Origin of the sequence: Glutamicibacter uratoxydans (assembly GCF_006539925.1) — a bacterium.
In the GTDB taxonomy this organism is placed as follows: Bacteria; Actinomycetota; Actinomycetes; order Actinomycetales; family Micrococcaceae; genus Glutamicibacter; species Glutamicibacter uratoxydans.
This window is the reverse complement of record NZ_BJNY01000017.1, coordinates 1-82,651: the sequence shown is the minus strand read 5'-3', so window position 1 is coordinate 82,651 and position 82,651 is coordinate 1. Positions and strand designations below refer to the sequence as shown.

At 61.0% G+C, this 82,651-nt stretch carries 73 protein-coding genes and 1 pseudogene; 33 read left to right on the top strand and 41 right to left on the bottom strand.

Annotated features, from left to right (window positions below; translation table 11 throughout):
* Window positions 1-45: 45 nt before the first annotated feature.
* Both AUR04nite_RS14130 and AUR04nite_RS14125 read right to left on the bottom strand, forming a co-directional pair.
* On the bottom strand, window positions 46-1,179 hold the full coding sequence (locus AUR04nite_RS14130; RefSeq protein ID WP_141366225.1) for a hypothetical protein: 1,134 nt from the start codon (window positions 1,177-1,179) through the stop codon (window positions 46-48).
* A 70-nt stretch (window positions 1,180-1,249) separates the two neighbouring features.
* Complete coding sequence (locus AUR04nite_RS14125) at window positions 1,250-1,837, bottom strand: NADPH-dependent FMN reductase (RefSeq protein ID WP_141366223.1); 588 nt, start codon at window positions 1,835-1,837, stop codon at window positions 1,250-1,252.
* A 137-nt stretch (window positions 1,838-1,974) separates the two neighbouring features.
* Here AUR04nite_RS14125 and AUR04nite_RS14120 point away from each other — a divergent pair, with 137 nt between their 5' ends.
* Both AUR04nite_RS14120 and purU read left to right on the top strand, forming a co-directional pair.
* Window positions 1,975-2,601 (top strand): hypothetical protein, encoded by a 627-nt coding sequence (locus AUR04nite_RS14120; protein ID WP_141366221.1) that lies wholly within the window; start codon window positions 1,975-1,977, stop codon window positions 2,599-2,601.
* Window positions 2,602-2,722: 121 nt separating this feature from the next.
* Window positions 2,723-3,583: a formyltetrahydrofolate deformylase gene (gene purU, locus AUR04nite_RS14115; protein ID WP_141366219.1), complete on the top strand. Its 861-nt coding sequence runs from the start codon at window positions 2,723-2,725 to the stop codon at window positions 3,581-3,583.
* A gap of 76 nt (window positions 3,584-3,659) precedes the next feature.
* Here purU and phoA read toward each other — a convergent pair whose 3' ends face one another.
* The 3 genes from phoA to AUR04nite_RS14100 form a co-directional block, all read right to left on the bottom strand.
* Complete coding sequence (gene phoA / locus AUR04nite_RS14110) at window positions 3,660-5,114, bottom strand: alkaline phosphatase (RefSeq protein ID WP_246055540.1); 1,455 nt, start codon at window positions 5,112-5,114, stop codon at window positions 3,660-3,662.
* Between the two features lie 229 nt (window positions 5,115-5,343).
* Window positions 5,344-5,565: a hypothetical protein gene (locus AUR04nite_RS14105; protein ID WP_141366216.1), complete on the bottom strand. Its 222-nt coding sequence runs from the start codon at window positions 5,563-5,565 to the stop codon at window positions 5,344-5,346.
* 4 nt (window positions 5,566-5,569) lie between these two features.
* The gene (locus AUR04nite_RS14100; protein WP_246055539.1) at window positions 5,570-6,751 is read right to left on the bottom strand and encodes a S8 family serine peptidase; all 1,182 of its coding nucleotides are present in this window, start codon (window positions 6,749-6,751) and stop codon (window positions 5,570-5,572) included.
* Window positions 6,752-6,956: 205 nt separating this feature from the next.
* Here AUR04nite_RS14100 and AUR04nite_RS14095 point away from each other — a divergent pair, with 205 nt between their 5' ends.
* The 4 genes from AUR04nite_RS14095 to AUR04nite_RS14080 are packed head-to-tail and all read left to right on the top strand — an operon-like array spanning window position 6,957 to window position 10,915.
* A complete protein-coding gene (locus tag AUR04nite_RS14095; RefSeq protein ID WP_141366213.1) occupies window positions 6,957-8,165 on the top strand; it encodes an NAD(P)/FAD-dependent oxidoreductase in 1,209 nt (402 codons plus the stop codon).
* Between the two features lie 14 nt (window positions 8,166-8,179).
* Entirely contained in the window at window positions 8,180-9,067 is an 888-nt protein-coding gene (locus AUR04nite_RS14090) for a P1 family peptidase (RefSeq protein ID WP_218024689.1), read from the top strand.
* 34 nt (window positions 9,068-9,101) lie between these two features.
* The gene (locus tag AUR04nite_RS14085) at window positions 9,102-9,545 is read left to right on the top strand and encodes a universal stress protein (RefSeq protein WP_141366208.1); all 444 of its coding nucleotides are present in this window, start codon (window positions 9,102-9,104) and stop codon (window positions 9,543-9,545) included.
* A 2-nt stretch (window positions 9,546-9,547) separates the two neighbouring features.
* Window positions 9,548-10,915 carry a mycothione reductase gene (locus AUR04nite_RS14080; RefSeq protein ID WP_141366205.1) on the top strand — a complete coding sequence of 456 codons (1,368 nt, stop codon included), beginning with the start codon at window positions 9,548-9,550 and terminating at the stop codon, window positions 10,913-10,915.
* On the opposite strand, the gene AUR04nite_RS14075 is transcribed toward AUR04nite_RS14080, so the two are convergent.
* The 4 genes from AUR04nite_RS14075 to AUR04nite_RS14060 all read right to left on the bottom strand — a co-directional run bounded on the left by AUR04nite_RS14075 (window position 10,912) and on the right by AUR04nite_RS14060 (window position 13,821).
* The gene (locus AUR04nite_RS14075; protein ID WP_141366202.1) at window positions 10,912-12,039 is read right to left on the bottom strand and encodes a site-specific DNA-methyltransferase; all 1,128 of its coding nucleotides are present in this window, start codon (window positions 12,037-12,039) and stop codon (window positions 10,912-10,914) included. The two genes, AUR04nite_RS14080 and AUR04nite_RS14075, sit on opposite strands and share 4 nt — an antisense overlap.
* A 37-nt stretch (window positions 12,040-12,076) precedes the next feature.
* Entirely contained in the window at window positions 12,077-12,316 is a 240-nt protein-coding gene (locus tag AUR04nite_RS14070; protein ID WP_141366199.1) for a hypothetical protein, read from the bottom strand.
* A 124-nt stretch (window positions 12,317-12,440) separates the two neighbouring features.
* Window positions 12,441-12,797, bottom strand: coding sequence for a CHY zinc finger protein (locus tag AUR04nite_RS14065; RefSeq protein WP_246055538.1), 357 nt, complete (start codon window positions 12,795-12,797; stop codon window positions 12,441-12,443).
* Window positions 12,790-13,821 carry an alcohol dehydrogenase catalytic domain-containing protein gene (locus AUR04nite_RS14060; protein WP_141366196.1) on the bottom strand — a complete coding sequence of 344 codons (1,032 nt, stop codon included), beginning with the start codon at window positions 13,819-13,821 and terminating at the stop codon, window positions 12,790-12,792. Before AUR04nite_RS14060 ends, AUR04nite_RS14065 begins: the two co-directional genes overlap by 8 nt.
* 50 nt (window positions 13,822-13,871) lie before the next feature.
* On the opposite strand from AUR04nite_RS14060, the gene AUR04nite_RS14055 reads away from it, so the two are divergent.
* The 6 genes from AUR04nite_RS14055 (at window position 13,872) to AUR04nite_RS14030 (ending at window position 19,347) form a co-directional block, all read left to right on the top strand.
* The gene (locus AUR04nite_RS14055) at window positions 13,872-14,561 is read left to right on the top strand and encodes a tyrosine-protein phosphatase (protein WP_141366193.1); all 690 of its coding nucleotides are present in this window, start codon (window positions 13,872-13,874) and stop codon (window positions 14,559-14,561) included.
* Entirely contained in the window at window positions 14,558-15,628 is a 1,071-nt protein-coding gene (locus tag AUR04nite_RS18450; protein WP_141366190.1) for an ROK family transcriptional regulator, read from the top strand. The genes AUR04nite_RS14055 and AUR04nite_RS18450 overlap by 4 nt, the downstream gene beginning before the upstream one ends.
* Window positions 15,629-15,719: 91 nt before the next feature.
* Window positions 15,720-16,493 carry a polyphosphate--glucose phosphotransferase gene (ppgK, locus tag AUR04nite_RS14045; RefSeq protein WP_141366187.1) on the top strand — a complete coding sequence of 258 codons (774 nt, stop codon included), beginning with the start codon at window positions 15,720-15,722 and terminating at the stop codon, window positions 16,491-16,493.
* Between the two features lie 36 nt (window positions 16,494-16,529).
* Window positions 16,530-16,751, top strand: a complete 222-nt coding sequence (locus AUR04nite_RS14040; RefSeq protein WP_141366184.1) for a hypothetical protein — start codon at window positions 16,530-16,532, stop codon at window positions 16,749-16,751.
* A gap of 7 nt (window positions 16,752-16,758) precedes the next feature.
* Window positions 16,759-17,574, top strand: coding sequence for an HAD family hydrolase (locus tag AUR04nite_RS14035; protein ID WP_141366181.1), 816 nt, complete (start codon window positions 16,759-16,761; stop codon window positions 17,572-17,574).
* A gap of 162 nt (window positions 17,575-17,736) precedes the next feature.
* Complete coding sequence (locus AUR04nite_RS14030) at window positions 17,737-19,347, top strand: ABC-F family ATP-binding cassette domain-containing protein (protein ID WP_141366178.1); 1,611 nt, start codon at window positions 17,737-17,739, stop codon at window positions 19,345-19,347.
* 84 nt (window positions 19,348-19,431) lie between these two features.
* On the opposite strand, the gene AUR04nite_RS14025 is transcribed toward AUR04nite_RS14030, so the two are convergent.
* The 3 genes from AUR04nite_RS14025 to AUR04nite_RS14015 all read right to left on the bottom strand — a co-directional run bounded on the left by AUR04nite_RS14025 (window position 19,432) and on the right by AUR04nite_RS14015 (window position 22,145).
* Window positions 19,432-20,595 carry an amidohydrolase gene (locus AUR04nite_RS14025; RefSeq protein ID WP_141366235.1) on the bottom strand — a complete coding sequence of 388 codons (1,164 nt, stop codon included), beginning with the start codon at window positions 20,593-20,595 and terminating at the stop codon, window positions 19,432-19,434.
* 67 nt (window positions 20,596-20,662) lie between these two features.
* Entirely contained in the window at window positions 20,663-21,382 is a 720-nt protein-coding gene (locus AUR04nite_RS14020) for a hypothetical protein (protein ID WP_141366175.1), read from the bottom strand.
* 22 nt (window positions 21,383-21,404) lie between these two features.
* The gene (locus tag AUR04nite_RS14015; RefSeq protein WP_141366173.1) at window positions 21,405-22,145 is read right to left on the bottom strand and encodes a DUF5058 family protein; all 741 of its coding nucleotides are present in this window, start codon (window positions 22,143-22,145) and stop codon (window positions 21,405-21,407) included.
* Between the two features lie 215 nt (window positions 22,146-22,360).
* Between AUR04nite_RS14015 and AUR04nite_RS14010 the strand changes: the two genes are divergently transcribed.
* The 4 genes from AUR04nite_RS14010 to AUR04nite_RS13995 are packed head-to-tail and all read left to right on the top strand — an operon-like array spanning window position 22,361 to window position 27,528.
* The gene (locus tag AUR04nite_RS14010) at window positions 22,361-23,815 is read left to right on the top strand and encodes an amidase (RefSeq protein ID WP_141366170.1); all 1,455 of its coding nucleotides are present in this window, start codon (window positions 22,361-22,363) and stop codon (window positions 23,813-23,815) included.
* 16 nt (window positions 23,816-23,831) lie between these two features.
* A complete protein-coding gene (locus AUR04nite_RS14005; protein ID WP_141366167.1) occupies window positions 23,832-25,022 on the top strand; it encodes a CaiB/BaiF CoA transferase family protein in 1,191 nt (396 codons plus the stop codon).
* Window positions 25,019-26,554: a carboxyl transferase domain-containing protein gene (locus tag AUR04nite_RS14000; protein ID WP_141366164.1), complete on the top strand. Its 1,536-nt coding sequence runs from the start codon at window positions 25,019-25,021 to the stop codon at window positions 26,552-26,554. Before AUR04nite_RS14005 ends, AUR04nite_RS14000 begins: the two co-directional genes overlap by 4 nt.
* A 29-nt stretch (window positions 26,555-26,583) precedes the next feature.
* Complete coding sequence (locus AUR04nite_RS13995) at window positions 26,584-27,528, top strand: Lrp/AsnC family transcriptional regulator (RefSeq protein WP_246055537.1); 945 nt, start codon at window positions 26,584-26,586, stop codon at window positions 27,526-27,528.
* A 16-nt stretch (window positions 27,529-27,544) separates the two neighbouring features.
* On the opposite strand, the gene AUR04nite_RS13990 is transcribed toward AUR04nite_RS13995, so the two are convergent.
* Window positions 27,545-28,765, bottom strand: a complete 1,221-nt coding sequence (locus AUR04nite_RS13990; RefSeq protein WP_174787891.1) for an amidohydrolase — start codon at window positions 28,763-28,765, stop codon at window positions 27,545-27,547.
* 797 nt (window positions 28,766-29,562) lie between these two features.
* Between AUR04nite_RS13990 and AUR04nite_RS13985 the strand changes: the two genes are divergently transcribed.
* Complete coding sequence (locus tag AUR04nite_RS13985; protein WP_246055536.1) at window positions 29,563-32,172, top strand: aminotransferase class I/II-fold pyridoxal phosphate-dependent enzyme; 2,610 nt, start codon at window positions 29,563-29,565, stop codon at window positions 32,170-32,172.
* Window positions 32,173-32,255: 83 nt separating this feature from the next.
* Here the strand turns inward: AUR04nite_RS13985 and AUR04nite_RS13980 are convergent, their stop codons facing one another.
* The 3 genes from AUR04nite_RS13980 to AUR04nite_RS13970 form a co-directional block, all read right to left on the bottom strand.
* Window positions 32,256-33,500 carry a serine hydrolase domain-containing protein gene (locus AUR04nite_RS13980; RefSeq protein WP_246055535.1) on the bottom strand — a complete coding sequence of 415 codons (1,245 nt, stop codon included), beginning with the start codon at window positions 33,498-33,500 and terminating at the stop codon, window positions 32,256-32,258.
* The gene (locus tag AUR04nite_RS13975) at window positions 33,466-34,989 is read right to left on the bottom strand and encodes a biotin carboxylase (RefSeq protein WP_246055534.1); all 1,524 of its coding nucleotides are present in this window, start codon (window positions 34,987-34,989) and stop codon (window positions 33,466-33,468) included. Before AUR04nite_RS13975 ends, AUR04nite_RS13980 begins: the two co-directional genes overlap by 35 nt.
* 370 nt (window positions 34,990-35,359) lie before the next feature.
* The gene (locus AUR04nite_RS13970) at window positions 35,360-36,760 is read right to left on the bottom strand and encodes an NAD-dependent epimerase/dehydratase family protein (protein WP_141366159.1); all 1,401 of its coding nucleotides are present in this window, start codon (window positions 36,758-36,760) and stop codon (window positions 35,360-35,362) included.
* A gap of 451 nt (window positions 36,761-37,211) precedes the next feature.
* Between AUR04nite_RS13970 and AUR04nite_RS13965 the strand changes: the two genes are divergently transcribed.
* On the top strand, window positions 37,212-37,628 hold the full coding sequence (locus AUR04nite_RS13965; protein WP_141366157.1) for an HAD family hydrolase: 417 nt from the start codon (window positions 37,212-37,214) through the stop codon (window positions 37,626-37,628).
* Between the two features lie 74 nt (window positions 37,629-37,702).
* Here the strand turns inward: AUR04nite_RS13965 and putP are convergent, their stop codons facing one another.
* Window positions 37,703-39,208 (bottom strand): sodium/proline symporter PutP, encoded by a 1,506-nt coding sequence (gene putP, locus AUR04nite_RS13960; protein WP_141366155.1) that lies wholly within the window; start codon window positions 39,206-39,208, stop codon window positions 37,703-37,705.
* A 139-nt stretch (window positions 39,209-39,347) separates the two neighbouring features.
* Window positions 39,348-40,283 (bottom strand): LysR family transcriptional regulator, encoded by a 936-nt coding sequence (locus AUR04nite_RS13955; protein ID WP_141366153.1) that lies wholly within the window; start codon window positions 40,281-40,283, stop codon window positions 39,348-39,350.
* A 268-nt stretch (window positions 40,284-40,551) separates the two neighbouring features.
* Between AUR04nite_RS13955 and AUR04nite_RS13950 the strand changes: the two genes are divergently transcribed.
* Complete coding sequence (locus AUR04nite_RS13950) at window positions 40,552-44,043, top strand: bifunctional proline dehydrogenase/L-glutamate gamma-semialdehyde dehydrogenase (RefSeq protein WP_246055542.1); 3,492 nt, start codon at window positions 40,552-40,554, stop codon at window positions 44,041-44,043.
* 194 nt (window positions 44,044-44,237) lie between these two features.
* On the top strand, window positions 44,238-45,227 hold the full coding sequence (locus AUR04nite_RS13945) for a hypothetical protein (RefSeq protein ID WP_141366149.1): 990 nt from the start codon (window positions 44,238-44,240) through the stop codon (window positions 45,225-45,227).
* A 125-nt stretch (window positions 45,228-45,352) separates the two neighbouring features.
* Here the strand turns inward: AUR04nite_RS13945 and AUR04nite_RS13940 are convergent, their stop codons facing one another.
* The 6 genes from AUR04nite_RS13940 to AUR04nite_RS13915 all read right to left on the bottom strand — a co-directional run bounded on the left by AUR04nite_RS13940 (window position 45,353) and on the right by AUR04nite_RS13915 (window position 50,780).
* Entirely contained in the window at window positions 45,353-45,883 is a 531-nt protein-coding gene (locus tag AUR04nite_RS13940; RefSeq protein WP_141366147.1) for a hypothetical protein, read from the bottom strand.
* Between the two features lie 49 nt (window positions 45,884-45,932).
* Complete coding sequence (locus AUR04nite_RS13935) at window positions 45,933-46,538, bottom strand: hypothetical protein (RefSeq protein ID WP_141366144.1); 606 nt, start codon at window positions 46,536-46,538, stop codon at window positions 45,933-45,935.
* 58 nt (window positions 46,539-46,596) lie between these two features.
* Window positions 46,597-47,769: an ABC transporter permease gene (locus AUR04nite_RS13930; protein ID WP_141366142.1), complete on the bottom strand. Its 1,173-nt coding sequence runs from the start codon at window positions 47,767-47,769 to the stop codon at window positions 46,597-46,599.
* Window positions 47,769-48,647 (bottom strand): ABC transporter ATP-binding protein, encoded by an 879-nt coding sequence (locus AUR04nite_RS13925; protein WP_141366139.1) that lies wholly within the window; start codon window positions 48,645-48,647, stop codon window positions 47,769-47,771. The genes AUR04nite_RS13930 and AUR04nite_RS13925 overlap by 1 nt, the downstream gene beginning before the upstream one ends.
* Window positions 48,648-48,753: 106 nt before the next feature.
* Window positions 48,754-49,413, bottom strand: coding sequence for a response regulator (locus tag AUR04nite_RS13920; protein ID WP_141366137.1), 660 nt, complete (start codon window positions 49,411-49,413; stop codon window positions 48,754-48,756).
* Entirely contained in the window at window positions 49,410-50,780 is a 1,371-nt protein-coding gene (locus tag AUR04nite_RS13915) for a sensor histidine kinase (RefSeq protein WP_141366134.1), read from the bottom strand. Before AUR04nite_RS13915 ends, AUR04nite_RS13920 begins: the two co-directional genes overlap by 4 nt.
* Before the next feature lie 156 nt (window positions 50,781-50,936).
* On the opposite strand from AUR04nite_RS13915, the gene AUR04nite_RS13910 reads away from it, so the two are divergent.
* On the top strand, window positions 50,937-51,482 hold the full coding sequence (locus AUR04nite_RS13910; protein ID WP_141366131.1) for an acyl-CoA thioesterase: 546 nt from the start codon (window positions 50,937-50,939) through the stop codon (window positions 51,480-51,482).
* Window positions 51,483-51,565: 83 nt separating this feature from the next.
* Here the strand turns inward: AUR04nite_RS13910 and AUR04nite_RS13905 are convergent, their stop codons facing one another.
* Entirely contained in the window at window positions 51,566-52,186 is a 621-nt protein-coding gene (locus AUR04nite_RS13905; protein ID WP_141366128.1) for a phosphoribosylanthranilate isomerase, read from the bottom strand.
* Entirely contained in the window at window positions 52,183-53,196 is a 1,014-nt protein-coding gene (locus AUR04nite_RS13900) for an acyl-CoA thioesterase (RefSeq protein ID WP_141366126.1), read from the bottom strand. Before AUR04nite_RS13900 ends, AUR04nite_RS13905 begins: the two co-directional genes overlap by 4 nt.
* Window positions 53,197-53,280: 84 nt before the next feature.
* On the opposite strand from AUR04nite_RS13900, the gene AUR04nite_RS13895 reads away from it, so the two are divergent.
* From AUR04nite_RS13895 to AUR04nite_RS13885, 3 genes are all read left to right on the top strand, one after another.
* Window positions 53,281-55,017 carry an ABC transporter ATP-binding protein/permease gene (locus tag AUR04nite_RS13895; RefSeq protein ID WP_141366124.1) on the top strand — a complete coding sequence of 579 codons (1,737 nt, stop codon included), beginning with the start codon at window positions 53,281-53,283 and terminating at the stop codon, window positions 55,015-55,017.
* Window positions 55,014-56,798, top strand: coding sequence for an amino acid ABC transporter ATP-binding/permease protein (locus tag AUR04nite_RS13890; RefSeq protein WP_141366122.1), 1,785 nt, complete (start codon window positions 55,014-55,016; stop codon window positions 56,796-56,798). Before AUR04nite_RS13895 ends, AUR04nite_RS13890 begins: the two co-directional genes overlap by 4 nt.
* Window positions 56,799-56,865: 67 nt before the next feature.
* Window positions 56,866-58,635 (top strand): FMN-binding glutamate synthase family protein, encoded by a 1,770-nt coding sequence (locus AUR04nite_RS13885; RefSeq protein ID WP_141366120.1) that lies wholly within the window; start codon window positions 56,866-56,868, stop codon window positions 58,633-58,635.
* A 7-nt stretch (window positions 58,636-58,642) separates the two neighbouring features.
* Here AUR04nite_RS13885 and AUR04nite_RS13880 read toward each other — a convergent pair whose 3' ends face one another.
* The 7 genes from AUR04nite_RS13880 to AUR04nite_RS13850 all read right to left on the bottom strand — a co-directional run bounded on the left by AUR04nite_RS13880 (window position 58,643) and on the right by AUR04nite_RS13850 (window position 64,440).
* Window positions 58,643-59,692, bottom strand: coding sequence for an enoyl-CoA hydratase/isomerase family protein (locus tag AUR04nite_RS13880; RefSeq protein ID WP_141366118.1), 1,050 nt, complete (start codon window positions 59,690-59,692; stop codon window positions 58,643-58,645).
* Window positions 59,693-59,825: 133 nt separating this feature from the next.
* The gene (locus AUR04nite_RS13875; protein WP_170184214.1) at window positions 59,826-60,758 is read right to left on the bottom strand and encodes a polysaccharide deacetylase family protein; all 933 of its coding nucleotides are present in this window, start codon (window positions 60,756-60,758) and stop codon (window positions 59,826-59,828) included.
* A gap of 100 nt (window positions 60,759-60,858) precedes the next feature.
* Window positions 60,859-61,080, bottom strand: a complete 222-nt coding sequence (locus AUR04nite_RS18355) for a helix-turn-helix domain-containing protein (RefSeq protein ID WP_141366114.1) — start codon at window positions 61,078-61,080, stop codon at window positions 60,859-60,861.
* 350 nt (window positions 61,081-61,430) lie between these two features.
* Window positions 61,431-62,363, bottom strand: a complete 933-nt coding sequence (galU, locus tag AUR04nite_RS13865) for a UTP--glucose-1-phosphate uridylyltransferase GalU (protein WP_141366112.1) — start codon at window positions 62,361-62,363, stop codon at window positions 61,431-61,433.
* 258 nt (window positions 62,364-62,621) lie between these two features.
* Window positions 62,622-63,527, bottom strand: a complete 906-nt coding sequence (locus AUR04nite_RS13860; protein WP_141366109.1) for a LysR family transcriptional regulator — start codon at window positions 63,525-63,527, stop codon at window positions 62,622-62,624.
* Window positions 63,528-63,577: 50 nt separating this feature from the next.
* Entirely contained in the window at window positions 63,578-63,832 is a 255-nt protein-coding gene (locus tag AUR04nite_RS13855) for a hypothetical protein (protein WP_141366106.1), read from the bottom strand.
* A 131-nt stretch (window positions 63,833-63,963) separates the two neighbouring features.
* Window positions 63,964-64,440 (bottom strand): Lrp/AsnC family transcriptional regulator, encoded by a 477-nt coding sequence (locus AUR04nite_RS13850; RefSeq protein WP_141366103.1) that lies wholly within the window; start codon window positions 64,438-64,440, stop codon window positions 63,964-63,966.
* 220 nt (window positions 64,441-64,660) lie between these two features.
* On the opposite strand from AUR04nite_RS13850, the gene AUR04nite_RS13845 reads away from it, so the two are divergent.
* Window positions 64,661-65,926 carry an MFS transporter gene (locus tag AUR04nite_RS13845; RefSeq protein WP_246055533.1) on the top strand — a complete coding sequence of 422 codons (1,266 nt, stop codon included), beginning with the start codon at window positions 64,661-64,663 and terminating at the stop codon, window positions 65,924-65,926.
* A 121-nt stretch (window positions 65,927-66,047) separates the two neighbouring features.
* Here AUR04nite_RS13845 and AUR04nite_RS13840 read toward each other — a convergent pair whose 3' ends face one another.
* The 3 genes from AUR04nite_RS13840 to AUR04nite_RS13830 all read right to left on the bottom strand — a co-directional run bounded on the left by AUR04nite_RS13840 (window position 66,048) and on the right by AUR04nite_RS13830 (window position 69,191).
* Window positions 66,048-67,034 (bottom strand): LLM class flavin-dependent oxidoreductase, encoded by a 987-nt coding sequence (locus AUR04nite_RS13840; RefSeq protein ID WP_141366098.1) that lies wholly within the window; start codon window positions 67,032-67,034, stop codon window positions 66,048-66,050.
* A 141-nt stretch (window positions 67,035-67,175) separates the two neighbouring features.
* Window positions 67,176-67,379, bottom strand: coding sequence for a cold-shock protein (locus AUR04nite_RS13835; protein ID WP_028268826.1), 204 nt, complete (start codon window positions 67,377-67,379; stop codon window positions 67,176-67,178).
* A gap of 294 nt (window positions 67,380-67,673) precedes the next feature.
* A complete protein-coding gene (locus tag AUR04nite_RS13830) occupies window positions 67,674-69,191 on the bottom strand; it encodes an MFS transporter (RefSeq protein ID WP_141366095.1) in 1,518 nt (505 codons plus the stop codon).
* A 142-nt stretch (window positions 69,192-69,333) separates the two neighbouring features.
* Between AUR04nite_RS13830 and AUR04nite_RS13825 the strand changes: the two genes are divergently transcribed.
* Both AUR04nite_RS13825 and AUR04nite_RS13820 read left to right on the top strand, forming a co-directional pair.
* Entirely contained in the window at window positions 69,334-69,888 is a 555-nt protein-coding gene (locus tag AUR04nite_RS13825) for a TetR/AcrR family transcriptional regulator (RefSeq protein ID WP_141366092.1), read from the top strand.
* 57 nt (window positions 69,889-69,945) lie between these two features.
* Window positions 69,946-71,163, top strand: a complete 1,218-nt coding sequence (locus AUR04nite_RS13820; RefSeq protein ID WP_246055532.1) for an MFS transporter — start codon at window positions 69,946-69,948, stop codon at window positions 71,161-71,163.
* Between the two features lie 7 nt (window positions 71,164-71,170).
* Here the strand turns inward: AUR04nite_RS13820 and AUR04nite_RS13815 are convergent, their stop codons facing one another.
* Window positions 71,171-71,833: a trimeric intracellular cation channel family protein gene (locus AUR04nite_RS13815; RefSeq protein ID WP_141366087.1), complete on the bottom strand. Its 663-nt coding sequence runs from the start codon at window positions 71,831-71,833 to the stop codon at window positions 71,171-71,173.
* Between the two features lie 66 nt (window positions 71,834-71,899).
* The gene (locus AUR04nite_RS13810) at window positions 71,900-72,439 is read right to left on the bottom strand and encodes a DUF1697 domain-containing protein (RefSeq protein WP_141366085.1); all 540 of its coding nucleotides are present in this window, start codon (window positions 72,437-72,439) and stop codon (window positions 71,900-71,902) included.
* A 74-nt stretch (window positions 72,440-72,513) separates the two neighbouring features.
* Between AUR04nite_RS13810 and AUR04nite_RS13805 the strand changes: the two genes are divergently transcribed.
* Window positions 72,514-74,469, top strand: a complete 1,956-nt coding sequence (locus AUR04nite_RS13805) for a S9 family peptidase (protein WP_141366082.1) — start codon at window positions 72,514-72,516, stop codon at window positions 74,467-74,469.
* A gap of 55 nt (window positions 74,470-74,524) precedes the next feature.
* Here AUR04nite_RS13805 and AUR04nite_RS13800 read toward each other — a convergent pair whose 3' ends face one another.
* Together AUR04nite_RS13800 and AUR04nite_RS13795 are read right to left on the bottom strand one after the other, a co-directional pair.
* Window positions 74,525-74,956, bottom strand: a complete 432-nt coding sequence (locus AUR04nite_RS13800) for an RNA-binding S4 domain-containing protein (RefSeq protein WP_141366079.1) — start codon at window positions 74,954-74,956, stop codon at window positions 74,525-74,527.
* A 22-nt stretch (window positions 74,957-74,978) separates the two neighbouring features.
* Window positions 74,979-75,293, bottom strand: coding sequence for a hypothetical protein (locus AUR04nite_RS13795; RefSeq protein ID WP_246055531.1), 315 nt, complete (start codon window positions 75,291-75,293; stop codon window positions 74,979-74,981).
* A gap of 134 nt (window positions 75,294-75,427) precedes the next feature.
* On the opposite strand from AUR04nite_RS13795, the gene AUR04nite_RS13790 reads away from it, so the two are divergent.
* From AUR04nite_RS13790 to AUR04nite_RS17950, 5 genes are all read left to right on the top strand, one after another.
* Window positions 75,428-77,839: a Tex family protein gene (locus AUR04nite_RS13790; RefSeq protein WP_281285131.1), complete on the top strand. Its 2,412-nt coding sequence runs from the start codon at window positions 75,428-75,430 to the stop codon at window positions 77,837-77,839.
* Window positions 77,840-77,984: 145 nt separating this feature from the next.
* Window positions 77,985-78,482: a ferritin gene (locus AUR04nite_RS13785; protein ID WP_141366071.1), complete on the top strand. Its 498-nt coding sequence runs from the start codon at window positions 77,985-77,987 to the stop codon at window positions 78,480-78,482.
* A 98-nt stretch (window positions 78,483-78,580) separates the two neighbouring features.
* Complete coding sequence (locus AUR04nite_RS13780; RefSeq protein WP_141366068.1) at window positions 78,581-79,294, top strand: SH3 domain-containing protein; 714 nt, start codon at window positions 78,581-78,583, stop codon at window positions 79,292-79,294.
* A gap of 489 nt (window positions 79,295-79,783) precedes the next feature.
* Window positions 79,784-81,256, top strand: a complete 1,473-nt coding sequence (locus AUR04nite_RS13775; protein WP_141366066.1) for a sugar transferase — start codon at window positions 79,784-79,786, stop codon at window positions 81,254-81,256.
* A gap of 89 nt (window positions 81,257-81,345) precedes the next feature.
* Window positions 81,346-81,504, top strand: coding sequence for a hypothetical protein (locus AUR04nite_RS17950; RefSeq protein WP_170184213.1), 159 nt, complete (start codon window positions 81,346-81,348; stop codon window positions 81,502-81,504).
* A gap of 223 nt (window positions 81,505-81,727) precedes the next feature.
* Here AUR04nite_RS17950 and AUR04nite_RS13770 read toward each other — a convergent pair.
* A pseudogene (locus AUR04nite_RS13770) lies at window positions 81,728-82,168 on the bottom strand (IS630 family transposase); the annotation flags it as partial.
* Window positions 82,169-82,651: the final 483 nt, after the last annotated feature.

Here is an 82,651-nt window from a genome sequence, read left to right as displayed (position 1 = left end):
CCGCCTGCCATGAATGTGGCAGGCGGCGTTCGCGCGTCAACAGGTCTAGATCGAGCGGCAGAACTCCGAGTGGATCGCCAGTTTCAGGCTTGGCTCCTGCTCGCCCGGCAGCAGGGCCAGGAACAATCCGCCCTCGTCCTCCCAGCTGAAGTCTTTGCGCTTCAAGGCCTTGGCCAACGACTTCTCGGCAGCCGGCAGCTGTTCGGCGATGAGCTCAGCCAGCAGCCAGGCAGGGGTGGTGTCGTCCTCGAAGAATGACTGCAGCAGTTCGACCTGCTCGGTGCTGGCAGCCTCCCCGGCGCCCAGTGCCTCGCGCAGCGCGCCGATCTGGCTGTAGAAGCTCAGCCCGTTCAGCGGGTGGCTGTGCAGCATGACGTCCTGCTCGCCGGCAAGCTCCGAGTCCATCACCGAGGAGCGCAGCATCTGTGCGCTGGCTTCGCGCTGCTCTGCTGGAAGGTCCTCCGGCGCCGGGGCCAGCTGTGCAGCGACATAGGCGTCCACCAGTTCGCTGATCGGGGCGAACAGCACGTGCCCGCCGTTGGCGGCGGCAAAGTGGTCGTGGATCTTCTGCGAACGCTCCAGCGCGATCTGGCGGTAGGCCGGATTGCGGTGGGAGAATTCCGGATGCTCCATCGACTGCAGGCGCACCTGCTCCACCAGGCTCGGACGGGCGGCTGCCGGCAGGACCGAGACCGAGCCGCTCGGTGTCCACACACCGGTGCCGGGCACCGAGGTGATGCGCGATGAGATGAAGTTGCCGGCGGCCAGTTCGGCGTCGGCCAAGCCGCCGGGGATGGTGGGCATCAGCGTGTATTCAAGGTCCGAGAAGCAGCATTTGATGCGCAGGCTGTCTGCGTCGTTGTCCTGTTCGAGAATCTCGAAGAAGGAGAGGAATCCATCGTTCATCGCCGCCAGCAGCACCTGGTCCTCATCGCTGATCAGCTTGTCTTTGACGTAGCGCTGAACCAGGGTGGAGCCGTCGTCGAACTGGAAGTTGAAGACGAACCCGTCCACTACCGCCTGGATATCCAAGTGCCCCTGATCCAGGGCTTCCTGGTGCATTTTCACCCACTGGCGCAGCGGCTTTTCAAATTTCGGGCCGGTGGCATACTCCACCATGCCGGTTTTGAGGTCGCCGTAGTCGTCGAGAATCGAGGCGAGGTCTTTCTGGTTCGTCATGATCTAGATCATAATTCAGCGCCGCAGCGCAGCCCTAAACAGGGGCGCTGCGGCGCTGGAAGGCTGGGTGCTACTGGTCAGGGTCGCCGATGTGTCCGGCGGCGGTGGCGTCTAGGACGCGTTCCACGAAGGCAGTGTATTCGCCCATGTAGTGGCGCAGGAAGTCTGCGGTGCCCTGGTTGGTGACGGTGCCGTCGGCCTCGAAGTCCTCGGGCTTGAACTGCAGGTAGACCTCGGGGGAGTTCAGCTGCGGGGCGTCCAAGAAGCTGAGCACGCTGCGCATGCTCGACTGCATCACCGCGGTGCCGATGGCTCCGATGGAGGCGCCGACCAGTCCGGTGGGCTTGCGGGCGAAGGAGTTGGTGCCCCAGGGGCGCGAACCCCAGTCGATGGCGTTCTTCAGCGCGCCGGGGATGGAGCGGTTGTACTCCGGGGAGATGAACAGCAGCCCATCCGATGCCTCGATGGCCTGCTTCAGGGCCAAGCCCTCGGCAGGATAGTCAGCGTCGTAGTCGGAGTTGTACAGCGGCAGGTCCTTGATGGGAATCTCGGTGAAGCTCAAGGTGTCCGGGGCCAGCTTGATCAGGGCCTTGGACAGCGTGCGGTTGATGGAGTTCGTGGCTAGCGAACCAACAAAATAGCCGATGTTGTATGCCATGGGGCAAGTTCAGCACCGTTTCGGCCCGCCGTAAAGAACTTCTGGATAAATCATCCATAAGCGGGCGTTCCTCGGATAAAGTCCGGAGGGAGAAACTTACCTGCGCGCAGCGCGAGAATTCACGAAGGCGGGACATCATGAACCAGCGGCACAGAAATTTCCTTCCCGTCACCGGAGGCCTCATCCTGGCCGCCGCGGCACTCCTGCTGGCCGGATGCGGCGGAGCTGAAAGCGAAGCGAAGCCGGAAGCGGCGGCGCAAGTTAGGGACCTGTCGAACGGGGGAAGCTGCACCGACGGAGAGGACATCATCATCGCGGCGAACGAGGCGACGCCGGTGATCGAAGGTGCCTGCGGCAGCGTGAAGATCACCGGCAGCGGGGTGCGGGGAAATATCGCCCAGGCAGATTCGGTGGAGATCACCGGATCCCAGGTGACGCTGCTCGGCACGCAGTGGGGCAATGCGCAGATCACCGGCGAGGATGTCACCTTGAATGTGGATGAGCTGGAGAAGTTGGACTCGCAGGCCAAGGGAACGCACCTGACCGGCAAGAACGCCGGCGAAGTGGTCCTCGGCGCCGACGGCGCCGGAGTCAATGCCGACGTGGTGAAGGTGCTGAAGATTGACGGCAGCAATGCCACGGTGCTGCTGGACGAGATTTCCGAAGTCTTTGAGGTCCACGGCAATGGCAACACCATCAACTGGTCATCGGGCCTCGAAGCGCCGAGCGTGGATACCGGGACGGGAAACACCTACACCTTCTAGTTGCCGGAAAGCAGCCGCCGAGTGAGACGCAGCTAACGCGCCAAGCCGTGGCGCGGGTGGATGGCGGCGAGGATACTGAGAATTATCACCGACATCATTGAACCCTCAGAAAGGGATGATCATGAGCGAACAGGTTCGGCACGTCTTGACCCTGCAATGCCCAGAAGGCATGGGCATCGTGCACGCTGTGACCGGATTTTTGGTCGAGCACCAGCGCACCATCGTCGAGCTGAAGCAGTATGACGACATGGCCGCCGGCAGGCTGTTTCTGCGCGTGGAATTCGCCGGAGATGCCGAGCCGGATCTGATGTCCTCGCTGCGCGAAGCGTTCACTGATGTCGCGGAGAAATACCAGATGGACTGGCAGCTGCGCGAACGCGGCGAGAAGACCAAGGTGCTGATCATGGTCTCCAAGTTCGACCACTGCCTCAACGACCTGCTCTTCCGCATGCACACCGGGGACCTGCCCATCGAGGTTGTTGGCGTGGTCTCCAACCACCCGGACCACCGTTCGCTGGTCGAATGGTACGGCATCGACTTCCACCATATCCCTGTCACTAAGGAGACCAAGCCGGAGGCCGAGGCCCAGCTGCTTGAGGTCATCGACGCCACCGGCGCTGAGCTGGTGGTGCTTGCCCGCTACATGCAGGTGCTCTCCGACCACCTGGCCACCGAGCTGACCGGCAAGACCATCAACATCCACCACTCCTTCCTGCCTTCTTTCAAGGGAGCCAAGCCCTACCACCAGGCATGGGAGCGCGGCGTGAAAACCGTGGGTGCCACCGCACACTATGTGAACTCCGAACTGGACGAGGGCCCGATCATCGCCCAGCAGGTCGTGGAGGTGGACCACACCTACGGCCCGAAGGAATTGACCGCCGCCGGCCGCGATTCCGAATGCAAGGCCCTGTCCGATGCCGTGCGCTGGCACTGCGAGGGCCGCGTCTTCCTCTATGGAAACCGCACCGTCGTGCTGCGGTAGCAGCCGCTGGACGCATAAAGCGCTGCGGTGCAGGTTCTTGCGAACCTGCGCCGCAGCGCTTTTGCGTGTGTGCTTGCTACTTCTTCAGCGAGAGCGCGTCGGAGATGGTGAAGAACAGGTCGGTCTGGTCGCTGAGGCCCACCACGTTGGCGGCGCCCGGGCCGTAGGCCGAGATGCGCAGCTGGGTGCCGGTGTGGCCCTGGTAGTCCTGGGTTTCGCCGGTGCCGTAGAGGATCGCCATCTCGCCGCCGTCAGCGGTGACGATCTTGGAGGTGAAGGCCGGGGATTCGGTGTCAGGAGCGACAATCTGGCTGGTGTGCGCGTGGTCGGCGGTGACTACCACCAGGGTCTCGCCGTCTTCCTTGGCGAACTTCAGCGCTTCCTGCACCGCCTCATCCAGGTCGACGGTCTCGCCGATCTGGCCGCAGGGGTTGGCCGCGTGGTCCTGCTTGTCGATGGAGGCGCCCTCGACCTGCAGGAAGAAGCCCTGCTCGTCGTTCTTGAGCAGGTCGATGGCCTTGGAGGTCATAGTCTTCAGGTCCGGGGCCTTGGCGAAGTCGCGCTCGGGGTTCTCAGTGCACTTCTGGGCAGGCTTCTTGATGCCGCCCTTGGTGGCCAGATCGCCCTTCCAGCGCACCTCCATGTTGCCCGGGGCGAACAGGCCCAGCAGCGGAGCCTCCTGGTTGGCGGCCTGGGCGGCCTGCAGCGAGGCGGTGTCTTCAAGGATGCTGAAGCCACGGGCTTCTGCCTGCTCGCGCAGGGTCTTGCCCTTGTAGTCGCCGGCCTTGGCCTTTTCCGCGAAGGTTTCTGCACCGCCGCCGAAGACCAGGTCCGGGCGGGTGGCGAGCATCTGCTCGGTGATCGAGCCGGCGCCGCCGTTCTCCAGGGCGTTCTCTGCGCACTTTTCGCTGGTGGTTTCCGGACCGTAGCACTTGCGCTCGGCAACGTGCGAGTACTGCACGGCAGGGGTGGCGTCCTGGATTTCCGAGGTGGTGACGATGCCGGTGGCCAGGTCCTTGCCCTTGGCCAGCTCCAGCAGGCTTTCCTGCTTTTCGCCCTTGACGTCCACCGAGATGGCGCCGTTGTAGGTCTTGGTGCCGGTGGCCCAGGCGCTGCCGGAGGCGGCCGAGTCGGTGACGTAGTCTGGGGTGCCGTCCTTGAGCAGCGAGTAGTGGGTGTACTGGCCGGTCATCGGCAGGGCGTCGATGCCTTCGAAGTATCCGCCGGCGCCCTTGGCCACGTTGCGGGCGGCGGTGATTTCCGAATCTCCCATGCCGTCGCCGATCAGCAGGATCACGTTCTTGGCGCCGGAGTCCTTGATCGCCTCGCGCACCGACTGCGTGGTGTCTTCGCTCAGGCGGCGGGCGCCGCCGTGCTGCGAAAGGTCTCCGTCCGCTGCGCGCTGTAGCAGCGGTGCGGATTCGGCGGTTGAATGTGCGGCATTGGAGGTGGCGCCGCAGCCGGTCATGGCGGCGATGCCGAGGCCCAGCACCATGGTGATCGGCGCGATCTTCGTGATTCCCTTGAACATGTTTATTCCCTTTGAATGGAGATGATAGATGTGTACAGCGACTAGGCGGTACGCTCAATAAACATGTTGCGTGGAGCAACTAACCGAATCGTGAGCGCAAGGTTAACCAGGCGTAAACACTGTGGAAATATCCATGTCAGATGCCATTTCAAGGTGTTCCTGGTCACTAAAAGGGCGCTGGCGTGCACCAATGGATGGTGCACGCCAGCGCCCGGGGCTGGTGAAGCGGCTAGAGGATCCCGAAGCGCTGTTCCTTGTCGACCGACTCGACCCCGTCAACGTGCTTGAGCTCCTCCACCTTCTCTTCAGGAGCTTGGCCGATGACCTGACCCAAGGTGGAGAGCACCTGCTGCACGTGCAGCCCGGTGTGCTCCAGCGAGGTGACCACCGTGGAGATCTGCTCGATGTGGGTGTGGGAAACAGTCACGATCCACGTCTGCTGCGAGTCCATGGGATCACGCCTGGTCCGTCTCGTTCAGCGGCGCCCGGGTCAGCCCCGCGCCCACATCCACCGAGAACTGGGTCAGCCTGCGGGCTTCCTGCACCAGCTGCGCCCACAATTCCCGCCCGCGGTAGCCGGTGGCCTGGGCCAGCAGGGCGGCGACCCCGGCAACATGCGGGGTGGCCATCGAGGTGCCGGAAATCGTGTTGTAGCGCTCGGCGCCCGGCCAGGAGGAATAGATGTTCACGCCCGGGCCCGCAATATCAACCTGGCCGCCGCGGCCCTCGATGGTGCGGGCAGAGAAGTCTGCCACCCGCAGCGAGGAGTCGATGGCGCCCACGGCCATGATGTAGGGGCTGTTGGCAGGGGCTCCCACAAACCCAGGGTCATCGGCGGAGCGCTTGGCGTTGTTGCCAGCGGCCGCCACAATCAGCGCGCCCTTCTCCAGGGCACGGCGCCCGGCGGTCACATAGGGAGGGTGCACGGTGCGCACATCGGCGCCCAGCGACATGGAAATGACGTGGCATTCATTCTCCAGCGCCCAGTCGATGCCGGCCAGGATGGAGGAGTCGGAGCCGGAGCCGGAAGTGCCCAGCACCTTGCCGGCAAAGATCTCAGCTTCCGAGGCGACGCCGTAGCCGCGACCGCCTGGCACCTTGCGGGGGCCGCAGGATGTGCCGATGCAGTGGGTGCCATGGCCGTGGCCGTCGCTGGCATCCTCGCCCTCGACGAATGACTTGGCGGTCACCGAGCGTCCGGCGAAGTCCGGGTGCTGGGCGTCGAAGCCGGTATCCAGCACCGCCACCTTGACGCCCTTGCCGGTGAACTCGTTGTGCGCCGCCACCACTGCCTGCAGGCCCCAGGTGAACTCGTCCGTGTCGACATAGCTGTCCGGGTCGGGCTGCTGGGCCAGTACGTAGTAGCGCAGCTCCGGCACCACGCTGGCCGGCAGGTTCCTGTCCAGGCAGCGGGCCTGGAAATCTGCGAGCTGGTCCTTGGCGCTGCTCACCACAGCGATGCCCAGGTTCGGGAAATACTGCGTGGTTTCATAGCCCTGGCTGCTCAGCAGTCCGGGCACCGTGTCGCCGAGCGAAGCAATGCCCACGCCGCGCGGATCTGCGGCCGAGACCTGGTCGAACACCAGCACATAGCGCCCGGGGATCTGGGCCGCTGGTTGATGGTTTTCTGTCAACACGATGCACTCCTTCGTCGCCGCGGGCCGCGGAAAACTTGGGGGAACGTGGAAGCGGCCCGGTAGCAATCACTCTACGCACAGGCCCCGACACAATGTAAGGATTCGCGGCAAGTTGGCCGGCAGCCTGAAACCCTGTGTCATACCGTTGCCCGGATCAGCGCCGCGTGTGAGGATCGAGGTAGGCACAGCTACGAAAGGGCAACTGATGAACCCCGAATCGATCGTCGTGATCGGCGCCGGCTTGGCCGCCGCCACCTGCATTACCGAACTGCGCAGCCGAGGCTATACAGGTTCCCTGCACCTGGTCGGCGACGAACAGGCGCTGCCCTATGAGCGCCCGCCGCTGTCCAAGGGCTACCTGCAGGGCAATGACAAGGTGGAGGACTTTACCGTCAACCCCGCCGCCTGGTATGCGGAGAACAACGTGGATGTCCGCCTGGACACCCGCGCCATCAGCATCGATGCCAAGCACCAGCAGGTGGCGCTCGCCGACGGGACCACGCTGGGCTATGACGCACTGGTGCTTGCCACCGGCGCCCGCTCGAACATCGGGGGAGCAGAGCCCTTCCCCGGCCACGACCTGCCAGGGGTGCACACCCTGCGCAGCCTGGCCGACGCCGACGCGCTGAAGGCTGCCATCACCCACGACACCCAGCTGGCGGTGATCGGCTCTGGCTGGATCGGAATGGAGGTCGCCGCCAGCGCCCGCTCGCTGGGCGCCCGGGTCACCGTGTATTCGCCCGACGAGGTGCCGCTGGCCAAGGTGTTCGGCGAGCGCTTCGGCCACCACCTGCTGGAACTGCATAAGAGCCACGGCGTGGATGTGCGCACCGGCACCCGGGTGCAGGGCATCGAGCCCGGCGAGCGCGGGCTGCAGGTGATTTCCGATGCCGGCAGCTTCCGGGCGGATCTGGTGCTGCTGGCCATCGGCGCAGTGCCGAATGTGGAGCTGGCGGAAACCGCTGGGCTTGAGGTGGACCGGGGCGTGGTGGTCGACGCCTCGCTGCGCAGCTCGAACTCCAAGATCCTCGCCATCGGAGACGTGGCCCAGGCCTTCAATACGAGGCTGCGCCGCCAGCTGCGCGTGGAGCACTGGGACAACGCCATCCGCCAGGGCAAGCTGGCCGCGGCCACGCTGACCGGGGCGGAAGAAGCCTATGACTGGCTGCCCTACTTCTTCACCGACCAGTACGACCTGGGCATGGAGTACGTGGGCGACGCCGCTCCCGGCGACCAGACGGTGCTGCGCGGGGACGAGCACGAATTCATCATCTTCTGGCTGCGCGAGGGGCGGATCACCGCGGCGGCGAATGTGAACATCTGGGATGTGAACGACACGCTGCGCGCCCTGGTGGGACGGGAGATCCCGGCGGCCCGGCTGGAAGACCCAAGCATCGAGCTGGGCGAGCTGTAGCCATGGGGCCTGCGGTGGCATTGGGCATCGGCGGGGTGTCGGTGGGCCAGGCGCAGGTGGCGGGCAGCGGCTGCACCGTGGTGCTGCTGCCGCCGGGCACCACCGCCAGCGCCGAGGTGCGCGGCGGAGCGCCGGCCAGCCGCGAACTTGATGTGCTCAACCCCCTGATGACGGTGCAGCAGATCGACGCGGCGGTGCTCACCGGAGGGTCCGCCTTCGGGCTGGCCTGCGCCGACGGGGTCATGCGCTTCCTACAGGAGCAGGGCCGCGGGGTGCCCACCCCGGGCGGGCGGGTGCCGATCGTGCCCACCCTGGCCTTGTTCGACCTGGCCGAAGGCTCGGCGCGCCCCACAGCGGAAGAGGGCTATGCGGCGGCGCAGGCCGCCTGGGAAAACGGCGCGGTGCGGGCCCCGGTGGCCACCGGGGCGGTGGGCGCCGGCACCGGGGCCAAGGCCGGGCGCTGGCGTGGGCCTGCGGCCTATCCCGGAGGGCTGGTCTACGCCGAGCGCAGCCTGGGCGAGCTGGTGGTCGGGGCGCTGTGCGCAGTCAACGCCTTCGGCGATGTGCTGGCCCTCGGCGCCACCCCCAGCATTGATCCAGCCCAGGTGTTCGCGGCCTTGGACGCCTCCTCCAGGGAATCGGGCAGCGAGCCGCCGCGCACCCACACCACCATCGGGGTGCTGATCACCAACGCCCGGTTGGATAAGACCGGCTGCCACATCCTGGCCCAGGGTGGGCACGACGGGCTGGCCCGGGCCATCCATCCGCCGCACACCAGGCTGGACGGGGATGCGTTCATCGCCGCCGCCACCGGGGTAGTCCAGGCGGATGTTGACACGGTGCGGATGCTGGGAATGCTGGCTGTGAGCGACGCAATTGTGTCTGCGGCGCCGGGGCAGTAGCTTAGGAGGTACCAACCATTGAAGGGGAGCGCTCATGGGCACCATAGTTGTCGGAATTGAACCGGGCCAGCCCCGGTCGGTACTAGTCACCGCGGCATCCTTTGCCAAAGACCTGAACGCCACGGTGCAGGTGGTGTTCGCCGATTCGGGCCGCTTTGTCACCGAGCGCCTGCCCGAATCCAATGTGCTGGGCACCAGCGAAGAAGTCTTCCCCGAGGAGCTAGCGGCCCTGGTGGCCTCGACGCTGGAAGGCGTTGAGTACGAACTGCACAATGTGCCGGGAGATCCCGCCAAGGTGCTTGCGGCGGTGGCCAAGGAGGTCGACGCTGCGATGATCGTGATCGGCACCCGACGCCCGGGGATCCGCAGCAAGCTCGCCGAGTTCATCGACGGATCCATCGCAGTGGCGCTGGCCCACAAGCAGAGCTGCCCGCTGCTGGTGGTTCCGCAGCAGATCATCAACCTTCCGGGGGAGTAAATATGGTGGATTTGGCGATCGTCGGTTCCGGTTCGGGAAACTCCCTGCTCACCCCCTACTGGGAGGGCAAGCAGGTGGCGATCGCCGAATCAGGCGTCTTCGGCGGCACCTGCCTGAACGTGGGCTGCATCCCCACCAAGATGTTCGTGCGCCCGGCCCAGCTGGCCCGTACCAGACAAGAAGCCGCCAGGCTGAACGTGGAGCTGCCCGCCGGAAGGGCGGACTTCGCGGCGATCCGGGAGCGGATCTTCTCCCGCATCGACCCGATCTCCGCCGGCGGCAGGGACTACCGCGAGCAGGCTCAGAATGTCAGGCTGCTGGGACACGTGCAGCTGCTCGACGGGCACACGCTGCGCACCGAGGAAGGCGAAGAAATCCATGCGCAGCAGATCGTGCTCGCCGCCGGTTCCCGCCCGGTGCTGCCGCAAATCGAAGGCATCGATCTGCCCGGGGTCCACACCTCGGACACCATCATGCGCATCGACCAGCCGCGGCGCCTCGCGGTGATCGGCGCGGGCTTCATCGCCTGCGAATTCGCCTCCATCTTCTCCGGCCTGGGCACCGAGGTCATCCAGCTGGTGCGAGGAACTAGGCTGCTGAAATACCTGGACGAGGAAATCTGTGAGGCCTTCAACCAGCAGGTCAGCTGGCCTGTGCAGTTTGATGCTCAGCCGCAGCGCATCACCGAGGCGGGCGGGGAGCTGAGCGTGCACACCAGCGCCGGGACCTTCGCCGTCGACGCGGTGCTCGTTGCCACCGGACGCCAGCCCAACTCGGAATTCACCGCCCCAGCAGGCCTGGACCTGCATGAGGACGGCCGGGTCAAGGTCGACGAATACCAAAGGGTGCTGCGCGGCGGAGAACCGGTGGCCGGGCTCTACGCGCTGGGGGATATCTGCAGCGAACAGCAGCTGAAGCACGCAGCCAACTACCAAGCGCGCGTGGTCGCCCACAATCTTGAGCACCCTCAGGATCTGCGCACGGCCAGCCAGCGGGCGGTGCCCGCAGCGGTCTTTACCCACCCCGAAATCGCCCATGTGGGACTGACCGAAGCTGAAGCCAGGGAGCAGATCGGCGAGCACCTGACCGTCAAGACCCAGAAGTACGGCGACACCGCCTATGGCTGGGCCATGGAAGACGCCGAAGGGCTCTTCAAGGTCCTGGCGGACAAGCGCGATGGCAGAATCCTGGGCGCCCATGTGATCGGTTACGAGGCGGCGAACCTGATCCAGCCGCTGGTCACCGCCATGAACCTGGGGATCGACGCGCACAAGATGGCCCGCGGCCAATACTGGATCCACCCAGCGCTGATGGAAGTGGCAGAAAATGCGCTGCTCGGATTGGACGTCCCGGACTCGGGCGAGCTCTAGGAAGTCCAGAACTCGATTCCGCGCGACAAGGCCAGCCGGTGGAATTCTTCCTCCAGAAGGGCATCGCCGTGGAAGGCCTCGGCGATGACGATGACACTTTCAGGGTTCTGGGCGAGCAGCGCTTCCAGCAGTTCCAGCGTTGGCTGTGCCCTGGCATCCAGGTAGGCCAGAACCCGGGGCTGGCCATCCTCTGACACCACTGCGCGCACCTCGATGCCATTGACCGATCGTGATGCCGTGCGCTCGGTCAGGGAGAAGCCGCGGCCGGCCAAAACCCTGATGAACAGGTCTTCCTGCGTGGCCTCCGCACTGGCCGCATCGGGCAGCTGGTAGGCACGGAATCCTGTGTCGAGCAGCTCGCCAACGGCGGTCAGCTGGCCGTTGTCATATTCCGACAGGGCAGCACCGGTGCGCCGTAGCTGATCACGCGACAGCTCTGCCACGGTTTCAACTGTGCCGCCGGTGGTGGCGGAGGCTGATGGCAGCGGCTGTGCGGGGCGGACCAGCATGAACCGGCGCGAACCCGCATCAAGGGCATTCATCCGCAGGAGAGCTTCAGCGGTGTTGATGCCGCCAGCAGAAAGATCGAGCAGTGTGTCGTCTTTGCCGAGTTGGGTCGCTTCCAGCAATGTCGGCAGCAGGTACGAGCGCGCGGAACTTGCCATATCGAAGCCCAGGGTGCTCAGTGCCGGTGCTGTGCGGTTCTTGATAGTTCGGGCGTAGGACAGAAGGAATCTAGCCTCCGGGAGCGCTGGTGTGGCCCCGGCATTCCGAGGAAACTGGCCGGCACCGTCAAGGAAGTTTTTCTTGCCGAAGATCTCATCGCACAGATTCTTAAGGCCATCCATGCTCTGCTTGCTGGTCCAGATAAAAATCGCACCGTGATCCGCAAGCAGGTTCCACGACAGCTCCAAGCTGCGCCGCAGCTGATCAATGTCCTGAGCCAGCGGATCCAAGAAGACCATCTTCATGCTGCCTTGATAATGCAGCTGAAGAATCTGCAGTACCTGAAGTTGGGACCCTTCAAGGAAGACGTTGCCGGTGGTCCCCCACTCTTTGGAGTGTTCCAGATCGGCGCGCAGCAGCGACAAACCTGTGCGGGTTTCTGAGATATTCAGAATCATGATTCTTTACAGTCGACCTCAAGCAGAAATTTTCAGGCTACCGGCGGCGGACGGTTTCAACGATGCTCAGTGCGACGAGGGAAAGAACGCCGGTTCCCAGAAGCACAAGGCCCACAGGCTCAAGACCAACCATCTGCGAGGTTAAGGACGCGGTGGATCCGTCGGTTGGAACCCATACGACTGCTTCACGCTGGACGACGCAGTAAATGCCAACTCCGGTAGAAACAACTGCGATGAGCCAGCCGAAAACCTGGAACCAGAGGGCTGGAACTTTCACGATGTGCTCCTAGACTATCGACGAATAAAGGACTGCGAAGCGAAAAAAGATCAGTGCTTCACTAGTTTCTCGTTGATCACATCTAGTTAGCAAATGCAGAGCGTGGATGCACTTGCCTCAATTCCTAGACCTCGAAGTACAACTCCTTGTGTGCCTTGCAACCAGGGTTGAACAGCGCCTGGCACTTCGGGCAATTATGCGCCTGCAGGTAGTCCGAAGCGCGCAGCTGGTGCCCGCACACCCCGCAGAGCACCGCCGGTTCAGCATCAGGGGCCGCCGGCCAGACCTGCGGGGCGCGGCCGGTCAGCTCCTGGTGGCATTGGAAGCAAGGATAGTAGCGCTCGCAGCAGGAGCACTTGATAGCAATGACGTCGATGAGCTGGCGGTAGTGCCTGCACCTGGTCTGCGAGTCCACCTCCACGCCATAGACGCCGACCCCGAAGACCTTGATGTACTGCACGTTCGCGGCTGAATCAGCCACGCAGCATGACTTTCAGCGAGGTGCGCGCCTCCATGGCGGCATAGGCGTCTGCCACCTGGGCCAGCGGAAGCACCGAGTCGAAGACCTTGCCCGGGTTCACCCTGCCCTCCAGCACGCCGGGAAGCAGCCGGGCAATGTACTTGCGCACCGGGGCCACGCCGCCGGTCAGCGTGACGTTCGGGCTGAAGAACTGGCGGCCCACCGGTCCGGTCTGGTACTGCGGGACGCCCACGCGGGAGATCACGCCGCCCGGGCGGACAATGCCGAGAGCCTGTTCGAAGGCAGGCATCAGGCCCACGGCTTCCAGCACCTTGGGCGCGCCGTGGCCGGTCAGCTCCCTGACCTTGGCAATGCCTTCCTCGCCGCGCTCGGAGACCACATCGGTGGCGCCGAAATCCCGGCCCAGCTCGGTGCGCGCCTCGTGACGTCCCATGAGGATGATGCGCTCGGCGCCCAGCTGCTTGGCGGAGAGCACCGCGAGCAGGCCCACGGCGCCGTCGCCGATCACCGCCACGGTGTCCCCGTCCTCCACCTGGGCCTTGGCCGCCGCGTGGAAGCCGGTGGCGTAGACATCGGAGAGGGTCAGCAGGCCCGGTAGCAGGGCGTCGTCCACCTGGGCGTCCACCTTGAACAAGGTGCCGTCGGCCATGGGCACGCGGATGGCCTCCGCCTGGCAGGCCGCGTCATGGGAGTTCGCCGAACCCCACCAGCCCAAGCGAAGGCAGGAGGTGTAGAGGCGCTCGCGGCAGAATTCGCACTTGCCGCAGCTGATGGTGAACGGGGCAATGACAAAGTCGCCGACAGCCACCGAGGAGACTTCGCTGCCCACCGCGGTGACCCGGCCGATGAACTCGTGGCCGATGGGGCGGGGCTTGACCTCGGGGCCGTGATAGGAATGCAGGTCCGAACCGCACACGCAGCTGGCGGCGATCTCCACCAGCGCGTCGGTGGGCTCGACGAGCACCGGATCGGGAACCTCGCGCAGTTCTACTTTCTGGTTTCCGAGCATGTAGTTCGCACGCATAACATCCCTCACGTTGGCATGGTCCAATGTTCCAAGCCTAAGATGTGGGCATGTTCCTTTCAAACCTCCGCGAAGCCGGGGGCATCCCAGCCGCCGGCGGCCAAATCGCCTCCGGCGTGCTCTTCCGTTCGGCAGCCCCGCACCAGATCGACGAGCAGCTGGCAGGCTGGGTGCAGGATGCCCACATCACCAGCATCTTCGACCTGCGCAGCACCCAGGAAACCGGCTACCTGCCGGGCTTCCCGCAGTCTTTCGGCGCCGCCACCCGCATGCACATGCCGCTGCTGGAAGGAGCCATCGGCCAGCTGGCCACCCTGGATGACATCTACCTGCCGCTGGTCTCCCAGCACGCCGACACCTGGGTCGAGCTGGCCCGCGGAATCCTGGCCTCCGAAGCCTCGCTGGTGCACTGCACCGCGGGCAAGGACCGCACCGGGGTGGGCGTGGCCATGGTGCTGCTGGCGGTAGGAGCAGAGCACGACGCGGTCATGGAAGACTATGCAGCCTCCACCGCGGCGCTCTCCGGCGACTGGCTGAGCACCATGACAGCGCAGATGAGCAAGCACGGGGTGCCGATGACCGACGAGATGCGCACCCTCATGGTGGGCACCTCGGTGGCCGGGCTGGACAAGGCGCTGGATGTGGCCAGGGCCCAAGGCTCCATTGCCGACTACCTGCTCAAGCACGGGCTGAGCGGCGCAGAGCTTGAAGCCCTGGGCGAGAAGCTGGTGGTGGGTTGAGCCTGCAGCTGCCCGGCGCCCGGGCGCTGGCCACCGTCACTGACGCCAAGGTCTTCGCCCTGCTCGGCACCGGGCCCGCCACCCGCACCGAGATCTCGGTGCAGCTGGGCATCTCCAAGCCCACCGCCTCCCAGGCGATCCTGCGCCTGCAGCAGTTCGGCCTGGTCTCCGAAGGCAAGTCCAGCGCCCAGGGCAAGCGCGGGCGCATCCCCGAACGCTACGAGCTTCGCCAGGACTACGGCCATGTGCTTGCGGTGGAACTCAGCGCCCAGCAGCTGGTTATCCAGGCCGAAGACCTGGTGGGCCAGGAACTGGCGAGGTTCAGCGCGCAGATCGATTCGCAGACCACGCAGCAGCAGGTCCTGGACACCGCCGGCAGGCTGCTGACGGAGCTTGATGCAGCCGTGCGCTCGCCGAGGCTGGCCGTGGGCATCAGTCAGGCGGCCCCGGTGATGCATGACGAGCAGGGCGGCGTGAGGGTCATCGGCACACCGATCTTCGCCGCCTCGGACGCGGATATCGCCTCGCTGTTCGACGCCGAGATCTCACTACTGGACAACGACGTGAACTGGATGGCGGTGGCCGAATACGGCCAGCGCCAGGGGTCCATGCTGCTGGTCTACCTGGGGGCCGGCATCGGCGCTGCGCTGATGATCGACGGCGCGCTGCACCGCGGACGCTACGGTGTGGCAGGCGAGCTGGAGAACCAGAAGCTGGGCGATGCCACGCTGCTTGAGCACCTGGAGCGCGGGGGACTGGTGGGCCAGCGGATCCTCTTTGAGAAGCTGGCAGACCCGGAATCCCGCCGGGCGCTGGTCGAGCCGCTGGGTGCGGTGCTGGGCAATCTGGTGGGCTTCTTGGACCCGGAGGCAGTGGTGGTTACCGGTCCCGGAGCCAGCGAAGAGCTGGCAGCGGAGCTGGGGCAGGCGGTGGAGCAGGCAGTGCCACTGGTGCACTCGCAGTTCCAGTACTCGCAGCACGGAGGCGACGGGGCTTTGGCGGGCGCCATGGCAGGGGCGCGCAGCAGCGCTCTGGAAACTCTGTGGAAACAGTACCGCGAGGTATAACAAGAAGGACTTCAAACCTTGTCTTGGCGTTGACCGGAGGGCTGTGACCTAGATATCGTAAAGAGTCCTTAATATTTTGATCGGAGTACTGATGTCGTTTGCCGCCATTGGCCTGGATATGGGTGGATCATCCATCAAATACGGCATTGTTGCCCCCGACGGCACCCTGATTGAAGAAACCTTCAGCCAGGCTCCGACCCCTGCCGGCGCCCGACCCGAAGACGTCGCGGCGGCCATGAAACAGATCATCGAGGATCTCAAAAAGCAGACGGGCAGCGATCTTGCAGGCGTTCCGGTAGGCGTCACCGTGCCAGGCATCGTGATTGACGGCGTGGTGCACTCGGCGGCGAATATCGACAAGTCCTGGTTCGGGCTGGATGCCAAGGCGCTGCTCACCGAAACCCTGGGTTGCGAGGTCAGCGTCCTGAACGACGCGGACGCGGCAGGCATGGCAGAAGTCTTCGCCGGAGCAGGCAGCAAGGACGGCTCGCCGATCAAGGGAAGCACCCTGGTGCTCACCCTGGGCACCGGTATCGGTTCGGGCATGTTCCGCGATGGCGTGCTCTTCCCGAACGTCGAATTCGGCCACCTGCTGCTGGACGGCGAAGAAGCGGAGAAGCGCGCGGCGGCACGGGTGATCCGCGAGGAGAACCTGAACTGGGACCAGTATGTGCAGCGCCTGCAGCGCTACCTTTCCCATGTTGAGTTCCTGTGCAGCCCTGATCTGATCGTGATTGGCGGTGCAGTGTCCCTGGACCACGAGAAGTTCCTGCCTAAGCTGAAGCTCCGGGCCAAGATTGTTCCCGCGCAGTACAACAACGCCGCCGGGGTGCTTGGGGCGGCCCATCGGGCCATGAATCACTAAAGTCCCGAACACGGGCAACGAGTCGCAAGGGAGATCATGAGTCTTTTGGCAATCAGCGGTTGGGAATTGGTGATCGCCGCGCTGTGGCTTGCGGCCGTTGTCTGCGAGTCGATTTCCTATTCAAAGAACCGCAGCGGCCTGGGACTCGTGCGGCTGCTGGTCGTGATCATGGTTCCCGTGGTGGGCACTGCCCTGGGGCTGATCACCGGCGTGCGCCTACTGCTCGCGCCACGCCACCGGGGCACCCTCAATTCTTAAGGACTACATGCACCAGATCGACCCGCAGGCAGACATCAAGCTCGTTGCAGTGGACATGGACGGCACCTTCCTCGACGGCAACGGCCAGATCCCCGAAGCATCCTGGGCCCTGATCGCACAGCTGCAGGAGCGCGGCATTGCCTTCGTCCCAGCCTCGGGACGGCAGTTCGAAACCTTGCGCACGCAATTTGACCGGCTGGGAGACATCCCGATCATCGCCGAGAACGGCACCGTGGTGATGGACGGGGACCGCGAACTGTATTCAAATGTCATCGATCCATCGGCCGTGGCAATGATGGTTGATACGGTGCGCAAGCAAGCGGCGCTGGATGCCGGCGTGGTGCTGTGCGGGCGGCGCACTGCCTATGTCGAGCGCAGCGACGAATCCTTCGCCCGGGCCATCGCGCCCTACTACCGGGCAGTGCAGGTAGTGGAAGATCTGCATCAGGTCGACGATGACATCATCAAGATGGCTGTCAACGTCGGCACCGGCAAGGTGCAGGAAATGGCTGGTGCGCTGCGGCTTCCCCTGCAGGTGGTCGTTTCCGGAAGCCACTGGGTCGATGCCATGAACCACGGCGTGCACAAGGGGCTGGCTCTTGAACGGCTCCAGGAGGCGCTGAGCATCAGCCCGAAGCAGACGGTGGTGTTCGGCGACTACCCGAACGACCTGGAAATGCTGGGCCGCGCCCACTATTCCTTCGCCATGGCCAACGCCCACCCGCTGGTTGCCGAAGCAGCGAACTTCACTGCCCCGGCAAATACTGAACACGGGGTGCTGCAGGTACTCAGCGCGTACCTGGGCTCTAGTGCTCGGCGCTAGGATCTGTTAGCGTAGCCGTACTTCGGTAGCCAAAAATAAGGGGAATGAACATCATGCTGATCGTCAGCGATTACTCACTGGTAATCCACGCGCTGACCTAGATCAAGCCTGAAAATCAGGCTCGCAGCGTCAGTGCATCACAACTGACCTTCAGGAGCCTTCATGTTTACTTCCCAGCAATCTTCCGTCGTCTTCAACCACCTCACCCTGCGCTGGCCGGATGGCAGCAGTGCTCTGACCAATATCACTGCGGCGTTCACTCCCGGAACTACAGGACTGATCGGGGCCAATGGCACAGGGAAATCCACCCTGCTGAAATTGATTAGCGGGGAGTTGAACCCCACGAGCGGTACTGTCGAGACTACCGGCCAGGTCGGATATCTGCCCCAAGAACTGTCATGGCACCTTGATGCCACAGTGGCTGAAGTTCTGGGAATCTCAACGCAACTCTCGGCTCTTCAAGCCATCGAAGCCGGAAGCACGAATCAGGCAGACTACGATGCACTGGATGAGCAGTGGGATATTCAATCCAGGGCCGAGGCCGCGCTGGGACAAATAGGGCTGCCAGAAGTCAGCTTAGACCGCGCTGCAGGAACACTGTCCGGGGGAGAGCTCATGCTCGTGGCCCTCGCAGGACTGCAGCTGGCCGACTATCAGATCGTGCTTCTCGATGAACCAACGAACAATCTCGATACCCGGGCGCGGCACTTGCTGTACGACGCACTGCAACAGTGGAAGGGGACGCTGATCATTGCAAGCCATGACCTGGCACTGCTTGATCTCATGGACCAAACCGCCGAACTCCATCACGGAGAATTGCGTGTTTTTGGCGGCAACTACAGCGGCTATCAGGAATATCTGGAACAGGAGCAGGCCGCTGCTGAACAGGTTCTGCGCACTGCTCAGCAGAAACAGAAAATCGAGGAAAAACAGCGGGCCGAAGCACAGACAAAGCTTGCCCGCCGTCGTCGCTATGCGGACAAGGACTTTGAGAACAAACGCAAACCCAAAGTGATCATGCAGCAGCGTAAAACCGAGGCGCAGGTCTCGGCTGGAAAACTGCGCGGCATGCATGATGAGAAGGTTTCCGAGGCCGCCACTGCAGCGCAGCGAGCCAAGGATGCGATCCGTGACGACCGTCTTATTCGCATCGATCTTCCAGATCCGATGGTCCCTGCGAATAAGCGCTTGCTTGAACTCTGCAATGCTGGCGAAAGCATTGCTGAATTACGCGGTCCGCAGCGAATGGCGCTCATCGGTGCCAACGGCGTGGGCAAAAGCCGGATGATCACTGAGCTTCTCGAAGGAACACAGAGGTCTTGGGGATCGGGTCTGCGAGCCTTCACATCACGCATCGGCTATCTTCCACAGCGGTTGTCCTTCGAGGATGAGAACGAAAGTGCCTTGGATTTCGTGCAGGGTGCAGCGCCCGAGAGTGCTCGGCAGCAGGTCCAAGCGCAGCTTGCACGCTTCCTCTTGCGAGGTACTGCCGCCAACCGAAAACTAGGGGACTTATCGGGTGGCGAGAGGTTCAGGGTCAAACTTGCGAGCCTATTGCTTGCGGAGCCCGCGCATCAGCTGTTGATCTTGGATGAGCCAACGAACAACCTCGATATCCAGACGGTGGACGCGCTGGTATCTGCTGTGTCGAACTACCACGGTGGGTTGTTGGTTGTCAGCCACGATGAACGCTTCCTGGAACGCTTGGATATTGAAATCTGGGCTGAACTGGACGACGAAGGCCTGAGCCTGCGACGTTCGGTGATGATGTAGCTGCGCTGCTTGAAGCAATAAAAAGAGGCTCGGAATGAACAGAATCTTCGTTCATTCCAAGCCCCTGTCGATTGTTGAAGATGATCAGCGCAGGTAGTGGCCTAGACCCGCTAGCGCGGCGCGAACGCCGGTGGCCAGCGATAGCTCGTAGTCGGGCAGGAAGTGCGGGGAGTGGTTGACCGGTGCAGGAGCGTCGCCCGGGATGAAGCCGCCGAAGAACCAGTACACGTACGGGACGCCGATGGCATCGCCCAGGGCGCCGAAGTCTTCTGAACCCATGGCAGGAGGGATTTCCACCACCTTGTCCTCGCCTAATTCATTGGCCAGAACCCGGTGCACTATCTCAGTTTGCTCCGGGTCGTTGTGAAGCTTCGGGAAGGAGTTGAAGATTTCGATCTGGGGCTTCGGCGCATTGGACGCCATGGCCTCGGCATTGACGATGCGGTCGATGCCGTCCAACACATGGGTGCGGACATCCTCGGTGAAGGTGCGCACGTTCAGGGTGAATTCGGCCTTGTCGGGGATGATGTTTTCCTTCAGGCCCGCATGGAAAGAACCACAGGTAACCACAGCGGGGGATTGCGGAGCCAGCTCACGGGAGACCAGGGTCTGCAGCCGTGCGATGGTGTGCGCGCCGAGCACAATCGGGTCGATGGAATCCTGCGGCTGGGAGCCGTGGGACTGCTTGCCCTTCAGGATGATCTTGAAGGAATCGGCCATGGCCATGGCGGCTCCCGGGGTCAGTCCGATGGAGCCTGCCGCGAAGGGAAAGACATGCTGGCCCAGGATGATGTCCGGGCGCGGAGCCTTGTCCCACAGGCCGTCGGCAAGCATCGCCTTGGCTCCAGCGGCGGTTTCCTCGCCTGGCTGGAAGAGCCAGACAATGGTGCCCTGCCATGCGTCGGTTTGTTCGGCAAGCCTTGCGGCCGCGGTCAGCGCTGCGGTGACGTGGGTGTCGTGCCCGCAGCCGTGCATGACCGGAACTTCGGTACCGTCGGCCAGTGTGCCTCGGGCGGTGGAGGCGTACCCAGCTCCGGTGTCCTCGGCGATGGGAAGCCCGTCGGTGTCTGCGCGGAAGCCAATGACTGCTCCTTCGCCGTTGCGCTGGATGCCCACCACTCCGGTGCCGCCGCAGATGAAGTTCTCGATGCCCAGTTCATCCAGCTTGCCCTGGATATAGGCGGCAGTCTGGTGTTCCTGCATGGACAGTTCTGGATGCGCATGAAGGTGCTTGTACATCTGGTGCATGATTTGAGCCTGTTCCTCGTCGAGGGTGGTTTTCAGGCGTGCTGATTCGGTGCTCAACTTTGACTCCCTAGGCTTCTTCGGTGGTATGGACTGCTTTGCGGTCGCGGACAATCCAGGAAAGGACGATGGAGAAGAGCACCACCAGTGCGGTGCCGAACAGTGCGAGGGAAGGAACCAGCGGGATGACCACAAAATACATCAGCAGCGAGAGCGTGATGGCCACGATGGTAGGGCGAAGCTGCTTCATTGCGACGATGGCCTGGACCAGCACGGCTCCCATCAGCGAAGGCAGGATGTAGATGCGCGCCACTTCGATCACCTCAATGGGCACGATCGACACCAGCCATGAGCCGAGCAGGCCGACGAAGATCAGCAGGCTTGTCAGGTGCACGGTGGCGGCTCCGCAGATGGCCATGACACTGGCCAGATCTCCGCGGCGGGTGCCCGGCTTGGCGTTGATCGAGGACTGGGCAACAATGGCCGCTGGCAGCAGCTTGTTAGAGATGTTGCCAATCATGAATGCCTGGTACATGGCCGCCGAACCCAGGATGGGGAAGTAGGTCAGCGGTTCGACGATCCAGAAGACGCCGAAGGTGGCGGCCACCGCGGCGAAGGCGACCCCGATCATGGTCGGGGTGATCTCAAGGCCGGAGAAGAACACCAAGTAGATCGGGCCGAGCAGCGAGAAGATCAGGCCGAGTGTCATGGTGATCGATCCATAGCGGGTGGTCTGCTTGTCGAAGCGCGCCATTGACGCATCGGCGCTGGTGAGGGTTTGGGTGCTCATGAGAATTGTCCTTTTCTATGCCCTAGGCGGTGTGCATGAAATAGCCGGCGGTGATGGCGATGAGGATGGCGAAGCCAAGGGCCCATTCCTTGAGCCATTTGGCGCCTAGCACCTTGGCCAGGAAGAGGAAGAACGCCATGGAGGCTGCGGAGATCAGCACCAGCATCATGTGGATGTTCGACTTGGGGATTTCGGCAATGGTCAGCATGCTGAATGCGCCGAGTAGGGCCGCGGTGGGGATCAGCGCCATGGCCGCCGGGTTGCGCTTGGCCAGCGACTTGCTGCCGCGCTTGAGCACCGGGGTGAGCAGCAGGGTGCACAGCATCCACATGCCGCCGGACAGGCTCATGGCCATGAACGCCACGGCGAAGACCTGCTGGGTGTAGCTGTCGCCGCCGAGCATCGAGCCCATGGACTGGGCCGCTAGGTTCGCGCTGGCGGTTTCGGTGGCCGCCGAGCCGATCAGGCCAATGCGCACCAGCACTGCGGGGGTTCCGAACAGCGCCAGCAACGCGATGGCTACCAAGACCACCGAGAGCGACGGACCGATGGAAGCGACGGCGCCTGCGCGGAAGGCCTCCTTGACTTCGCGCAGTGGCATGTCGACGTGCGGGGCTGCCGCCTTCGCGGCCCGGCTGTAGAGGAAGGTCTGGACGAAGATCACTGCGAAGACGCCCAGTGCGCAGAACCATAAGAACGGCGAGTTTGCTACTGCCCAGATATCAGTTGATGCCGGGTCCGCCGCGGCCAGTGGTAGGTACATCGAACTCTCCTTAGCTGTCACATCATCACTGTGATGCGTGTCTCATGGATTCAAGGTTCCATCGGGTCGAGAGGCTAGGCAAGGAATGGGGGAATTGGCCATAAAAGTGGCCAAATCCTCCAAAACGCATGATTTGCGCCCACCCTATTCCGAATGTCGCCAGCGTAAGCCGAAGATTGTGGCAAAGCTCGCAGCCACTTCCCGAAAGGCCAGTCATGAACGAGATCCAGCAGCTGTCAGCAGTACAGCTCACCGGCAAGATCCGCAGCCGAGAAATCTCGGCCCGCGAAGCCCTCGCCAGCCACATCAACGCCATCGAAGAGGTCAACGGCGCGATCAACGCTGTGGTGACCACCGATTTCGAGCGGGCCCAGCAGCTCGCGGCGGCGGCCGACGAGGCCAGCGCTCGGGGCGAGGCCACCGGCCTGCTGCACGGGCTGCCGATGACCCACAAGGACACCTTCAACACCGCAGGCCTGCGTTCCACCCAGGGTTCGCTGGCGCTGGAGCACAATGTCCCGGAGCACGACGATTTGCAGATTGCCCGTCTGACGGCGGCCGGGGCCATTCGGACCGGCAAGACCAATGTGCCCGAATTCGGGGCCGGTTCCCACACCTTCAACGAAGTCTTCGGCACCACCACCAACCCTTATGCCACCGACCGTTCGGCCGGCGGCTCCTCGGGCGGCGTCGCGGCAGCCATCGCCGCACGCATCCAGCCGCTGGGCGACGGCTCGGACATGGGCGGCAGCCTGCGCATCCCCGCAAGCTTCTGCAATGTCATCGGCTTCCGCCCGTCCTATGGCGTGATCCCGCTGGAAGCTCCCTCGAACGCCTACTCCTGGCTTGCGCGTTCGGGCCCGATGGCCCGCAGCGTGGAGGATATCTCGCTGTTCATGCAGGCCAGCGCCGGGGACGCACAGCTGCCGACCCCCAATACGTTGCGCGGCCAGGACTTCGCCCAGCTCGCGCCAAACCTGAAGGGCGTGCGCATCGGCTACAGCTTCGACTTCGGCATCGGGGTCCCGGTGGAACAGGAAGTCATCGAGGTGCTGCGCGGCCAGCTGGCGGTCTTCGAGGCCGCCGGGGCGATCCTCGAAGAGGCGAGCATCGACTTCCGCGAGGCCGACGAGGTCTTCGGCAATGTGCGCGCCTTCGACTTCGCCACCAATCTCGGCGCCCTGGTCGAGGCCAAGGGCGAGCTGATCAAGCCGGAGGTCCGCTGGAATGTGAAGAAGGGTCTGGACCTGGATGGAGCCGCCATGATTTCAACCATGGCGGCCCGCACCCGGCTTCAGCGCGCGGTGCAGGACTTCTATTCGCGCTATGACATCTTCCTTTCCCCGGCCGCCCAGGTGCTGCCCTTCGACGCCTCCTGGCGTTGGCCGGAAGACATTGCAGGCACGCGGGCCGAAACCTATCTGGACTGGATGCGTTCGGCCTGCCTGCTCTCGGCCGCCAGCCTGCCGGTGATCGCCATGCCCGCCGGCTTCACCGCCTCCGGGCTGCCGGTGGGCTGGCAGCTGGCAGCCAACCACTACCAGGACGCCGCGCTGCTGAACTGGGCCGCCGGTTACGAGCAGCTAACCAACTTCGCCGCCACCGCCCCGCAGCTGGCCATTGACCCCGCCTCGGTGGCATCCACCCGCATCCAGACCGTCAGCGCCTAGGAAGGAAACACAACCCATGAGCACTGCAGGACCATTGACCGGCTATACAGTTATCGACCTCTCGCGGGCCCTGGCTGGCCCGCATGCAACCATGATGCTCGCGGACCTCGGGGCCCGGGTCATCAAGGTGGAGAACGTCAACGGGGGAGATGACACCCGAGGCTGGGGGCCGCCCTTCGTCGGCCCGGAGGACGACCGCCAGTCCACCTACTTCCTCTCCTGCAACCGCAACAAGCAGTCCATCGCGCTGGACCTGAAAAGCGAGGACGGGGCGGCCACGCTGGCAGCCATGCTTGAAAAGGCCGACGTGCTGGTGGAGAACTTCCGCCCCGGGGTCCTTGACCGGCTGGGCTTCGACGAAGCACGGCTGCAGCAGCTGAATCCGGCGCTGGTGGTGCTGTCCATCTCTGGCTTCGGCCACGACGGGCCGGAAGCCTGGCGCAGCGGCTACGACCAGATCCTGCAGGGCGAGGCGGGCCTGATGTCCCTGACAGGGTCCGGGCCAGATGACCCCCAGAAGGTGGGCGTGCCCATCGGGGACCTGCTGGCTGGAATGTACGGTGCCTACGGCGTGCTGGCTGCGCTGCTGGAACGCGGGCACACCGGGCGCGGACAGCATGTGCGCACCTCGCTGCTCGCCGCGATCGTCGGCGTTCACGCCTTCCAGGGCACCCGGCAGACCATTGCGTCCGAAGTCCCGCATGCCCAGGGCAACCACCACCCGTCCATCGCCCCCTACGGCCTGTTCCGCAGCGCCGACGGGTTCGTGCAGATCAGCGTCGGCAGCCCCAAGCTGTGGGAGGCGCTGGTTGAAAAGTTCGAGCTGCCCACCGCCGGCTATGAAACCAACGAACAGCGAGTGCAGCGCCGCGATGAGCTCATCGCCGTCATCGAGGAGAAGTTCACCCAGCTGCCCACCACCGCGCTGCTGGAACAGCTGGGCCAGGCGGGGATCCCTGCAGGCATCGTGCGCACCATGGACGAGGTGTACCAGTGGGAGCAGGTGCATTCCCAGCATCTGGCCATGCAGGTGCGGCATCCGCTGCTCGGCGAAATCACCCTGCCCGGAGCACCGCTGCGCTTCTTCGACCGGCAGCAGGAAGTGACCCGCACCGACCATGCTGCCCCGCCGCTGTTGAACCAGGACGAGGCGGAGATCCGCGCATGGCTTGGCCAGCTCAGCCCCATGGAGGCGGGCAGGTCATGAGCCAGCAGACAGAACGCATCAGCGCCCGGGCCATGATCGAGACGGTGCTGGATCCTGGCAGCTTCGTCAGCTGGGATACGCCGGTGGACTACGGCTTTGCCGACCAGGAGTACCGGGGGCAGCTTGAGCGCGCCGCGGCGCGCAGCGCCTGCGACGAAGCGGTGATCACCGGGCAGGGAAGCATCAACGGCCAAGACGTGGCGGTGGTGATCTCCGAATTCGATTTCCTGGCAGGTTCCATCGGCAAGGCGACGGCCGGCCGGATCATCGCCGCCTTCCAGCGCGCCACCGCCGCGCGGCTGCCGGTGCTGGCATCGCCGGCCTCCGGAGGCACCCGCATGCAGGAGGGCACCCCTGCCTTCGTGTCCATGGTGCACATCACCGCAGCGGTGCGCGCCCATACCGAGGCTTCGCTGCCCTATCTGGTCTACCTGCGCCACCCGACCACCGGCGGAGTCATGGCCTCCTGGGGCTCGCTGGGGCATATCACCATCGCCCAGCCCGGAGCGCTGTTGGGCTTTTTGGGGCCTCGGGTCTATGAAACCATCTACCACGAACCCTTCCCGCCTGGCGTGCAGGTGTCGGAGAACTTGCAGCAGCACGGAATCATCGACGCGGTGGTGCCGCTGGAGCAGCTGGCGCAGATCGTCACCCGGGCGCTGAGAATCCTTGCCCCGGGGCAAGTCGATTCAAGTGCGCCTTCCTATCCGCAGGTGGCGGACAGGGTGCTCAGCCAAGAGGAAGTCTGGGCTGCCATTGAAGCAACGCGCAAGCCGCGCAGGCCATCGGTGCGCCACGTGGTCAAATATGCAGCCAGCGATGCACTGCAGCTCTCGGGAACCAGCGAAGGGGAGAACGACCCGCGGATGTACCTGGCGCTGGCCCGCTTCGCCGGACAGCCTGCGGTGATCGTCGGCCAGGACCGGAGCAGGGCAGATGACGCGCGCACCGCCGAGCCGATGGGCCCTGCCTTCCTGCGCGAGGCGCGGCGCGGCGCCCAGCTGGCGCAGCATCTGGGGATCGCCCTGGTGACGGTGATCGACACGGAGGGTGCGGCACTGAGCCAGAAGGCTGAGGAAGGCGGCATGGCCGGGCAGATTGCTCGCTGTATCGATGCGCTGGTGGGGCTGAACGTCCCCAGCGTCTCGTTGCTGCTTGGCCAGGGCACCGGGGGCGGGGCGCTGGCGCTGCTGCCAGCGGACATCACAATTGCCGCCGCCAATTCCTGGCTGTCCCCGCTGCCTCCCGAAGGGGCCAGCGCCATCATGTATCGGGACACCGAGCATGCGCCGATGCTCGCGCACGCGCAGCTTACCGATGCCTTTTCGCTGCGGCGCGAGGGGATTGTCCAGGTGATCGTGCCCGAAGAGTACGATGTGAGCACGGCGCCCCGGAGATTCTCGCAGGAGGTCGGCCAGGTGCTGGGCGGTGCGCTGCAGGAATTGGCCCAGCGTGAACGCGGCGCGCTGCGCGCTGTGCGCAATGAGCGCTACCTGGCGGCAGCGCAGCGGAGTCTGGCGCCGCAGGAGTAGCAGAGGGAAAGCAAAGGAGCTGGCGGGACGTGGAGAAGGAACTGGGCGATGCCCAGCGGCGGATCATTGCGGCGCTGCAGGTGGACGGACGCGCCACCTGGCGCAAGATCGCCGCGGTGCTGGATATGCCCGAACGTTCGGTGGCCCGCCATGGAGCTTGGCTTTTGGAGAACGGGCTGGTGACGGTCGCCGCCATCAGGCACCGCGAGCATTCAATGTTGGTTGCCTGCTCCTGCGCTCCGGGGACCGGGAGGATCGCCAGCGAAGCCCTGTCGGCGCGGGAGGACACCAGCTTCTCCTATCAGGTCACCGGCAGGGAGGACCTGATCGTTGAACTGCACTACACCGGAGATGCCACCGATGTGCTCTCGCTGCAGCTGCCTGCTACGCCGGGGGTCTCCGCGATGGTGGTCTACCCGATACTCAAATACTTCAAAACCATCCGCGGCTGGCGTTTGGGTTCCCTGAACGCCGCCGAAGAACAGGCGCTGCGCAAGGACCCCGACCGCACGTCCTGGAAGGCCGTACCGGATCTGAGCAGCAAAGACGAGCAGATCATCGCCGCGCTGAAGGAGGACGGCCGGGCAAGCATAGAATCGGTGGCGCGCCGAGTGGCGATGAGCGAAACCTCGGTGGCAAGGCGCATCGACTGGCTGCTGCACAGCGGACAGATTTCGATCAGGGCACTAGTCGAGCCCGCAGCGGTGGGGCTTCCGGTGGAAGCCCTGCTGTGGGTCTCCACCACGCCGAGCCAGATTGAACCTTTGGGCCAGCGGCTCGCGGCGCGCCCCGAAGTCCGCTATGCGGCGGCGGTGGCAGGCGATTGCCAGCTGGTGGTCGACGTGACTGTAGCGAATCAGGCGGAGCTGTATAAATTCATCTCCGACAGCGCTTGGGGAGACGCCATGCTGCAGGTCAAGACCTCCCTGGTCGTCCAGGCCCGCAAGCGTGGCGGCAAGCTTCTGGCCATCTGAACCCAGCACGGCGAGCTCAGCGCAGGTAATGCCCCAAGGTGGCAAGCACAGCTCTAACTCCGGTATCCAGTGCAGGCTCGTAGTCGGGCAGGAAGTGCGGGGAATGGTTGCTTGGCGGCGTTGATTCCCGGGGGACGAAGCCTCCGAAGAACCAATACGCGTAGGGCACATCGATGCTGTCGCCCAGCGCACCGAAGTCCTCGGAGCCCATTGCCGGAGGCATCTGGACCACCTTGTCGTCGCCCAGCTCCGATTTGAGCACCTTGCGCACAATCTCCGTGTGTTCCAGATCGTTGTGCAGCTTCGGGAAGGAATTGAACATTTCAATCTGGGGCTGCGGCGCATTGGAGGCCATTGCCTCGGCGTTGATGATGCGGTTGATGCCGCCCAGTACTTGGGTGCGCACCTTTTCCGAGAAGGTGCGCACGTTCAACGTGAACTCGGCCTTGTCCGGGATGATGTTTTCCTTCAGCCCGGCATGGAAGGTGCCGCAGGTGATCACCGCCGACTGCTGCGGGTTCAGTTCGCTGGACACCAGGGTCTGCAGCCGGGTGATGATGTAGGAACCCAGAACAATGGGATCGATGGACTCCTGCGGCTGGGACCCGTGGGCCTGCCGTCCCTTCAATGTCACTTTGAGCGAGTCCGCCATGGTCATCGACGGACCGCCGGTCAGCGCGATGGATCCTGCGGCAAAGGGGAAGACGTGCTGGCCCAAGATAATGTCCGGGCGTGGGGCTTTCTCCCACAATCCGTCCTCAAGCATTGCCTTGGCCCCGGCTGCGGTCTCTTCGCCTGGCTGGAAGATCCAGACGACGGTGCCCTGCCAAGCATCGGTCTGTTCGGCCAGCCGGGCCGCTGCCGTCAGCGCGGCGGTGATATGGGTGTCGTGCCCGCAGCCGTGCATGACCGGCACATCGCTGCCGTCGGCCAGGGTGCCACGCGCGGTGGACGCATAGTCGGCGTCGGTGTCTTCATGGATGGGCAGCCCGTCGGTGTCGGCGCGGAAGCCGACCACCGGACCCTCGCCGTTGCGCTGGATTCCGACCACGCCGGTGCCTGCGCAGATGAAGTTCTCGATGCCCAATGCGTCGAGCTGTTCGGCAATGTAGGAGGCGGTCTGATGCTCCTGCATCGACAGCTCGGGGTGCGCATGAAGATGCTTGTACATCTCGTGCATGACCGCCCGTTGTTCCTCGGTCAATTCGGTCGTCAATTTGCCTGCAGCAGAACTCATTGCGGGCCCTCCGTCTGTTGTTGATCGCCATAGGGCAGCGCCGAGGGTGCCCGAAAGCTGTTGCTGAAAACAGTATTACCAGTGTCTTCTGCGCAATCGCTAGTGGTGGGGCGGAACCACGGGAATTTGCCAGCAGCGCGGAGCTTGATGCGATGCGGCGTTCCTCTGCTGTATCTTCCGGCATTATAAAAGTGGCTGATCGGTGAAAATCTTAGGGATTTCAATTCTTGTTTTATCCGCCGGACAGGGCGAGGCGGCATCATTTATTTTCGTGAAGTAACGCCATTAAAAGAATGGCATTCATTTTATTTCGAGCGCGGTGTTGGACGCCAAAGTCACTGTTGACTTGCGCAGAGGGTGAACTCTGTGCGGCGGCGATAGCGGCTCGTTATATCTGTGAAAATATACGATGATCGCGGTGTCAAGCAGTCGTTGAATGTTAATGATGCGGCGTGTGATTTGCATTCAAGCTTTGAGCCGAGGATGAAATTGGCAAACGAAAAATGAACATTTGTTGCCATCGGGGAAATTAACTGTAACATCGCGATTTTCGTTGATATCGCTTTCAAATATGGCATAGTCTCTCGGTTATTGAGTGACAACGAAGTGACTCGGAATGTTAACAACCAGTTAACACCGCAAGTGTGAGAGGAAGAATGGCAACCGTGAGTGACGGGTTGACCAAGGGCAAGAGCCAAGCAATCGCAACTCCTGAAAGTGCATGGAGGAAGCGCAAAGATGCTTGGGAACACTTGGGGTATGTACTAAGCGAAATCACATCGGAATTCAAAGACGAAATGCGGTGTGAAGAATATAAGACAGAAGCTGGAAGGCTGCTCGCGCAGCTATCGAGCATAGAGCCGTACTGGGCGAATCCGGGCCTGCACTTCTTCAACGAAGTGGACCGGCTGATGACCGAGGGGCACTTTGACGACGCCATGCGTCTGGTGCACCGGGCCAACCAGTCCTTCAGGACCCAGACCCAGTATTTCGAACCCGAAGGCCGGGATAATTCCGACTACGGGAGCCACGAGAGCACCCTCGTCGAGGGGGTGAGCTCTGGGCCCAACGGACTGATCATTCCGCAGGTGGAAATCCTTTTGGTGGACAACGGTCCAACCGAGGAGATCGAGCGCTTCAAAGAGGAAATTCTTGAACAGCGTCAGCGCACCGATCCGTTCCACTACAACTTTGTCGCGGTGCCGAGTATCGAGGACGCGTTGGCGGCCATCGTAATCAACCCGGGCATCCAGTCGGTGGTGCTCAGCGCCCGCTACGACCTGAAGACCAGGCGCCGCCTCAGTGGCGGACTGCAGGCGTTTATCGACGGGCGGATCAAGGGCTACTTCGGGCACTCGCAGCAGATTCAGGGGCTGCTGGACATGGAGCACATCCTTTCGGATATGCGCCCGGAGATCCCTGTCTACCTGATTGCAGGCGTTGCCCTGGAATCCATTGCCCATGAGATCACCGGGCGGTTCCGGCGCATCTTCTCGCGCAACGACCGCATGGACCTGCACCTGTCGATCCTCGCCGAGATCACCGACCGCTACCACACGCCGTTCTTCAACGCCCTGCAGAAGTATGCAAAGCGTCCCGGCGGCGTGTTCCACGCAATGCCGATTTCCCGCGCCGGCTCGGTGCAGAATTCGCCATGGGCCAGGGACTTGGTGGACTTCTACGGCAAGAACCTGCTGCTGGCTGAAACCTCTGCCACCTCAGGCGGACTGGATTCGCTGCTGGATCCCAAGAGCTCCATCAAGAAGGCCCACGAACTGGCGGCCCGGGCCTTCCAGAGCCACCGGACTTACTTCGTCACCAACGGCACCTCCACGGCGAATAAGATCGTGCACCAGTCGATCCTGGCCCCGGGGGACATCGTGTTGGTGGACCGCAACTGCCACAAGTCCCACCACTATTCGCTGGTGCTTGCAGGGGCGAACGTCAGCTACCTGGAGGCCTACCCGCTCAACGAGCACGCAATGTACGGCGCGGTCTCCCTGGAGGAGATTAAGGGACGCCTGCTGCAGCTGCGCCGCGAGGGGCTGCTGCACAAGGTCAAGATGATCACGCTGACCAACTGCACCTTCGACGGCATCATCTACGACCCGCGCCGGGTCATGGAAGAATGCCTGACCATCAAGCCGGATCTGGTGTTCCTCTGGGACGAGGCGTGGTTCGCTTTTGCCGGCTTCCATCCGATCTACCGCCAGCGCACCGGCATGACCGCCGCAGCGAAGATGGAAGAGGAGCTGGGCACCGAGGAGTACGTGCAGCGCTACCAGCAGCTCAAGGCCTCCCTGCCTGCGCCCGGCACGTTGGAGAATCCGGAGAACGACGAGGTGTGGCTGCGCACCAGACTGTTCCCGGATCCGGGCACCACGCGCCTGCGCGTGTACTCCACGCAGTCAACGCACAAGACGCTGACCTCGCTTCGCCAGGGATCGATGATCCACGTCTTCGACCAGGACTACGCGCTGCGCAACGCCAACGCCTTCCGCGAGGCGTACATGACGCACACCTCCACCTCGCCGAACTACCAGATCCTTGCCTCGCTGGACATCGGGCGGCGTCAGGCGGAGCTGGAAGGCTACGCGCTGGTGCAGCGTCAAGTGGACCTCGCCCAGTCGATTGCCCGTGCGATGACCCGCAACAAGCTGCTGAACAAGTACTTCAGGATCCTTGATACCGGGGACTTGATTCCGCAGGAGTTCAGGACCACCACCTCGGGCAACCCGGTGCGCGACGGACTGGCTGTCTGGGACGAATCGTGGCGGCAGGACGAGCTGGTGCTCGATCCGTCGCGACTGACCTTGGACATCAGCCGCACCGGCGTGGATGGGGACACCTTCAAGCACACCTACCTGATGGACGGGCACTCGATCCAGGTCAACAAGACCAGCCGCACCTCGGTGCTGCTGATGACCAATATCGGCACCAACCGTTCGGCGGTGGCGCACCTGATCGAGGTGCTGGTGAAGATCGCCGAGGAGCTGGAACGCAAGCGCCGCATCGAGGGCAGCTGCGTGGTCAGGGCTCCGGGCGCCGGGCGCATTCCGCTGCCGGACTTCAGCTATTTCGCTGAGGAATTCGCCACCGGCGGGGGCAGTGGGGACATGCGCAAGGCCTACTACCTGACCTACCAGGACCCGGCCTCCGAGTTCCTGACCTCCTCGCAGATCCGCGAGCGGATTATCGGCGGCGGCAGGGTGGTCTCCGCGGTGTTCGTGACCCCGTACCCGCCGGGCTTCCCGGTGCTGGTTCCGGGCCAGGTGGTCACCTTGGACATCCTGAACTACATGGATGTGCTCGATACCCGCGAGATCCACGGCTACCACGAGGACAAGGGCTACCAGGTCTTCACCAATACCGCGCTGAAGTCGCTGGCCCCCGGCGCCGCCGGCTAGGGATGTAGGACGCATAAAACGCCAAGGGCTGCGGACTTCCCCGAAGGGAGGTCCGCAGCCCTTGGCGTTTAGCGTTGAAGCGCCTACTGTTCTGCCAGGTGGCGTGCGATGGCTTCGAAGGCCCGCAGCGTCGGGAACAGCTTTGACGCATCCTGCGGCAGCGGCCAGCTGGAGAGCTTGACGCCCACCAGCTTGGTGGCAGGATCCATGTAGATCATCTGGCCGTGGATGCCCAGCGCCACTGCAACATTGGTCTGGCCGTTCGGGAACCAGATCTGGTTGCGGTAGCGCCCACCGGGCATCATGTTGTCGCCCGGCGACTTGGCGAAGGCATCGAAGAGCTCAGCGCTCTGGCGGAAGGTATCGTCCACCCATTCCTGGGAGACAACCTGCTTGCCGGTCAGCGCCCGGCCGCCGTTGACGTAGATGTGCCCGAAGCGCGCCAAATCGCGCGCCGTGGCGTTCAGCCCGCCGTCGAACATGCCGGTGCCGAACTGGTCCACGCCCATGACAAGATCCTGCTGGGCGCCGATCTTTGCCCAGACATACTCCGAGAGCAGGTCCTGCATGGGGGCGCCGCCAGCGGACTCTGCAATCCAGCCCAGCACGTCGGTCTCGCAGGAACGGTACTCGAACACTCCGCCGTGCGGCCCCTTGGCCTTGAGCGTGAGCAGGAAGTCGTACATGCCCTTCGGGCCGTTCGCGTTGCGCGCTGGAGCCCAGCCGATGGCTTCTTCCAGCAGGCGCACCTCGGCGTTGGGGTCCAGGTACTCTTCGGAGAACTGGATGCCCGAGCGCATGTCAAGGATGTCGCGGACCTTGGCCCCGGCGTAGCCGGAGTCGCACAACGCCGGCACGTACTTGGACGCCAGCTCATTGACGTCCAGCTTGCCGGCATCCTGCAGTGCGCCGATGACCGTGCCCACCAGGGTCTTGCTGACCGACATCAACAGATGGTCGGTCGTGGAGGTCATGGTGTTGTTGTACTTTTCCCACAGGATCCTGCCGTTGTGCATGACAAGGAACCCGTCGGTGTTCGTGGCGTGCAGGACGCCGCGCACCGTCTGGGAAGGATCGGTGTAGCTCGCCTTGGCAACTTCCAGCTTGCCCAGCTCGTCTTCGGAAATATGCAGCTTGACGATAGGCCCGTCGCCGCGTGAAACCTTGGCGGTGGGATGGATACGCGCAATGTTCTGGAACGAGCGCTCAATGTTTTCTGGATACTGCCAATTGGCGATGGTCAGCGGACCCTGCGAGCCATTGCCCGCAGAGTCCGCGCCGTCGGCACCAGGGTTACTTGTCGTCTGACTCGGCTGGAGGGACGTCAATACCCCGGTATTGGGATCTGATTGAGGAGATGAGGTGTTTGGCATCAATGGAGAGTCTGGTTTTCTTCTTACCCGTGAACTGTAGCTTGGCCTTGGTGACAAGGATCCCAAGATCGGCTCCCTTCCAGCGATAGTCTTCTACGCCGTAGATTCGTAGGAAGAATGCCTCTTTGTGATTCTGCAACTGATGCCAGTCTAGAGCAGGTCGGACGAACTGCAGTTTGCCCTTCGAGTCTAGAACGTAGTTGCCGGTGCGTGGAGCATGGGTGATGTACTGGACAATGTCATCGGTTTCCTTGATGATCATGTGGCTCCAGATGTCGGCGCCGGACATCTCTTCCCAGCGCTCGTTGATCTCGTCCACGTCGATGCTGAACTCTACGTCCAGGTACTCAAGCAGGTGGAAGAGGAACAGCGGAATGTCGGCGTAGGCGCCGGCAGTCACATTGGTGATGGCGCTGGCGCCCGAGATGCGCGGGTTCAGCTCGCCCAGGTAAACGTCGTCGGTGTCGGTATCTACCAGCACGTCAACCTCGAAGAAGCCCTTGTAGCCGGTCTTGCGCAGGCCATCGCCCACGCGGCGCACCAGCTCGGTGGCGCGGTGGCGCTGGGAGTCGTTCAGGACATCCGGGTGCATCTCATTGCCGCACCAGCCGCCCTTGTAAGGGGTCAATTCCTTGTAGCCGGCCAGCTCGGTGAGGATCGGGCCGACGACGGTGCCGCAGTGGGTGAGCACAGCTTCAACAGCCACGGGGCGGTTGTTGATGCGCTTCATGACCTTGATGTCTTCATCGATGATGTACTTGGAATACTGGTTCCAGGTTTCCTCGGATGTGATGAAGAACGTAGTTTTGCCCGAGTCGCCATAAGGGGTCTGCACCACCAGGTCGCTGCCCAGGTTGGCCTTGTCGGCCAGCTTCTGCAGCTCCTTGTAGGTGTTCGCGCGGCCCAGGATGTTCGGCACCGACGGTGCGCCGGCTTCATTGCCCAGTCGGGTGGTAACGATCTTGGAGTCCAGCTCGTTGCGCAGTTCGGCCGAAGGCAGGATCAGGTCGTAGCCCAGCTCCTCGCAGATGGCTTCGGTTTCCTCGTCGAAGAAGACCATGGCGATCTTCGGACGCGGACCGCCCGGGGTGCGGCGCGAATCGATGTATTCGCGAACCTCTGGGTTCTCAAGCAGCCAGTTGTTGATTTCCTCGGCGCTCTGGAATTCGACGTACGGCTTCTCGCTTGGGGTGAAGACGCGCGGGTGGTGACCGTCCCAGCCGTCGTAGTAGGTGATGTAGCTGAACTTGCGGACCCAGCGGTCAAGACCGAGCAGGTTGACCGGGGTGGCGCCGATGAAATAGATCGGAGTCTGGTTGGTGCGGAAGAAATGGCGGATTTCGCTCATGTTCTTCAATGGGCGAGCAAAAGGCAGGACCACCGGAGTCTGATCCGTGTTGTCTTCCTCAACGTAAGCGGCGTCCATGGCTACATTAGCGCTCATATCTTCCATATCTTCGACTGCCTGAATTTGGCTGCGTAATTTGGATAGTTCGCTTGGCTTTGGAATGCGTGGGCGTGAAGCCGAAACAGAAGCTTCTGAAGTATTGGCCATGATGTAGGTGGATCCTTTGGTGACGGTCAATAGAAAAGTGTGCTCTAAAGCGTTACTTGAACTATTTTATGATCGAATTTGGCGGTAAATCCAACGCCGACGTGCTGGAAACAAAAGGTGAACAATTTGTTACGAGCGTAAACAAATACTTTCGTCGTAGTCAGATAAGTGATCGAAAATAATACTCTTTAGTAGCTAATGAAAAAAATAGTCTTATTTACGACATGCGGTAAAACAGAAATGCATTTGAGTCTATAATTCAGCGACCAACGGTCGCAGAAAAGCTTGTTTCTTCAAATATAAAACCTGCCTTTTTGAGTACGTCGCTGGTGACCTTACGGCCGGTCAGCACCACGCGGGCGTTATTGCCCATAACCGCCGCCCCCAGCTTGGGGATCAGCGAGCCGGTGGGGATGCCGGGCATGCCGGCAAGTCCGCGCAACGCAGCCATCACTTCTTCGTTGCGCAGGGGATTGGGAGCGGTGGCATGCACGATGCCATCCGGAATACGGGGTTCCTGCAGGCCGAGCAGGCAGCGGATAACCTGCAGCCAGTCCTCCATGCCGATCCAGCTGAACCACTGCTTGCCATGGCCCAGCTTTCCGCCGAGTCCCACATTGGCCAGCATGTTCAGCGGCCCGAGCAACGGAGCATCGGGATGCATGACCAGTGAGGTGCGCAGGATGTAGCTGTGCTCGGCGTTGACCTTCGCGTCGGTGAACGCCTGTTCCCAGGCTGAGGCGATGCCTGTCATTTCGGGCAGCGCGCGTTCTCCGGTGGGAATGGGGGAGGACTCGGTCAGCTCGGCCTCGCCGGCATCTCCGAAGATCGCGGTGGTGCTGGACTGGATCCAGGTTTTCAGCTGAGATTGGGTGGCGGCGGCCTCGGCCAAAGTCTTGGTGGTGAGCACCCGGGAATCGGTCAGCTCGGCAATGTTCTGCGGGGTGTTGCGCTTGTCCACGCGCTCACCGGCAAGATTGACCAGATGCACCGGGCGGTCGCTGTGGAAGGCACCGATCCAGGTGCCCTGGTGGATGCCGTCCCAGATGAACTGCTCGGTGGGGAAGTAGTCCTCGCGGGTGCGCGAGAGCACCGCCACCGATGCCCCGCGGCAGACCAGGTCTGCTGCCAGGTTGCGGCCAAGGAAGCCGCGGCCGCCAGCGATGACCACGTGGGCATCGAGCTTGATGTGGGCGGTGTGCGCGATCATCCGGTAGAGCCGGGCGACTGCCACCGTGTAGTCGTGGCACAGCGCGTTGCCGATGGTGAATTTGAAGGCGGTGGTGCCCGGGCCGTGGATCTCAATGGTGAAGTGCAGGACGCAGCCGCCGGCAACTTCGTCCACCCGCCAGCGCATGACCATGCGGCCGCCGGGCTGGGGCTGTGTGAACTCGACCATGCGGGCCGCCTGGTTGCGGCGGGTGATGGAGCCTGCCGGTGCGGTGCTCTGGTGGAGCATCCCGAAGATCTTGCCCGGCGGCAGCAGGTCGACCTTGGTGCCCACGCCGCGCTGGTCGTCGTGGACCTTGAAGGAGAAGACCTTCATCCACTGCCCGGTCTGCGACAAGTTGCCCACGATGGAATAGACCGCATCTGCCCCTGCGGCCAAGAACTGGGACTCGGTGCGCTGCCAATGTGCGAACTTCTTGATGCTGCTCATTGTGAATCCCCCTAGATGAGTTCGAAGCGAGTTTTCGAGAACTTACCCCAAAGCTACTACGCATTGCATCTTTGAGACGTACGCCACAGTCTGTGCGCGCAAGTGTTACGAAAACGTGTTCTGAGGTGGGTAAAAAGGCATACTTGTGCACGCTGTGGGTGCGTTAGTGAATCCTTGGTTAGCCTGAGCTTTTGTTGTATAAGCCGAGGCGGCAAATGTTGAGTCCGGCTCCGCTGCTCATTCTTCGGGATCTTGATTGGGCGCTGACCAGACGCTGCTGAACCTTACCGGCCTAGGCCGCCGCGCCATGCACGCGGCCTTTGCCGAGCTCTTCGGGATAGATACTCCGCAAGGCATAGATTTTTGCGGGCGTACTGATGCCTCGATTTTGCGAGAGCACATGCAGCGTGCGGCACCTGGAAAGGAGCATCTGCTGCAGCGGCTTTAGCGTGTGGCCTGCAAGTATGCGCGGGAGCACGAACATGAATTCGCCGCCTATGGAGGTACGGCGCTACCTGGGGCGCTGGATGCGCTCAAGCTCTTTGCAGCGCAGGAGTGGCTGATCCAGTCGGTGCTCACCGGCAACCTGCGCACCATAGGCGAAGCCGAAGTCTCCCAGATCCGCGCCGGAGCATATGTGGATCTGGACCTCGCGGTCTACGGAGACGAGCATGAGGTGCGCGCAGATTTGGTCGACGGCTCGCTGCGCGCCGCGCGCGGAAAATACCAGCAGGATTTTCCCGCCGGCCAGACAGTTCGGCGCCAGGTCCCTGGGTGTGGCCACCGGCAACTACACTGCGCAGCAGCTTCAGCAGGCGGGGGCCGACGCGGTATTCGGCTCGCTGAACCAGGCACAGACGATGCTTGAATTCCTGTGGACATAGCAAAACTCCCGCCGCCCTTTGGGGCGACGGGAGTTCAGTGACTTCAGCAGGTAGGTGCTTAGGCGGTGACCTTCGCGCCGACCTCCTGCTCCATCTCGGTGAATTCGTTCTGGATGGTGTCGTTGTGCTTGAAGGTGGCACGGGAGACAGCCCAGGCAACCAGCAGGTTCAGGGCGAAGCCCGGAACGATCTCGTACATGGCGCTCGACAGCACGTCGATGTTGCCCCAGACGAAGACCACGACTGCGCCGGTGACCATGCCGGCGAAGGCGCCGACTGCGGTCAGCTTGCGCCAGTACAGGCTCAGCAGCACGATCGGGCCGAAGGCGCCGCCGAAGCCAGCCCAGGCGAAGGCCACCAGGTCGAGGATCGAGGAGTCGGGGTTCAGCGCCAGCAGCAGCGCGATCACTGCGATGGTCAGCACGCCGGTGCGGCTGAGGGTGATCAGCATCTTCGGCGAAGCCTTGCGGCCGGAGATGTTGTACAGGTCCTCGATCAGCGCCGAGGAGCAGACGATCAGCTGTGAAGACATGGTGGACATGATGGCTGCCAGCACCGCTGCCAGCACCAGGCCCGCAACGAATGGGTGGAAGAAGATCTGGCTCAGCAGCAGGAACACGGTTTCGCTGCGGTCCTTGCCCAGCGGATCAGCGGCGAAGTAGGCGATGCCGATCAGCGCGGTGCACACGGCGCCGAAGGTGGTCAGGAACATCCAGCCGATGCCGATGCGGCGGGCGCTCTTGGCCTCAGCCGGGGTGCGCAGCGCCATGAAGCGCACGATGATGTGCGGCTGGCCGAAGTAGCCGAAGCCCCAGGCTGCGGTGGAGAAGATCGCGACGATGGCAAGGCCTGCGCTGTTGGTCTCGAAGGAGGAGAACAGGTTGAAGGCAGCAGGGTTGGCATTGGTGATGCGCTCGCCCAGGGTGGAGATGTCGCCCACCTGAGTGATGGCGACGATCGGCACGGCAACCAGGGCCGCGAACATCAAGATGCCTTGGACCATATCGGTCAGCGAGGCGCCCAGAAAGCCGCCGAACAGGGTGTACAGCAGGGTGATGCCTGCAACGAAGACCAGGCCTGCCATGTACTGCCAGCCGAAGGTGGACTCGAAGAACTTGCCCGCGGCCACCATGCCGGAGGAGACGTAGAAGGTGAAGAACACCAGGATGATCAGCGCGGAGGCGATGCGCAGCAGGTGCGACTTGTCCTTTAGGCGCTTTTCAAAGAAGGAGGGGACGGTGATCGCGTTCTGGGCGATCGCCGTGTAGGAGCGCAGGCGCGGGGCAACGAACTTCCAGTTCAGCCAGGCGCCGATGAGCAGGCCGATGGCGATCCATGCCTCGTGCATGCCGCCGAGGTAGATGGCTCCGGGAAGGCCCATGAGCAGCCAGCCCGACATGTCTGATGCGCCGGCGGACAGTGCGGCGACCCATGGCTTCAGGCCGCGGTCTGCCAGCATGTAGTCGTCAATGTTGTTCGTGCGGCGGTATGCCACATAGCCGATGCCCAGCATGCCGCACATGTATATGACGATCGCAATGATCTGAAAAGTCTGATCGGACATTTTTCCTCATAACCGATTGTGCCCGCCGGCGTGATGAACAGACGGGGCGCGGGGTCTTGTGGTGCGAGTCACCACTATTGCACTAAATCTCGGGTTTGTCGTGCACCGTTCAGCTCGCCGTTACCATTTTGTGACCAAACTAATGCTTGGCGGGAATCTTGCCCGCATCGCTCATTCCCGGCTGCTGGTGCAGCATCGAGCGCACCGCTTGGATGGCGGGGGACTGGGCCGAGGAGTGGCGCATGGCGGTGAAGATGGTGCGCACCGGGGCGCCGGGCAGGTCTACTGCGCGCAGGCCGCTGGCCTCGTCGCGCAGCACCAGATCTGGCAGCAGCGCCACCGCGTTGCCGGTGGCCACCAGCTGGGCGTGGGCCTGCAGGTCGGCGGTCTCATAGCGCAGGTCCGGCTCGAAGCCTGCTAGCCTGGCTGACTGCTCGGCGAAGTGTCGGCTGGCCGCGCCCTCAGGCTCCACCACCCAAGGCAGGTTGGCGGCGTGCTCCAGGGCGGTGACGCGGTCGAATTCAGCATTGCCCACCCCGCCCTTAAGCGGCAGGGCCAGGCGGATTGAATCATGGGTCAGCACACGTCGGTCGAGGTTTTCATAGTGCGGGGCGGCGTGGCCCGGGTACTGTTCGGCCACCACCAAATCGAAGTTGCGGCTGGAGGTTTCATGCAGCGCCTCGGCCGGCTCCTGCTGGCTCATCTCCACCCGCAGGTTCGGGTAGGTGGCGCGCAGCTCGCGCAGCACCGGGGGCATGATGGCGAGCATGGCGGTCTGGAAAACTGCCAGCCGTACGGTGCCGGCCACGGTGGACAGGGTGGCGGCCAGGGCGGCTTCGGCGCGCTCCATGGAGCCGAGCAGCTCCTCGGTGTGCGCCACCAGGACCTGAGCCTGCGGGGTCAGCTGCAGGGTGCGCCCGGTGCGGCGCAACAGCTCCACTCCGGCCTCCGCTTCTAGCTGGCTCAGCTGCTGGGAGACGGAGGAGGGCGAGTAGCTGAGCACGTCGGCAACTTCGGCGATCGTGCCGCGGATGCTCAGTTCGCGAAGGAGCCTTAATCGGCGCAGTTCAAGCATGGTTTGCCGCCCGTTTCATCGGTGGTGTGGACAGAATCAGAATACATTAGGAAAACCGAACAAAATTCTTCGGTTTTGTTCACTTTTGCTTAACACATAAAAGGGTCATACTCAATGTTGCACACAGCTTCGCGTGGCGCGTGATTCTTGTCGAGAGTCGGCCGCCTGCACAGCCCAAAACGACATGAGCGTTCGGTGCCGAACCCAACAAATGTACGAACTGCATCGAAGGGACCACTAAGTGTCTTCCATCAACACCCAGCACATTGTGCCGCCGGCAGTTGACGCCGCCGGCAACGCATTGACTACCCCGGCGGAACTTGCCGACGACGTCATCAAGCTGGTTCGCCGCTGGCTCACCGAGGCAGCGCAATTCCCTACCGACGCCTCCGCAGCCCGACTGGCAGGCGTGCTGAAGGATCCCAACGGCCTTGACTTCACCGTAGGCTTCGTCGACGGCGTGATCCGCCCCGAGGATTTGAACGTTGCAGCAGCGAACCTGAAGGCACTGGCGCCTAAGGTTCCTTCCTTCTTGCCGTGGTACATGCGCAAGGCTGTGGGCCTGGGCGGCTTCATGGCGCCGATCGTGCCTCAGGTCGTCGTACCGATCGCCCGCAAGGTGCTGCGTGAGATGGTCGGCCACCTGATCATCGACGCCTCCGATGCAAAGCTGGGCGGCGCGATCAACAAGATCAAGCGCGAAGGCGTCAACCTGAACGTGAACCTGCTGGGCGAGGCCATCCTGGGCCAGGGCGAAGCAGCCCGCCGCTTGGACGGCACCACCAAGCTCTTGGCCCGCGACGACGTGGACTACGTCTCCATCAAGGTCTCCTCCACCGTGGCCCCGCACAACCACTGGGCCTTCGACGAAGCTGTGGAGCACATTGTTGAGAAGCTCAAGCCGCTCTACGAGCTGGCCAACAAGGGGCCTAAGAAGAAGTTCATCAACCTTGACATGGAAGAGTACAAGGACCTGGAGCTGACCATCGCGGTCTTCACCAAGATCCTGTCCATGCCTGAATTCAAGAACCTGTCAGCAGGCATCGTGCTGCAGGCCTACCTGCCGGACGCCCTGGGCGCCATGATCCAGCTGCAGGAATTCTCCGCGGCCCGCGTTGCCGACGGCGGCGCACCGATCAAGGTCCGCGTCGTCAAGGGCGCAAACCTGCCAATGGAAACCATGGAAGCCGACATCCACGGCTGGCCGCTGGCTACCTGGCACTCCAAGCAGGATTCCGATACCAGCTACAAGATGGTCATCGACTACTCGCTGCGCCCAGAGCACGTGAAGAACGTGCGCATCGGCGTGGCAGGCCACAACCTGTTCGACGTGGCGCTGGCCTGGCTGCTGGCCAAGTCCCGCAACGTCACCGAAGGCATCGAGTTTGAGATGCTGCTGGGCATGGCCACCGGCCAGGCCGAGGCGGTGCGCCGCGAGGTCGGCGAGCTGCTGCTCTACACCCCGGTAGTGCACCCTGAAGAATTCGACGTGGCCATCGCCTACCTGATCCGCCGCCTCGAAGAGGGCGCCAGCCAGGAAAACTTCATGTCTGCAGTCTTCGAGCTGGAGAAGAACGAAGCCCTGTTCCAGCGCGAGAAGAACCGCTTCCTGGCCTCCCTGGAAGCCATGACCAACACCGTTCCGGGCCCGCACCGCGTGCAGAACCGCCAGGTGGAAGATCCGGCGCTGGCCGGCAAGATCGAATCCCTGATCGAGGGCACCGGCAGCTTCTTCAACACCCCGGACACCGATCCGGACCTGAAGAACAACCGCGAATGGGGCCGCGAGATCCTTGCCAAGATGCAGGATTCCACCCTGGGCAAGGACCTGGTCTCCTCCTACACCATCACCGCCTCCGGCGAGCTGGATGAAGCCATCGCCATGGGCGTTGACGCCGCCGCCGACTGGCAGGCACTGGGTTCGGCCAAGCGTGCAGAAATCCTGCACCGCGCCGGCCAGCTCTTCGAAGAGCGCCGCGCCACCCTGCTTGAGGTGCTGGGCTCCGAGTGCGGCAAGACCATCGACCAAGGCGACGTTGAGGTCTCCGAGGCCATCGACTTTGCCCACTACTACGCAGGCCTGGGCCGCGAACTGGACACCGTTGACGGCGCCAAGTTCGTTCCTTCCAAGCTGACCGTGGTCACCCCGCCATGGAACTTCCCAATGGCCATCCCTGCAGGCTCCACCCTCTCCGCCCTGGCGGCAGGCTCAGCAGTGATCATCAAGCCTGCAGGCCAGGCGGCCCGCGTGGGCGCAGTGATGGTCCAGTGCCTGTGGGACGCCGGCGTGCCGAAGGACGTGCTGCAGCTGGTCTTCGTGGGCGAGCGCGAGCTGGGCACCCAGCTGGTCTCCGACCCACGCGTCGACCGCCTGATCCTGACCGGCGGCTACGAGACCGCTGAGCTGTTCCGCTCCTTCCGCAAGGACCTGCCGCTGCTGGCAGAGACCTCCGGCAAGAACGCGATCATCGTGACCCCTCACGCCGACCTTGACCTGGCTGCCAAGGATGTGGTGCAGTCCGCCTTCGGCCACGCAGGCCAGAAGTGCTCGGCCTCCTCGCTGGTCGTGCTGGTCGGCTCGGTGGCTGACTCCCGCCGCTTCAACAACCAGCTGATCGACGCGGTCAAGTCGCTGCGCGTGGGCTACCCATGGAACCCAGAGTCCCAGATGGGCCCATTGATCGGCGAGCCGGGCGAGAAGCTCAAGCGCGGCCTGACCACCCTGGGCGCCGGCGAGCGCTGGGCTCTTGAGCCAAAGCAGCTGGACGATTCGGGCAAGCTGTACTCCCCAGGCGTACGCTACGGCGTGAAGCGCGGCAGCGAGTACCACCTGACCGAGTACTTCGGCCCGATCCTGGGCGTCATGACCGCTGAAACCCTCGAAGAGGCAGTGGAAATGGTCAACGAGATCGACTACGGCCTGACCTCGGGCCTGCACTCCCTGGACAAGGACGAGCTGGGCTACTGGCTGGAGAACATCCAGGCAGGCAACATCTACGTCAACCGCGGCATCACCGGCGCCATTGTGCAGCGCCAGCCATTCGGCGGCTGGAAGAAGTCGGCCATCGGCGCAGGCACCAAGGCCGGCGGCCCGAACTACCTGGTGGGCATGGGCTCCTGGACCGACGCCCCGGTTGCTGAGACCGCTGCGCTGTCCACCTTCGACAACCGTCTGATCAACGCCGCAGACCTGGACGACGCCGATGCCGCATGGCTGAAGGCCGCCCTGGGCAGCGACAAGCTGTGGTGGAACAACGAGTTCAACCTGGCCAAGGACCGTTCGGGCCTGCAGGCTGAGCGCAACGTGTTCCGCTACCGTCCGGTGGATGTCACCGTGCGCTACGAGGAAGCCACCTCCGGCCACGGCATCGCCGAGGCGCTGCGCGTGCTGGCCGCCGGCGTGACCGCCGGTTCCCGCGTGGTCTTCTCCGCAGACGTCGAGCTGCCTCGCGGCGTGCGCAACCTGCTGGCCGAGTACTCGGTCACCGTGGTGAAGGAAGATGCAGCTGCATTCGCCCAGCGTGCAGCCAAGCTGGCCGCCAAGACCGGCCCGCAGTCTTCGGCACGCATCCGCCTGATCGGCGGCTCGCTGTCCGAGGTTGCAGAAGCCACCAACGGCAAGCCAGATGTTGCCATCTACGCTTCGAACGTGACCGGCGCCGGCCGTGTTGAGCTGCTGCCATTCCTGCACGAGCAGGCAGTGTCCATCACCGCTCACCGCTTCGGCACCCCGAACCACCTGAGCGATGAACTGATCTAGTCTTAGGACTTCACGGTTCTCAGAGCAAGACAGGCCGCGCCCGGCAGGGACTTCTTCGAAATAAGTTCCCGCCGGGCGCGGTTTTCTTGGTGCCCGAGACGATAAGACTGTGTAATCACCAGTGCCATAAGATGGCTGCAGCAGATGCTGCCCCAGCATCAACTACCAGCAGCAGAGCCAGCAGAAGGATTCGCGTGTCAGCTTCCGATTTTGAGTACAACGAACTTTCACTGGCATTCACCGGCAGGGTCCCGGATGCTGCCCAAAGGGTCCAGCAGGTGTTCGCACCGCTGGGGCTGGTGGGAATTGTCGAGGGCCCGAACTACCAGAGCAACAGCACCTCGGTGCAGCTGATCCTTGCGGGTCCCGAGGAAGGCGCCGTGTTTGTTGCCGATGCCCAAGGAACTGTTTCCTCCCGTCCCTTTGACCAGGCGGTCGATGCCCAGATGCTGTCCGCCATTAATCCGGCGGTGGCGTTCTTCAATGAAGAGTGCCTTCTCGGGCTGCCTCTGCCACAGGCCGACACCGACTACAGCTACCAGGACTGGGCGGTTTTTGCCGGGGCTTCGCTGCGCCCCGAACATATGGTGATCGCGGCGGCCAAGGACAAGGGAGCCCGCTGGAAATTTTGGGAAGCCGACGGATGCGGCTTCATCCGCTATGAGGGGGAACGGCGCTACCACCGGTTCAGCTTCCCTCAGGACGCAGGAATCATCGTGGGGCTGATCCCGGAATTCGGCGACATCAATGCGGCGGTCTTTTCCCGTGGACAGCGCCAGGACTTCGAATTCAGCGACACGATGGCCCCGCTGGTTTCCTTCCCTGCAGGCAGCCCCGCAGCGCAGCGGCTGCAGACCCTGTGGAACGACTGGTTCGACCTGGTCGATGAAACCTTCGCAGACTTCGGGGAAGCCACAGGCAACCCGCGGGCCGCCGCCGAGCTGCAGCGTGCGCTCCAGACTGACGTGGGCATCCCGCAATTGCGCGAGCTGCTGCGGAACCTGGGTATCAGCCGCACCGTACTGGACTATGCAGTCTCGCCAGATGCTCCGCAGGGTGCACGCGAATTCCAGCCAAAGGGAACCTTGGACAAGGTGCGCATCATCCGTGAAGAAATCGCTCAGCGCACCGGAGTGAAGCTGTCATTTTCGGCAGGGCTGCGCCTGCTGAAATCTGCCGACTGATAATGCTCTTCACGGTCCGCCATCATCGATCGACGAACACATACATCCTTGATGGACGCTGGTAGCGGCTGGGCATTCGTCGGCGACGAATCTGCGCTTTGGTCAGTGAAGACTGACCGTGCCGATTAGCTCTCGGGGTCACCGAATGATGCCGACGGTGACGGATCGTTCTGATTGACAAGTTCCGGAGGGAACACCTCAGTCGGAAGATCAATGGTGAAGCCATTGCCTCGCACCGATGTCGCTCCGACATCGATCCAGTGCGAACGATCATCGCTGCCGTCAGTCAGCTGGGCAGGAATATGGCTACCGGCCTGCTCACCGGTCACAACGCGGACATTGTCGGGTGTAATGCCCTTGTGAACCAGGATCTCCTTGGTTGCGGCGATCATCTTGTCGTCCAAGCGATCACCGGCGTAAGTATTGATGACTCGGCAAACCCCAGCCTTGTCGTTCGCATAGACGGCACTGACCAGATCTTTGCCTGCCTGCTCCAAAGTGCTCACCGGGCGGCGGCCGTCGCAGGTGTCACCTGAATAGTCTTGAAGCGCCGCACAGCCGCTGAGCGAAACCCCGAAGATCACCGCTGCCGCTGCAGTCAGTCCGGCCGAGCGGTAGATGTGCCGGCTCTTGGGCAGCTGTGCAGATTTGTCCATACCCACATCATGCCAGTTTGATGTGGGGAAATGCCTGAACTGTACTGTCTTAGTTGGTGGCGGATTTAGCCTGGAAGCGCTGGAGAATGAAATCAACCAGTGCTGCAGCGGCTGCCGGGACAATGTAGCGGGCCACCGCGAAGATCATGAAAACCGTAAAGGTCCCGGTGTCAGAGCTCGCGGCACTGAAGGCAAGGAATCCCATGGCTACCGTGAGGATAAGCCCGGTAATCCAGCCGGCCAGCTTGCGGCGTGCCAGGACGAACCACCCGGTCATGGTGATGACGGGAAGCAGCAGCCCCCACACGGTGAAGTAGACGGAATAGGTGCCGGTGATATCCAGAGCCGAGACGAGGAACCAGTCGGCGTACTGCACCGAGCCGAGCACCGGCAGCTTGAGCAGCAGGTCCAGAACCAGAGACAGGGCGATCAGGCCGATGCCAAAAATCTTGACGTCCTTGGGCAGCTTCAACAGCCAGAAGCTTGCAAGCGTCAGAATCCGCACCACCCACAGGACCGCCACCGACAGCGCACTGGTGTCAAAGACATAGTTGCTGGTAGCCATCAGCGTGGAGACGGTAATTCCAACAATGGCTGCCAGCCATACGATGATGTGTCGCGCGGACAGATTCAGGACGGGTTTCTCTTCGCTCACCTTGTAAATCTTAGTCAAGACGGCTGTGCAGATTCTGTTGCCCAGCCGCCGCAGACCTTTAAACTTCCAGCTTCAACGCCTTGCGCAGCGTCAGCGTGCCGCCGGTGTGCATGACAGCCCGACGGTAGATCCGCTCGGAGAACAACAGCACCGCCCAGCAGGCTGCCAAGAGGATGGCCAGCGACAGCAGCGGTTCCCACAACGCGACCTCGCCGGACAGCAATCGGATAGGCATGGCTACCGAAGAGACGATGGGAACGTAGGAGGCAATGACCAAGAAGCTGCCCTTGGCGTAGATGCCGATGAACAGCACCGCCAATAGGGCGCCGACCACCGGACCGGTGGACTGCTGCAGATCCTCGGTGCGGGTGGCTAGGGCTCCCAGCGCCGCCCAGATGCCGGCCAGGACAAGGAATCCGCCCAGGAAGAAGACGACGAACCATCCGGCTACTTGGGCAACGACTCCGAGGAATGGAATCTCTCCTGGTGCAAGGTAGGCAGCCAGCAGGCCGGCGCTGATGAACAGCAGCAGCTGCACCATGGCCAGGATGACGTTGCCGATGATCTTTCCTGCCAGCAGCTGGCGCAGGCGGATGGTGCTGGCAAGGATCTCTACAACACGGTTCTGCTTCTCTTCAATGACCGAGTTGGCAATGGGCATGCCGAAGAGCAAGGCGGCCATGTAGAAGAGGAAGGAGAACAAGAAGGCCATGGCCCGCACCATGGAGGCACGCTCCGAATCACCCTGCAGTTGGGAGACCTTCAGCTGGTCCGCCTTGGGCAGCTGGGAAGAATCGATGCCTGCCTTGGCCAACAGCTGGTCTGTGAGCACGGTAGTCATGGAAGAGGAGACCAGATCCTGCAGCTGCGGGTCCACCTCGTCAAAACCAGTCAGGGTGAATTCTTGGCCGTTGGCAGTCGAGGACAGCATGGCATCAACTTTTTCGCCGTTGAGCTCTTCCTTGGCCGCGGCAGACTCAGCCTGAGAGATGGTCAGGTTCAGGTTCTCAGGGCGCTGGTCTTGGGCTCTCTGCAGCACCTGGTAGCTGAGCTGGTCGGTGGCGACGACCTTGAAATCTTCGCTCTTGTTGGCGAAGAACGTTGAGGCGGCGATGGAGCCGACAATCAGCAGAAGGGTCATGATGGTGGAAATGACAAAGGCCTTGTCTTTGACCTTGGTCTCCACTTCCCGCAGGGCGACAACCAGCCATGGAGCATTCATTGTTTTCATTAGATGATCTCCCGGTAGATATCTGCGAGGGATGGGCGGTGGACGGCAAACTCGCTCACGGTGCCAAGGCCCAGCGCTTTGGCCAGCACGCGCTGTGAATCAGCCTCAGACTCGAAATTCACCAGGGCCTGGGATCCTGACAGGTCAATCACGCTGACCCCTGGCTCGTCGCGAAGCCACCCGGCATCTGCGCCCAGGCTGAGGCGGTGCCGCGAGGCTTGTGAAGCCCGCAGATCATCAGCGGAAGAATTCGCCAGAATCTTCCCCTCTTGGATAATGACCAGGTGGTCCACCAGGACATCCAAGAGATCCAGCTGGTGGGAAGAGAACAAGACTGGCACACCGCGAGCGGCATAGTCGCGAAGGATGGAGCTCATTGCGTCAACAGCCAACGGATCAAGGCCGCTGAACGGCTCGTCAAGAATCAGCACATCAGGTTCATGCAGCAGGGAAGCAGCCACCTGCACGCGCTGCTGGTTGCCTAGGGAGAGCGACTCAAGCTTTGACTTGGCCCTGTCTTCCAGGCCGAAGCGCGCCAGCAGATCCATGGCGCGCTTTCTGGACTCTGCACGGGTGATCCCGTGCAGCTGGCCCAGATACAGCAGCTGGTCGATGACCGGCTGTTTGGGGTACAAGCCGCGCTCCTCGGGCATGTATCCGAAGTTCGGGCGGGTATCGCCGGACAGCTCGGAGCCGTTGAGGCTCACGTGGCCCGAGCTGGCGTTGAGCAGGCCCATGATGATGCGCATGGTGGTGGTCTTGCCCGCGCCGTTGGCGCCGACGAATCCGGTCAGCGCTCCGCTGGGAACGATGAAGCTGATGTCGTCAAGCACCAGCCGCTGTGCAAAAGAACGACTGACGTGGTGTACCTCTAGCATGTGAACCCTCTAGCTGGACTGTGCGGGACAAGCCCCGAACCTGCTTGCCTGATAGATACCAGCCTAGAAAACTTGTGGGGTACCGGGCTCACTCTTGAGAATGAAACTATTGAATGAGCCCCACACGGTAGGCAAAGAGCACCGCCTGCACGCGGTCACGCAAATGAAGCTTCGCCAGGATATTCGACAGATGTGTTTTGACGGTCGCCTCGGACAGGGACAGCACCATAGCGATCTCCTGGTTGTTCTTTCCCTTGGCCAGCTCCGTGAGCACCTGCAGCTCGCGCTCGGTCAAGGCATCGAGCTTGCTGCGCTCGCCGGAAGGTGCGGAGTCTGTTTCAAGGTTTCCGGTGCGGTGGCGGATCAGCTTCATGGTCATTTCGGGAGAGAGCAATGCGTGCCCTGCTGCTACCTGCTTGATGGCGTTGATCAGGAATTCAGGTTCGGTGTTCTTCAGGATGAACCCGCTGGCTCCCGCATCAAGCGCATCGATGAGATAGTCGTCCCTGTCGAAGGTCGTCAGCACCACCACCTTGGTGGAACTCTGAGAAGTGATCTGTGCGGTGGCGGCAATGCCGTCTAGCTGTGGCATCTGGATATCCATGAGTGCCACCGTGGGTGCATGGTCAATAACCTGCTGCACGCCGTCAGCGCCGTTGGATGCGGTGGCGACTACCTTGATCTGCGGGTCTGTCTCAAGAATTAAAGCTAGCGAGGAAACGATCAACGGTTGATCGTCGCAGATCACCACGGAAATAGAAGTCATGATTCAACCTTATGCGCTGCGTCGGTGGTGACGCGGAGCCGGGCGCGGGTGCGCCAGCCGCGCGGAACACGAGGGCCGATTTCAACAAAGCCGTGGTGCAGGTTGGCCCGCTCCCGGATGCCGCGCAGTCCGTAGCCGCTTCCGGAGCTGTCGGCGCGGCTTGAGCCTTCATCGGTGACCTCGGCTTCAACCCATGGGCCCTGCTCGTCGATGCCTGAGCGCAGCGACAGCGTTGCAGTTCTTGCGGTTGAATGCCGACGGACGTTGGCCAGTGCTTCGCCGCAGATGCGGTACAAAGCCAGCGAGATGCCCGGAGCCAGTGAATCAATGAATCCTTCGGCATGCTCGGAGCGGGAGATGGCTACCGACAGGCCCAGTGCCTGGTTTTCGGAGAGCAGGGTGGGCAGCCCCGTCATGGACGGTTCCGGGTGGCGGCTGTCAGCCGTGGCAGTTTCGGGCAGGACTTGGGATCCACGTTCGCGCAGCACTCCGAGCAGGGCCCGGGTTTCTCCCACGGCGCTGCGGGCCGAAGTCTCGATGCCTTTCATCAGCTCGCTGGCCTTCTGTGGATCGCGGTCCTGGACCATGCGGGCCGCAGCTGCTTGGACACCGACGGAGGCAATGTGGTGGGCGATGACGTCGTGCAGTTCGCGGGCGATCCTCAGGCGTTCTTCGTTGACCGCGCGGTCCGCAAGCTGTTCGGCTTGGGCGGCGATTCGTTCGGCTTGGGATTTGACCACTTCATTGGCGTAGGAGTTTGACCAGCTGATCAACCCAAGAGAAATTGAGCCGCCGAAGTACAGGACGTTGGTGGCAAAGGTGTAGAGTGCAAAGGCAGTATCCGGGGAAATGAACCCTGCAGGATTCTCAACAATTGCCTTGCCTGCTTCCTTTAACAGATCGCTGGTGAACAAATCGATCAGGATCCACACGGTCATGGACAGCAGCACGATGCTCATGGTGGACCATAGCGCTTTGCGGTTCTTCGACCAAGCCACCGCGGTGTAGAGGCACAAGAAGTAGGCGACCTGTGCGGTTAGCTGCATGGTCACCGTATAGGCAGAGGACGTACCGCTGATCATGAACGCGGCGGAGCCGATCAGCATCATGGCGATGGGCCAGCGGCGGCGGAACATTAGCGGCAGGATGAGAGAAGCGAGCACGGCGTAGGCAGGCAGTCGGTCCACTGCCTTGTCCTGTTCGGTGACTGACAAAACCATTTCGTAGCTGAGCAGAGCGAAGACCAGGAAGCTGAAGCCAATCAGAACGTCGCGGTGCAGAGCATTGTGGGCTGGTGATTCGCGTTCCCAGTCGCTGGGCGGCAATGCAGGCAACCGCCTGTGCACGAAAGCGGTCAGCCGCTGCATCCTTGCTCCTTGCAGTGAAAGTCGGTGATGGTTTGTTTTGACTTTACCGGCAAGGAGGAAATGAAGCGTGGATCGCAGGGATTACGCCGAAGGTCTAGTCCGTGACTTTGCGGGCTAGAGAACTAAGTTACTTGATAGTAATGTGATGGTATGCACATGATCTTTCGAGTCCTGATGGTTTACCTGCGGAGCAAAAAGGCACCACGCCTGTCGATGTTCGACACCGGATCGCTCACTATGAGGGCTACCCTGACTGACGTCGACTTTGCCATGCACATCAACAACGGCATGTACTTCTCGATCTTCGACCTAGGACGCTTCGACTTGATGTTCCGTTCAGGGGTCTGGGATGTCATGCGCAAGAACAAGTGGACTCCGGTGGTTCAGACCGAAACAATCACCTTCCGCAAATCTGTGGAGCTGGGAAAGAAGTTCTCCCAGGAAACCCGACTGCTGGGCATGGACGAAAAGTGCATCTACTTTGAACAGCGCATCGTGGTGAAGGGCGAGATCTACGCCCGCGCCTATATTGCCACCCGAATGACTTCCCGCAAGGGAGCAGTCTCAAACGAAGAAATCATGAAGGCGGTTGGACTTGAAGTCCCTAAAGACCGCGTAGTTCCGCAGTGGCTGCTGGACTGGCGCGAAAACGGCGCATTGCCTGGCAGCCGCAAGCCGGCGCCGCACAACTGGATCGGGTAGATTTTTGGGTATTCGAACAATGCAATGGGGAAACGTAAATATCGCGCCAGCCCCTGCATTCCAGTTGTTGAACTATGGTTCTATTAGACTGCCGGTGTTTCCGCTCTTGAAGCGTCGAGGAAGCCGGAAATTAACTCGGGATCTTTAACCCCACGAGAGCTCTCAACGCCGGAAGAAACATCCGCTCCGGTAGCCTGCGATTCCTCTAGGGCCTCAGCAACATTCTGCGCGCTCAACCCGCCGGCAACCAGCCAGCGCCGTCCAGCGGCTAGTTCACGCACGGCTTTGTAGTCCCAGCTTTCTCCGCTGCCAGGCACTGCGGCGTCGATGAGCAGGAAGTCTTCGCCCCAGTCTTCAAACTCTGAATGATCAGCATCCATGCGCACAGCACGGATGGCATGGAATCCCGCTGCCTTGACCGCTTTAACATCTTCCGGCGTGCGGTGGCCATGCAACTGGATCCAACCAACCTTTGCTTCGGTGGCTAATTGAATGGCTTGATCCACCGTTTCAGAACGGAAGACTGCAACGGTTGCCACAGTTTCCGGAACGCCTGCCACCAGCTCGGCGGCTCGCTGCGGAGAGACTTCGCGTGGACTCTTGGTAAGGACGAATCCGACAGCGTCAGCACCGTGTTCAACGGAAACTGCTACGTCTGTTTCGGTGGACAATCCGCAGACCTTGACGAAAGGCTTCTGGCTCACTGGGCAGACTCACCCACAACGGAATCTTCTTCAAAACTCTTGGCAAGGTGGGTAGGAGTGTAGCCGCCGGGAGCATTGGCGCGGATGGCAATCAGGTCTTGGGCATGCTGCCAGAGCTTGCGGTCCTCTTCGCTGACAGGAACCCATGGCTTGACCGGGATGGCGGTGCCGGTCTCATCGCGGGTCACCATGACGGTCAGGCAGTAGGTGGTGGTGTGCATTTCGCGGGTCTTCGGATTGCCGGAGCGCACATGTACCGAGATGTGCATGCCCTTCGAGCCGGTGTAGACCAGACGGGCTTCGACCTCGACCAGGTCGCCGATGAACAGCGGACGGTAGAAGCGCACGCCGCCAGAGAAGACTGCCACGGTGTCCAGGCCGCAGTAGCGCGAGGCGCACAGGGAGGCGGCCTCGTCGATCCACTTCATGACAATGCCGCCATGGACCTTGCCGCCCCAGTTCACATCCGCGGGTGCAGCAAGGAAGCGCAGGGTAACCTGTTCGGCGGTGCCCTGCTCCGAATAGACCTGGTCCTTCATGGCTGCAACGATCTGGTTGCGGATGTCGATCCGGGCAATTGCATGCTCGTGCAGCTCCATCTGGCGCGGGGTGCTTGGCACGAATTCAGGTACATCGGTCGGTTTGCCGTTTTCATCCACTGCCACAAAGATCACCAGGCAGGTGCTGGAGACGGTTCGGCGGCCGTCGCGTGGATCGGAGAAGGACACTTCGGTACGGATGTGCATGGAGGTGCGGCCGGTGTAGACCACCGAGGCGGTAACCTCTACCAGGTCGCCGGAGTGAATTGGATCTTCGAAGTGGATGTTGCCTACGTAGGCGGTCACGCAGTAGCTGGCGGACCAGCCCACTGCGGCTGCGTAGGCTGCCTTGTCCACCCATTCCAGAACGGTTCCCGCAGAGACGGTTCCTGCAACGCCTACGTCGGTCGGCGCGGCAAGGAAGCGCAAGGTCACTGATTGCGGGCGGGAAGCTGGATCCTGGCGTGTCATGCGTTCAAGTGTGGCAAAAAGGAATCAATACCGGCAATCTATGACATCCGCCGGGCAATGTTGCAGCTGGCCTAGGATAAGACTGTGCGTAGGGTCTTTGGTTTATTTTCGGCGTCCACCGCCCTGGTGGTGGTGCTTTCTCTGGTGTCGGCGGCAAGCGCCGCCGGGCTGAGCGTCTTGGCAGGTCGGGCGGTAGACCTGCTGGCAGCGAATGCCCCGTTGGATGCCGGCTGGTACTGGGGAGCTGCAGGAGAACTGGCAACCATCGCGCTGTGCGCGCTGCTGATCCCGATCATCATTGCGCGCACCAGCGGGTACATGACCAAACACCAGCGCGAAAGGCTCATGCACCACTACCTCTCCATAGGACCGCTGGCGGTCCGCCGGGTGGGCGAAGGCGAACTGGTGCACACCGCCATGGACATGGTGGACCGCTCGGTGAAGTACCGCAGCGCATTCATGGGCCCCGCCATTGCAGCAGTGGCCACCCCGCTGCTGGTGCTGCTGTTCATTGGGATGGTGGTTGATCCGGTTTCGGCGGGACTGCTGCTGATTCCCACTGCCTTGGTTCCGGTGATTGTCATTGGCTTCCAAAAGCTGTTCAGCGGATCCTCCGGAGCCTACCGCCGAGCCCAGGGCATCTTGACCGCAACCTTCCTCGACGCACTGCGCTCCCTGGGCATGCTTAAGCTCAACGGCGGCGGCAGCTGGATGGGACAGCGCATCGCCGCGGCCTCGGAACGGGTGCGCCAACAAGTCATGAAGCTGCTGGCCCGCAACCAGCTGGTGCTGCTGGTCATCGACGCATCCTTCGCCGTACTGCTGCTTTCAACAGCCGCCGCCCTTGCCTGGTGGCGGTCGAACACCGGCGCCATTACCACCGGCGAAGCAGTGTGCCTGGTGATCCTCAGCTTCCTGATGCTTGCTCCAGTGAACTACGTGGGCAGCTTCTTCTACATTGGCATGACCGGCAAGGCGGCCGAACAGAAGATCGCAGAGATCAAATCCCTGCCATTCCACCAATCGGTAGCCAACCCATTGGATGTCGACCTGCGCGCCCGCGGGCTGGTGCTGGAGAACATCTGCGCCAGCTACGACGGCGAGCACCGCGCCCTGCACAAGATCTCAGCCACCTTCCCTGCCGGTTCGCGCACGGCAATCATCGGCGCCTCGGGCAGCGGCAAAACCACCTTGCTGCGCGTGCTGCAGGGCCAGCTCGAAGCCAGCGAAGGAACCATCAGCGACGGGCGCATGGGCATGGGCCCTGCCACGCTGAAGGGCAAGAGCGCAGTGGTGGAACAGAACGCAATCCTCTTCTCACTGTCGCTGCGGGAGAACCTGCAGCTGGCGGCTCCCAAAGCCAGCGACGAGCAGATGATCCATGCACTGCAGCAAGCAGGCCTAGGCGCTTGGCTGGGCGATAACCCGGGGGAGCGCTTGGAGGAGAAGCTCGGCGAATCAGGAGCGAGGCTCTCCGGCGGCCAAGCCCAGCGTTTGGCCATCGCCCGCGCGTTGCTGGTGGACCGGCCGCTGCTGCTGCTCGACGAACCATCCAGTGCCCTGGATGTGCAGACCGAAGAAGAGGTCTTGAAGACCCTGCGGTCTCTGGACAGTTCTGTCACCGTCATTACCGTGACCCACCGTCTTGGACTCCTTCGCGACTACGACAGGGTGATTGTCATGGACGAAGGACAGATCATCCAATCAGGCCAGCTGGCTGAACTTCTAGAGACACCGGGATATTTGAAGAACGCTATGGCTGATTTTCAGACGCGCGCCCACCAGTTGAGCGGCACCGCAACCGCGGGGGAGCAGCAGTGAAACAGCATCCACATACTTCCCCAGCGCAGGACCCGGGCAGCCTGGCAACCATCGGCTGGCTGCTGCGCAGCACTGCCGACCTGCTGCCTCCGCTGGTCCTTGCCTGCATCCTTTCCTGCCTGACCCGCTTTGCCTCGCTGGGCATCTACCTGCTGGCAGCGGCAGGCATTGCCAAGGTCATCCGGCTGCCAGGCCTTGAAACACTGACCGGATTGTCCTGGACATGGCTGATCTTGATCATTGTGGCCTTGGGACTGTGCAAGGGGGCCCTGCGCTACGGCGAGCAGTACGTAGGGCATAAGGTCGCCTTCCTGTCCTTGGCGCGGCTGCGCAACAAGATCTTCAGCGCGGCCGAATACCAGGCACCCTTCGATGCCCGAAGCAAGAACTCTGGCGGCCTACTGGCCATTGCCACCCGAGATGTGGACCGGGTCGAGGTGTTCTTCGCCCACACGCTTCCGCCGGCAGTGGCGGCGGTGCTAGTCAGCACCGCGGTGACCTGGTGGACATGGGCGGTCTTTGGGCAGGAACCGGCGCTGCTGTTGCTGATTGCCTACGTAGTGGTTGGTCTGGTGATCCCCGCGGTGGGAGTCAAGTCCCTGCGCGCTGCAGCCAGCGGGCAGGCTAGGGTGCGCGGCATCCAGAACCAGATTCTGTCTGAAACCCTCGCAGGAATCGACGTTATCCACGGTTATGCCAGTGGCAAGGCCATGCAGGCGAGGTTCAGCAATGCTGCAAGGCCGGTGGAAGCGCAGGCGCTGCGCGCTGGAAAGATCACCGGCATCCGGGCAGCACTGAGCCAGGTGGTGGTCTGGGGTAGCCTGCTGGCACTGGTGGTCATGTTCTCTGCCCGCAATGACCTGACGGGTTTGCTGGTCTTGGCGGTCATCGTAGTGCCGTCATTTGAAGCGGTGCGAACCGTGGACGGCTTCATTATTGGGCTACAGGATTCGCTGGCCAGCGCCAAGCGTCTGTATTCGGTGGCTGTGGGACTACCCCAGGTCCAGGATCCAAAGCAGCCCAAGCCTTTGCCTGCCGAGGGAATCCTAGAAGTCCGGAATCTTGGCGCCGCCTATCAGGGAGTGACGGTTCTTGAAGGACTGGATTTCACCCTCAAGTCAGGGGAGATCGTGGCTTTGGTGGGCGACAGCGGTTCGGGCAAGTCCACCGCGGCCCAGGCTCTGGTGCGCTCCATCCCGAGTACAGGTGAAGTGAGCTTTGGCGGGGTAGACGTCGCTGAGGTTGCCGCGGCAGAGCTGCGCGCCAGAATGATCCTGGTGTCCCAAGAGGCTGTCATGGTGCGGGGAACCATTCGTGAGAACCTGCTGCTGGGAATGGAAGGCGTCAGTGATGATGAGCTGATGTCGGTGCTTGCCGAGCTGGGGCTGGAATCGTGGCTGAAGGCCCAGAAGGATGGGCTGGACACCAAGCTGGGAGACCGGTCCACGCGGTTGTCCGGCGGACAGCGCCAGCGACTGGCCTTGGCCCGCGCCCTGGTTCGAAACCCGGCGGTGCTGATTCTGGATGAATCTACCAGCGCCTTGGATTCTGCCAGCGAACAGCTGGTGCTCACAGCGATCAACAACCGCTGCGCCCAGGGGATGGCGGTGCTGATGATCAGCCACCGCATTTCTATCCTCGGCGAGGCCGCGCAGGTAGTAGTGCTGCGTGAAGGCGTGGTTGCTGAATCAGGTGCGCCAGCGGACCTGCTGGCAGACTCGAACTCGCTGTTCTCCCGAATGGCTGTGCGCGAGGCGGATAAGATCTTGCCAATGAATTAGCTTTGTACGGGCAACTGAAAAGGCGCAAACCCCTGACAGCGCACGAAGTTGGCGATAGGCTCACCTCATGATGCGTACAGTTGTCCTCTCGTTTCTGGCAGTTCTCGCCATTGGATTCGTCACCACAGCGGTTCTCGCGGGCGTCTCGGGTGAATGGGTCTGGTGGATCCTGGTAGTCCTCACCGGTTTTCTGGTGGCAGTGGGCATCCACGACCTCACGCAGAAACGGCACTCAATTCTGCGCAACTTCCCGATTGTGGGCCATGCCCGCTACTTCTTCGAGTTCATCCGCCCGGAGATCCAGCAGTACTTCATTGAACGCAATACCGACGGCAAGCCTTTTGACCGCGACACCCGCTCAATGATCTACGCCCGAGCCAAAGGCGCAGACAGCCACAAGGCCTTCGGCACCGAGCGGGATGTGAACGTAGTGGGCCACGAATACCTGCTGCATTCCACGGCGCCGGTGCCGCCGCCGGAAGGCCAGCACCGGGTGCGCATTGGTTCAAGCCAATGCACCCAGCCCTATGAAGTCTCGCTGTTGAATGTTTCCTCCATGAGCTTCGGAGCGCTCTCAGCCAATGCAGTGCGGGCCATGAACAAGGGCGCAGCCATGGGCGACTTCATGCAAGAAACCGGAGAAGGCGGGCTGACCAAGTACCACCTGGAGTACGGGGGAGATCTCTTCTGGGAAATCGGCTCCGGATACTTTGGCTGTCGCACCTCCGACGGCCATTTTGACCCACAGACATTTGCGCTGAAGGCGGGGAGGGAAGAGGTCAAGGGCATCACCATCAAGATCTCGCAGGGTGCCAAGCCAGGCCTGGGCGGAGTGCTGCCGGCGGCGAAGGTCACCCCTGAGATTGCCGAGGCACGTGATGTTCCCCTGGGACAGGACTGCATCTCGCCGGCGAGCCACTCGGAGTTCTCCACCCCTCGCGAGCTGATGAAGTTTGTTGCCACCCTGCGCGAGCTCAGCGGCGGCAAGCCGGTGGGCATCAAGTTCTGCGTGGGTTCGCGCACCGATGTCATGGCCATCTGCAAGGCAATGCATGAGACCGGGACGCTGGTTGATTTCATTACTATTGACGGCGCCGAAGGAGGCACCGGAGCAGCGCCTATTGAGTACGAGGACCATGTGGGCACCCCGCTGTCTGAAGGCCTGATGTTGGTGCACACCATCCTCGTGGGCGCGGGACTGCGCCATGAGGTGAAGCTGGCCGCTGCAGGAAAGATCGCCAGCGGCTCGGATATCGTCAAGAGGCTGATCCAGGGCGCAGACTTCTGCTTCTCTGCCCGTGCCATGATGATGGCCACCGGCTGCATCCAGGCCCAGCAGTGCCACACCAACCACTGCCCTGTAGGTGTTGCCACCCAGAACACCAGGCTCTCGCGGGCCCTGGATGTGGAGGACAAGGGACACCGCGTCTACAACTACCACAAGCTCACGGTGACCGAAGCCGGACAGCTGATGGCTTCCATGGGCATTACCGGGCCAGAACAGCTCAACACCCGGATGCTGCGCCGCCGCGTGAACCTGCAGTCAACCCGCTCCTACGCGGAGCTGTTCCAGTGGCTGCGCCCCAACGAGCTGCTGGAAGATCCTCCGGCCTCCTGGGCCGAGGATTGGGCTGAAGCTGATGCGGACCACTTCGGCGAGTACCGTCCCGTCAGCTACGGAGCGCCGCGCTCGGTGGACATTACCAGCCACTCACACACAACCCAGGAGCCGGAAGATGCGGTGGATGCACCGCGCATCGAGCCGCACAACTCCACTAAGGTGCACCCGGTGCATGCAAATGTCACCCGGCCAGAAGGGCAGCCGGGCACCAAATAATCATCAGTTACGCGTCTGCTGGGTCCATGAGGCTCAGCAGCGCTTCGGTATTGACCTCATGTAGGTTCGCCGGTGACCAGGCAGGGTTGCGGTCCTTGTCGATCACCTGGGCGCGGATGCCCTCGGCAAGATCCGGCTGGTGCATCAGATAGCCGGCCAGCCGCAGCTCGCGGTCCAGCGCGGTGCGCAGGTCATCCGCTTCGCGGGCCGCGCGCACCGCATAGAAGGCAGAGCTGACGCTGGTGGGGGAGTTCTGGGCGATCAGCTCTGCCGCCTGCTGCGCATGCGGGTGCACCATCTCGCCCAACCGGACCACCACTTCTTCCGGGGTGTCGGCGCTGAAGGCATGGTCCACCCATCCTCGGTCAAGTTCCAGGCGGTAGGACTCCGGTGCAGCGTGCAGCACCTCGATGGCTGATGCCATGTCCGCCGCATTCAGCCCGTTGAACTCGTCAATGTGGTCCAGGATGTTCGCGGCGAAGTCGTCATTGACCACTACGTCGGCAAAGCCCAGGTACACGGCGTCAGCCCCGGTGAAGGAACCGGCGGTCATGGCGAAGTACTCGCCGAAGTGTCCTGGCATCTGTGCCAGCAGGTGGCTGCCTCCCACATCCGGGGTGTAGCCGATCTTCGCCTCGGGCATGCCCATGCGCGCATCGGCGGTGACAAGGCGCACCGGTGCGTGGCTGGCCAGGCCAATGCCTCCGCCCATGGTGATGCCGTGGGCCATGGTGACCAGCGGCTTGGGATAGTTGGAAATCAGCAGGTCGGTGCTGAACTCGTTAGACAGCAGGTTTAGGAAGTCTGCGTGCTGGTTGGTGGTCACTGCCTTGTGGAAGTCTGCAATGTCTCCGCCGGCGCAGAAGCCTCGTGCTCCGTTTCCGGTGAGCAGCACGGTGGTGATCTTTGGATCTTCGACCCAGTCGCCCAGCACCCGGTGTAGTTCCAGCAGCATTTCCAGGTTCAGGGCGTTCAGCTTGGCTGGGCGGTTCAGCTGGATGTGCCCGATGGAGCCGTAGACGGTGGAGAGAACCAGAGCATCGGTGGAAGTAGTCAAGATCTAAAGCCTTTGCCGGAAGCCTGCCAGCGGCGTGGCAAGCGGTGAAACAAGTGGTCCACAGCAACAATACCGTGCTGCAGCGGGCAGTCTTATTGCCAGCGGTCGCACGGTATTGCTGAAAGCTTGGGAATTACTTGATATTGACCGACTTCTTCGAGAGGCCGGCCTTGATGGCCTTGAGCGCGGAGGAGTTGTAGGCCTTGTGGTTCATGTGCATCAGCACGACGTCACCTGGACGGGCATTGGCGATTACGTAGTTGGTGACTTCGGTTTGGGTCTTGCCCCGCCAGTCGTTGGTATCCACATTCCACAGGTCCAGCCGGTAGCCCAGCTGCGAGAAGGCAGTGCGCACGGTGGTGTTCACCGCGCCATAGGGCGGGCGGGCGCAGTTGGTGGTCAAGCCCGGGATCTGCAGCTCGGCCTTGATCTGGGACAGCGTGAGCTTGGTCAGCTCCGGGTGGGTGTTGGTGTGGCTGCAGACAGTATGGCCCATCTGGCGTGCGTAGGCCACGTCGAAGCGCTTGGCCTTCAGGCAGTCGCCGGTGACGTAGAGGCGCAGGTGCATGCCAAGGTCGCGGGCCGTCTTCAGCGTGGTGTTGGACGCGGTGCGCGCAGCGGTGGAGGTGGAGCCGCTGGGGCAGTCGTCAAACGTCAGGTACACCGGGGAAGTGAACTTCGGAGTCTTGGAAGAAGCAAGAACCGCCCAGGTCTTGGGGCCCACCACGGCATCGGCGACCAGTCGATTGTTCTTCTGGAACAGCAACACCGCAGCCTTGGTGCCGCTGAGGTAGTTGCCGGTCGGTGCGGAAGCACCGATCTTGTAGGCCTTGTTCAGCAACAGCTGCTGCATCAGCTTTACGCAGCTTCCGGTGTCCTTGTAGTTCAGCGTCGGACGGCTGGCCACAGGGGTGGCTGAAGAGCACGAACGCACGGCAGCAGGCACGGCAACTGCGGCGTCAGGCGCGACGGCGGCATTGGCAGCGGATGCAGGGATCAGCAGGGCCAAGAGAAGGAAGGGGAGGGACGCGAACGTGAGAAGACGACGCAGTGGAACATGGGGCATTGGAATCCTCAGGATCTTGGAAAGTGACCGCTTGGATCTGCGAAGGTAGCAGTCCTTGGAATGGCCAAGCGAAAGAAAGAACGTACGTATTGTGGAACAGCTATTTTTCAGGTGAATTTTCTGGCTCTGGAACGACATTTGCCGACATTAAGTATTCCTGCACGTCGTGCTGGGTTACTCGATAAGATTTTCCCAGCATTAGAGCAGGCAATGAGCCGGACTTGATAAGCCGATAAACCGTCATGCGCGATAGGCGTAGCTTGTCTGCGACTTCGCCGACTGTGAGAAAGGACTGTTCTTCGAACGGTTCTGAGTTTTCCAACGATTCCCCCAAGTTTTTACGTTCATTCCACCCTAGGACAATGGTCCAAATGAATCCACAAGAACCAGGGCTGTGACGTGAAAATGACTTTCGCTTTTAGGGCTTCAAATCATTCTTTGCATTAGTTGCAGTTTCTGTCTAAATACCGTGGCAATAATAATGGAAAGACCCGGCTAATGATGCAAGTAGGCTGCAGCCCTGTAGATCTCTGACCTACACATGTCAGTTCTCTATCGGACTGCAGCCCTACGAGCCCTCATGGATGCCCTGTAACCTGTACGTTCCTAGAAACCTAGGCCACAGATGCCCCCAATCGCCAGGACACCATGAGCTTGGGTGTGGTGCGGTGGCTAGATGCCGCTGCCCACAAGTTCTTCGGAGTCTTCAGCTTCCAAGGTCAATACGAAGTCCCTGAGCCAGGACTTCAGGCCAGGGCCAAGCTCGTCGTTCTCGGCCGCAAGGGTGATGTTCGCCTTGATGTAGCTGAGCTTGTCGCCGGTATCGAAGCGGCGGCCACGGAAGATGACTGCGTGAACGCCCGAGCCTTCGCCCTCGGCGGCTGCCAGAACCTGCAGTGCGTCGGTAAGCTGGATTTCGTTGCCGCGTCCTGGCGGAGTGTTCTCCAGGATTTCAAAGACGCGAGGATGCAGCAGGTAGCGGCCGATGACCGCAAGGTTGCTGGGAGCCTCGTCAACAGCTGGTTTCTCGACTAGACCGTGCACCTTCAGGAAATCGGCCCCCGGTACAGCTTCGACTTCCGCGCAACCGTAAGCGCTGATTTCCTCAGGGCGTACTTCCATCAACGCAATGACAGATCCGCCGGTGCTGCGCTGGACATCAGCCATGATGGTCAACAGCTCGTCGTCCTCATGGATCAGGTCATCTCCGAGCAGGACAGCAAAAGGCTCCTGGCCAACATGCTGCTTGGCGCACAAGACTGCATGTCCCAGACCGCGTGGATTTCCCTGGCGGACGTAGTGGATGTTGCCTAGATCGGTGGCTTCCTGAATCAGATCCAGCTTCTTCTGGTCGCCTTTGCCACTCAGCGCGGCTTCCAGTGCGGGCACACGATCGAAGTGGTCTTCCAGAGCGCGCTTGCTGCGGCCGGTGACCATCAGCAGGTCGGTGAACCCTGACTTTACGGCTTCTGAGACAACGTACTGAATGGCCGGCTTGTCGACTACCGGCAGCATCTCCTTGGGCATGGCCTTGGTCGCCGGCAAAAAGCGGGTACCGAGGCCTGCCGCTGGAATGACGGCTTTGGTGATTGATGCAGGAGGCATATTCAAAGAAACCTTCTCCATATGATGTTTTGGGATGAATGAAGCGTAGTTCAATCAAAACATTAAAGCGGAAGGTAAGCGTCAGCTAAAACAGATTCCCTTATGCATTTGTCTGCACCTTTGGCGAATACTCGGACTTTTTGGATGGATGAAATCAAAAAAGGTTACTCAATCGTTATCTATACCGGCGGGTATGACGTAACTTGCTCGGAATAGAAATATCGACAAAGTATTGGAAGTTGAGGTGATCTTGAGGATTTATCGTGCAAGGACTTGAGCGAGGCGATCCAAGACCAGATCTGCCTTTGGCTTCTTGGAGTTCTCCGGCTTCAGCGCGAAGATCGAGCGGGCTAGGCGGATCTCGGGGGCGTCGACAATGCGGATTCCCTCGGGCATATTTGCCATGGCCAGATCCGGAACCAGGGCGGCTCCCAAGCCGGAGGCGACCAGGCTGAGGGATGCATTGAAGTCGTCGCAGTAGGCGGCCACCTGCGGGTGGATGTTGTAAGAGGCGAACAGTCGCGAGATCAGCGTGGCATCGGAGGTGCCAGGGTGGTGGAAGATCCACGGCCATTCGGCCAGCTGGTCCACCGTCAGCTGGGAATCCTCGGCAATGGGCCAGGAAGCCGGAATGACCACGCGGAACTGGTCGTCTCCCAGCCAGGTGCGTTCCAGGGAAGCAGGCCACGACAAGCCACCGGGGCCCACCTGGAAGATCAGCGCAAGGTCCAAGTCTCCGCCGGTGCCGAGCCCCGCCACAGTCTGCTGCGGCTCGCCGATCCACAGGCGAAGGTTGATGCCCAGCGAATTCCAATCCTCAGCCTTCAAGATCTGCGGCAGTGCGAAGGTGGCCAGCGAAGGGAAGATGCCGAGCTTGATTTCTTCGTTCTCCGCCGAGTCGGTGGAAATCGTGGCGACGTCTGCCATGAGTGCATCCAGATCGGTGAGCACGCGCTTGGCATGGCGGACCATGCGCATGGCGCCAGCAGTCGGCGTGATGGAGCGTGCGCCGCGCACGAACAGCGTGGTGCCGGTGCTGCGCTCCAGCGCAGTCATCTGCTGGGAGACGGCGCTGGCGGTGTAGCCGAGCCGTGTGGCGGCGGTGGCGAACGACCGGTGGGCCACGACTTCTAGCAGGGTGCGCAAATGAACTGGATTAATCACAGCTAAATTCTAAGGCTTCTAGCGATAGATTTTCTTAGGCACGGCAGAGGTCAGTCGTCCTCGTCCCCTGATTCATCGTCATCGTCGTCGTTGCTGTCATCGTTGAACTCGTTGTCCAGCTCGTCGACGGTTTCCAGGTCATCGTCGTAGAGGTAGTTGCGTTTTGCCAGCGGGTCGATATTGCGCATGGTCTCCGGCATGTCGCTGGAGCCTTCATAAGCCTGGGAATCGCGGCCGTCATCTGGTTCGTAGATGTCGTTGCCGTATTCAGGTGCAAAGTCGGTTGGTTCAAAGTCCCGGCTCATGGCGTACTCCTTCGATGTGGACGAGGATCTGCCGGAAGTCGGGCACATACCTCGTGACTTCTCTTGGCACCAGCCTAGAACCGTATTGACCTGAACAAAAGACTTGAATTCGCGTGTCGCAGGTAGTTCTTTTAATGGTCGTGCTCTGCGTAGTGCTCCAGCAGCGGCGAAGCGCGGTAGGCAAGGTGCGAATGCAGGGCGAAGGTGGTTTCCGAACGGGTCACGCCCTTGATGCGCAGGATCTGGCGCAGCACCAGCTGCAGCTGGTGGGTATCGGTGGCGATCAGCCTGACCCACAAATCGCCGCGGCCCGACGTTTCATGGATTTCAAGGACATTGGGGATCTGCCGCAGCGAGGTGACCACGGCATCCAGCTCGCGGTGATTGACTTCCAGGGTCACGAAAGCCAACACGTCATAGCCCAGCAGGCCGAGGTCGATATCCCTGCCGCCTTCGCGCAGGATCTCGGCACGCTGCAGCCGGCGGAGGCGGGACTGCGCGGTGTTGCGGGCCACCCCTGCTTCATCAGCTAATTCCGAGACCTGGATCCTTGGATCCCTGATCAATGCCAAGAGGATCTTCAGATCAACCTCGTCCAACCGAACCATTTGCGCACTCCCAATACCGTCAAAGGCCAGAGATTTGACCATATTGCTCAAATCCTACCAATTAATGTCTCTCAATGAGATCTCAGGGTAGATATTAGTGAGTGAACGAACTGCGGCAGTAGACAAACGCTTACAGAACGCTCAAATCACCGGTGGGGCAGCGAATCGCCCCGCCGGTAAAAAACTTTCATCATCGAATCATCTGCAATTTCGTGGGAGCATGCCTGTGTCCGTCATCAGTGAACTACGCATGCGCCCAGCCGCAGCTACCCGCGAGATGACTTGGAACCCGGGCGTCACCGCACGCTTGGTGATTACGGTAGTCGTCAGCTTCATGCTGCTGGTCGGCGCGAACCTAGCCACTCCGCTGTACCCCCACCTGCAGACCGAGCTGAACCTCGGCCCCATGGGAACCACCATCGCCTTCTCCAGCTACGTCTGCTCGCTGATGGTCTTCCTGCTGGCCGTGGGCCACTGGTCAGATCACATCGGCCGGCGCGCGGCCCTGGTGCTGGCAGTGCTGGTCTCCATGGCAGGAACTTTCGTCTTCGCCTACGCTTCGGATCTCACCGAGCTGTGCATTGGCCGCGGGCTGCAGGGCGCCGGCGTGGCCTTGGCCACCGGAGCCACCGCGGCGGCGCTGCGCGAACTGCTTCCCACCAAGCCTGCCTGGGCTTCACGCTTCACCCTCCTGGCATCCTCCGGCGGCGTGGCCTTCGGCCCGTTCTTCGGAGGCCTGCTCGCAGCACTTCCGGGCGGGCGCACCACCGTGTTCATGACCCAGCTGGTCCTGCTGCTGATTGTCCTGATCCCGCTGGGAACCCTGCAGGCGCGTCCGGCCATCGGCATCCCTTCGGCAGGGCAAAGGACCAAGGCCCTGGCGCCGCGGCGCATCGGCATTCCACGTGAAGCACGCCTGCACTTCTGGATGGCGGCACTGGTAGGCTTCCTCAGCTTTGCGGTCTTCGGCTTTGTGCTCTCCTTGGCTCCGGGCTACATGGCCAATGCCTTCGACCTTGACGCACTGTGGGCCATCGGCCTGATCGCAGGACTTCCGCTGGGCGTCTCCGCCCTGTCCCAGGTAGTGGTCCGCGGCGGCAACTACCTGCTGCCCCTGGGATTGATCTTGCTGGGTGCCGGCACCGTGTCCCTGAGCTTCAGCGCCACCCAGGGTTCCCTGCCGGTGGCGGTGGCTTCCCTGGCCATCCTAGGCCTGGGCCAGGGCATTGCCTTTCGCACTGCGTTCGCCCTGTGCGTAGATGCGGTGAGCACCGAACTGCATGCGCAGACCGTCTCAGCCATCTACCTGGTGACTTACCTGGGCAGCGCGGTGCCGGTGATTGCACTGGGCTGGGCTGTGGGACGCTTCGGCGAGGCTCCCAGCATCTTTGTCTTCTCCATTCTCTGCGCCCTGGCCGGCGCGCTGCTGGCCAGCTGGGCCATCTTCTGGCTCAAACAGAGCCGCCACTTCCTGCGCGTCGAGTAGGCACCGCAGAAAGCATCAAAAGCAATCAAGAAATCCACCCCAGAATGTTCTTCAAGGAACATCTGGGGTGGATTGCTCTGTATGAGTTCCGGTCAACAAAACCGAAGTTGGGCTTTCGAACCTAGGCGTTCAGTCCTGCGGCCTGGGCGGTGATGATCACCGAATCAAGACGGGTTTGGTCATCGGTGGGGTAATGCACGGTAATTAGCTCATCAGCCTGCGAGGTCTGGGCAAAGCGCTCAAGGTAGTCTGCCACCTGTTCGCCGGTGCCCACCGCGGTGTAGCGCATCATGTCCAGGATCTGGGCCGCCTGAGGGGTGTCCATGAGCATGTCCACCTCTGCCTCGGTGAATGTCTTGTCGGCGCCGCGGCCCAGGAAGCTTGCCACGCGGTGGCGGCGGGCGGCCTCGAACAGCTCGTGGGCCCGCTCGCTGGTTTCAGCTGCGGCCACGCCGACCCCGGCAATGACATAGGGCTCGGCCAGTTGCTCCGAAGGAGTGAATTCCTCGCGGTACAGCTGGACCGCCTGATGCAGGGCGGCCGGGGCGAAGTGCGAGGCGAAGGAATATGGTAGGCCCAGCTGGGCGGCCAGTTTGGCGCCGAACAGCGAAGAGCCCAAGATGTACAGCGGCACATGGGTGCCAGAGCCCGGGATGGCTTGCACGGTGGGGATGCGTGACTTTCCTGCCAGATAGGCCTGCAGCTCAAGTACGTCGTGCGGGAAGGTATCCGCAGCCGAGGGGTCGCGGCGCAGAGCGCGCAACGTGTTCATGTCGGTGCCGGGTGCGCGGCCCAGGCCCAAGTCGATGCGGTCTCCGAAGATCTCGGCCAGGGTGCCGAACTGTTCGGCGATCACCAAGGGGGAGTGGTTGGGCAGCATGACCCCGCCGGAGCCCAAGCGGATGCGCTCGGTGTGGTGGGCGATGTGGCTGATCAGAATCGAGGTGGCGCTGGAAGCGATGGTTGGCATGTTGTGGTGCTCTGCATACCACACACGCTCGTAGCCATTTCGTTCAGCGGTCTGCGCCAGCCTGACCGAGGATTTGAATGAGTCTGCAATTGAGCCTCCGGGGGAGACCGGGGCGAGGTCCAGAATTGATAGCTTCACACTATTTTCAACTGGGGCAATTGGGGTTCTATTCCTTGCATGCGCAAATAATCATGTGATTAAAAAGCTGTGGGCGGCTATCCGAAATGGATAGCCGCCCACAGCGGTTAAAAGTCAGGCGTTAGTGCTAAAGACCTTCGATTAGAGAGCGCGGATGTCTGCAGCCTGCAGACCCTTTGGACCCTCAACTACTTCGAACTCAACCTTCTGGCCCTCGTCCAGGGTGCGGAAGCCCTGGGTCTGGATAGCGGTGAAGTGTGCGAACACGTCTGGATCGCCGCTGTCTGGAGCAATGAAGCCGAAGCCCTTTTCAGCGTTAAACCACTTGACGATTCCGGTTGCCATATTCTTATTTGGTCCTTTCAGACGTTTCTCGCCGACTAATTGATGAGGCGATCTTGGTTGTAATCTACGCAGGAACGATGATGTTGCCATCGATTGATCCTGCGAAGCAGCCAAGTACTTCACTTCACGTCTAGAAGGGATCGCGCCAACCGAGATGGTCCGACATTCACAAACTTCTAAAGGGTACTTCGCGAATTACTTTGGAACTACACAGCCTAGCCTACGTGGTCACAAGCCACATTTGAATAACCTGAGCTCAAATAATCAAAAATTTGAGATATTGATTCGTAATGTTTACCGGGCCGCTGGTTTGATGACCTTGGCGACAACAATTGCCGCCACGATTGACAGCACTGCGGCAATGGCCGCCGTGTACATGACACCGTGGTCAAAGGCCTCTGCGGCTGACTGCAGCAGCGCCGCCGCGGAAGCTGGATCCAGGGTAGCGGCCACCTGGTGCGCGCCGCCCAAAGTCTCGGAGGCCTGGGCCGCCGAAGCTGCGGACAGTGTTTCCGGAGTCATGAGCTTGGCACTGTAGACGGTGTTCAGGATGGTGCCCAATACCGCGGTGCCCAGAACTGTGCCTACCTCATAGGCGGTTTCGGAGATTGCGGAGGCGGCGCCAGCCTTGGAGGCGGGAACTGCGGACAGAGCCATGTCATTGGACAGGGTCTCGGTCATGCCGATGCCGGTGCCCAACACGCAGAAGGCAATCATCAGTAGCGCAATGCTCGGGTTGTTTCCGGCAATGATGACCAGCGTGTAGGCAAGTGCCGAGAACAGCAGGCCTGCCATCATCACATTGGGCGAACCGAACTTCTTGGACAGTCCCACCGCCAGCAGGCCGAAGGCCATGGAGAGGATCATGCCAGGAGTCATCAGCAGGCCAGCCTGCAGCGGGGTGTAGCCGGCAATGAGCTGCAGGTGCTGGGAAACGAAGTAGATGAAGCCGATCAGCGAGAAGATGCCGATCAGGTTCACCAGCAGCGAGCCGGAGAACATGGCGTTGCTGAACAGGCGCACGTCGATCATGGGGATCTTGGTGCCCAGCTGGCGGCGCACAAAGCTGATGCCGCTGATGACCGAAACCACCAGGGCGACAATGAGCAGGTACCACGGCGCGGTGGAGAAGGACTTGATGGCAAAGGTGAAGGGCAGCAGGGTCAGCACGATCAGGGCAATGGAGATCGGGTCAACCTTGCCGGGATTCGGGTCCTTGGATTCTGGAACCAGGACCAGTCCGCCGATCAGCAGGGGCAGCAGCATGGGCACTGCGAGCAGGAAGACCGAGCCCCACCAGAAGTGGTTGAGCAGCACGCCGCCCACCAGCGGGCCGAGCACTGCGCCGCCCGAGAAAGCGGCGGCCCAGATGGCGATGGCAGTGCGGCGCTCGGTGTCGTCAATGAAGATATTGCGGATCAGCGACAGGGTGGCAGGCATCAGCATGGCGCCGAAGAGGCCGAGCAGCGCGCGCGAGGCGATCAGCTGGTTGGGGTCGGTGGCAAAGGAAGCAAAGGCGGAAACCGCGGCGAAGCCGGAAGCGCCGATCAGCAGCAGGCGGCGGCGTCCGATGCGGTCGCCCAGCGAGCCGAAGGGAACAAGCAGGCCGGCGAGGATCAGCGGGTAGATGTCAATGATCCACAGCTGCTGGGTTCCAGTGGGTGCCAGCGCCTCGGCAATTGCGGGCACGGCAAAGGTGAGCACCGTGTTGTCTACGGAAATGAGCAGTACCGGGAAAAGGAGCACAACAAGTGCCGCCCAACGTCGCGGCTTGGACAGCGTTGATGTCTGGTCGGTGAGTAGTGAGCTCATGAATATCATCCTGTTTTTCAGTGTTTTGGGCCCAGTAGTGACCGGGACAAAAAATAACTATACCGTCCAGACGGTATAGTTACAATCTTTGGGTATGGTTGTACTCATCACTAATGGACTTTCGATCCCCGAATGGAGCTCAATGGCACGGCCCCCTGCAGCACGCACCAAGGTTTTAGACGCCTATATTTCACTGTTGTGTGAAGAAGGCGAGCGTGCTGCAACCATGGAAGCCACCGCCGCGAAGGCCGGTGTTTCCAAGGGCGGCCTGCTCTACCACTTTGCCTCCAAGGAAGCCCTGGCTGAAGCGGTGGTAGCGCTGAGCGAGGAGCTGATCCTGTTGGACCTGCAGGATATGAATACCGCGGAAGAGGGCGCCGCTTCCTATTTCATCCGCACCAGCGCCCAGGTGGATACCGAGCTGGACCGTCTGCTGCTCGCGTTGCAGCGGCTGGCGCAGTCAGGCGTGGAATCGGCCAACACCCAATTGGAGAGCATTTCCTCTCGCTGGCTGGAAGCGCTCATGGAAGAGGTGGGGGACAAGGATATTGCCCACCTGATCATGCTGATCTCCGAAGGGCTCTACGCATTTACCGGGACCCCGGGGACCTGGTACCAGCGAAACTTTGAAGGTAACCTCTCCCACTTACTAGAGTTAGTCCCGCAACTAAAAAAGTTGGGTCATCGCAACCAATAGTCTTTGAGGTAATAGTCCATGTCGAGTACCAGCCCGAAAACTTCAATGAAGGGAAGAGTGGGGGCACTTCTCGGCATTTTGCTGTTGGCATTATCGCTGCGCGCGGCGGTGGTTTCCGTGCCGCCCCTGCTGGCGAGAATCCAAAACGATATCCAGTTCACTGAATTCACCATTGGCCTTCTGGCAACGCTCGCACCGATTGTCTTCGCGGTCTTCGGGCTGCTCACCCCGCGGCTGATCCGCGGCTTCGGGCTTGAACGCACACTGATGCTTTCCATAGCTCTGGCAATTGTGGGCCAGGTGGCCCGCATCTTCATGCCGGAAGTCTATTCATTCCTCGGAATGTCAATCGTTGCCCTGGCCGGCTACGGCGTAGGCAACGTGGTGCTGCCTCCTTTGGTGAAGAAATATTTCCCCGACCGCATCGGAACTGTCACCAGCGGCTATGTCACCATGCTGGCTATCGGCACCTGGATGGCGCCGCAGTTCTCGGTGCCACTGGCCAACGCCACCGACTGGCAAATCTCCATCGGCTCCTGGGCGGTGCTTTCCACCATTGTGCTGATCCCGTGGCTGCTGCAGCTGATCGCTGACCGAAACGTGGACCGGCCAGACCAGCCGCTGAACGCGGCGGGCGCCGCCCACCCGCTAGTGAAGATCAACCCGTGGAAGTCGAAGGTTGCCTGGGGCCTTGCCATCTTCCTGGCTGGCAACTCGGCGCAGACCTACGTGTACTTCACGTGGCTTCCGCCCTACCTGCAGGCCCGCGGCCTGGACGAGCTGACCTCCGGCAACATGCTGGCCTTGTTCGCAATTCTGGGCCTGCCGGTCTCGTTGTTGGTGCCCCTGTGGGTGCCGCGGCTGAAGAACCCGATCATTGCAGTGCTGGTTTTCACCGTCTTCTGGGTCACCGGACACCTGGGCATCTACCTGTCCCCAACCAACGGCACCGCCTTCTGGGTGGCCATGGCAGGACTGGGACAGGGAACCTTCGCCATTGCGCTGCTGATGATGAACCTGCGTTCGCGCACCACCTATGGTTCGGGCGTGCTTTCAGGCTTCGCACAGGGCCTGGGCTACGCCGGCGCCGGCATTGTCCCGATGCTCTTTGGCGTGGTGCAGAAAGCCACCGACTCGTGGGGAGTCGCCTTCTCCATGCTCGGCATCTGTGTGGTGGTCATGCTCATTGGCGCGGTGATCATCAATCCTCCTCGCACCATTGAAGATACGGCTCCGGGAGCCGAGGACGCAGGCAAGCTGGAGCGGATCAACTAGCGGAAGCTTAGAGGAAGTGCCGGCGGGGCCCGTCATTGGCCGGAGGGCTTGGCGGGTTCTCCCGGTGCCAGTGGCCCGCCGCCATGGGGACGCTCCACCCGAAGCGGATGGATGAGAGCCGCAGTACGAAGGTCAGTGCCGCAATGCAGATGCCCACCGCAAGATTCAGGATGCCCAGGTTCCAGGCGAAGGCCGTGGCGGTGGCGCCAAGGATGGCGGGGATGGCGTAGATATCCCTCGGGTTGAACAGATCTGGGGTCACATTGGCAATGACATCTCGCATCATGCCACCGCCTACGCCGGTGATGACACCCAACAGCACCGAAGAGACCGGGTTGAAGTCATTTTCCAGGGCCTTCATGGTTCCGGTCATACAGAACAATCCGAGGCCCGCGGCGTCAAAGATGAGCACCAGACGGTGAAGCTTCTGCACTGCTGGGGTAAACGCGTAGACGCACAGGGCCGCCAGGATGGGCGGGGCGAAATAGATGGGGTGCAGAAAGGTTGCCGGAGACTGGTTCAGAATCAAATCTCGGACTACACCGCCGCCAAGACCGCAGACTCCGCCGAGGAACGCAGAACCCAGCATGTCGAATCCTCGACGGGCGGCCATCAGCGAACCGGATACGGCAAAGAAAAAAATACCAACAAGTTCAACGATGGTCAGCATCTACGGGCTCTCAGTCAAAGTTCAACGGCGAACAAAGCAACGATTTATTATGCCGTGCGAACCAGCTCATTGAACAATCGAGGCAAGCTTGACCAAGGTGTTGTGATTGCGGGTGGTGATCAACTGTTTGCGGGCCTGCGAGGTATGGAGCTTGGAGAGCGGATCGGTGGTGCTCTGACCCTTGCGGACAATCCAGCACAGGGCACGCCCAGTCAAGGCCAAGTCGGCCTCCGGTGCAGCTTCGCGAGCCAGCTCAAGAAGCTGCTGCGCGTGGGCCTGAGATTCACACAGGGTCAGATACCCATGGTGCTCGGCCACTGGTTCGGGAAGGTCTAGAGGAAAGGGTCCTCCCAACTGGATGATCTCTTTAGCTGAGTAGGCCAGGGTGGGGATGGACCTGCCGTATTCGGCTTCGAGAAGTTCATTGCACCGTTGCTGAACCTCCAGAAGCCCGGCATCACCCGGATCGAGCACCACATTCCCGCTGGCCAGCAGGGTGCGCACCTGAGTGTAGCCGGCATTCGCCAGCAGAGCGCTCAAATCCTTCATCAAGACTTTGACCCCGCCGACGTTAACGCCGCGTAAAAACAGCACAATTTTTGACATGGAATAATCCAATCCCATCGAGTTTGCGCTTGTCGAGGGTCGAAAGCCAAGACAAAGCTGGTTAGGATCAAAATATGCCTACAAAACTGCCCTTTGGCTCCTGGCCGTCAACCATTACTGCTCATGATGTTGCAGCAGGCACCAAACCATTGGGCGGTGCATGCTTTTACCAAGATCAAATCATTGTCCAGGAAGGCCGCCCAGCAGAAGGCGGACGCAACACCCTGGTTTCTTATTCTTTGGACTCAGACCAGCCGGCAGAACAGCTCATTGCCCAGCCCTATAACGTCCGTTCACGCGTTCATGAATACGGCGGCTCAAGTTGGGCTCTGATCACCGGACGTATCCAAGACGCGATTGTCTTTTCCAACTTCTCGGACCAGCGCGTCTACCTGCAGCAGTTCGGCCAGGCGGCGCCCATTGCACTGACCCCAGACTCTTCGGTGAACTCCGACCCGGCACTGCGCTTTGCCGAGTTCATTCAGGGACCGGACCGGACAGTACTGGCAATCATGGAAGACCTCACCGCCACCCCGGTCAGGCATATAGTCCAGATCCCGCTGGATGGCTCTGCGGCGGAAGACGCAACGGCCATCAGGGTGCTGACCGAACCAGCACGCTTCGTTGCTGCCCCGCGATTGAACCCGGATGGCAGCAAGCTGTCATGGATCAGCTGGGAACACCCCAACATGCCATGGGACGGCACTGTACTGCACTTGGCAGAGTTCACCGATGCAGGAACTCTGGAAGACCAGGTGATTGCCGGAGGAACTGACATTTCCATCATGCAGCCCGAATGGGTTGATGATGACCGGCTGGCATTTATCGGTGACAAATCAGGCTGGTGGAATCCGTACATCTACCAGCTCAGTTCTGCACGTACCACCAGGCTGGTGGATCGCGCGGCAGAATTCGCCGGCCCGCTGTGGCAGGTTGGCACCGGGTGGTATCTGGTGGAAAACCAGCACACCCTGCTGTGCTCCTATGGCACCGGAACCACCAAGCTCGCCCGGGTCCACGCAATGACCGGGGGAGTAGAAGACATCAACCTGCCTTTCAGCCGCATCAAGCCGCTGCAGGTACGGGACGGCTGGCTGTTGGCAGGCACTTCCTCCATGACCCAGGGCGAACAGATCACCCTGGTCAATCTTCAGACCCTGGAACACCGGGCCATCACCAACTCTATCCAGCAGCTGCCGGAGCCATCGATGCTTCCGTCAGTGGAAGAGTTTGAATGCTCCAATGAGGCAGGACAGAAAGTCCACGCACTGCTCTACCGCCCCTACCAAGAAGGCTATGAAGGAACCGACGGGGAGCTGCCTCCCTTCGTCACCTTTGTCCACGGCGGGCCCACCGCACAAGCCGCGGCAACGCTGAACGCTGCGGTGGCTTACTACACCTCACGCGGCATCGGCGTAGTAGACGTCAATTACGGCGGCTCCACAGGCTACGGCCGCGAGTACCGCAACAGGCTGCGCGGAGCCTGGGGAGTAGTAGACGTTGCAGACACCACCGCAGTGATCAAGGCATTGGTAGCCCAAAAGATCGCTGACCCTGCACGTATCGGCATCGAAGGCGGCAGCGCCGGCGGCTGGACAGTCCTATGCTCCCTGACCTTCTCCGATGTGTTCACCGCAGGAATCAGCCGTTACGGAGTCTCCGATCTGCTGGGCCTGGTCCAAGACACTCACGACTTTGAGTCCCAGTACATGTTCTCCCTGGTAGGCCCTTACCCGGAAGCGGCAGACCTGTATGAGAAACGCGCACCGATCAACCACGTCTCAAAGATCTCCTGCCCGGTACTGCTGCTGCAGGGAGACGAGGACAGGGTAGTTCCGCCGGCCCAGTCGGAGATCGTCGCCAAGGCGCTCGCCGAGCGCGGCATTCCACATGCCTACATTCTTTTTGCCGGTGAGCAACATGGCTTCAGGCAGTCGGCGAACATCATCAAGGCGCTGGAGAGCTCTTTGGCTTTCTATGCACAGATCTTCGGATTTGAGACCGACGTCCCAGCGATTGAATTGTCCTAGAAAATGACAAGGTCTTCTTTCCGGCTATGAAATAGCCGGAAAGAAGACCTTGGTTTTAGAGTTCGTCAGCATCGAATTCGGAGAAGTCGAATTGGTCATCTGAACCCTGCCATGAAGTACGGAGTCGATCCATCTCCCGGCGGTCCTTTTTGGTGGGACGGCCGGCACCGCGTTCGCGAATGGGAACCTGGGGAATGATGACTTTTTCGCGCGGCGGAGTATGGTCGATATAGCATTTGGTGGCCATCGCAGCGCTGACGCGCTTGGGAATCAGCCCAACAACTTCAAGTTCGCGGTCAAAGCCGTTTTTGCGGACGCGGATGCGGTCTCCGGGAACTACCGGCTGGGCTGCCTTGACTGAAATTCCATTGAGGCGGACGTGACCGGCGCGGCAGGCGGTGGTTGCTTCTGAACGGGTTTTATAAACGCGTACTGCCCATAGCCATGCATCAATGCGAATCTTGCCGCTAGTAGGAATCTCGACCATAGAAAAAAGTCTAGAACAAAAGCTAGTTGGCTTGAGCCGTTGCGTCGTCACATGCCTTGACCAAGCGGTTCTGCAAAGATTTCGACACGTTGTCGCCGGAGTCGGCCAGCTCATTGAGAACGTCAACGAGGGACTGGGGCAGACCGCCGCCTTCAACAGATCCCACCATGGACGAAAGCACGCGCAGTTCGCTGGCGTCGATTGATCCATCTTGGATCGGCGCGCAGGCTTGGCGTACTACCTCTTTGGTCGCGGCATCGGTTAGCTGGTTGGCTGCTGATGATGCACTGTCCTCGATCACAGAGCAGCTTGCTGTCATCAGAGTCAGTACTGACATCAAAATGAGTATTGATGTCTTACGAAAATGAACTTTCCCCATGAGAAAAAGTGTAGCTACACACTTTTAGGATCCGCTGAATGCGAGCCGAGTCGATCATCAGAAGATTTTCTTTGATGGTGCACAATGGTTCGGTGAGTAGCGAACAGAAGAATAACGCAGCCAGCACGGCAGTTGAACAGCGCATCATTGATCAGCTGGCTAAGGAACTATCCGTTGAATCTAAGGTCCAGGCATGGCAGGTCAAAGCAGCCATTGAACTGCTTGATTCCGGATCTACGGTTCCGTTTATTGCACGCTACCGCAAAGAAGTCACCGGCATGCTCAGCGACAGCCAGTTGCGTCTTCTGGAAGAACGCCTGCGCTACCTTCGTGAGCTGGAAGACCGCAGGGTTGCTGTCCGCGAAGCAATTGCCGAAGCCGGCAAGCTGACAGATCAGCTGGATGCGGCAATCGCCGCGGCAGCCACGAAATCTGAGCTTGAAGACATCTACCTGCCGTTCAAGTCCAAGCGCCGCACCAAGGCGCAGATTGCCCGTGAAGCAGGCTTGGAGCCATTGGCTGATCTGCTGTTGAGCAATCCACAGATTGATCCGGTAGAGGCCGCTGCACAGTACCTGAACGCGGGAGCTGGTTTCGCTACGGACGTTGACGTGCTTTCCGGTGCACGTTCCATCGTGACTGAGCGTGTTTCCCAGGACGTTGTTCTCGCGGCTGATCTCCGAGAGCGTTTATGGAAGACGGGCAAGATTGGTTCCAGCCAGGCCGCCGGAGCTAGCAGTGAAGGCACCGGAAAATACTCCGATTACCTTGACTATGTTGCAGACCTGGACAACTTGCCATCGCACCGGGTACTGGCACTGCTGCGCGGTGAACGCGATGGCGTTTTGAATCTGCAGCTTGCCGAGGCAGATCCCCGCGACAGTGATGCTGTGGAAGCTGCGCGATCCGGCTACGAGAACGCGATTGCAGCGTCTCTGGGCATTACCGCGGCCGCGGATGCCCCTGCAGGCAAGTGGTTGGCCCAAACAGTTCGCCTGGCGTGGAAAGCACGCCTGCTCACCCGTTTCGAATCGGACTTGCGTTCGCGTCTCTTTGAAGCTGCAGAAGATGAATCGGTCAAGATTTTTGCCGCCAATCTGCGTGATGTTCTTCTTGCCGCTCCGGCAGGAAACAAAGCAGTACTAGGCCTGGACCCAGGCTTGCGCACCGGCGTCAAGGTGGCGGTAGTGGATCTGACCGGCAAAGCCATTGAAACTGCCACTATCTATCCGCATGCTCCAGCGAACAAGTGGAACGAATCAGTAGCGATCCTGACAAAGCTTGCGCAGAAGCACGGCACGTCATTGATTGCGGTAGGCAACGGCACCGCAGGGCGTGAAACCGACCGCCTGGCGGCCGAGGTCATCAAGGCTTTGGGGACCAAAGACGTCAGCAAGGTGATCGTGTCGGAGGCAGGAGCTTCGGTCTACTCTGCATCCGAGCTGGCAAGCCAAGAACTGCCGGGCATGGATGTCTCGCTGCGTGGTGCAGTGTCAATTGCCCGCCGATTGCAGGACCCGCTGGCAGAACTGGTCAAGATTGATCCAAAGTCCATTGGCGTGGGCCAGTACCAGCATGATGTGACTGCCTCGAAGCTTGACCGTGCGCTGGATGCGGTCGTGGAAGACTGCGTAAACGCAGTTGGCGTTGATGTGAATACCGCTTCTCCATCTCTGCTGGCGCGTGTGGCTGGCGTGGGCCCTCTGCTCAGCCGCAATATTGTTGACCACCGCAACGCCAACGGCCCATTCGCTACGCGCAAGGACTTGCTCAAGGTGCCGCGTCTGGGTGCCAAGGCCTTTGAACAGTGTGCAGGGTTCCTGCGCATTACCGGAGGCAAGGAAAAACTTGATGCCTCCTCGGTACACCCAGAAGCCTATAAGCTGGCACGGACCTTGCAGAAGGCCGCAGAAGAACAGGGCCGGCGCCTGGAGGAACTGAAGCCAGCAGATTTTGTGACTGAGCAGTTCGGCGAGCCGACCATCCGTGACGTGGTGGCAGAACTGCAGCGCCCGGCACGAGACCCGCGTGGAGAGTTCGTCACCGCGACGCTCAAAGAAGGCGTGGAGTCCATCAGCGACGTCAAGCCCGGAATGATCATGGAAGGCACGGTATCTAACGTTGCCGCCTTCGGCGCCTTCGTTGACTTGGGCGTGCACCAGGACGGTTTGATTCACGTATCGGCGATGAGCAACAAGTTCATTTCCGATCCGCGTGAAGTGGTCAGCTCGGGCCAGATCGTCAAGGTCAAGGTCTTGGATGTTGATACTGCACGCAAGCGTATTTCTTTGACCTTGCGTTTGGATGATGAGCTTGCAGCGGGCGAGCAGGACAAGCCTGCCGGCCAGCGTGACCGCGCATCGCGGAACAGTGGCAGGGAGCAGCGTGCGGGACAGCCCCGCACTGCCCAGCGTGGACGAGTGCAGAACGGCGGCAAGACCCAGCAGCCAGCTGCGAACACAGCCATGGCTGAAGCACTGCGAAGGGCTGGACTGGGTAAGTAGGCTTCCTAGCTTTACTTACCGTTGCCTTGGTTAGCACCGGCTTGCTTAACTACAGGCCAACTGTTGGTTATAGCCTAATTCGGCCATGACTAAGTGTGTCCAAACTTCGGTGACAAAGCAAAGAAACCCACATAATCTATTGAGCATGGAACTTACAGGAAAACTGGCAGAAGCCTTCAACAACCAAGTAACCCTTGAACTGACCGCTGCTACGGTTTACCGCCAGCTGGCAATCGAGATGGACGTACTGAGCCTTCCCGGTATTGCTGGTTGGTTCCGTGCCCAGGCCGGCGAGGAAATCGAACACGCAGAGAAGTTCATGAATCACATGACCGACCGCTCGGCCCACCCGAAGATCGGTGAACAGCACGCACCAGTGGTGAACGTGAAGTCTGTTGCAGATGCGTTCGCCGCTTCGCTGGCACACGAACAGAAAGTCTCGGAAGCCATCCGCGAGCTGTACCGCTTGGCACAGACTGAGGGAGACATTGACTCCATCCCTCTGCTGCACTGGTTCATTGACGAGCAGGTCGAAGAAGAAGCCACCGTTGGCGAGATTCTTGACCGCGTTAAGCTGATCGGCAATGACGGCAGCGGACTGCTTCGTTTGGACGCTGAACTGAGCTCACGCAAAGAGAGCTAATACGCAGAAGAAACAACTTCTAAAAATGGAATAAACTTAGGGAAGCAGCTTCTTTGCTGCTTCCCTAAGTTTTTTCTTTTGAGGTGGTTGTGAAACAGATGGGTTACCCGCAGGCAGCATCTGGTTCGCCGGCTGTTTCGCGTACCCACCGCACGACTGCAACGCTGAAACTCCGCAAGGGTGCAGGGCGGCACTACCTGGTGCAAAGCACTCTGGCACAAGGGACAGAACTGTCCTTGGTTGAAGTCCAGGGCTCTTGGGCCCACGTGTATGTTCACCAGATCTATGGGTGGGTTCCAAATATCTATTTGGAACCTATTCCGGCTGAGTTTGAAGAAACACCGGCACTGCGTCAAGAAGCAACGGAACACGAACCTGTCTTGACCCGCTACGCGCTGATTGAGACGACGCACGAAACGACGGCAACACTAAATCTTCGCAAGGGCAGCGGAACCGGATACCCGGTTCTCAAAGTCATTGACCATGGCACACGAGTACGTTTGATACTTCAGCAGGGACTTTGGTCGCAGATACAGTGCAACCAACTTCTTGGTTGGGTACCCAGCATGTATTTGCACCGGCTGCCTGCTCGACCCGCTCAAAGCGGATTAATTGCAGTGCCTAACCAGCGTGCACTCACCACTATCCGGCTGAACGCCCGCAAAGGACCGGGGGACCACCATGGCTTAGCCCGGATCCTGCAGGCCGATACAGCGGTGATCATTGTCGCTCGCCAAGGAGCGTGGCGGCAGATCGAGCGTGAGGGTGAGCGCATGTGGGTTCCAGCTAGCCAGCTGCGCACCGTTTACTGACTGAATTAGTGTGACTTTTGGTAGCAATGTACGTCACGCTACGATCAAGGTAGAAACTCATTACCAATCTATGGTTGACAAAGTAGTATTTTGAATCTATAGGAGATGTTTTTATCTTACTTATGTTTCAGGTATTCTTGGTCATGCATCCGTTTCATCGCAGGAAGCAAACTGTTCAATTCGAGTTTACCTGCACAGGCAAGGTAACCAAGTAAATATCCTAGTCAGATGAATGAAATAGTTAAAAAATTGCCATGGTTAATTATTTGAGTACTTGAATCTGTAACTCGTGAATATCGTAGTTGACGGCAGATTTACTAGTCGCCCTAAAGTCTCATCGGCTGATGAGGCTATTTCTATATATCGCTCAATTGCCGTGTTGGAAACTTTGCCTGTAAAGTATTGTTCATCGCACGTATTTCTTTAAATTAGTGCGCTGTACTGCATCTCGGGGAATGAGGTAGTGCATTTTGCTAAGAGTGGGGCTATATGGCAACGATTGAGAGAGGCGCGTTAGTGGAAAGCGGCACGGGCAAATGGTGTCAGTTTTTGCCAAAACTCGTTGGATCCGTGGACGCGGTTGCCATTATTACGGCCATGGCAACGGCACAATTAGTTCGATTCGGACCAGATTCGCATGCGCAACTCCCGTCAGACCAATTCGAACCGAGCTATTTGACGATCAGCATGGTCCTAACCATAGTTTGGTGGATATCGATCGGAAGTTCCGGTAGTAGGAACATTCGAGTTCTGGGTACGGGAATCGATGAATATAAAGATGTCACCAAGGCGACTTTTTACTTCTTCGGTGGAATTGCCATTTTTTCCTATGCTTTCCAATTGAGCACAGCACGTGGCTACGTAGGAATTGCCTTACCTATCGGAATTATCTTACTTGTAGTTGGGCGGTGGACTGTTAGTAAATGGGTGCGAAAAAATCGACGTAATGGATATTTCACTCGGAACGTATTAATTTTAGGCTCCCCTAGCGCCGTCGAACACTTGCACGAGCGGTTAGAAAGCTCACCAGAAGCTGGATATCACGCAACAGCAGCAGCACTGCCAGGATTTAGCTTTAATTCACCGTCAGGAGACGAGCTTCCTTTGCCAGTTCTTACGGTATCTAGCCATGTTCGCGACATAGTTGCAGCTATCGATGGAAATGGCATTGACGTAGTTGCAATCTCCGCAGGTTCAAATATCAAACCTCGAAAGATTCGTGAACTGGGCTGGGAACTGCAAGCTCGAAGCATATCCATGGTCATGGCCCCCGCTCTTACCGACATTGCGGGTCCGCGGATTCATACTCAACCGGTGGCAGGGCTTCCGCTGATTCATGTGTCGACTCCAAAACTTGTGGGTTTCCAAGCAGGAATTAAACGAGCCTTCGACATTATTGGTGCTGCGTTGGCGATGCTTCTACTTTCTCCGGTCTTTCTCATAACCGCACTGGCCATCCGCGCGGGATCACCTGGGCCAGTTTTCTATGAGCAGGAACGTGTTGGTACATTAGGAAACGTATTTCAGATGTTCAAGTTCCGGTCGATGATCGTCAATGCCGACAAGCTAATTGACGAACTTAAAGACGATTCGACGGGTAACGGGATTCTCTTTAAGATGAAAGATGATCCACGCGTAACTCGGGTGGGGGCATTCATTCGTCGCTACAGCATTGACGAACTGCCGCAACTTTGGAATGTACTCAAGGGCGATATGAGTATGGTTGGCCCTCGTCCACCATTAAAGTCAGAAGTAGATCAGTATGAACAATATGTAGAACGCCGCCTTTTGGTGAAACCTGGAATCACAGGCCTGTGGCAGGTCAGCGGTCGTTCTGATCTGACATGGGACGAAAGTGTCCGTCTCGATTTGTTTTATGTTGAGAATTGGTCATTGATCCAGGACTTGACCATCCTTATTCGGACAGTCAAAGCAGTCTTGGGTAAGTCAGGTGCATATTAGTCTATCCTAGTGGGGTTGTGACAGGACGTTTGGGTTGGCCAGGTGAAGTAAGGGAAGATTAGTAATTCTCTAGCTGACATGGATCGTTAATGCTAAAAATTGTTCAACGTAAAAGTGCCCAGAACTGGCTGACGACTGAAACCATCATGATTGTTGGTCCACGGATGTTTTGGGTTGAACCAAACCTGAGAATACTCTTTCACCACGGCCCAAGCCAGTATCCGGCTGCTCAAGATAAGGCGATGTAATTTGGCTTCCTCATCTTTAGATGTCGATTCGGCTATGGCATTGCCCGGTTACTCTGATGATGCTCACGGGCTGATTTACACCGTATGCTTCATGCCTAAACTCGAATGCGTCTAAAGAGTCTTGCATGTTTAGGCCGTTCTTAATTGTCAAATTTGGTAGTGACCAGGTTGCAGTTTCGAGCGTCGCAGCATATGTGAATCTAGTGGTCCGTTCTAAAGTTCCTCAAGGATTCGCCTTCGCCAAAACCTGCTCAGCAGTCTTTGTCCAAACAAACGGATGCTTCCGCTGATTCCACCCACTAACCGACGTCCAGATCTTCGCATTCAAGTCTTTCACACTCGTGAAAGTAACCCGCTCAATCGCTTGCCGGTCGATAATCCCAAACCAGACCTCCACCAGGTTCAGCCACGAGCCGCTGGCCGGGGTGAAATGCACGCTGATTTTCGGACGATTCTTCAGCCAGTCCTTGACCTGCTGGGTCTTATGGGTCGCGTAGTTGTCCATCACTAGATGCAGTTCTTGATCTAGATAGGCTCGATCGACTTGGCGCAGGAACGAGAGGAACTCTTGCCTGCGGTGCTCGGGCTTACATTCGCCAGTGACTTCGCCGGTGTAGAGGTTCATCGCGGCGAACAGGTTTCCAGTGCCATGGCGAACATAGTCATGGGTTCGTTTTTAAGTGTCTCCCATTCTCATCGGCAGCAACGCGCGGTGAGATCCAAGGCTTGAATCTGAGCCTTTTCGTCAATGCAGAGAACTATTGCGTTCTGGGGCGGGTTCAGATATGGGCCGATCACGTCGGTGACTTTGCTGATCTTTTCAGGCTCTGTAGAGAATTCGAACGTTTCACTGCGCTAGGGCTGGATGTCGCCCTCTCTCCAAGCCTTGTCTACGGTGGTGTTGCCGATGTCCAGATGAGTACCGAGCAGGCGTGAAGGCCAGTTTGTGACACCGTACTTTTCGGTGGTGCGGCCAGGGTCGCGGCGACGATGTCGGTGTGGCCGATTTGTTGTGGACGCCCGGCACGCGGTGCGTCGAGCAAGCCTTCGATCCCGGCGTAGTCGAGTCGGTGGCGTCAATTGATGACCTTTGAGGCGGTGGTGCCGAGGTGGTGGACGATGACCGTGTTGGCGGTCCCCTCGGAGC

Bases quoted from the DNA above. Each gene is read 5' to 3' on its own strand.
- AUR04nite_RS14130 (WP_141366225.1), bottom strand. From the start codon at position 1,179: ATGACGAACCAGAAAGACCTCGCCTCGATTCTCGACGACTACGGCGAC.
- AUR04nite_RS14125 (WP_141366223.1), bottom strand. From the start codon at position 1,837: ATGGCATACAACATCGGCTATTTTGTTGGTTCGCTAGCCACGAACTCC.
- AUR04nite_RS14120 (WP_141366221.1), top strand. From the start codon at position 1,975: ATGAACCAGCGGCACAGAAATTTCCTTCCCGTCACCGGAGGCCTCATC.
- purU (WP_141366219.1), top strand. From the start codon at position 2,723: ATGAGCGAACAGGTTCGGCACGTCTTGACCCTGCAATGCCCAGAAGGC.
- phoA (WP_246055540.1), bottom strand. From the start codon at position 5,114: ATGTTCAAGGGAATCACGAAGATCGCGCCGATCACCATGGTGCTGGGC.
- AUR04nite_RS14105 (WP_141366216.1), bottom strand. From the start codon at position 5,565: ATGGACTCGCAGCAGACGTGGATCGTGACTGTTTCCCACACCCACATC.
- AUR04nite_RS14095 (WP_141366213.1), top strand. From the start codon at position 6,957: ATGAACCCCGAATCGATCGTCGTGATCGGCGCCGGCTTGGCCGCCGCC.
- AUR04nite_RS14085 (WP_141366208.1), top strand. From the start codon at position 9,102: ATGGGCACCATAGTTGTCGGAATTGAACCGGGCCAGCCCCGGTCGGTA.
- AUR04nite_RS14080 (WP_141366205.1), top strand. From the start codon at position 9,548: ATGGTGGATTTGGCGATCGTCGGTTCCGGTTCGGGAAACTCCCTGCTC.
- AUR04nite_RS14075 (WP_141366202.1), bottom strand. From the start codon at position 12,039: ATGATTCTGAATATCTCAGAAACCCGCACAGGTTTGTCGCTGCTGCGC.
- AUR04nite_RS14060 (WP_141366196.1), bottom strand. From the start codon at position 13,821: ATGCGTGCGAACTACATGCTCGGAAACCAGAAAGTAGAACTGCGCGAG.
- AUR04nite_RS14055 (WP_141366193.1), top strand. From the start codon at position 13,872: ATGTTCCTTTCAAACCTCCGCGAAGCCGGGGGCATCCCAGCCGCCGGC.
- ppgK (WP_141366187.1), top strand. From the start codon at position 15,720: ATGTCGTTTGCCGCCATTGGCCTGGATATGGGTGGATCATCCATCAAA.
- AUR04nite_RS14040 (WP_141366184.1), top strand. From the start codon at position 16,530: ATGAGTCTTTTGGCAATCAGCGGTTGGGAATTGGTGATCGCCGCGCTG.
- AUR04nite_RS14035 (WP_141366181.1), top strand. From the start codon at position 16,759: ATGCACCAGATCGACCCGCAGGCAGACATCAAGCTCGTTGCAGTGGAC.
- AUR04nite_RS14030 (WP_141366178.1), top strand. From the start codon at position 17,737: ATGTTTACTTCCCAGCAATCTTCCGTCGTCTTCAACCACCTCACCCTG.
- AUR04nite_RS14025 (WP_141366235.1), bottom strand. From the start codon at position 20,595: ATGCACCAGATGTACAAGCACCTTCATGCGCATCCAGAACTGTCCATG.
- AUR04nite_RS14020 (WP_141366175.1), bottom strand. From the start codon at position 21,382: ATGAGCACCCAAACCCTCACCAGCGCCGATGCGTCAATGGCGCGCTTC.
- AUR04nite_RS14015 (WP_141366173.1), bottom strand. From the start codon at position 22,145: ATGTACCTACCACTGGCCGCGGCGGACCCGGCATCAACTGATATCTGG.
- AUR04nite_RS14010 (WP_141366170.1), top strand. From the start codon at position 22,361: ATGAACGAGATCCAGCAGCTGTCAGCAGTACAGCTCACCGGCAAGATC.
- AUR04nite_RS14005 (WP_141366167.1), top strand. From the start codon at position 23,832: ATGAGCACTGCAGGACCATTGACCGGCTATACAGTTATCGACCTCTCG.
- AUR04nite_RS14000 (WP_141366164.1), top strand. From the start codon at position 25,019: ATGAGCCAGCAGACAGAACGCATCAGCGCCCGGGCCATGATCGAGACG.
- AUR04nite_RS13990 (WP_174787891.1), bottom strand. From the start codon at position 28,765: ATGAGTTCTGCTGCAGGCAAATTGACGACCGAATTGACCGAGGAACAA.
- AUR04nite_RS13985 (WP_246055536.1), top strand. From the start codon at position 29,563: ATGCGGTGTGAAGAATATAAGACAGAAGCTGGAAGGCTGCTCGCGCAG.
- AUR04nite_RS13975 (WP_246055534.1), bottom strand. From the start codon at position 34,989: ATGAGCGCTAATGTAGCCATGGACGCCGCTTACGTTGAGGAAGACAAC.
- AUR04nite_RS13970 (WP_141366159.1), bottom strand. From the start codon at position 36,760: ATGAGCAGCATCAAGAAGTTCGCACATTGGCAGCGCACCGAGTCCCAG.
- putP (WP_141366155.1), bottom strand. From the start codon at position 39,208: ATGTCCGATCAGACTTTTCAGATCATTGCGATCGTCATATACATGTGC.
- AUR04nite_RS13955 (WP_141366153.1), bottom strand. From the start codon at position 40,283: ATGCTTGAACTGCGCCGATTAAGGCTCCTTCGCGAACTGAGCATCCGC.
- AUR04nite_RS13940 (WP_141366147.1), bottom strand. From the start codon at position 45,883: ATGGACAAATCTGCACAGCTGCCCAAGAGCCGGCACATCTACCGCTCG.
- AUR04nite_RS13930 (WP_141366142.1), bottom strand. From the start codon at position 47,769: ATGAAAACAATGAATGCTCCATGGCTGGTTGTCGCCCTGCGGGAAGTG.
- AUR04nite_RS13925 (WP_141366139.1), bottom strand. From the start codon at position 48,647: ATGCTAGAGGTACACCACGTCAGTCGTTCTTTTGCACAGCGGCTGGTG.
- AUR04nite_RS13920 (WP_141366137.1), bottom strand. From the start codon at position 49,413: ATGACTTCTATTTCCGTGGTGATCTGCGACGATCAACCGTTGATCGTT.
- AUR04nite_RS13915 (WP_141366134.1), bottom strand. From the start codon at position 50,780: ATGCAGCGGCTGACCGCTTTCGTGCACAGGCGGTTGCCTGCATTGCCG.
- AUR04nite_RS13910 (WP_141366131.1), top strand. From the start codon at position 50,937: ATGATCTTTCGAGTCCTGATGGTTTACCTGCGGAGCAAAAAGGCACCA.
- AUR04nite_RS13900 (WP_141366126.1), bottom strand. From the start codon at position 53,196: ATGACACGCCAGGATCCAGCTTCCCGCCCGCAATCAGTGACCTTGCGC.
- AUR04nite_RS13885 (WP_141366120.1), top strand. From the start codon at position 56,866: ATGATGCGTACAGTTGTCCTCTCGTTTCTGGCAGTTCTCGCCATTGGA.
- AUR04nite_RS13875 (WP_170184214.1), bottom strand. From the start codon at position 60,758: ATGCCCCATGTTCCACTGCGTCGTCTTCTCACGTTCGCGTCCCTCCCC.
- galU (WP_141366112.1), bottom strand. From the start codon at position 62,363: ATGCCTCCTGCATCAATCACCAAAGCCGTCATTCCAGCGGCAGGCCTC.
- AUR04nite_RS13855 (WP_141366106.1), bottom strand. From the start codon at position 63,832: ATGAGCCGGGACTTTGAACCAACCGACTTTGCACCTGAATACGGCAAC.
- AUR04nite_RS13850 (WP_141366103.1), bottom strand. From the start codon at position 64,440: ATGGTTCGGTTGGACGAGGTTGATCTGAAGATCCTCTTGGCATTGATC.
- AUR04nite_RS13845 (WP_246055533.1), top strand. From the start codon at position 64,661: ATGCCTGTGTCCGTCATCAGTGAACTACGCATGCGCCCAGCCGCAGCT.
- AUR04nite_RS13835 (WP_028268826.1), bottom strand. From the start codon at position 67,379: ATGGCAACCGGAATCGTCAAGTGGTTTAACGCTGAAAAGGGCTTCGGC.
- AUR04nite_RS13830 (WP_141366095.1), bottom strand. From the start codon at position 69,191: ATGAGCTCACTACTCACCGACCAGACATCAACGCTGTCCAAGCCGCGA.
- AUR04nite_RS13825 (WP_141366092.1), top strand. From the start codon at position 69,334: ATGGCACGGCCCCCTGCAGCACGCACCAAGGTTTTAGACGCCTATATT.
- AUR04nite_RS13815 (WP_141366087.1), bottom strand. From the start codon at position 71,833: ATGCTGACCATCGTTGAACTTGTTGGTATTTTTTTCTTTGCCGTATCC.
- AUR04nite_RS13810 (WP_141366085.1), bottom strand. From the start codon at position 72,439: ATGTCAAAAATTGTGCTGTTTTTACGCGGCGTTAACGTCGGCGGGGTC.
- AUR04nite_RS13805 (WP_141366082.1), top strand. From the start codon at position 72,514: ATGCCTACAAAACTGCCCTTTGGCTCCTGGCCGTCAACCATTACTGCT.
- AUR04nite_RS13800 (WP_141366079.1), bottom strand. From the start codon at position 74,956: ATGGTCGAGATTCCTACTAGCGGCAAGATTCGCATTGATGCATGGCTA.
- AUR04nite_RS13795 (WP_246055531.1), bottom strand. From the start codon at position 75,293: ATGTCAGTACTGACTCTGATGACAGCAAGCTGCTCTGTGATCGAGGAC.
- AUR04nite_RS13785 (WP_141366071.1), top strand. From the start codon at position 77,985: ATGGAACTTACAGGAAAACTGGCAGAAGCCTTCAACAACCAAGTAACC.
- AUR04nite_RS13780 (WP_141366068.1), top strand. From the start codon at position 78,581: ATGGGTTACCCGCAGGCAGCATCTGGTTCGCCGGCTGTTTCGCGTACC.
- AUR04nite_RS13775 (WP_141366066.1), top strand. From the start codon at position 79,784: ATGGCAACGATTGAGAGAGGCGCGTTAGTGGAAAGCGGCACGGGCAAA.
- AUR04nite_RS17950 (WP_170184213.1), top strand. From the start codon at position 81,346: ATGCTAAAAATTGTTCAACGTAAAAGTGCCCAGAACTGGCTGACGACT.